This window comes from Blochmannia endosymbiont of Camponotus nipponensis (genome assembly GCF_009827135.1).
In the GTDB taxonomy this organism is placed as follows: Bacteria; Pseudomonadota; Gammaproteobacteria; order Enterobacterales; family Enterobacteriaceae; genus Blochmanniella.
Genome location: NZ_CP046534.1, coordinates 173,015 through 288,357, shown reverse-complemented (window position 1 = coordinate 288,357; position 115,343 = coordinate 173,015). Strand labels below are relative to the sequence as shown.

Genomic DNA, 115,343 nt, shown 5'->3' with positions numbered 1-115,343 from the left:
ATTTCGTGTTGCCCCAACGGAGTAAATATTAATAAAGAATGCGGTGCGACAGATATTCGGCAGTTACGTGCTCAGGTGTTAGAAAAAAAAGCAGATTTAGGTATTGCTTATGATGGAGATGGCGACAGAGTAATTATGGTGGATCATTTTGGAAATAAAGTAGATGGTGATCAAATGTTGTATATTATTGCTCGAGAAAAATTGTATTGTCGACAATTAACGGGGGGTATCGTAGGAACTCTCATGAGTAATATGGGACTGGTGTCAGCATTAAAACAGTTAAATATTCCTTTTACCCGTGCTAATATCGGTGATCGTTGTGTGCTTGCGATGTTAAAAAAAAAAGGTTGGTATATTGGTGGTGAGAATTCTGGTCATATTGTTCTTTTAGATAAAACTACTACGGGGGATGGTATTATTGTTGCCCTTCAAATATTATCAGCTATGGTAAACAATTGTGTAAGTTTGTATGAATTATGTAACGATATGTGTTTATTGCCTCAAATTTTAGTGAATGTATATTGTTCCGGTGTTCATAATCCTTTAGTATCTGATTTGGTGATAAAAGAAATTAAAGCAGTGGAACAAGAGTTATCTGAACAAGGACGTGTGTTGTTACGTCGGTCTGGTACTGAGCCATATATTCGTATTATGGTAGAAGGCAAATGTTATAATAAAATATTATATTTAGCGAATAGGATTGCTTCTGTGATAAGGGCGGAAATCAAATCGGTACAATAGTAATTGAGTGTGAATATTTAGTATGTATTATTCAATTATGATACCAGTTAGTTATATAATTAATATTATATGAAAAGAATTTCAGTTCAATTTTAGTGAATGTAGATATTTTTAACGGTAATAGTATATATTTATATAAGGAAGATATAATGCAATGTATCAATTTTTTTTGGTTATATTTTTAATTATAGCAGTAGCGTTAATTACGTTGATTATGTTACAGCAAAATAAGGACAATGATTCAGGAGGAATGTTTAGCAGTTATTCTTTAGGAGATATGTTAAATTCAAGAGGTTTGAATGATGGTGTAACATGTTTAATAGTAATTTTAGCCATATTATTTTTTTTATTTAGTTTGTTATTAGGAAATATTAATAGTAAACAAAATCAAAAACACATGCAAACCAGTATGCAAAATAATCAATTTAAAAATAAATAAGATTATGTTCTGATACATATCATTCATTGGTGATCATCAATGACCGAGGTGGTGGAACGGGTAGACACGCTACTTTGAGGGGGTAGTTCTCTTATTTGAGATTACGGGTTCAAGTCCCGTCCTCGGTATTGTTTTATTACATAAATAGTTTGCTTTTTTAGAGTTAAATAGTGTACAATCATTTTTTATTTCAATACAACCGCGGGGTGGAGCAGTATGGTAGCTCGTCGGGCTCATAACCCGAAGGTCGTTGGTTCAAATCCGACCCCCGCAACCGTGTTAAATAATTAGGTTTTTGTTTATGCCCTGAAGCGACAATAGTAGACGTTTTGTATTTATTGAGTCCTATATTGTTGTAATATGTGAATAAAAGAAAGTATGTTGATGTTATACAGTAAGTGGTATAATTTATGAACATTAGTTATGGTAAATGTTGGTATTTGGCAATATTGATAGATTAGTTTTAATATTGATAGTGTATCTAAAAAAAAATAGATAATTTAGATAATTATCGTGTATAACAATTGCTTAAGATTTTTTAATTTTGGTAATATTAAGAGGAATTTTTTTGTGTTTCAATATTATTTGATGTAAAAGGGATAATAAACTTGGGGGTATATCGGTGCTTTATTATAGTTTTTTATAATTGCATTGTTGGGTGTTGTAATATTGTAATTCAGATGTGAATAAATGAGGAAGTGTCATTTTTTAAAAATTTAATGGAATATTAATAGTTGTTTATGTAGCTGTTAAGAAGAAATATCTTATTTTGAGACAACTGGGATGAACAAAGAGATTCTGGCTGTTATAGAGGCGGTTTCTAACGAGAAAGCTGTACCTCAAGAAAAGGTTTTTGATGCATTAGAAACTGCATTGTCTGCTGCTACGAAAAAGAAATATGAACAAGATATTGAAGTACGTGTTGTAATTGATCGTAAATCAGGTCAAATTAAAACCTTTCGAAGGTGGGTTGTAGTGGAGCAAGTGACTCAACCTACTAAAGAGATTACATTGGATGCTGCTCGGTTTGAAAATCCAGAAGTTAAAATTTGTGATTATGTTGAAGATGTTATCGAATCTGTTAGTTTTGATCGTATTACGACTCAAACTGCAAAACAAGTTATTGTTCAAAAGATACGTGAAGCTGAACGTGCGATTATTATAGAACAGTTTTTAGGGCGTCAAGGTGAAATTGTTACAGGTATAGTAAAGAAAATTAATAGAGATAGTATTAACATAGACTTAGGAAACAATGCCGAAGGAATTATTAATAGGGACGAAATGTTGCCGCGTGAAAATTTTAGATTGGGAGATAGAGTACGTGGTATACTGTGCACGGTGCGCCCAGATTTTAAAGGTCCTCAATTACTGATCAGTCGTGCTAGGATTGAAATGTTAATTGAATTGTTTCGTATCGAAGTACCTGAAATTGGGGAAGAATTAATCACTATTAAAGCTGCCGCTCGAGATCCCGGTTCACGAGCAAAAATTGCTGTTAAAACAAATGATAAACGTATTGATCCAGTAGGAGCGTGTGTGGGAATGCGAGGGGCGCGTGTTCAGGCTGTTTCTAGTGAATTGGGAGGGGAACGTGTGGATGTTGTGTTATGGGATGATAATCCTGTACAATTTGTTATTAATGCTATGTCTCCCGCTGATGTTGCATCCATTGTGATAGATGAAGATAAGCATACTATGGATATTTCAGTAGAGGAATCTAATTTAGCTCAGGCTATTGGACGAAATGGTCAAAATATTCGTTTAGTCTCGCAATTAAGTGGTTGGGAATTGAATATTATGACTGTAGATGAGTTAGAAAAGAAACGTCAAGTTGAAATATGTACTGTGACCAATGTTTTTGTTCATACTTTAAATATTAGTGAGCAATTTGCTAAGATATTGATTGATTCAGGATTTTCCTCGCTTGAAGAATTGGCTTATGTACCTATAACAGAACTGTTGTCGATAAAAGAATTAGATAAAAAAACAGTGGAAATTATTAGGGCTCGCGCGAAAGGTGCTTTAAGAAATTTTTCTGTGACTCATAATAAAGAAGATATTGAGTATAATCATACTGCTGCCGTTATTAATCCTGTAACAGGATTATTGAGATTATCTAATATGGAATATGAATTAGCATTAAAGTTAGTTGCACGTGGTATTTCTACTTTGGAAGATTTAGCGGAACAAGATATTTCAGGTCTTTCTGACATCGAAGGATTAACTAAAGAAAAAACTGGAGAATTAATTATGGAAGCTCGTAATATTTGTTGGTTTAATAATGATAACAAACGTTGATATTATTGTAATAATAATTAAGGAAAGCCATGACAGATATAACCATGCAATTATTTGCTGTAAAAACGAAGATGTCAGTGGATCAATTAATACAGTGGTTTTCATATCTTGGTATTGTTAAAAAAGAAACGGGTATTGTAACTAAAATAGAAAAAGAAATTTTTTTTAAGTATATGAATTATAATAAAAGTGGTATATCTAATAAATTAACACTACGACGAAAAACGCGTAGTGTTTTGAGTGTATCTAGTATCGGTGGTAAAAATAAACAAGTACAAATAGAGATACGAAAGAAACTTACATATATACAATCTACTTTACAAGAGACAGATTTAAATGATGTGAAAAATAAAATGGTGTCTAATGTTAATCGAGCAGTGTCTGATGTAACTGTAAAGAGTAAATTAGTGAATAAAAAAATAGATGATACTGCAAGTTCATTATTATTAACGCAAATTTCTAAAAAAAATAATCGTTGTTCTGAGTCAGCGGGATTCAAAGAAAAAGTAACAAACAAAGTATCTCGTAAAAGTGAAGAAAAATATTCAAAAGCATCGGATGAAATGAAGTTATTTAAAAATAGATCTGAGAATCATTGGCGTGTTGATTTGAACACAAATATAATTTCTTCTAGTTTGGAAGGCCGTCATAACGATAAATTACATCGTGGGACCGTTGCGATAGAAAAGAACCATAATCAAAAATTAGAAAACGAAAGAAGGCATCGCTCTCGTGTACATACACGATATCGAAGTGGTGGGAAATTAGCTAAACAGCATAAAAGGAGTAATAACCATCGTTTCTATGAGATTATACCAGATGATTTTAGTAAAGAAGAGTTGTGTATTCCAAATCGTACAAGTAAAAACAAACGTAAACAAAGTGCATTATTGCAAGTTTTTAATAAACCTATTCAAACAGTTACTCGGAATATTGTTATTGGAAAAACTATAAGTGTGGTTGAATTAGCCAATAAGATGTCAATAAAAAGTACGCATGTTATTAAAGTGATGATGCAATTAGGTATAATAGTAACTGTTAATCAAATTATCGATCAAGAAACTGCTCAGTTGGTAGTAGAAGAAATGGGGCATAATGCTATTTTACGTAATGAGAACAAACTAGAAGAACTGATTATGCATGATCGAGATATTGATGCAACGAGTTGCGGGGCTATGGTTGAAAGCAGAGCACCAATAGTTACTATTATGGGTCATGTAGATCATGGAAAAACTTCTCTTCTTGATCGTATTCGTTCTACTAAAATAGCGTCTTCTGAGATAGGAGGTATTACTCAAAGTATAGGTGCATACCATGTAAACACTAATAATGGCATGATTACTTTTCTTGATACTCCAGGACATGCGGCATTTACTGCGATGCGTGCACGTGGAGTACAGTTGACGGATATTGTAGTGTTAGTAGTAGCTGCTGATGATGGGGTAATGCCTCAAACTATTGAAGCAATACAGCATGTTAAGTCTGCTAATGTTCCTGTAGTGGTGGCAGTAAATAAAATTGATAAATCAGAAGCTAATCCTGAACGAATAAAAAATGATCTTAATAATCATGGTATTGTTCCAGAAGAATGGGGTGGTGATGTACAATTCGTAAATGTTTCTGCTACTTCAGGTGAAGGAATAGATAATTTATTAGATTCTATTTTATTACAGTCAGAAATATTGGAACTGAAAGTCATACGAAATGGTATGGCAAGTGCTGTAGTTATTGAGTCTTTTTTAGATAAAGGACGTGGCCCTGTAGTTTCAGTATTGGTTCGTGAAGGTACGCTCAAATGTGGTGATATAATTTTATGTGGTACAGAATATGGGCGTGTACGTGCTATGCGTGATGAATTTGGTCATGAGATTAATTCAGCTGGTCCATCCATTCCGGTAGAGTTATTCGGTTTATCAGGAACTCCGGCTTCTGGAGAAATGGTGATTGTAGTGCGCAATGAAAAAAAAGCTCGAGAGGTAGCTATGTATCGTCAAGGAAAATTTCGTGAGGTAAAGTTAGCGCGTTACAAAGAGCCTAATGTAGAAAGTATTTTTGCTAATATTAAGAGCACTGGTGGCAGCGTGGTTCCTGAATTAAATATAATTGTGAAATCTGATACACAAGGTTCCTCTGAAGCTATTCGTCAATCTTTAGAAAATTTATCAACTGATGGTGTAACAATAAAAATTTTGTCTTCGTCTATTGGTGGTATTACTGAAACTGATGTTGCATTAGCAGCAGCTTCTAATGCGGTGATTTTAGGATTTAATGTTAGAGCAGATCTTTCTGCGCGGCGTACAATTGAGTTGGATAGATTAGATGTGCGTTATTATTCAGTGATTTATGACTTAATAAATGAAGTAAAACAAGCGATGCATGGTATGTTAGCGCCACAATATAAACATGAAATTATTGGTTTAGCAGAAGTACGAAATGTATTTTGTTTGCCAAAATATGGAAATATTGCTGGTTGTATAGTTGTTGAGGGAATGATCAGGCGTGATAGAAAAATTAGGGTTATCCGAGATAATGTAGTCGTGTATGAAGGGGAATTAGAATCGTTGCGTCGTTTCAAAGATGATGTTAATGAAGTACGCAGGGGAATAGAATGTGGTATTAGCATAAAAAATTATAACGATATTCATTCTGGAGATATGATTGAAGTATTTGATGTTATAGGAATTTCTTATGTATAATTTTTTAATTTAGGTATCTAGCATTATTATATTATTTGATTAGGGTATTTATTATTTATATGTGTCATATATATTTTTCATAAAGGTAAAAGAAATGTATTTTCAACATAGTTATCGTACTCAGCGTGTTTCTCAGGAAATACATAAAAAAATTTCTCTTATCTTACAGCATAAGATCGATGATCTTCGTGTAGGCATGCCCACTATTTCGGGTGTTCAGGTATCTAAAGATTTAAAAAATGCTAATGTTTTCGTGACTTTTATTAATAAAGATAGTCCGGAGGAAATAAATTCTGCCATTGCAGTATTACAGCGTGCCTCACGGTTTATTCGTTTTTTATTAGCTAATGCTACGTGTTTACGTATAGTGCCTATATTGTTGTTTAAGCATGATTCTTCATTAATAAAAGGCACAAAGATATGTAGTTTAATCACCGCTACATCAACCGTTGATATAGAAAAAATAAATTAAGGCGTTGGGATCCTTAGTGCAACGATATAAGAATAAAGAAAGTAGAGATATTAGCGGTATTTTGTTGTTAGATAAGCCTAAAGGAATATCTTCTAGTTTTGTATTAAACAAAATTAAACAGTTATTTAGCGCTAATAAAATAGGACATGCTGGTACTTTAGATCCGTTAGCAACGGGAATGCTTCTTGTTTGTTTTGGGGAGGCGACTAAATTTGCAAAGTATTTCTTACATTCCGATAAACGATATCAAGTAGTTGCTCAATTAGGAATAAGCACTGATACTTTTGATGCAGATGGGGCGATTGTTCGTGTATCATCCGCAACTAAGTTAAATGATAAAAAATTAGCACAATGTTTAGAACATTTTAAGGGGGTAATGAATCAGATTCCTCCTATGTTTTCATCATTAAAATATCGTGGATTGCCTTTATACAAATACGCTAGGAAGGGAATAAATGTTCCTAGAAAACCTAGGTCAGTGCGTATATATGATCTGAGTATTCTTAAGAAAACAGAAAATGCTATTGAATTAAATGTTCATTGTTCTAAAGGAACTTATATTCGTAGTATGGTAAATGATATTGGGGAATATTTGGGTTGTGGAGCGCATGTTGTAGCGTTGCGTCGTTTATCAATAGGAAAGTATATTTCTTCTTCTATGATAAATATGACAACATTGGAATCTATTTTTTATAATGATTTTTTTGATGATTCAGAGGTATTTTGTCAGTTAGATGCATTATTGATATCAATGAGTACAATTAAAAGTAATTGTATTAATATAGCTAATAAGCAATGTTAAAAATTATTATATATACGTTATTCATTAAATTAAATTATTAAAAATATATTTTAATAAATGCATTTATGAATACATTTATGTATATAAATGTATTATATGTGGTGTTATTTGTATGTGTATCAGATTAGAAAGGAGATGTTTTTTAGAAATATATTTTTGTTATTACTTAATTTATTCTTAAATTAGATGGGAGATAAAATAAATAGTGGAATATTAATTTCGGTATGTTATTTAGCTTAAGTGTTTAATATAATTAATTTTTTTAAATTTAATATAGGTTTTTATAAATAAAAAGGTGTTTTGCATGTCTTGGAGTGCTGGAAAAACAACAGAAATAGTTTCTATATTTGGTCGTAACATTAAAGATACTGGTTCTACTGAGGTACAGGTTGCGCTACTAACTGGACGCATTGATTATTTGAAACATCATTTTTTAAAACATAAAAAAGATTATCACAGTCGTCGTGGACTACTTATAATGGTCGCTCGTAGACGAAGGTTGTTGAAATATTTAAGAAAAAATAATGTGCTGCGTTATACTAATTTGATACGAAATTTAGGATTACGTCATTAATTGGAATGTGTGATTTGGTTAAAATGTTATGGCAGTGCTTTGTGTATCGAGAGATCGCTAAACATAATGTTAAAATAAGACTTTTTAATTTTATGTCTAATAAACACGATGTTTTTGTAATTATAATTGTAAAATAAAAATGTAATAAAAATGTTTATAAACTAATTATATATGTTTGTTTCAATATTTTGAAGATTATATTTTAAATATAAAAAAAGGATGTTATTTTGTTAAATCCGATTATTCATAAGTTTAAATATGGAGAATATACTGTAGTTTTAGATGTTGGAACTATAGCTCGTCAAGCAAATGCTGCAGTTATGGTGAGTATGGGTGATACTACAGTATTGGTGACAGTAGTTAGTTCTAATCAAGTGAGATTAGAACAAGATTTTTTCCCTCTTGTTGTAAATTATCAGGAACGTACTTATGCTGCTGGGAAGTTTCCGGGAGGTTTTTTTCGTAGAGAAGGGCGTCCCAGTGAAAATGAAATATTAACGTCTCGTTTAATCGATCGTCCTATTAGGCCGTTGTTTCCTAAAGGATTTGTTAATGATGTACAAGTAGTTGCTACAGTAATTTCAGTAAATCCTCAAGTTCATCCAGATATTGTAGCGATAATAGGAGTATCTGCTGCGTTAAGTTTATCTGATATTCCATTTTTTGGTCCAATTGGAGCAGCTAGAGTGGGTTATATTAAAAACAAATACGTATTAAACCCAACAACGACAGAGTTGTCTAATAGCAAGTTAGATCTGATTATTTCAGGTACTGAATCTAATGTTTTGATGGTGGAATCGGAATCATGTGTGTTGAGTGAGAAAGAACTATTGGATGCTATTGTGTTTGGACATGAACAACAACAAACGGTGATTCATAATATTAATAAATTAGTTAAAGAGGTTGGAAAACCTAAGTCTTTTTGGAAAGAAACAGAAGTTAATGTGTCTTTAAAGGCATATTTATCTGAATTATATGACTCTCGTTTACAAGATATATACTGTTTTTTTGATAAGAAGGAACGTTATGCTCAAGTCGATAGCATTAAACAAGATATAGTAAAAACGGCTCTTAATAACTATAATAATGCTATTGTAGATGAAAAAGAAATAATATATATTCTGAATTGTTTAGAATCTCAATCGATTCGTTATCGTATTTTAAATGATAAATTACGTGTTGACGGACGTTCAAAAGACGCAATACGGAGTATAGATATAAGAACAGGTATATTACCTCGTACTCATGGGTCTGCGTTATTTACTAGAGGCGATACCCAGGCGTTAGTTACTGTTACACTTGGCACGGAACGTGACGCACAGAATGTTGATGGATTAACTGGGACACGTGTTGATAGATTTTTGTTGCATTATAATTTTCCATCGTATTGTGTAGGAGAAATAGGTATTATAGGAGCGCCAAAAAGAAGAGAGATAGGACATGGACGTTTAGCAAAACGTGGTATGTTAGCGGTTATGCCTAATGCTAATGAGTTTCCTTATACAATACGTGTAGTATCAGAAATTACTGAATCCAATGGATCATCTTCCATGGCATCTATTTGTGGCACATCTTTAGCATTAATGGATGCTGGAGTTCCGATTAAAGAAGCGGTTGCTGGTGTTGCTATGGGATTAATCAAGGAAGGAAGTGATTTTGTTGTTCTATCTGATATTGTTAGCGACGAGGATCGTATTGGAGATATGGATTTTAAAGTATCCGGTAGTCGCCAGGGTATTACGGCTTTGCAAATGGATATTAAAACAGACGGCATCACTTATGATATCATAGATATTGCTTTAAAAAAAGCAAAGCATGCTCGATTTCAAATATTGGATATTATGGAACGGATTATTGAGTTTCCCAGGAATGAAATTTCTAAATTTGCTCCAAGGATATATAGTATTAAAGTTAATCCAAATAAAATTAAAGATGTGATAGGAAAAGGAGGGTCGGTTATTCGTTCGTTGACTGAAGAAACTAATACTATTATTGATATTGAAGATGATGGTACCATAAAAATAGTTGCTTTAGATTATGATAAAGCAAAGCATGCTATGCGTAGAATTAATGATATTACCGCAAATGTTGAAATCGGAGCTATTTATACTGGAAAAGTTACTCATATCGTTGAATTTGGAGCATTTGTTACTATTCTTTCTGGAAAAGAAGGTTTAGTACATATTTCTCAGATTTCTGATAGAAGAGTAAATAAAGTGACTGACTACTTGCAATTAGGACAAGAAGTATTAGTAAAAGTATTAGAAATAGATCGTCAGGGGCGCATTCGTTTAAGTATGAAGGGAATAAAACCATCATAATATTATTTATTTATGTAATGGTATTTATTTAGTATATTTGGTTGGTATAAATGGGATGGTATATATGTAATTTATAGTGTTTATGTAGGTTGATAACGATTTATATATTCAGTTTTTGTTTTAAAACTTATAATAATTTAATTTATATTTCGATAATGTATGGTATCGGATAAGGCAAAATTCAGTTTAATATGATTACACGTAATGTATTCAAAAATAGCGTGTAATAGATAATTTTATACATAAAAATTACAATGTATTATAAGAGTAATATAGATACTGAAGAAACAAGTAATACTTAGTTAATGATACATAATTATACGAATCATTATGTATACTTTTTTTATATATAATGGATATTTAATAACACTTCAAAATTGATATTTTCTCCTTTATAACAGTGGTATTTACGCTCGTATTAATGTAATTATAACAAACAACAGCAAATTTTAACTTGGTCATAGTTATCATATAGCACATAGTGCGTATGATGATGGTGTTTGCATTGAACAATATATGTATGTTTGCATGAAAACATTATTTTTTGAAGAGTTTTGATATCAAGTGTGTGGAGTAAATTATTTATTAAAAATGAGGTAACTATAGATGTTGAAACCCGTAGACTCTTTTGTGGATTTAGGATTAAATCGTCATATAGTCCATGTTTTACATGATATTGGATATAAAAAACCTTTACCTATTCAGGTTCAATGTATTCCGTATTTATTAGCTGGATATGACGTATTGGGGATGGCACATACAGGCAGTGGAAAAACTGCGGCATTTATTTTACCGTTACTGCATCATATTGATTGTAATAATTCTTTCTCTCAAGGTTTGATTATCACGCCTACTCGAGAGTTAGCAATTCAAATTGGGAAAGTATGTTCTAATTTTTCAAGATATATGAAAAAAATCAATGTTGTCACGGTATATGGTGGACAAAGTTATAGTATACAATTGAGTGCTTTAAATAAAGGGCCTCATATCATCGTAAGTACTCCGGGTAGATTAATAGATCATTTAAATCGTGGTACTGTTGATTTATCTAAATTAAAAACCTTAGTAATAGATGAAGCGGATGAGATGTTGCGTATGGGCTTTATTGATGATATAGAGCGTATTATTAAACATGTTCCAATTAAACGTCAAACAGCATTATTTTCTGCTACTTTGCCTATGGATATTCGTCATATAAGTTATCGATTTATGCATAATCCAAAGGAGGTATATATTCGCTCTAATACTAATATATGTGCTGATATTAGACAAAATTATTGGTTAGTGCATGGAATAGATAAACGTGAAGCGTTAATGCGTTTTTTAGAAACAGAAGATTTTGACGCAGCTATTGTTTTTGTTCGTACTAAATATGCAACATTAGAAATTTCTGAAATGTTAGAGAAATTTGGTCATAATAGTGCAGCTTTAAATGGAGATATGGATCAAACAGTACGATACCAGACGTTAGATCGATTAAGGCATGGGCGATTAGATATTCTTATAGCTACTGATGTTGCTGCACGTGGATTAGATGTGCATCGTATTAGTTTAGTGATAAATTATGATATACCAATAAATTCTGATGCTTATATACATCGGATAGGTAGAACTGGTAGAGCAGGTCGTATTGGAAAATCTTTGTTGTTTGTAGAGCGTAGAGAACATCGTTTTTTACGAAATATTGAACGTAAAATAAATTTAAATATCCCAGAGGTTCGATATCCTACTGTAAAAACGTTACTTGCTTGTCGTTTAATTAAATTTACCAATAAAGTAGAACAACAATTAAATATTGATAATAATTTGGATGCATATCGATCCTTATTACTTCAAATAAAACCTAAAAAAGACTTAACAATAGAAAATTTAGCGGCCGTTTTGTTGAAAATAGCACAAGGTAAGCGTCCATTGGTGTTACCTCCGGATCCAATTACTAAAAATAAATTGGTTTGTAAGATGCGTATAAATAATAATAATCATCAAAATTATTATCGTGTTTCTAATAATAGAGGCATTAAAAATAGAACATTATCTAGAATGTCTGATGATAATATGAATGTTTATCATATATCAGTAGGACATAATGATGGCATTAAAATACGTCATATTATCAGAGTTCTTTTGAATAAAATTGATAATATTTGTTATGATAAAATAGGTGATATTCGATTATTTTCTTCTCACGCTACTATTGAGTTAGCTAAAGGGTTATATAGTAGCAAAATACTTGATCGGCTATCTCGTGCGTGTATTTTAAATAAACCAATAAATATAAAATTGTTAGGTAACGTGTCTTCACGCAATGATATGCGTTATCATGGAATGTTTTCCAAAAATACACATGTATCTGATGAAATAACTTCATGTTAGATTAGTAATTTTTCAATGTATATAATTTGAATATGTAAATGTAATTTTTTATGAAGTTATTTATATTGTTTATACCAACAACTATACATTAAATGTGAATGAAAATATGTATTAATAATAGAAGCAAACAATATAATTTGGTTTTACAGGAATTAGGTATTACATATTGGAAGTTACGATACCCTATAGTTTTAGATAATGAAAATTCAATTAAATTGTGGTGGCATCTACGTTTGTTACTGATATCTTCGGATTGTTCGATATCGTTAGATGATCTTTTTGTTAAGGATGTTATACGTGCTATGCGAATTAATATTAAATCAGTATATGTATTGACTATTAATCAAATTAAAACCCTAATTATTCCAGAAGAATATTTTTTTTATTGTTGGTGGATTGGTATGGAAAAGTTAAGTAATTTTAATGGTATATGTTTAAGTACTCCATCATTATCAATATTAAAATGTGATGTTAAAGCTAAGTGTGATTTGTGGCGACAAATTAGCTGCATTTTGTTGGATAATTAAATAATTCATTAAATAAAGTTTTATTGGCTAGTAAGGGAAAGATAAATATTTTTGTAGATCACTATTGTTAATATTTTATATATTTTCAGTTTTAAAGTTACGTTTATATTGATATGTATTTATATGAATTATAGATTCAGAGATCAATTTATAATGTATTTGAGGGTTTGATTGTACGTAAATATTTTTAATATTATAATAATTATTACTAAATAGTAATAATTTTGGATTTATTTTAACAGAATTAAAATCATGTCAAATATTAGTAATAAAAATATAATTTATTTGTATTTATTATTAATTCGCTAATTTTATTTCATCTATATAAAATTATTATATCAAAAACGTAAAAGTATCTTTTATGCTGAAAAGATATTGTATTAAATATTGTTAATATTATTTTTATTATTGATTTTATTGGAATATATTGTTGTATTTTATGTGTAATGTAAGCAATATTCGTGCGTATATATATAAATAAGTACTGATATTGTGTTTCATATATAATTTTATATAAATAAAAGTGTGTTTTGTAATGATGCGTCTATATATAAATTGCATGTATTATAAGTTTTTATAAGACAAATATTTTTATATTAGTAATATTTTAAATATATCTAAATAATCATTGATTATCTTTTAAAATTTTTTATTATAGATAGTATAATATTAATTGATATAATGATATAATTGGTTATAATGTGTGTTTGTTCTATTTTTTAACTATTTATTGTAATGATTATCCATAAAAATACGATAATAATATGGATGAATATTACGTGATCCTTGCGTGTCGTATTGTTATTAATAAGGTGCAGGATAGTAGTGGTCATATTTGGGAGATAAAACATGCGAGTATTAAAATTTGGGGGGACTTCGTTGTCGGATGCAAATCAATTTATTCATGTGGCCAATATTCTTGAAGAAAACGCTCAAGAAGAACAAATAGCAGCAGTATTATCAGCACCTGCTATGATTACTAATAGTCTAATATCAGTTATTGATCGTGCATTAAATGGTAATACTGTATTAGAATATATTCATAATATAGAAACTATTTTTAATACTTTGTTGGAAGATATAACTCATATGCAGTCAGGATTTAATTGTGTAACTGTACGTGTTATACTGGAAAAAGAATTTATTCATTTAAAAAATTTACTATATGGAATTTCATTATTAAAATTTTGCCCAGACAATATAAATGCTAATATTATTTGTTTGGGAGAGAGATTATCTATTATTTTAATGGAAGGTTTATTAAACGCAAGAAATCTTCAAATAACTGTTATTAATCCGGTAGATAATCTTATAGCACAAGGAGGAGAGTATCTTGATTCTATGGTAAATATTGAAGAATCTGCTCGACGTATTAAAAATATATCTATTTCTCATTCGGATATTATGTTAATGGCTGGATTTATTGCAGGTAATGAGCAAGGTGAGTTAGTGGTTTTAGGACGGAATGGTTCCGATTATTCGGCTGCAATTTTAGCAGCTTGTTTAGGTGCTAGTCGTTGTGAAATTTGGACAGATGTAGATGGTATTTATACATGTGATCCACATCAAGTAACTCATGCAAAATTATTACATTCATTATCATATCAAGAGGCTATGGAACTTTCTTATTTTGGAGCTGAAATTTTACATCCACGCACTATTGTACCGATTGCTCAATTTCATATACCTTGTTTAATAAAAAATGTTTTTAAACCTAATGCTTCTGGCACATTAATTGGTCCAATTAATAATGATTCAACTAATATAGTTAAGGGAATTACATGTTTAAATGATATGGTGATGTTAAACATTTCTGGTCCAGGAATGAAAGGTATGATTGGTATGGCCGCACGCGTATTTTCTGCAATGTCTAAAGCCTCATGTTCAGTAGTATTAATTACTCAATCATCTTCTGAGTATAGTATAAGTTTTTGTGTGCCTTGTCAAGAATTGTCAAAATCTTGTGTTTCATTACATGAAGAGTTTAATTTAGAGTTAAAAAATGGGCTTTTAGAACCAATAGATGCGATACGAGATCTTGCAATTATTTCAGTTGTGGGCGATGGAATGCGTACGAAACTGGGTTTATCTAGTAAATTATTTGAGGCGTTAGCTCGAGCTAGTATTAATATTATTGCAATTGCTCAGGGATCTTCAGAGCGTTCTATTTCGGTAGTGGTAAAAAATAATGTTACTACTATTGGAATTAGGGTAGCTCATCAAATGTTGTTTAGCACTGATCAATTAATGGAAGTATTTATTATTGGGTCTGGAGGTGTTGGTTCGGCTTTAATAGAACAAATTAGACGTCAGCTTCATTGGTTACAAAATAAACATATTGACTTACGAATATGTGGTATTACTAATTCACGAGTGATGTGTGTAAATATAAACGGGATTGATTTAGAGCATTGGAGATCGTCTTTGAATAACACGCATGAATCTTGCGATTTAAAAAAATTAATAAAGACTATAAAAGAAAATCATTTATTAAATCCAGTTATTGTAGATTGTACTAGTAGTATTGATGTAGCTAATTATTATGTAGATTTCTTGTTACATGGTTGTCATGTGATTACACCAAATAAAAAAGCTAATACTGGATCTATGAAACAGTATAGAATGCTGAGAGACGCTGTAGCAAAATCACGAAGGAAATTTTTGTATGATACTAATGTTGGAGCTGGATTACCAGTTATAGAAAATCTTCAAAATTTATTAAATGCTGGGGATGAATTGATAAGTTTTTCCGGTATTTTATCTGGATCTTTATCATTTATCTTTGGAAAAATAGATGAAGGTTTATCTCTATCTGCTGCAACTTTGTTAGCGCAGAAGAAGGGTTATACTGAACCAGATCCTAGGGATGATCTTTCTGGTATAGATGTAGCTCGGAAGTTATTAATTTTAGCACGAGAAGTTGGGTATGAATTAGAACTCGATGATATTCAAATTGATCCGGTAATACCACATAATTTTATGAATAAGAGTGATACGGGTAGTTTTTTTAAAAAATTATCTTTATTAGATGATATTATTGTTAATAAGGCTCAGAAAGCATGTGAATTAGGACATGTATTACGTTATGTCGGTAACATACAGCAAGGACGATGTCGCGTACAAATTGAATCTGTAGATAATAACCATCCGTTATTTAAAGTAAAAGATGGAGAGAATGCGCTTGCATTTTTTACACGATATTATAAACCGTTACCGTTAGTATTACGTGGTTACGGTGCAGGAAATGATGTTACAGCAGCAGGAATATTTGCAGATTTGTTACGTACTGTATCATAAGAATAAGTAAGGATGTGTAGATATGGTTAGAGTGTATGCTCCAGCATCTATCGGTAATATTGGAGTAGGGTTTGATACGTTAGGTATGGCAATTACCCCAATAAATGGTAGTTTATTTGGAGATTGTGTAAGCATTGAAAATGCTAATATTTTCAGTTTGAGCAATACAGGACATTTTTATAATCAATTACCGAAACGTTTGGAAGAAAACATTGTCTTTCAATGTTGGAAGAAATTTTGTGAAATTTTAGGTCAAACATATTCTCTGAGTATTAATTTAGAAAAAAATATTCCTGTTTCTTCTGGTCTAGGTTCTAGTGCTTGTTCTATAGTAGCTGTATTGGTAGCAATGAATTATCATTGTGGATTTCCACTTGATAATAATCAATTGCTTACACTAATGGGAGAAATGGAAGGTAAAATTGCTGGTTCTGTTCATTTTGATAATGTGTCCCCTTGTTTTTTAGGGGGTATGCGTTTGATTTTGCAGAATTGTGATACTGTCAACCAGATTATTCCTAGTTTTAATAATTGGTTGTGGATTGTAGCGTACCCAGGTGTTAAAATGTCTACTGAAGTGTCTCGATCAGTATTACCAAATAAATATAGTAGTGAGGATTGTATTAATCATAGTCAATACTTGTCTGGTTTCATACATGCTTGTCATACTAAACAAGAAAATTTAGCAATTAAGTGTATGAAAGATATTATAGCGGAACCTTATAGGTCTCGATTATTTCCTGTTGAATTATCCTATATACGTCATAATATTATAAAAAAAGGTGCTATGTCTTGTGGTATTTCTGGATCTGGTCCAACGATTTTTGTATTATGTAATACTCATGACGTAGTGGAAGATATTTCTGATTGGCTATCGCATTTTTATTTGCAAAATGATTCAGGTTTTGTTCGAATTTGTTCCTTGGATCAATGTGGAGTACGTATTATGGTGGAATAATGAATGAAATTATATAATATTAAAGAACATAGTGAGCAAGTTACATTTTCTAAAGCTCTTTTGCAAGGGTTAGGAAAGGATCAGGGATTATTTTTTCCAGTAGATTTGCCAAAATTCTCTACATTTGAAATAAATTCTTTGTTAGAAATGAATTTTATAGAACGTAGTGCATATATTTTATCTACCTACATTGGTTCTGAATTATCAAAAAATAGTATATTAAGTTGTGTTAAAAATGCTTTTAATTTTTCAGTACCATTAGTATTTATAAATGATAAAATTGCAATTTTAGAATTGTTCCATGGACCAACTTTATCTTTTAAAGATTTTGGAAGCCAACTGATGGCTCAAATGTTAAAAAAAGTTGACTATCAACTTAAAAAGCCTATGGTTATTCTTACTGCTACTTCTGGAGATACAGGTGCTGCTGTGGCTCATGCTTTTTTTGAGATTAGCAATTTACATGTCATAATCCTTTATCCTAGAGGTAAAATTAGTGTATTACAAGAGAAATTGTTTTGCACTTTAGGAAGTAATGTTTCTACGATATCAGTAGATGGTGATTTTGATGCATGTCAATGTTTAGTTAAGCAAGCTTTTTTAGATAGCACATTACGACAGACATTATATTTAAATTCTGCTAATTCTATTAATATTGGTCGATTGTTAGCTCAAATTTGTTATTATTTTGAAGGAATGTCACAGTTACCGTATCAAATGCGTAATAAGTTAGTTATTGCAGTTCCCAGTGGGAACTTTGGGAATTTAACTGCTGGATTGTTAGCTCAGTCTTGTGGACTACCAGTAAAAAGGTTTATTGCCGCTACTAATATTAATGATACTGTTCCTAGATTTTTACAATCTGGTTATTGGGAACCTCATCCTACTGTTGCAACGTTTTCTAATGCAATGGACGTAAGTGTTCCAAATAACTGGCCTAGAATAGAAGAATTATTTCTTCGAGAAAAAAGATCTATTAAAGAATTAGGATATGGTTCTGTTAATGATACACTTACAGAAAAAACAATACAAGATATTGCAGATTTAGGATATCTTTCTGAGCCTCATACCGCTGTAGCATATAGATTATTGTATGATCAATTAGATTCTGATGAATTGGGTGTATGTCTTGGTACTGCTCATCCTGTGAAATTTAAAGAATTAGTAGAGCGTTGTTTAGGGAAACAAATACAAATAGTATTACCAGATTTATTAACAGAACGTATGAAATTACCTATTTTATCATATGAAATATCTAGATGTTTTTCTTCGTTACGCAATTTAATTTTAAGAATAACCTCTTAAAATATCACGTATGAATGTATATGTGTGTATTAATTATATTTTAGCGTATTTGTATTTTGTGTATTCAATAAATGTATTTTATGGTAAATGAATAATTGATGATGTTAAGTTATGTAAATATATTTAAAATATATTATTAATAACGAACGGATTATATAATACGGGATGTTTTGTGAAATTTAATGATGCAAAATTAAATATTATACGAATAATAGATTATGTCATATTATCTCTATGGTTTGTTTTTTTATTTTATTTATGATGTATTAGAAGATGTTAGTTATATTAAATTTATACAATGTTTTTGAAAAGTTTTGAAAACAAACCTGTTTTAAGGTTGAAAAGTACAGTTTTGACCGCATATCAGGAGCATGGTGTGGTTAAATCGATTTTTTAGTGGAGATGTGTAGATGGGAAAAATTATTGGCATAGACTTGGGTACGACCAATTCTTGTGTTGCAATTATTGAAGGGAATAAACCTCGTGTATTAGAAAATAGTGAAGGCGATCGTACAACTCCTTCTATTATTGCTTATACCCAAGATGGTGAGATTTTGGTTGGTCAACCAGCCAAACGTCAGTCTGTTACTAATCCTAAAAATACTTTGTTCGCTATTAAGAGGTTGATTGGTCGTAGATTCCAAGATAGAGAAGTGCAGCGTGATGTTAATATCATGCCGTATAAAATAATTTCTGCTAATAACGGGGATGCTTGGTTAGATGTTAAAGGTCAAAAAATGGCACCTCCTCAAGTTTCCGCTGAGATTTTGAAAAAGATGAAGAAAACTGCAGAAGATTATCTTGGAGAACAAATTTCTGAAGCAGTTATTACAGTTCCAGCATATTTTAATGATGCTCAACGTCAAGCCACTAAAGATGCTGGACGTATTGCGGGTTTAGAAGTTAAACGTATTATAAATGAGCCAACTGCTGCAGCATTAGCTTATGGTTTAGATAAAGACACCAGGGGTAATCGTGTTATTGCGGTATATGATTTAGGCGGAGGCACTTTTGATATTTCTATTATAGAAATTGATGATGTTGACGGAGAAAAGACTTTCGAAGTATTGTCTACTAATGGAGATACGCATTTAGGAGGAGAAGATTTCGATAGTATTTTAATAAATTATTTAGCAGATGAATTTAAACAAGATCAGCGTATTAATTTATACAATGATCCTTTAGCGATGCAACGATTGAAAGAAGCAGCAGAAAAAGCGAAAATAGAATTATCTACTTCCCATCAAACTGATGTAAATTTACCGTATATTACAGCAGATAATACTGGGCCAAAACATATGAATATTAGAGTAACGCGCGCTAAATTAGAATCCTTGGTAGAAGATTTGGTGAATCGTACTATGGATCCTCTTAAGGTAGCATTAAAGGATGCTAATTTATCTATCTCTAATATAAATGATGTTATTTTAGTAGGCGGTCAGACTCGTATGCCTCTTGTTCAAAAAAAGGTATCTGAATTCTTCCAAAAGGAACCGCGTAGGGATGTTAATCCTGATGAGGCAGTTGCTATTGGAGCGGCAGTACAAGGAGGCGTATTATCTGGAGATGTAAAAGATGTATTACTGTTGGATGTCACACCATTATCTTTAGGTATTGAGACTATGGGGGGGGTTATGACATCATTAATTGCTAAAAATACTACTATCCCGACTAAGCACAGTCAAATTTTTTCTACAGCTGAAGATAATCAATCTGCTGTTACTATTCATGTTTTGCAAGGTGAAAGAAAGAGAGCAAGTGATAATAAATCATTAGGACAATTTAATTTAGATGGAATAGCGGCAGCAATGCGTGGTATACCTCAGATTGAAGTGACTTTTGATATTGATGCTGATGGTATTTTGCATGTATCTGCTAAAGATAAAAATAGCGGACGTGAACAAAAAATTACTATTAAAGCTTCTTCTGGTTTAAATGAAGAAGAAATTAAAAAAATGGTTCAAGAGGCAGAGGTTAATGCTGAATCAGATCGTAAATTTGAAGAGTTAGTGCAAATTCGTAATCAAGCTGATCATTTGTTGCATAGCACCAAAAAACAATTAAAAGAAGTAGGTGATGGTATATCGTTGGATGATAAAGTTTCTATAGAAGATGCGTTGAAAGAATTAGAATCGGTAATAAAAAATGAAGATAAAAATGAAATTGAATCTAAAATTCAATCTTTAATTAAAGTGTCTGGAAAATTGTTGGAAGCAACTCAAAAGCATCAAGAACAATCTAAGCCTCACAATTCTAATAGTACTGTTGATGCGAATGGAGAAGTAGTGGACGCGGAATTTGAAGAAATAAAGAATAAAAAATAGTTTTTTAAAGAATTAAATTTATGTCAGGAGATATACGATATTAAAATTATAATCAAAGAAGATTGTGTCAACAAATGTGTACATACCTAGTCTAATGTAGGTATTTAGAGGGACGTAAATAAAATCATGGCTAAATCAGACTATTATAAGATTTTGGGCGTTTCCAGAAATGCGGATGAGCGTGAAATCAAAAAGTCCTATAAACGTCTGGCGATGAAATTTCATCCAGATCGCAATCCAGGCAATACTACGGCTGAAACAAAATTTAAAGAAATTAAGGAAGCATATGAAGTATTAAGTAATTCGGAGAAGCGCGCAGCCTATGATCAGTATGGTCATGCGGCATTTGAACAAGGCAACATGGGATCAGCGTCAAATTCAAGAGGATCTGCAGCGGATTTTAGTGATATTTTTGGTGATGTATTTGGGGATATATTTGGAGGTAATAGACGGAATCGTGCAGGAAGAGGTGCAGACCTAAGTTACAATATAGAGTTAAGTTTAGAAGATGCGGTGCGTGGGATTACTAAAGAAATCTGTATACCCACTTTGTTAGTGTGTGAGGAATGCCGTGGAAGTGGTGCGAGATCAAATACGGCAATAGTTACTTGTATGACATGTCATGGGCAAGGACAAGTACAAATACGCCAAGGGTTTTTTTCTGTGCAGCAGTCTTGTCCTGTATGCCATGGATATGGGAAAATTATTAAAGAGATTTGTAATAGTTGCCGTGGAAATGGACGGGTAGAACGACCTAAAACTCTTTCTGTTAAAATTCCGGCAGGTGTAAATACAGGAGATCGTATACGTTTATCAGGTGAAGGTGAAAGTGGGAAAAATGGGGCACCTGCGGGAGATTTGTATGTTCAAGTACAAGTTAGAAAACATCCAATTTTTGATAGAGAAGAAAAAAATCTTTATTGTGAAGTACCAATTAATTTTTCTATGGCAGCTTTAGGGGGAGAAATTGAGGTACCTACTTTAGATGGCAGAGTGAAATTAAAAATTCCTCCTGAAACGCAAACTGGAAAATTGTTTCGAATGAGAGGAAAAGGGGTAAGATCAGTGCGAAGTGGTGGTAGTGGTGATTTGTTATGTAAAGTGGTAGTAGAAACTCCGGTTAAATTAAATGACAAACAAAAACAATTACTTCAAGATTTGTCAGATAGTTTTGGAGGACCTCATGGAAATAAAAATAGTCCTAGGTCCAAGAGTTTCTTCGATGGTGTAAAAAGGTTTTTTGACGATCTAACTCGTTAGATCGTCAACGGTAATATTATAATTATTTTATAATAGTAAATTATTGTTGTTTTGTTTGTGTGTGTTCTTCCGGGAAAGAAGTCATAGATTTAATGCGTGCATATACTCTGGATTTACATCTAGCAGCTTTGTTTTTGTGGATTAAACCCTTACCGGCTTGTTGGTCTATTATTTTTTGCATAGAAATAAATGCAGTTGTTGCGGTTGTTTTGTTTTTAGTTGCAATTGCTGCATATACTTTTTTTATAAAAGTACGTAACATGGATCGACGACTTATATTATATTTGCGTTGATGTTTTGATTGTACAAGAGATTTTTTAGCTGATTTAGTATTAGCCAATATACACACCATTCTTAAGTATTAAATTTTAACTATCTCATACGTTCATATTATATTATTATATTGTATACTGCAAATGATTATTTATGTATTAAATAATTGGTTATTATTGTCGTTTTATAGCATATTTTGTTTTATAAATTTATTTTAAACTATATTATTTGTATTATTTTCAGAATATTAAATTAATACAATAAGTCAGCGATGTTAAAAATACATATATAGCTCATATGAATATTTTTTTAATAATCTATTTAAATGTGACATGGAATTTGTTAGAGGTGTGCATAATATAAAATCTCGTCATAAAGGATGTATACTTGCTATTGGTAATTTTGATGGATTTCATCTTGGGCATCAAGCATTAATTTCAAAATTACAGAAAGAAAGGAGTAATTTGAAATTACCTGTTGTGGTTATGATTTTTGAACCACAACCTAAAGAATATTTGTTTAATATAATAGCAATGAGGTTAATTAGTTTAAGAGATAAAGTTAATTATTTATATACAGCAGGCGTAGATGTTGTTTTGTGTATTACTTTTAACCAGAAATTTGCTTCTATTGAAGCAGATAATTTTATTAAAAAAATATTAGTATGTAAACTAGGAGTACGGTTTGTTTGTGTTGGAGATGATTTTAGATTTGGTGCATGTAGAAAAGGAGATTTTTTTTTATTGAAAAAAATAGGTAAAAATGAAGGTTTTAAGGTAATACGTACTGCTACTTGTCTTGACGTAAACAATCAAAGAATAAGTAGTACTGCAATACGCATAGCTTTAATAGAAAATAGACTTTTGGATGCTGAATTATTGCTCGGACATTCTTATTGTATTTCCGGTCGAGTAGTACATGGAGATAAATTAGGTCGTACACTTGGATTTCCTACAGCTAATATATCATTACAAGGTAAAAGATTACCTATACATGGTGTATATGCAGTGGAGGTATATGGTGTTTCTAATTTTCCATTGCCAGGTATAGCTAATGTGGGAACATGTCCGACAACTACTGGAAAAAATCAACAAAAATTAGAAGTATATTTATTTAATATATCTAAAAATCTATATACCTATCATATTAAGGTAGTTTTTTTGGCTAAAATACGTGATGAACAATATTTCACGTCTATAAAAAAATTACAGTCTCAAATTAAGAACGATATAGTAAAGGTACATGGTTATTTTAATGATAATAATAATTTTAACAGAATTCATAAAAATGGAATAATTTGTAAATGATTGACTATAAAAACACTTTGAATTTACCACATACATCGTTTTCAATGCGTGCTGATTTATCTGTATGTGAGCCTGTTACGTTAGAATGTTGGTATAAAGATAATTTATATGAAGCAATTCGTCGAAAAAAAAGTAGAAAAAAGTTATTTTTATTGCATGATGGTCCTCCTTATGTAAATGGTAATATTCATTTAGGTCATGCAGTAAATAAAGTACTAAAGGATATTATTCTTAAATATAAAGGTTTGATGGGTTATAATGCTCCTTATACTCCGGGATGGGATTGTCATGGATTGCCTATTGAGCTACAGGTAGAACGATTAGTAGGACAACCAGGGATTAATATTAATTGGAATGAATTTCGTATTGCCTGTCGTAGTTATGTTTTGGAACAAATAGAAATACAAAAGAAAGATTTTATGAGGTTAGGTGTTTTAGGAGATTGGAAGAAACCTTATTTGACGATGGATTTTAAGACTGAAGCAAATATTATTCGAACTTTAAGTAAAGTTATATCTAAGGGTTATTTTTATAAAGGTATTAAACCTGTGCATTGGTGTTTCAAATGTTGTTCTGTATTAGCTGAATCAGAAGTAGAATATAATGATCATCTTTCTCCTGCTATTGATGTCGTTTTTGATGCGGTAGATAACATTCGAATTTCTAAAATATTTAATGTTGATATATGCAAAGATACAATTGGAATAGTAATTTGGACGACTACTCCCTGGACATTACCTGCCAATCAAGCGATTGCTGTGCATCCAGATTACAGTTATCAATTGATTGTAATGAATAATGATAAATATATAATTGTTGCGGCTAATTTGGTGGATGTTTTGATGCGACGCGTACAATGTTTTTCTTGGAAGGTTATAGGAGAAACTTCAGGTAATTTTTTAGAATCGTTAAGATTTCATCATCCTTTTATGTTTTTTGATATTCCTGTTGTATTGAGTTGTCATGTATCACTAGATTCTGGAACAGGAGTGGTGCATATTGCTCCAAATCATGGTGTAGATGATTATATTGTGGGTAGAAAATATAATTTTAAAATTATTAATATAATAGATGATACAGGTCATTACGTATCTGATCTGCATCCTATGTTAAATGGTATGCAAGTCTTTCAGTCCAATAATATAATAATAAATTTATTGAGTCAGTCAGGGGCTTTATTGCATGTTAACTACAACTACAAACATAGTTATCCGTACTGTTGGCGTCATTTAACTCCTGTTATTTTTAAAGTTACTTCACAGTGGTTTTTAAGTATGGATAAACATAATTTAAGAGAAAAATTATTAAAAACTATACATAAAGTATGTTGGATGCCAGAGAAAGGTAGAGCTTGTATTGAAACAATGATTGTTAACAGACCTGATTGGTGTCTTTCAAGACAACGTGTTTGGGGCACACCAATACCTATTTTTATTCATAAGAAAACTAAAATTTTACATCCGCGTACATTTGAGTTGATGGAAATAGTTGCACAACGAGTAGAACAATTCGGAATACAAGCGTGGTGGGATATGAAAGTTGAAGATATTATAGAAATCGAAGTAGATCAATATGAAAAAGTATTAGATACACTTGATGTATGGTTTGATTCCGGTTCTACTTATGATTCAGTGATACCAGAAAGATTAGAATATCATGAAAAGTTGCCAGATTTATATTTGGAGGGTTCAGATCAATATCGGGGTTGGTTTATGTCTTCTTTAATTATATCTACCGCAATTACGGGTAAAGCGCCTTATAGAGAGGTGTTGACTCATGGATTTACTGTAGATGTTCAGGGACGTAAGATGTCTAAATCTCTTGGTAATATCATTAGCCCTCAAGAAATAATAAAAGATTTTGGAGCAGATATTTTACGATTATGGATAGCTTCTTCTGACTATTCTAAAGATATGACCATTTCCGATGCTGTTTTAAAGCATACGACTGATGTGTATCGGCGTATTCGTAATACCGCTCGATTTTGTTTAGCTAACATTAGTGATTTTAATCCAGAAAAAGACTGTGTGCATCCAGAAAATATGATTGAATTAGATTGTTGGGCGGTAGATCGCGCTTTGTCTGTGCAAATGGAAGTAATATCAGATTATAATAAGTATAATTTTCATAATGTAATACAGCGAATTATGCAGTTTTGTTCAGTAGACATGGGTTCATTTTATTTGGATGTTATTAAAGATCGACAGTATACTACAAAGAAAAATAGTAAAGAACGTCGCAGTTGTCAGACTGCATTGTATCATATTATAGAATCATTGGTACGTTGGATCGCTCCAGTTTTATCTTTTACTGCTGATGAAATTTGGAAGTATATTCCAGGAAATAGATCAAAATATGTGTTTACTGAAGAATGGTATGATGAGTTGTTCAGTATAAGTTCAAAAAAAATTATGAACAATAATTGTTGGAATATTTTTTTAAATGTTAGAAGTGAAGTAAATAAGATAATTGAACAAGCGCGTCTTAGCGGAATCATTGGTGGATCTTTGGATGCTAGTATAATATTATATGCTACTTCGGAGTTGGCAAATAAATTACGTATCTTAGAGAAGGAGCTTTCTTTTGGATTAATAACGTCGTCAGTAATAGTTTTAGATTATCATGAACTTAGTGTTACTCAACACAAGACAGAAGGGATACCGGGATTACAAATTTTTTTAGAAAAAGCTAAAGGAAAGAAGTGTTTACGTTGTTGGCATTATCGCTTAGATACGGATCGATATGAAAAGTATTTAAACATTTGCGCGCGTTGTGTTAGTAATATGGTTGGTTCAGGAGAAAATCGTAGGTTTTTTTAATGAACAGACAACACAATTATAGAAATTTAAAATGGCTATGGTTATCTATATTGTTAATGTTGTTAGATATAGGCAGCAAATACTGGGTAAAAACTCATTTTTTGTTTGGTGAGGTATTAGCATTGTTACCTGGTATTAATTGTTATTATATTAATAATTCAGGATTATCTTTTGGGTTATTTGGTAACGTTAATTTACATTATCGTTGGATATTTATATGGATAATAATATTAATTATTATAACATTGATTATAATGTTATGTAGATTAATTGAGTACTCTAACTATTATAGAGTATCTTACTCTATGATTATTGGAGGAGCTTTAGGTAATTTATTTGATCGAATATTACATGGAACAGTAGTGGATTTTATTGATATATACATTAAAAGTTGGCATTGGCCAACTTTTAATGTTGCAGATATAGAAATTTGTATAGGGATTACTCTTTTAATAATGAAAAATTATTATGATTTTTTGAAATCAATTTAAATTAGTATCCTGATATACAAGTGTGTAATAGTATAATGAAATATTTTTTTGATGTTTATTCAGTGGTCTTACATAAATTTTATAAATTAATTATTGTGTTTTATGTAAGTATTAAATATGAGTTGATTTGATTATGTTGTTATAGTGAGAGGTATAGGTATTAGAGTTATATTGGCTAATCCGCGTGGATTTTGCGCAGGAGTAAATCGAGCGATTAAAATTGTGGAGAGAGCTATACTGAAATATGGTGCTCCTATTTATGTACGACATGAGTTAGTACATAATGATTATGTAGTCACTCAGTTATCTGAAAAGGGTGTTATCTTTATTGAAAGACTAGATGAAGTACCGAATGGTTCGGTTATAATTTTTTCTGCTCATGGAGTTTCAAAAAAGGTTCGAGAACAAGCACAAGTTAAAAAATTAATTATATTTGATGCTACTTGTCCACTGGTCACTAAAGTGCACATGGAGGTTTCTCGGGCTGATCGTAATGATATGGAAGTCATTTTAATAGGTCATTCTGGGCATCCAGAGGTGGAAGGAACTATGGGTCAATATATTTCTAAAAATTCTGGAGGAAAAATATATTTAGTGGAATCTCAATCAGATGCTTGGTTACTTCAGGTGAACAATCCAAATCATTTATTTTTTGTGACACAAACAACTTTATCAGTAGACGACGCTGCAAATATTATAGCAATTTTACGTAAAAGATTTCCTAATATTATGAGTTCTAGAAAAACTGATATTTGTTATGCAACATTTAATAGGCAAAATGCTCTTAAAGATTTAGCTTTAATGGTAGACATGATATTTGTTGTGGGATCAAAAAAATCATCTAATTCTGTAAGATTAATAGAGTTAGCGCATCGTATAGGAAAAATTGCATATTTAATTGGTCACGCTAATGAAATTCAAGGAGATTGGTTACGTGGGATAAACAATATTGGTATTACTGCTGGGGCGTCAGCTCCAGATATTTTAGTAGATCAAGTTGTTGAAAAACTACGTATACTAAGCAAAGATTTTCTTGTTGTGGAAGAAATAATGGGACAGGAGGAACATGTGTTTTTTGATATACCTAAAATCTGATATATATATATATATATTTCAGATTGATAATGTGTTTATTAATTATATTAATAAATGATTAAACTTTAAATTTAAATAATATAAGATAGTATATAAAATTTATAAAATCATGTTTTTATTGTTTATTTAATTTTATTAAATGGAAAATTAATTAGTTGATGAATTTGTAAAAATAATAAAAGATAAATACACAAAAAATAAAAAATATAATATTCGTTATCTTATAGACTGTATCTGAGAAATCATTGGGATTATAAATTTTTTATATTTAATAAATATTATATAAGGTGCATAAAATCATGAATAGTGCATGTCTGCGTGTTGCTGTTAGTGGAGTGACTGGGCGAATGGGTGAAAAGGTATTAACATGTATTGTGCAAGGAGAAAAGCAGTTTAGTAAAAAAATTGTTTTGGGAGCTGCTATAGCACGTTCAAATTCTAATATTTGTGGGATGGATGTTGGGACATTAATTAAAACTAATGCTTTAGGTGTAAAAATCACTGACAATATTGAATCAATTAAAGATGATTTTGATATTTTAATTGATTTTACTGCGCCTGATATATCTATGGAATATTTAAAATTTTGTACTAATAATAAAAAAAACATAATTATTGGTACTACTGGGTTTAACCTGACACATAAGAGTTTTATTAAAAATGCATCCCAAAAAATAGGAATTGTCTTTTCTTCCAATTTTAGTGTAAGTATAGCATTAATATTGAAAATATTATGTAATATTACACAAAGTATAGGTAGTTCTTCAGATATCAATATTGTTGAAGCTCATCATAACAAGAAGCATGATATACCATCTGGTACTTCTTTAATGATGAAAGATGTTATATGCAATGCATTGCGACTTATCCAATCTGATAAAATTGTGGATTGTAACGTTGATTGTACAGAGAATGAATCAGTATATCTTGACAAGAAAATAATGATTCATTCGCTGCGGGCTGGAGATATTGTTGGGGAACATACTGTTTTATTTACAGGGTTAGGAGAGTGTTTAGAAATAACACATAAAGTATCGGATCGTTTAATTTTTGCTCATGGAGCATTACGTGCAGCTGTTTGGTTAGGATGTGATAAAATAGGTTTGTTTAGTGTAAGTGATATTTTGGAGTGAATACTTTACTATGATGCTCTGCCAGAAGAATAATTATATTATGTATCATAATATAATATATTGTTAGTTGATATGTTTGAATATTTCAGAGATTAATAATAAATAAAACATGTGTAAATTTTATTTACACATGTTTTATTTTAAACTAAAATAATAGAATTAAATATTTAATATTTAACTAATCATTTTTAATAAATTAAATATAAACTATGTATTTAATGTTTACTTATGTGATAAGTACAGAGGTACTTTGATGAAACCGGCATTATTAGTGTTAGAAGATGGTAATCGATTTTATGGTTATGCCATAGGTGCAGCAGGAGAAACAGTAGGAGAGGTAGTTTTTAACACATCAATGACTGGGTATCAAGAAATAATCACTGATCCTTCTTATGCATATCAGATAGTTGTGTTGACTTGTCCTCATATTGGAAATGTTGGTACTAATGAATTTGATAATGAATCTTCTTGTATTCAGGTAAGAGGGCTTATTATTCGTAATTTATCAATTCTTGTTAGCAATTTTCGTCATACTTTGACTCTTTCAGCTTATTTAGTACAACAAAATGTTGTTGGAATTGCTGGGGTAGATACTCGTAAGTTAACACGGCTAATACGGGAAAAAGGAATACAACATGGCTGTATTATTGCTCGTGACGTGCCTGATGCCACATTAGCCCTACGTAAAGCTCGTGCATTTCCTGGACTGCATGGGCTTAATCTTGCTCACGAAGTAAGTACTGCTAGGCAGTATATTTGGAAGCAAGGTACTTGGAATATTAAATCTGGAATATTTGTTACTCCATTGAGTTTACCTTATCGCGTTGTAGTATATGATTTTGGTGTCAAACGGAATATTATGCGTATATTAGTAGACTATGGTTGTTTATTAACAGTAGTTCCAGCGCATACTGCAGCACAAGAAATAATTGATATGAAACCAGATGGTATCTTTTTAGCTAATGGCCCCGGGGATCCAAATGCATATGGATATGCAATTCATTCTATCCAAACTTTTTTAAATACGACTAAAATCCCATTGTTTGGTATTTGTTTGGGTCATCAATTATTGGCGCTAGCCAATGGCGCCAAAACTGTAAAAATGAAATTTGGTCACCATGGATCTAATCATCCGGTTAAAGATATAGAACAAAACAAGGTTATAATTACCACTCAGAATCATAACTTTGTAGTCGATAAAAACACTTTACCTGATACGTTAAAAATAACACATATTTCATTGTTTGATGGTACGCTTCAAGGCATTCATCATATTAAAAAACCTGCTTTTAGTTTTCAAGGGCATCCGGAGGCTAGTCCTGGACCTCATGATGCTACTTCATCTTTGTTTAGTCATTTTATTAAATTGATTAAAGACTATCGTAATTAATGTAATAAGTTGTAGGGAGTGCAATATGCCAAAAAGAACCGATATACGTAGTATTTTGCTTTTGGGAGCTGGTCCAATTGTTATCGGCCAAGCTTGTGAATTTGATTACTCTGGCGCACAAGCTTGCAAGGCATTACGTGAAGAAGGATACCGTCTTATTTTGGTAAATTCTAATCCTGCTACAATTATGACGGATCCTGATATGGCTGATGCTACTTATATTGAATCGATTCGTTGGGAAATGATATGTAAGATTATTGAAAAAGAACATCCAGACGCACTGTTATCAACTATGGGTGGGCAAACTGCTTTAAATTGCGCTTTAGATTTAGAACGTCACGGAATTTTAAGAAAATTTAATATAATAACGATTGGAGCTACGATAGATTCTATTTATAAAGCAGAAGATCGTCAAAAGTTTAGAGAATCTATGAAAAAAATCAACTTAGAAACAGCACGATCTGGAGTTGCACATGATGTAAATGAGGCTATGATGGTTTTAAAAAAAATTGGATTACCTTGTATTATTCGTCCTTCTTTTACTTTAGGAGGGAGTGGAGGTGGTGTTGCTTATACTAAAGAAGAATTTATAAAACTTTGTAAACACGGATTAGATTGTTCTCCTTATAATGAACTGTTAATTGATGAATCTTTAATGGGTTGGAAAGAATATGAAATGGAAGTAGTACGTGATATTAAAGATAATTGTATAATAGTATGTTCTATAGAAAACGTTGATCCTATGGGTATTCATACTGGCGATTCTATCACTGTGGCACCAGCTCAAACTTTGACTGATAAAGAATATCAAATTATGAGAAATGCTGCAATAATGGTACTACGTGAAATTGGAGTAGATACCGGTGGGGCTAATGTGCAATTTGCAGTGAATCCAAACAATGGAAGACTTGTTGTGGTAGAAATGAATCCTAGGGTATCTCGGTCATCAGCGTTAGCTTCAAAAGCCACTGGATTTCCTATAGCAAAAATAGCCGCTAAGTTAGCAGTAGGATATACTTTAGACGAATTGTCAAATGATATTACGAGTGGTTGTATTCCAGCATCTTTTGAACCATCAATTGATTATATAGTAACTAAAATTCCACGTTTTAATTTTGAAAAATTTCCAGAACGAAACAATAGACTGACAACTCAAATGAAATCAGTAGGTGAAGTAATGGCAATCGGCCGTAGTCAACAAGAATCTTTACAAAAAGCAATACGTGGATTAGAAATGGGAGTAACGGGGTTAGATCCTAAAGTTAATTTGGATCATCCTACAGCATTTAATGTGATTGTATATGAATTAAAAAATGCTAGTAATAATCGAATATGGTATATTGCAGACGCTTTTCGTTACGGTATGTCTTTAGAACAAATTTTTTATTTAACTAATATTGATCGCTGGTTTTTAGCTCAAATTGAAGAATTAGTGCGATTAGAGAATGATGTGATGTTTAAAGGTATATCATGTCTTAATAAGCATTGGTTACATTTTCTTAAAAAGAAAGGTTTTTCTGATGCAAGGTTGGGACAATTAACAGGTGTATCAGAAAGCAAGATTCGTTCATTAAGATGTTTGTATGATGTACATCCTGTATATAAACATGTAGATGCATGTGCAGCAGAATTTTCTACTAATACTTCCTATATGTATTCTACTTACGATGGCGAATGTGAATTTCAATGTAATAAAGAAAATAAAACTATTATGATATTAGGAGGAGGACCTAATCGTATTGGGCAGGGGATTGAGTTTGATTATTGTTGTGTGCATGCAGCATTAACATTGCGTGAAATCGGATATAACGTAATTATGGTAAATTGTAATCCTGAAACTGTTTCTACTGATTATGACATATCAGATGTTCTTTATTTTGAACCAATTACATTGGAAGATATTTTAGAGATCGTACGTATTAATAAACCAACAGGAGTAATTGTTCAATATGGAGGCCAAACTCCATTAAAATTAGCTAAAGAAATGGAAGAGGCTGGGGTATCTATTATAGGTACTACTCCAGATGCAATTGATCAAACAGAAAATAGAGAACGATTTCAACGTGCAATAAAGTGTTTGGGGTTACAGCAACCTGATAATGTTACTGTTACCTCCATAACTTCGGCTTTAAAAGAAGCTAAGGATATAGGATATCCTATAGTAGTTAGGCCTTCTTATGTTTTAGGAGGTAGAGCTATGGAAATAGTATATAATGAAAAAGAATTATTATTCTATTTTAAAAACGCTATAAAAGTATCTAATAATGCACCAGTTTTATTAGATCGGTTTTTAGAAAATGCGATTGAAGTAGATGTAGATGCTATTTGTGACGGGAAACAGGTGTTTATTGGGGGAATTATGGAGCATATTGAGTACGCGGGAGTACATTCTGGAGATTCAGCGTGTTCCTTGCCGGTTTATACGTTGAGTAAAAATATTCAAGATAGAATACGTTATCAAGTAAAAAAATTAGCATTTAAATTTAATATAAAAGGTTTGGTCAATATACAATTTGCAATACAGAAAGATATGATTTATGTAATTGAGATTAATCCGAGAGCATCACGTACTGTTCCTTTTGTATCTAAAGCTATTGGTGTGGCATTAGCAAAAATTGGGACTCGGGTGATAATTGGACAGTCTTTATTGGATCAAGGTATTTTAAAAGAAGTAATTCCTCCTTATTTTTCAGTGAAGGAGGTAGTATTACCGTTTAATAAATTTATTGATGTTAATCCAAAATTAGGTCCAGAAATGAGATCCACAGGGGAAGTGATGGGTATTGGGCGTACTTTTGAAGAAGCGTTTGCTAAAGCAACATTAAGTAGTCAGTTTGATACGAAAAAACATGGTGATGTATTATTATCATTATCTAGAAAAGATATAGATAAGGCAGTAAATTTAGTGACCAAGTTTATTCAAAGTGGTTTTATGTTGGATGTTACACATGAAACAGCAAGAATGTTAAAGAGCGTTGGTATGGTTTCTAAAATGATTAGACCCGTACATATTGCTCATGCATGTGTTTACAAAAAAATTAAGAATGGTGAATATAGTTATATTGTTGACACTACTTTAACAGATAAATTTGATGATAAAAAAGACAATGCAACATTATTATGTTGCATTGCATTACAACATAATGTTCATTATGGTACTACAATCAATGGAAGTGTCGCCGCAGCTATGTCATTGACTGTTGATACTACGGAGTATGTAGTGTCAATTCAAGATATGCATTCTAGGATAGTACACTAAGTTATAATTGATAATCTATTGATATAATTATAATAATTTTAATTTTTTAGTTTGGTTGGTATCAGTATATATATTATTCCGATGTTATTAAAGTATATTTTGTTGAATTTAATACGTGTTTAAGTAGTTATATATATGATTATTAGCTTGATTGCTGCATTGACTATCAACAGAGTAATTGGTAAAAAAAATGCTATTCCTTGGCATTTACCTGTAGATATTAAGTGGTTTAAATATCATACTATATGTAAACCAATTATTATGGGGCGTAAAACATTTGAGTCTATTGGTAGGAAACCATTATTGAATAGATTTAATGTTGTTTTAAGTCGTAATTTGATAAATAATTATAATGGTGTTTTTGTGGTGGAGAATATAGATGATGCTTTACTTTTGGTACAAGATGCATATGAAGTTATGGTAATTGGGGGGAGTGCAGTGTATAATGCTTTTTTGCCTTGTGCGCAGCGCTTATATTTAACATATATTAATAATATTATTGATATTGATGGTGATGTTTGGTTTCCTGGTTATAATATGAGAGAATGGAGATCTATTTTTGATAGTTTTTATGAAGTTAACGAAGATTTTTGTCATTATATAAATTTTAAAATTTTAGAACGTTGCTAATGAATATATTATAGTGAGTTATGAAAAGTGTTTATGTCAGTGGATACTAATATTTTGATGTTAATAGTTGATATGAATTGTCTAAAAAGGACGATGGATTAAAATGTAATTTTTAATAATTCTAATTTATTTTTAGTCTGTGTAGAGTATGTATAAATAATTATTTGTGATTTTATATGTATTTATTTTTTTAATAATTAAGCAGGTGGTGTACACGGTACACGTATAATTTTTTTGTCTTCCCATCTCAATAAGGTAAGAGATCCTCCCCAACAGCAACCAGAATCTAATCCATAAATACCAGATGGAATTTGTATATCTGTCAATGATGCCCAATGACCAAAGATTATATCATATGTTGGATTAACTAATTTAGTTAAATAAAACCATGGATATATATTTTTTGGAGCGTTTTTGGGAGTGCCTTTATATGTTAAATTTAATTGACCATTGATATAAACATAACGCATTCGCGTAAATACATTGATGTTTTCTTGTATTTGTTTTAATTTTTCAGTGTTTATCTGATGTAAATGAGATAAATTTACATCATTATTATGTATATCTTTTTTAAAAAGTAGATAAGAATAATTGCTGGCTAAAATTTCTTCTATTTCTTTAGCATATTTTTTAGCATTGTTAATATTCCAGTTAGGACTAATACCTGCATGAACCATTAAAATTTTTTTATCCTCATCTATATATAGCATAGGTTGATGACGTAACCAATGAATTAATTCTTCTAGATCTGGAGCATTTAATATAGCATCAAAGTAATCTTTATGTGTTTTGTGATTTGTTCCAAAATATATTTTTAATAAATGTAATTCATGGTTACCTAATACCAGGTGGGCACTTTTTTTAAAGGCATGAATGAGACGTAAGGTTTCTAATGAGTTCGGACCCCTAGCAATTAAGTCTCCAGTTAAATGTAGAGTATCAATATTGGGGTTAAAACACACAAGTTCTAGTATAGTGCTTAAGTTTTTATAACATCCGTGGATGTCTCCAATAAAATAAGTAGACATATGCGATTATAGGTGTTTTTTAAAATAAAAATTAGTCCAATATATATGATTATTATTTTTTATATTTCTTATTTAAATGAAGATCTTTCTCTTAAAAGAAGAGATCTTTTATAAAGTTAATTTGTTTATAAAACATAAACAAAAGTTTTTTAACAAAGAGCAGTGAATTAAAATGACGGCTACTTCATTTTTAAAAAATTTTACACTATTGTGTATTTAATTATTAAAATATTCAAGTTATTAATATATTTATAAATGTAATATATATAAAAAAACATTTTTTTTAAATACAATTATAAATAATTATGAATGTTGATGACAATATCATATAGATGGTAAGTTTAATTTATTTTTTAGCATAGCTGTTAATATACAATATTGGGAAATAGTTATATTTTCTGCTCTTAATGTTGGATTGATTCCTTCTTGTTTTATTTCTGATTCATCAAAGAGTATGGATAGGCTATTGCGAAGAGTTTTTCGTCTTTGGCTGAATGCTAATTTTGTAAGCAAAGAGAGCTGTTTGATATTAATTATTGGATAAGGAGTGTTTGTGTGAGGGAGTAAATGTACTATTATAGATTCTACTTTTGGTATAGGAACAAAAGAAGTTGCTGGTATTTTTAACAATGGAATAATTTTACAATGATATTGTGCTATTACACTTAATCTTCCGTATTCTTTGTTATTGGGGCTTGCGTAAAGTCGTCTAGCTACTTCTTTCTGAAACATAAAATGCATATCGTAAATTACATTAATATATTTGAACAAATATATGATTAATTTTGTGGCTATATTATAGGGTAAATTTCCTATTAATCGTAATTTTTGTCCAACTTGGTGTGATAAATCAAAAAAATTTATTCTCATTATATCTTGATATACAACGTTAATTTTTTTATTAAACATTTGAGTTAGTCTTTTGACTAAATTGAAATCACGTTCTATTAATATTAAAGAATTGGGATCAACAATATTTAAAATTTCTTTGGTTAATGCGCCTAATCCAGGTCCAATTTCTATTATTTTTTGATGGTTTTTGGGGTTGAAAGTTTTAATGATAGTGTCAATAGTATTTTGGTCTTTAAGGAATACTTGGCTCCATTTTTTTTGTATGAAATGATTGTTATAGTATTTTTTTTTCATTGATATTATTTATCATGTTAATTGCGATTGTAATCGCCATAATCATGCTATTAGGTAGAGCCGTTCCTGTTCCGGATAGGTCAAGGGCGGTACCATGATCTACAGAAGTTCTAATAAAAGGTAATCCAAAAGTAATATTTACTGATTTACCAAACCCAGCATATTTTAGAACAGGTAATCCTTGATCGTGATACATTGCTAGTATTACGTCTGCATGTTGGATGTATTTTGGTTGGAATATTGTATCAGCTGGTAAAGGTCCTATTATTTTGTAATTAATGTTTTTTTTTAAAATATTTAAAGCGGGTATAATAATTTTGATTTCTTCTTTTCCTATATAACCAGATTCTCCAGAATGTGGATTTAAACCACATACATAAATTATAGGGCATGGAATATTAAAGTATTTTTTAAGTCCTTTAGCAAGGATGGAAATAGTATTACAGAGAGATTGTTGAGTAATCATTGTTGGAACAGATAATATAGGTACATGAGTAGTGGCTAAAGCAACACGTAGTATATTGTTACTTAACATCATTACAGTTTTTTTGCATTTGCTGATTTGAGATAAAAATTCAGTGTGTCCATAGAATTCTATGTTTCCTTTATTAAGAATAGCTTTATGTATAGGTCCAGTGACTAATGCTGCAAATTCTCCGTTTAAACATCCTTGTGATGCTCGAGTTAAAGCATTGATAACGTAGTTATTGTTATCAATGCTTAATTGACCGGGTATGGATTTTTTTGGAAGTAATATTTTTAATATGGATAGTTCTCCAGGTAGGCAAGGAGTGGTTATTTTTTTAGAGTGATAAGAGCGTAATTTTAGAGGTAAATTGATTTGATTTGCTCTATCTAATAATAAATTGGGATCTGCGCATACAACTAATTCTACGGGCCATTTTTTCTGCGCGCTCATGATGACTATATCAGGGCCAATTCCAGCAGGTTCGCCTGTAGTGATAACAATTCGTTGGAATTGTTTATTTTTTTTAATCATTTTTATTTAATAATCTTAATATATGATGCAGATCGTAATTCTTGAATCCAGTTTTTCATAATTTCATCAAATTTTTTGTTTAATAAATATAAGTAAGTACGTTCATACATTATTTCATTATAATCTAAAATAGATATATCTATTAATTGAATTAAACGCCACCCATTAGAAGTATATACTGGTATACTAATTTCATTTCTTTTTAAAGAAGCTAAAACTCTGCGAATTGATGGGTCAAAATCGTCTAAATCCTGATATATTATGTTTTCTTCATACTGATTAATATGTATATCTTGTGATTTTTTAGTAATCATATCATCTGTAGTATTACTTTTTTCGATGTGTTCTTTAGTTTGTAGAAGCTGTTCTATTATGTTTGCATTTTTATGTGAATTTTTTATAGTAAATATTTTTGCTTTGATTTTGGTTATAGGAAATATAGTTTGTTTGTAGCGCATATCTTGTACTTCTATAATATGTATCCCATCATAAGATACAACTGGGCCGATAATATCATTTTTTTTTGCTTTTTGTAAATGTTTATCTAAAATCATAGGTATATCTTTCCATGATATCCATTCTGTTTCTTGTACTTTGATTATTTGAATGATCTCTTTATTAAAGTATGTATTCATTAATTCTTTAATATTGTTATTAGATGCTTTTTTTTTAATTAATAACCTTGCAAAATCTTTTGTTCTATCTATTTGACTTTGAGCGGGTTGTATTGGCAATGAAAATGTAATATGTCGTAATTTAAATTGTTTATTCACGTTAACAGTATTTGATTCTTTGGAAGTTTTTTTTATTTCATGCATTAATATATTAGAACGATAATAAAGAACACTATCGCATATACTTTTTTTAAGGAGTTCTCGATATTGTTGTGAATAATATTTTTCGTAATTTAAACCAATATTATGTAAATGTAGACGAAATTGATCTAGTGTCATACCATATAGATGTGCAATACAATTAATCATCTGATCAAGTTTATTGTACTCAATATTGATATTCTGTTGAGTAGCGACTTGAAGAATGAGGTGATCCGTGATTAATTGATTTAAGATTTGTTGGTAATAGATAATATTTTGTGAGATATCGTTATTAACGTTATATATGTTATTATGAAACATATAGATATTATTTCTTATGTCGCTATCTAATATAATATGATGATTTACTAATGCTACCATTCTATCTAGTGTTTTTAACGTTCCAAAAACAGCATTTGTTTGTAATATAGATATTAGAGTTAATATTTTCCAAAATTTCATATAATTAATGATGTTTTGTTGTAAGGACGTATTTTAATTTAATGTGGGATATCAACTCAAAATGTATGTTGATATGGTAGGGTACCTATATTCAACATTTTATATGAGTTCGACTTAAAATCTGTTGTAGAACTATATATTTTAATATCTAATCGTATCTTATTATCATATGTATTATGATTTAATTGATTATTCCAATTAATAATTTTCCGTTCGCAAGCTATATTTATATCCCAACACGGAGTATAATACTGTATCCCTATTGTTTGATCAATGGTTTGATTAGTTTTGAGATTATGGTAATAAGAACAATTTATTTTCCAATGATCGATTAAGGGATATCCAGCAAGAATACCGAGTTGCGCAATTGTGTTCTGGTAAATTGGTTCGTTGATATTTGATAGTATTTTTACGAGATATTGTTTACTAGTATATCGATAATTTGTTTGTAATATTTGATTATTTTTTCCTTTATATTCTAATATTAGAGTTCCAAAAGATAATGCGTGATGTTGCATATCATATTTCATTTCAGTGTTTATTTTCCAATGGTCATTAATAGTCCAATGTCCAAGTCCTGAAAACAATAGGATATTATCGGAAATTTTATGCATTGTGCGTTGGGTTGTTGTGCAATATTTAGAATTGCATTGTTTTAAGTTAAAAATGTGACCTATAGATGCGTAAAAAATTTCTTTTTTTTTCTTAAAACATCGCATTGTGATATCTCCCGTAATTTGATTAACAGGAAAAATACGGTCCAATCCACTATATGTATTCTCATGGAATAATTTTTTATGATCTATGTGCATGATGTCAGTATCATACATACCGATGTTGTCTTGAAAACGATACGGTATATATAAATATTGTAATTTTGGTTCTAAAAAATGTTTATATTTTTTTGGAATATGTGTTGATTTTTTGAAAATCATTTTCCCGTTTATTTTAAATTGCGGAATAATACGATTGACTATATTTTGTAAATGATAGTTTGAGCATTGTGTTGTATTGTAGTGATTTATATTTTTTTGTTGATAATGTGTTATTATTAGTTTTGCTTCAGTATTAAAATTACCCCAGTAATCATTTATTGAGAAATTTACAGTTGGTTCCGTGTGTATTCTGATTGTTTTTGGGAAATAATAATTTGTAGGTGTAAATTGTGTTAGTTGATGAAATAATTTTAAATTAAATGGTCTGTGTTTAATGTTTGTGTAATAATATGAATTTAATTCTAGTTGCGGTGTTGCATTGTAATTACAGTTATTTTGAACCGCTTTGGTTGGAATATTTGTAATACCAAAATAAGCTAAGCTAGCGTTCCAATTTTTATTACTATAATTACATAGAATTTTTTGATTTATATGATCATTGTGAGGGTATGTGTGTACTGCTGGTATGTTGAAATGTTCAATATAGTTATCAGATCCTGTGGATGAAATGTAATTAGAACAAAAATGCCATTTTTTATTCATGATACCATTGTGTTTCCAATATAATTGCCAATGTTTGTTGTAGTAATTTTTGGAAAAATTTTTATTATATAGTTTGTCATTGTTTATGATATCTAAAATTAATAATCCAGTTCCTGGTTTCAATGAATAGTGGATTTCTGTTTCTAATTGTATTCCTAGGTTAGATGTGTAAAATGGGGAAATACTTCCTGAGTAATGTTTTGAGAAATTAATAGGACACGGTATTTTAAAGATTAATCCATATTTACTACTGTATTTAATACTAGGTATATAGCGTCTTAAAACATTATTTTTATGTAAGGATAATGATAGGTAGGGGCTATAGAATATTGGTATTGTTTTTATTTTGAGACAAGCATTCCAAATATCTATATTATGTTTATGATTATCATAAATCATTTCTGATCCTGTTATATTCCAGTAATTATCATCTGCCATACAGGAAGTACATTTTCCTTCTTTAATGATAGTGTAACGATTGTTTTTTCGTTGCATTATAGAATTTGCTGTACCATAAATATGTGGTGTTAATAAATAATATGTACCGTGATGAATATCAACGTTTTTATTATATAAATCAATCCAAGCATGGGATCCTGTTAATACAATATGTTTGTTGTGATAATTAATATGACCACAGGCATACAGTGTATTATATAATAACTCATTTTTTTTGTTACATGATATTATTAGTTTATCGGACGTTAAAATATTATTATTTTGTTTCATAGTGACATGTCCAGAAAACTGTATTTTTTTAGGATAAAACACTTCTAATTCATCAGATTGTATATACATGGGCTGGTCAACAACAAAAAGATTGTTAATTGTAGGAATGTGTAAATAATTAGACGCATAAGCTAAAAAATAGAATTGAGTATGAAGTATTAATAAGATAGAATTAATGATGAAATTTTTTAGAAAAAACTTAATATTATTGATATAACTATTTTGATACATATTTTTTCAAAATGAAGCAATCTTTGTGATTGTGTTAATAAACGTATTTTTTATATATAGTGTAGTTATGCCTGAACATTGTTTGATATTGATCAAATAACATGATGTAAATATTGTATTATAAATAAGTAACATATGTTTTAATTGATTTTTCTATATTTTTTATATTACAAAGACATTTTTATTGATATATAAGAGAGGATACTAACATGCATCTGCTATAATAATACTAGATTTAAGATTATTTTTCAAATTTTTGTTTATTTATATAAATAATATTTTGGATGATTTATTTTGATTTATTGATGACAGGTATTATTTATTTGGATTTTATATAGATTAATTTTTAATTAATCTATATAAAGAAGAAAAGTGATAAAAATAGTATTAATGATCCGGTATTAGTTTGTTTTTGTTGTTTTATTCAAATTGACATATACTATATGTAAATATTTTTAGTGTTTGATTAGTGGTATGTATTAAGGATTTTTGTAATTATATTGTATATTTCAATAATTTTTATTTTTTGTGTTTATTTTAATTTTTTATAAATGTATATATTATAATGGTATTTATATTGTTTATGTTTTTATGCTTATTTTAAGTATGGTGGTTGATTATATTCATATTTTTTAATAGCAGCATCATATTGTAAAGTTAAGTTGATATTGTCTATATCGTTCATTATACAACGTTTATAAAAATCACTTATTTCAAAAAAATATTTTTTTTTATTGTGTGTGTAGATGGTTTGTTCATATAAATCTACCGTAAAGGATACACTTTCTTTTTGTATTGAAACTTCTTTCATTAAATTGTTTATTTTTAGATCTGATAAACTAATAAGTAACAAGCGGTTATTAAAGCTATTTTTATGAAAAATATCTGCAAAACTTGGAGCTATAATAACTTTGAATCCATAATCCATAAGCGCCCATACTGCATGTTCACGAGATGATCCACATCCAAAATTTCTTTGAGTTAATAAAATACTAGCGTTTTTATAATGAGGTTCGTTTAATACAAAATTAGGATTTGAAATGGTAGGGCTATTTTTAAGAAATCGCCAATTAAAAAATAAGTATAGTCCGAAGTTAGACCGAGTAGTGGCTTTTAAAAATTGTTTTGGGATTATGCTGTCAGTATCTATGTCAGCAATATTAAGTGGTAGAACTACACCAGTGTGTTGAATAAATTGAGTCATATATATATGTGTCCTTTTATATTTATTTTAATTTACGGATATCTACAAAGCGCCCGGCAATGGCAGCAGCTGCTGCCATTGCCGGGCTGACCAAATGAGTGCGACTTCCAGGGCCTTGACGTCCTTCAAAATTACGATTGCTAGTAGAAGCGCAACGTTCACCTGCATTAAGCTTATCATTGTTCATAGCCAAACACATAGAACAACCAGGTAATCGCCATTCAAATCCTGCTTGTATAAATATTTTGTCTAATCCTTCTTTTTCTGCTTGATTTTTTACTAATTTAGATCCAGGTACTACTATTGCTTGCGTAGTATTAGGTACATGTTGTCCTTTAATCATTTTTGCCGCTATGCGTAAATCTTCAATGCGTGAATTAGTACATGATCCTATAAATACTTTATCAATAGAAATATCTGTTAAATAAGTGTTGGATTGGAGTTGCATATAAATTAAAGCACGTTCAGCAGAATTGCGTTCTATAGGGTCTGTAAAAGATTCTGGAGATGGAATTGGTTGGTCAATAGAGATCACTTGGCTAGGATTAGTACCCCAAGTTACCTGAGGATTAACGTTAGATACATCAAAATCAAATTTTTTATCAAAATGAGCATTTTGATCGGAATATAAAGTTTTCCAATACAACAATGCCTGCTCCCAATTTATTCCATTTGGGGAAAATTTACGATTTTTTAAATAGTTATAAGTAATCTGGTCTGGTGCTATTAAAGCAGAAGTTGCTCCCATTTCGATAGCCATATTGCAAAGGGTCATACGTTCTTCCATACTTAAATAGGTGATAATGGGTCCGCAAAATTCTACTACATAACCGGATGCTCCTCCATGCCCCACTTTTCCAATAATTGCTAAAATTATATCTTTGGCGGTAATATGAGGAGCGATAGTGCCTGATAGGATCATTTGCATTGACTTATATCTAATTTGTTTTAAAGTTTGTGTTGCTAGCACATGTTCAATTTCTGATGTTCCTATTCCAAAAGCTAAAGCACCAAAAGCTCCATGAGTAGCGGTATGAGAATCTCCACATACAATAGTCATACCAGGTAATGTGAGGCCTTGTTCTGGAGCTAAAACATGAACTATTCCTTGATAAGGATGGTTTAAATCAAATAATGTGATTTCAAAATCTTTGCAGTTTTTCGTTAATGTGTCTAATTGTATTTTAGATATACTTCCAGAGTCATTAATGTCTTTTGTTGTGGTGGAAACATTATGATCCATAGTGGCAAATGTTTTTTTCGGTTGTCTAACTGCACGTTGTTTTAAACGTAGCGCTTCAAAAGCTTGTGGAGACGTAACTTCATGCAACAAATGCCGATCAATATATAATATTGGAACATCATCTATATTTTCGTAGATTATATGTGCATCGTATAATTTCTGATATAGGGATTTTCCCATGTCATTTGTCTCTTTTATTGTGAATTAATGAAGCTATAATATCACCCATTTTTTTAGTGTTTATACTATTTTCATTTTTTTTTGCTATATCAATTGTTCGATATCCTAACTCTAATGTTTTAGCAACTGCTTTTTCAATTGCAATTGCAATATGATTTAATTTTAAACTATATCTAAATAATAATGCAGCAGAGAGAATATGCGCGATAGGATTAGCAATATTTTTATCTGCAATATCTGGAGCAGATCCTCCAGCAGGTTCATATAGACCAAAATTATGTTCATTGATACTAGCAGAAGGTAATGTACCAATTGATCCGCTTATCATAGCACATTCATCAGATAAAATATCTCCAAATAAATTTGAACATAGAATAACATCAAATTTAGATGGATTTTTAATTAATTGCATACTAGCATTATCAACATATAAGTGTTCTAATTCGACATCTGGATAATTTTTTGCAACCTGGGATACCACTTCTCTCCATAACATAGAAGTATTTAGTACATTGGCCTTATCTACAGAAGACACGTGCTTACGTCTACTTTGAGCTACTTTAAAAGCAAAATCAGCAATACGTTCTATTTCAAAGCGATGATAAATTGCAGTATCAAAAGCATATTCATTTGCATCTGTACCCGAACGTCCTTGTGGCTTTCCAAAATAAATTCCTCCGGTTAATTCACGTACAAACATAATGTCGATTCCTTTTGGGATAATGTTTACATTTAAAGGAGATAATTCTTTTAATGTATCAGAAAGATATATAGGTCTTAAATTAGCAAATAAATCAAAGTGTTTTCGTAAAGTTAATAAAGCGCCTTGCTCTGGTCTTTCTAATCCTTTTAAATGTGCCCATTGTGGCCCTCCTACCGCTCCAAGCAGTATAGCGTCTGATTGTTCACAACATTTTAAGGTACTGTCAGGTAAAGGAGTGCCTTCATTATTGATTGCATCTCCTCCTATCTTGTGTTCTGTAGTGATAATATTGATCTGAAATTGTTTTTTTATCACATTTAAAATTTTATAAACTTGCCTGGTGGTTTCCTGCCCAATTCCATCTCCTGGTAAAATTGCAATACGATAATTATTATGCATAAATATTTAAGTTATCCGAATTATTGGCTATTGTCTTTTTTTATATATTTTCGTTGGATTATTACTTGTTTTGCGCGCCAAATATTATTTAAAACGTGAATCATGGCTTTTACTGAAGATTCTATTATATCTGTAGCTAATCCAACTCCATGAAAATTGCGTCCTTCATATGATACAACAATATCTACTTGACCTAATGCATTACGACCATGGCCTTTTGCATTGAGTTGATATTTTTCTAAATTTATAGTTAACTTGGTAATATGAGTTAATGCTGTGTAAATTGCATCTATTGGTCCATTACCTGTTGCTAAATAAGAACACGTTTTTGTTCCGCAATATAATTTGATTGAAGCCTCAGTAATTCCAGAAGAATTGGAGTGTACGTTAAAACATTTTAATTTGAAGAATTCTGATTGTTGTTCTTGTTGATTATTAATGAACGCTAATGCTTCTAGATCATAATCAAATACTTGCCCTTTTTTATCTGCTAATTCTAAAAAAACATCATATAATTTGTCCATGTCATAATCGTTTTCTTGATAACCCATTTTTTTCATATGATGTTTTACTGCTGCTCTTCCAGATCGTGATGTAAGATTTAATTTAACATCTTTTAAGCCGATACTTTCTGGTTTTATAATTTCGTAATTTCTTCTATTTTTTAATACACCATCTTGATGAATACCTGAGGAATGAGAGAAGGCATTTGCTCCAACTATTGCTTTGTTGGCTGGTATAGGCATGTTACATAATTGACTTACTATTTGACTAGTTCTATAAATTTCTTGCAAATGAATGTTAGTGTATACGTTCAGTAGATTCTTTCGTACTTTAATAGCCATAATGATTTCTTCTAATGCGGTATTTCCTGCTCGTTCACCAATACCATTTATAGTGCCTTCTATTTGACGAGCTCCTGCTTGTATACCTGCAATAGAATTACCTACTGCCATACCTAAATCATCATGACAGTGCACAGAAATGACAGCTTTATCAATGATAGGAACACGATTATATAAGGAAGTGATAATGCGTCCAAATTGACATGGGGTAGTATAACCTACTGTATCAGGGATATTAATTGTGTTTGCTCCAGATTGAATGGCAATTTCAACAATACGACATAAATTATCTATATTAGTACGTCCAGCATCTTCGCAAGAGAACTCTACATCATCAGTGTATTTTCTCGCATAACGTATTGCATGAATGGTCATTTCTATGATTTGATTAAAGTTTTTTTTCAATTTAGATTGCATGTGTATAGTTGAAGTAGGTAAGAAAATATGAATACGAAAATTTTTTGCTATTTTTAATGCTTCTGCTGCGATATCAATATCTTTTTCAATGCATCTGGCTAGGGCGCATACTAAACTGTTTTTTATTTTTTGAGCTACCGTATGCACTGATTCAAAATCTCCTGGAGAAGATACTGGAAATCCAACTTCCATAACATCTACTCCTAATCGTTCTAAAGCAAAGGCAATTTGTAATTTTTCTTTTACGTTTAAACTCGCGTGCAGAGCTTGTTCACCGTCTCTTAAAGTTGTATCAAAAATAATGACTCGTTGATTCATAGATTATTCATGTCTCATGAAGTGTTAGAAACAGTCAATGTATATGATGTTCTGTTAATGGTACGTTAGTAGACCATCAATAACATCAGATTTAAATGATAAGTTATTACATTAAATTTATTTTAAGCCTATTAAATATCGTTTGTCAACTATTAATATTATCAGAATCAGGATGTTATAATAAGAATATTATTATAGTTTTTTAAAATTGATTTTTTTATTTTATCATTGCTAATAATAATGATTATATTGTAATATAAAATTATAATCATGATAAATTTAAATTTAAGTGTTTTAAGTGTAATTTTAAAAATATATTTCAAATTTTGAATATTTCTACAGTCGCTGAATATAATAAAAGATGGAAATATTATATGTTTAATAGTTTTTTTATTATTAACTGTTGCGATTTTCTTCAATGCACGTATGTGGCTGCTCTATGTTTTGGTTGTTATATATATATGTTTTATACTAATTGTAATCATATTAGCGTATTGCTAGACGAAGCAATACAAGCATTAAACATTAATTCAACGGGTGTATATATTGATGGAACGTTTGGTGTGGGGGGTCATTCTAAGTTAATTTTATCTAGATTAGCTAAACAAGGTCGTTTATTGGCGATTGATAGAGATTGGATATCTGTAAAAATTGGAGAATTTATTGCTAAACAAGATAGTAGATTTACTATGATACATAATGTATTTTCTAAAATGAATAAGTATGTTGAAAATATGGGGTTGATTGGAGCAGTAGATGGTATTTTATTAGATTTAGGTATGAGTACATTGCAGCTAAATGATTATAGCAGAGGGTTTTCATTTATGCGAGATGGGCTATTGGATATGCGTATGGATGTTAGTAGTGGACAATCTGCTTCCGAATGGTTATCAAAGGCATCTCTGGAAAATATTGCTTGGGTTTTAAAAACTTTTGGGGAAGAACGATTTTCTAAAAATATTGCTAAGGCTATAGTAGCTGAAAGACGATACAAACCTTTTACTAGTGCGATTGCTTTATCCAAATTAATTTGTGATACTATTCCATATCGCAATATGCACAAGCATCCTGCAACTAAGAGTTTTTTAGCAATTAGAATGTATATTAATGACGAATTAAAAGAAATAATACGAGTATTAAACGATGCATTAGTCATGTTGTCTCCAAAAGGGAGACTAGTGGTAATTAGTTTTAATTCTTTAGAAGATAGATTGGTAAAATATTTCATTCGTGAACACAGTTGTGTTGTGTCTGTGCCATCTAAGCTGCCTTTAACAAACTATCAAATATTTAGTAAGTATAAAAATGAGTGTCAATTAAAAAATATGGGGAAGTTGACACCTTCAAAGCAAGAAATTAAAAGAAATGTGCGTGCTCGTAGTGCGATATTGCGTTACGCTGAAAAATTAATTCTTTGAGTATGATGGCGAATAAACAGTATAATCTTATTAGTATTATTTACGATGATTTACGTATTTACGGTAAGTGGCAATTGCTTTTATTTTTGTTAGTATTAACTTCAGCAATGTTGGTTATTTTAGTTACTTATCAAACCAGATCTATGATTATGGTTCGTGAAAAGCTTTTATTGGAAAAAAATGTTTTGGATGCTGAATGGAGTAGTTTAATACTTTCAGAAAAAATGTTATCTCATTATAGTCGAATTGAACGTGTCGCTATAGATAAGTTACAAATGCGTTATGTGGATTTGATGCAAGATAATAAGCTCCATGAATGATAAATACATATGATAGATAAAAAATATTATTCAATGTTGTATATCATTGTGTAATGATATAACCTGTGCTATATGAAGTTTAAATTTTATAATTGTAAAATAAATTTACATAAAGGACGTTTCGATTTATTGTATAGCTGTGTTTTTTTTATATTGATTATTTTGCTGCTAAGATTAGCTTATTTACAAATTGTTTGTTCTGATCAGTTGATCAGTGCAGGCGATATGCGTTCACTGCGTGTACAGAGCACTCCGCCTATTCGTGGTGTTATTACTGATAGAATGGGTCAGATATTGGCAATTAGTATACCATCCGATTCTGTTTGGATTGATCCTGAGGAAATTAACAAGTGTGGTGGGATCGTTACTGATATATGTCGTTGGATGAAATTAACTGAATTATTATCTATATCATCAGCTAAATTATCTTATTTCATGAGTCCTAAGACCATAGGACATTTTTTTTATTTAGCAAGGAAAGTTGATCCTTCTGTTTCTAAATATATTAGTCAACTTAAGTTACCGGGAGTATATTTGCGAAAAGAATCAAAAAGATATTATCCTTCTGGATACTCCACTGCTCATTTGGTAGGAATAACAAATATAGATAACCAAGGTATCGAAGGGATAGAAAAAAGTTTTGATGCTCGGTTAACTGGTCAACCTGAAAAAAGAGCAGTACGAAAAGATAGATTTGGTCGAGTAGTTGAAGAGATGACTTTGAAACACGGTCAATCTTCTCAAAATATTATTTTAAGTATTGACGAGCGTCTACAACATGTAGCATATCGGGAATTAAATCATGCTATACATGTAAATAAAGCAGAATCTGGTAGTATAGTGTTAATAGATATTAACACTGGTGAAATTTTGGCTATGGCAAATAGTCCATCATATGATCCAAATAATTTTTTATCTATTGTTGATAAATCTACTATGCGTAATCGTGCTATCACTGATGCATTTGAACCTGGTTCTACAGTGAAACCTATTGTAATTATGGCTGCGTTAAAATGTAATATAATAAAAACAGATAGTGTTATTGATACATCGACTTATATGATTAATGGTCACCAAATTAAGGATGTATTACATCGTAGTAAATTGACTATTAAAGAGATATTACAAAAATCCAGTAATGTTGGTGTTTCTAAATTAGCATTGTCCATGCCTGCAGCGGTTTTAGTTAATGCGTATTCGAATTTTGGAATGGGTCAAGCAACAAATATAGGTTTAGTGGGAGAAAGTAGTGGTATATATCCTTATAATAGATGTTGGTCAGACATAGAACGTGCTACGTTTTCTTATGGATATGGTTTGATGATTACTCCATTACAATTAGCTAAAGTTTATGCTACTATCGGCGGCATGGGAATATCTAGACCACTTTCTATCATACGGGTTGATCCTGATTCGGTATTAGGAAAACAAATTTTTCCAAGATCGTTAGTGCGTGCTGTTTTGGATATGATGGAAAATGTATCATTATCAAGTGGTAGATGTCAATCGGCGCTTAAAGGATATCGGGTTGCAGTAAAAACTGGTACTGTGAAAAAAGTTGGTTTACATGGAAAATATATTAATAAATATATTGCGTGTACTGCTGGAGTAGCTCCAGCGAGCAATCCTCGGTTTGCTTTGGCAGTAGTAATAAATGATCCTAAAAATGGTCATTATTACGGAAGTATGGTATCCACTCCAGTGTTTAGTGCAGTTATGGGGAATACATTAAAGATAATGAATGTGGCACCGGATTTTTTAAAGTAATTTAAGAAACAAAATTTTTTTATAATATATTATATGTGTTATTTATATAATTTATATGAATTAATTGCATCGCGTGTTTCTAGTGATCCTGCAGGCCTTGCATTAACGGGGGTACAATTAGATAGTCGCAATGTTGCATTTGGAAATTTATTTATAGCAGTCAAAGGTTATCAAACCGATGGGAGATTGTATATTGATCATGCGATTAAAAAGGGAGCTGTAGCGATTTTATCGGAACCTTGGAATAATATAAAAGTATCTGAAAAATATGGTTATCATTCACATACAATACCTGTAATTTACATTAATCATTTATCGCGATATATATCTGGTATAGCAGGTAGTTTTTATAATCATCCATCACGTTTTTTGAATTTAATAGGTGTTACTGGTACTAACGGAAAAACTACTATAACATATTTATTAGCTCATTGGATGCAATTATTGGGAGAAAAAAGTGCCGTCATGGGTACTTTAGGCAATGGAATGTTGGGTAATATATGTTTATCTCATAATACAACATGTTCTGCTGTTGATATTCAAAAAACATTAGCTCAATTTGTTCGAAATAAAATTATGTTTGTTGCTATAGAGGTGTCATCGCATGGATTAGAGCAATATCGTGTAGATGCTTTGTATTTTAAAGTTGCTATATTTACTAATTTAAGTCATGATCATTTAGATTATCACGGAAATATTACGCAATATTCAATGTCTAAATGGCGATTATTTGATGAATTACATGTAGAAAAATATGTAATTAATGCTGATGACCGTATCGGTTGTCAATGGTTATATTATTTGCCCCAAGCGGTAGCAGTGACGATAACGGAAAATTTACCGTGTTTTTGGAAAGGTAAATGGATATGTGCAGTTAAGATTAATTATCACGTGTATGGTATGGATATCATTTTTAATTCAACCTGGGGAGGTGGAGTAATTCATAGTCAATTGTTGGGATCATTTAATGTAAGTAATTTATTATTAGCTTTGGGTGCGTTGTTAGTATTAGGATATCCTTTGTCATTATTAGTGCATACATCACCTCAATTACAACCGGTAGTTGGTAGAATGGAGGTGTTCCGCTCTTATGGATATCCTATGGTTGTAGTAGATTATGCACATACTCCTGATGCGTTAGAGAAAGTACTGATTTCAATCCGACGATATTGTTGCGGGCAATTGTGGTGTGTTTTTGGTTGTGGAGGTGATAGAGATTCAAGTAAACGGCCTTTAATGGGTTATATAGCACAGCGATATGCTGATTATGTAATTATTACTAATGATAATCCGCGCACTGAAGAACCACAATTGATCATAAATGACATTATGTATGGTATCACATATTCAAAAAATATTATTAGAATTATTAAGAATCGTTATTTTGCAATACAGACTGCTATTCTCAAGGCATGTTCAAAGGATGTGATTTTAGTTGCCGGAAAAGGTCACGAAAGATATCAAATTGTCGGAAATAATTGTGTGTATCATTCTGATCAAGATATAGTAAAAAAGTTATTAAAGAATAATATATCATGATTCCATTTAGTCTTCATGAAATAGCGCCAATTTTAAATGCTAAACATATTGGGGTGGATGTGGTTATTCATGCAATTAGTATTAATTCAAATATTATTTATACTCAATGTATGTTTATAGCATTAGTAGGCAAACGTTTTGATGGTCATAATTTTATAATTCAAGCGGTTGCTTCTGGTGTTCAAGCGTTATTAGTAAGTCGTCATGTGTTATTAGATATTCCTCAACTAATAGTTCCTGATACTCATTGTGCTTTAATAACTTTAGCGTGTTGGGTGCGTAGACAAATATCAGCCAAGGTTATTGCTATAACTGGATCGAGTGGTAAAACATCGGTAAAAGAAATGACCGCATCTATATTAATGGGCTGTGGACATGTAATGGCGACGCAAGGTAACTTTAATAATACAATAGGAGTACCAATTACTTTATTGCGTTTAACGAAACAAAACAATTTTGCGATTGTTGAACTAGGATCGAGTCGTCCTGGAGAAATTGCTCAATTGAGTAGGATAGTTGCTGCTGACGTAGCTTTAGTAAATAATATTTTTCCATCACATTTATCGGGTTTTGGATCATTAGCTAACATAGGAATAGAGAAAGGAAAAGTTTTTTCTGGATTAGATGTAAACGGAAAAGGTATTATAAATGCTGATAGTCATGCTTTATCTTTATGGCGTAAAACATTGCACGGGAAATCGACATGGTTTTTTTCTTTATGTACTTGTGTAGGTGTAGATTTCTTTGCAAGCAATATTGTTGTGAAAAAGCATGGAACACAGTTTATTTTGCACAGTCCATATGGGACTGCTTCGGTGTTTTTATCAATGTTAGGAAGACATAATATAGCTAATGCTTTAGCTGCTAGCGCTCTTGCTCTATCTGTAGGAGCGGATTTGTCAGCAGTGGTTTTTGGATTAGAAAGTATAAAAATGTTACCTGGCAGATTGTTTCCAATTATTTTAGGAAAAGGCAAGTTATTATTAGATGATACTTATAATTCAAATGTTGGATCTATGATATCTGCTATCCAGGTATTAACTACAATGCCTGGTTATCGTTTGTTGGTAGTTAGTGACATGCTAGAATTAGGGAGACATAAAACGATAAAATATCATTGTTATATTGGTAAATTCATTGCAACTACAAATATTAATAAAATTATTACTGTAGGTAGTGTTAGTTATTTTATTTCTAAAATGTGTGGGAGGGGAGAACATTTTAGCAGTAAAAATGATTTAATTATTTATATCAAACAGATATTGTTTCTTCATGAATCAATTAGTATATTGGTAAAAGGATCACGTGGTTGTAAAATGGAGCAAATAATAAATGCTATTCAGGATGGGTAAAAATGTTACTGTGGTTCACAGAGCATGTATTAGTATTGTGTTCATCTAGATTTAACATTGTATATTATTTAACTTTTAGGTTTATTGTTAGTTTGTTATCGGCATTGTTGATTTCTTTGACGCTAGGATACCATATAATTAAATGGTTTCGTAATTTTTGTTTTTTTCAAATAGTGCGTTGTGATGGACCAAAAACGCATACTCAAAAGCGAGGTACGCCTACTATGGGTGGGATTGCGATACTTCTATCTATCATTATATCGATAATGATGTGGGCTGACTTATCTAATTCATACGTATGGTATGTATCATTTATTTTAATAACATATGGAATATTAGGTTTAATCGATGATTTTTTAAAAATAAAAAGGCAAAATTCTACAGGTTTGAGTGCATTACATAAATATTTTTGGCAATCATTAATTGCTTTAACATTGATCATCATTATTTTTGTTTCAGATAGTAGCGTTGCGTCTACACAATTAGTATTACCATTCTTTAAAAATTTTATGCCACAATTAGGTATTTGGTATATTGTGCTGGCATATTTTGTAGTTGTTGGTACAAGTAATTCAGTGAATTTATCTGATGGACTGGATGGATTAGCCATTGTGCCTGTAATATTCATTACAGCCGGATTAGCTATAGTTTCATGGATAGCTAATGATATCCACTTTTCTGATTATTTGCATATTCCTTATTTGTATCTTTCAGGAGAATTAACAATTGTATGTGCTGCTATCATTGGAGCTAGTCTTGGTTTTTTATGGTTTAACGCTTATCCAGCTCAAATATTTATGGGTGATGTTGGTTCTTTATCACTTGGAGGTGCACTTGGGGTGATTGCGGTGTTATTGCATCAAGAATGTTTATTGTTGATTATGGGGGCTATTTTTGTTATAGAAACTTTATCTGTAGTCTTACAAATAAGTTATTTTAAGTTATTTGGAGAACGTGTATTGAAAATGGCACCTATTCATCATCATTTCGAATTAAAAGGTTGTCCAGAGCCTAAAATTGTAGTGCGATTTTGGATCGTATCATTGATATTAGTGTTTTTTGGATTAATTACTTTAAAAATGCGGTAATGAAAATATGAGTAATTACCAAGGATCACAAGTTGTAATTATAGGTTTGGGGATTACAGGTTTATCTTGTGTTAATTTTTTTTTAGCGCGTGGTGTAATACCAAAAGTGATAGATGTTCGTCTGTGTCCTCCAGAAATAAACAAGTTACCAAATTTCGTCCAGTGTTATTTAGGTGCATTCAATGATACATGGTTGTTGCATGCTACGTTGATTGTAGTTAGTCCTGGCGTACGGTTAGATCATCCAATTTTAGTTGAAGCTTTAAAATTAGGAGTAGAGATTATTGGTGATATTGAATTATTTGTTCGCGAGGTAACTGCACCGATAATAGCTATTACTGGATCGAATGGGAAAAGTACAGTAACTCAATTAGTTTCTAGTATGGCTAAGAATGTTGGTTGGCGTGTCGGTGTTGCAGGTAATATAGGAATACCTGCTCTTTCCTTATTAAATCAATCATATCAATTATATGTGTTGGAAATATCAAGTTTTCAATTAGATACAACTTATAGTTTACGTGCATTAGCAGCTGTAATTTTAAATATTAGCGAAGATCATATGGATCGTTATCCTGGTGGATTAAAACAATATTGTCTTTCTAAGCAAAGGATTTATAAAAATGCTAAAATTTGTGTGATGAATGTTTTAGATCCTTTAACAGTACCTATTTTTAAGAATTATGATTATTGTGTGAGTTTCGGTGCGACTGACAGTTCTGCAGATTATCATCTGAAATATTATAAAGGACATTGCTGGATAGTTGCATACAACGAGTATGTGCTTAATTGTTCTACGATGAAAACTAATAGTCGTGTTAACTATATAAATGCATTATCTGCTTTAGCATTATCGGATATTATCAATATTCCTCGTTCTGTTGCTGTAAAAGTATTGTGTCAATTTTCTGGATTAATGCATCGTTGTCAATTAATTTATGAAAATCGTGGAGTGAGTTGGATTAATGATTCTAAAGCTACTAATGTTGGTGCTACTAAGGAAGCTATTAATAATTTAATGTTATCTGGTACATTGCATTTAATGTTAGGAGGTGATGGGAAATTAGCTGATTTTTCTTCGTTAAAACATTTGATTAAACAACATGAAATACATCTTTATTGTTTTGGAAAAGATGGATTGTTATTGACAGAATTAGGGTATAGTAATGTTATTTTTACAAATACAATGACGCAAGCAATGCGTATTGTCAGTCGTCGTATAAAAAAAAGGGATATAGTGTTGTTATCTCCTGCTTGTTCTAGTTTGGATCAATTTAAATCTTTTGAAATGCGTGGATTTACATTTGCTTATTTTTCGCGAGAGCTTGGATAATGAGGTGCTTAAAAATAAAAATTATTAATCAATTATTAAAATTATATAAAGAAAGGTCGTTAAATGTCAATGTTTTATATGATCGTATATTTTTTTGGTTGTTGTTGGGATTAATTGGTATTGGTTTTATTATTATTAGTTCGGGATCTATTCCTGTTGGAATACGATTAGCACACGATCCATTTTATTTTATAAAACGTGTAATTATTTATTATAGCATAACATTTATATTATCTATAATGATTTTGAGAATACCTATAATAGTTTGGAAGAATTGTGCCGTTATTATGTTGTTGTGTAGTTGTGTAATGTTAATGTTTGCATTAATTTTTAATACTTCTACTAATGGAGCATCACGTTGGATAACGTGGGGTTCATTATGTATTCAGCCTGCAGAATTATCAAAGTTATCTTTTATTTGTTATCTTTCTAATTATTTGGTGCGTAAATCGAAAGAAGTACGTACTAATTTTTGGGGTATATGTAAACCTATAATAATAATGATGTTGTTAGCTGTGTTATTATTGGCACAACCTGATTTTGGTAGTATTATTATTCTTTTTATTACTACTTTATCTATATTATTTCTGTTTGGTGCTAAATTATGGCAATTGATATTAATTTTTATGTTTAATATGTTGTTGATTGCTCTGTCAATAATAACTCGACCTTATCGTATACAACGTATACTTACTTTTTTAGATCCATGGAAAGATCCATTTGGTAACGGCTATCAATTAACTCAATCATTAATGGCTTTTGGTCGCGGGAAATGTTTTGGAGAAGGATTGGGAAATTCTGTGCTAAAATTAGAATATTTACCTGAAGCTCATACTGATTTTATTTTTTCTATTATTGCGGAAGAGTTGGGATATTTTGGATCAATTTTAGTATTATTGATGTTGTTTTTAATTGTATTTCGTGCCATAACTATTGGTTATCGTGCTTTGAATTCTAATCATAGATTTTCTGGTATTTTAGCTTGTGCTATTAGTATTTGGTTTGGATCGCAAATATTCATTAATGTAGGAACTGTCAGCGGAATATTACCCACAAAAGGGTTGACGTTACCATTTATTAGTTACGGAGGGTCTAGTTTTTTAATTACAATTATAGCAAGTGTATTGTTGTTGAGAATAGATTTTGAAACACGTTTATCTCAAAATCAAGCTTTTTTAAAGCGTACTTAAAAATGAATAAAAAAAAAAGAATTATGATCGTGGCAGGTGGTAGTGGGGGGCATGTATTTCCAGGATTATCGGTAGCCCATTATTTAATTAGTAATGGATATCAAGTTATTTGGTTAGGTACTTCAGATCGTATTGAAGCCAAGTTAGTTCCTAAATATGGTATTGATATTGATTTTATCCGTGTTAAAAGATGGTATGGTGAAAAATTATATATTAAGTGTATTATGCCATTATTTACTTTTTTGGCAGTATGTCAGGCACGAAAAATTATAAAATATTGGAAACCTGATATAGTATTAGGTATGGGTGGGTATGTTTCTGGGCCTAGTGGTTTAGCAGCGTGGACATGTGGTATTCCATTAATAATACATGAACAAAATAGAATTATTGGTTTAACTAATCGGTATTTATCAATTTTTGCTGTAAAAGTATTGCAAGGATTTCCCAGCACATTTCCTAATGCTAAAATGGTAGGTAATCCAATACGACGAACAATATTAGCTGTTCCAAGTCCATTCAAAAGATGGCAGGGTCGTGTTGGCCCTATTAGAGTTTTGGTGATTGGGGGTAGTCAAGGGGCGCATATATTAAATAAAATCATCCCAAATATGGCTGAAAAATTGTCTAATAGATTGATTATATGGCATCAAGTTGGAGAACAGGATTTTAAAAAAGTAATATGGGCTTATCAAAAAATAAAGCAAAATGATCATAGGATTGTAAAATTTATTGATGATATAGCCCAGGCATATGCTTGGGCAGATGTATTGATATCTCGCGCTGGAGCATTAACAGTAAGCGAAGTGTCTATTGTAGGTTTGCCAGCAATATTTGTACCGTTTATACATCATAGAGATCGTCAACAATATTGGAATGCAGTACCATTGGTGCAAGTAGGAGCGGCAAAAATTATTGAGCAACAAAACTTTACAAGTGATTCTGTTAGTACAGTCTTAGAATCTTGGGATAGAAAAACATTGTGTAATATGGCTCAACGTGCTAGAAGCATAGCTATACCTAATGCAACTCAACAAGTTTCTCAAACAATAATTGAATATTTAAACAAATAAATATATGTAATAATATAGTTTTTAGTGTATATATAAGAATATTGAAAGTATTTTGAATAAATATATCAAATGTTCTGTTTGTCTAAAACGAAAGATAATGCGTTAATGATGAGTAATATCAGCCAAATACATTTTGTTGGTATAGGTGGCGCTGGTATGTGCGGTATTGCAGAGATATTATTATATGAAGGTTATTGTATTACTGGTTCTGACATTGTAGATAATAATATGACACGCCACTTACTTGCTTTGGGAGTGAAAATTTATTTTGGTCATAAATCTAGCAACATAGATAAATCCAACGTTGTTGTCGTATCTAGCGCTATTACTGCAAGTAATCCTGAAATATTAGCTGCTAAACAAGCTCGGGTCCCTGTGGTTAAACGTGCAGAAATGTTATTTGAATTAATGAGATTTAGATATGGAATAGCTATTTCTGGAACTCATGGGAAAACTACTACTACAACAATGATAGCTAATATTTATATTGAGGCAGGGCTAGATCCAACGTTTATAAACGGAGGTATGTTAAAATCAGAAGGTGTGCACGCTCGTCTTGGACATAGTAGTTATTTAATTGCAGAAGTAGATGAAAGTGATGGTTCATTTTTGCATTTGCATCCTATAGTAGAAGTAATTACCAATATTGATACTGATCATATAAATGCGTATCAAGGAGGTTTTAAGGGCCTTAAAAAAGCGTTTATTAGTTTTTTACATAATATACCCTTTTATGGTTATGCTGTGGTGTGTATTGACGATCCAATAATTTGTGAGATTCTACCTAAAATTAACAGAAAAATCATCACTTATGGTTTTAATAAAAGTGCTGATCTACATATTGTTAATTACCATCAATATATAGAAAAAAGTAGTTTTACTGTGTTACGATCAAATAAAAAAAAACTACAAGTAAATTTAAATGCTCCTGGTTATCACAATGCACTCAATGCTGCAGCTGCTATTGCTGTTGCGACTGAGGAAGGAATTAGTGATAAAAGCATTCTTAAAGCTATGTTAGATTTTCAGGGAACACATCGCCGTTTTGAAAATTTAGGTCATTATTCTTTAAGTAAAATAAATGGTCAATTAGGAAAAATTATGTTAATAGATGATTACGGGCATCATCCTGCTGAGTTAGATGTTACTATTGAAACAATCCGCACCGGATGGCCTGATAGACGGTTAATAATGGTATTTCAACCTCATCGGTATACACGTATAAAAGAGTTGTATCATGGTTTTGTTAATGTACTGTCTAATGTTGATATTCTTTTAATATTAGATGTTTATTCCGCTGGTGAAACATTTATTTTAGGTGCAGATAGTCAATCTTTATGTTGTGCGATTCGTGAATATGGTAAGATTAACCCAATATTTATATCGGATATGCAAATACTATCAGGAACTTTAACACGATTCTTAAGAAATAACGATTTGCTGTTAATTCAAGGCGCTGGTACAATAGGAGAGGTGGTGCGTAAATTGATCATTAGAAATAATGACTATATATAAATAATAATAATTTTTAGTTATACAAAGTAATAAAAATATAAATATGGTAGTATAATAATGAGTTTTTGTGAAAATAAAAATATGCAACAAGGAGTGGGTTACTAATATATTTCGATTAGAGTCGAATACGCGGTCGTAATCACGTGATTGTTAGACATATGTTAAAATCAGGATATACATTCTATCATCAAATATTAGATTGGATGTTAATATTAGTTGTTGTAATTGGTGTTGTTTGGAGTGTTCTTACAATAAGAGACTGGGTTTGTAAATTTTGTTGTTTTCCTATGTCTTATATGATACTCACTGGAGAGCGTCATTACACTACTAAAGCTGATATTAATAAGCTGATAGTAGAATTAGGTGTATTAGGAACATTTATAACACAGGACGTTAATGTTATTCAAAAAAAAATTGAATGTTTACCATGGATTCAGCAAGTTAGTGTTAGAAAACAATGGCCGGATACGTTAAAAATTAATATAGTAGAGTATATACCTTTAGCGTATTGGAATGATTTACAAACGATGAGTACTACTGGAATTATATTTAGCATACCTAAAGAATACCAAGATAATAACACAAAATTAATGCCATCTTTATATGGGCCAGAAGGCAGTGAACATATTGTATTAGCGAATTATTATGTATTTAATGAGATATTAAAATCTATTAACTTTCCAATAAAATCGGTAAAAATGGATAGGCGTTATTCATGGCAACTGGTTTTTCAAAATAATGTTCATCTAAAATTAGGTAGAAATAATATAATCGAACGATTATATTATTTTATTAAAATTTATCCTATTCTTCTTCATACAATTAATGATAATAATAAATGTATTGAGTATATAGATTTACGTTATCGTTCAGGGTTTGCTGTAAGATGGATCTCTAACTCAATCGTTGCTGTGCTTTGTAATAAATAAAAAATTAATAAAGGCCATCATAAGCATGATTAAAGGTTCAGATAAAAAATTACTAGTGGGATTAGAAATTGGAACATCCAAAGTTGCTACGATGGTAGGTGAAGTTTTGCCTGATGGAATAGTAAATATCATTGGATTAGGACATTGTTCGTCACGGGGTATGGATAAAGGTGGAGTAAATAATTTGGAGTCAGTAATAAAATGCGTACAATATTCCGTTAATCAAGCAGAATTAATGGCAGGCTGTCAAATCGCTTCCGTTTACCTTTCTCTGTCTGGAAAACATATTAGTTGTAAAAATGAAATAGGTATGGTACCTATTTCAGAAGAAGAGGTGACGCAATCAGATGTAGATAATGTAGTACATATAGCTAAATCAGTTAGAGTGCGTGATGAACATCGCATATTGCATGTTATTCCACAAGATTATGCTATTGATTATCAAGAAGGTATAAAAAATCCAGTGGGGTTATCTGGGGTTAGAATGCAAGCTAAAGTGCATTTAATTACTTGTCATAATGATATGGCTAAGAATATTGTTAAAGCGGTAGAACGATGTGGATTGCAGGTAGATCAATTAATATTTTCTGGATTAGCTTCAAGTTACGCTGTTTTAACAGAAGATGAACGTGATTTGGGTGTCTGTGTTGTAGATCTTGGTGGTGGTACGATGGATATAGCAATATATACTGCTGGGGCTTTACGTTACACCAAGGTTATTCCGTATGCTGGAAATGTAGTCACTAGTGATATTGCTTATGCCTTTGGAACGCCATTATCAGATGCAGAAATAATTAAGGTACGTTATGGTTGTGCTTTAGCATCCCTAATTAGTACAGGAGAAAATATAGAAGTTCCAAGCGTCGGAGGGAGACCCCCTCGTATTTTACAACGTCATATGTTGGCAGAAATTATCGAACCTCGATACATTGAGTTAATGATGTTGGTCAATGAAGAAATATTACAACTACAGTCGCGACTTCATCAATTGAATATCAAGCATCATCTTGCAGCAGGTATTGTGTTGACCGGGGGAGCCTCTCTTATAGATGGATTATCGACTTGTGCACAAAAAGTATTTCATACACAAGTGCGTATTGCGTCTTCTATAAATACAAACGGGATAATGGCTGATATAAAAAAGCCACAATATTCTACTGTTATTGGATTATTACATTATGGGAAAGAATCTCATTTGAACAATGACATAGATATAGAAAAAGGGATAACAATCAAAGGTTGGATAAAAAAAGTGAACAATTGGTTAAAAAAAGAATTTTAAAATATTTCATAGGTATAAAAATATGTTTAATCCGTTTAAAAAATAATTTTTTAAACAATTAAGGAACATGGAGAAAATAATGTTTGAACCAATGGAGTTAACTAGTGATGCAGTAATCAAAGTGGTTGGTATTGGTGGGGGTGGCAGTAATGCGGTTGAGCATATGTTGCGTGAACATATTGAAGGTGTAGATTTTTTTGCTGTTAATACTGACGCTCAAGCTTTAAGAAAAATGACGGTAGGTCAAACTATTCAAATTGGTAGTGCTGTTACTAAAGGGCTGGGAGCGGGTGCGAATCCGGAAATTGGTCGTAACGCCGCAGAAGAAGATCGTGACGTATTAAAAGCTACTATAGAAGGTGCAGATATGGTATTTATTGCCGTAGGAATGGGTGGAGGCACTGGAACCGGTGCTGCTCCGATAATAGCGGAAGTGGCCAAAGATTTAGGAATTTTGACTGTAGCTGTAGTCACTAAGCCTTTTAATTTTGAAGGAAAAAAACGCATGACTTTTGCTGAACAAGGAATTTCTGAATTGTCTAAATATGTAGATTCATTAATAACAATTCCAAACGATAAATTATTAAAAGTTTTAGGACGTGGTGTATCATTATTAGATGCTTTCAGTGCTGCTAATGATGTGTTAAAAGGTGCAGTACAAGGTATTGCTGAATTAATTACTCGACCGGGCTTAATGAATGTAGATTTTGCAGATGTACGTACAGTGATGTCGGAAATGGGATATGCTATGATGGGATCTGGAATAGGATGTGGTGACGATAGAGCAGAAGAAGCATCGGAATTAGCGATTGCTAGTCCTTTATTAGAAGATATTGATTTATCCGGTGCTCGTGGTGTTTTAGTGAATATTACTTCTGGTTTAGATTTACGATTGGATGAATTTGAAACTGTAGGAAATACTATACGTTCTTTTGCTTCTGATAATGCAACAGTAGTTATTGGAACCGCTTTAGATCCAGATATAAATAATGAGTTACGTGTTACTGTAGTAGCAACAGGAATAGGTATTGATAAACGTTCGGATGTTGTTGTATCTAATACTAAAGAAGAAAAAAAGATAATGAGAGATAATCATTATCATCATTCTCCCCAAAGAGTATCTACTTTTTTTAAGGAATCAAGACATACACCACCCACCAAGGTAGATCATCAAAATACAACTCTTGATAAAGATATAGATTATTTAGATATTCCTGCTTTTTTGAGGAAGCAATCAGATTAAATTGAAAATAATTTAAGTGGGTAATTTATTGCAGAATGTAATATATGTAATTTACCAATAAAATGAATAACACGAATGGTTTTGTATGAGATGATATAATGATAAAGCAACGAACATTAAAGCGCGTTGTACAAACTACTGGTGTAGGTTTACATACTGGTAAAAAAGTTACGTTAACTTTGCGTCCTACTTCTGCAAATACTGGGATCGTTTATCGTCGTACTGATTTACATCCCCCTGTAGATTTTCAGGTTAACGTTAAATCAGTAGGAAGTACTGTGTTATGCACATGTTTGATTAATAATGAATACGGTGGTGCTCAGATTTTTACTGTTGAACATTTAAGTGCCGCTCAGGCAGGATTGGGTATTGATAATATTATTATAGAACTTAATGCTCCTGAAGTGCCTATAATGGATGGTAGCGCTAGTCCATTTGTATATTTATTATTAGATGCTGGTATAGAAGAACTTAATAGTGCAAAAAAATTTCTTCGATTGAAACAAACTGTACGCGTTGAAGATGGAGAAAAATGGGCTGAGTTGAGACCATTTGATGGGTTTACAGTTGATTTTACTATTGATTTTAATCATCCAGCTATTAATGTTAATACACAACATTATTTTTTTAATTTTTCTTCAGCATCTTTTGTGCATAATATTAGTCGTGCACGTACTTTTGGTTTTATGCGTGATGTAAAAGATTTACAATCTCGTGGGTTTGCGTTAGGAGGAAGTTTTAATTCCGCGATCATCATTGATGATTATCGCGTACTTAATGAGGATGGTTTGCGTTTTGATGATGAATTTGTCCGTCATAAAATGCTTGATGCTATTGGTGATTTATTTATGTGTGGGCATAACCTTATTGGTTCTTTTATTGCTTTTAAATCTGGACATACTTTAAATAATAAATTATTAAAAACTGTTTTATCCTGTCAGGAAGCATGGGAAATCGCTACTTTTTCTAATGCATCTGATTTACCTGTAGTATTTTAAAATATTATCGTTTATTTGAGTATGTAACATAGTATATCATATAGATTTTAGTATCTAATTTTATACATTTACTAATGCAATATTATTATTATTGATGTAAAAAGTTTATATATATATATATATATATATAAATGATATTGTAGTTTATATATCTTTCTTATAATTTTTAATTGAAAGGAATGATACATATTTAGATATGTTGGTGATAAATAAGTATCGCATCTTATTTTATAGGTATTAGTAAGACACATATAACATTCAAGCGTATCATTTTTGTATATTATTTGAATTGTTTGATGATTGAGTAAATCTATATTATTGTGGTTATGGAAATTTTGTATATATGTAATACTTATTATGTGATTAGTTGAATTAAGGTTGTAGATGTGTTGTTCTTTTATTTATATTTAAAAAAATACTTTTGATATCATTAAATGAATATATATTCTTCGTGTGTGTATGCGCTGCGCGTCATTTTGAAAGTAGTAACTGGTTACTACTTTCAAAATTTTTAAATTTTTTTAAAGGTATTGTAACTTGATAATATTAACGATTGTTTAATAAATATTTCATTATATATCGAAGTATAAATATATATAATGAGTGTTATTTAACTTGTTAGTATTTATTTTATTAAATTGTGAAACGATATTAATTTTTAATTATTATTATTAACGTTATCTTAGTACATATATGATTGCATGTATTATATGTAGGGATATATACGATGATCGCATTTTTTAAATAATATATTATTATTATAATGAGATATGAATTGTTATGATAACACCATTTAAATTGTTTACTAAAATTTTTAGAAATAGAAACGAGCGTGTGTTGCATCGTATGAAAAAAGTGGTGGATATTATAAATCATATGGAAAAAGATATAGAGCAGCTGAATAATAGTCAGCTTTCTTCTAAAACTAATGAGTTTCGTATATCTATTCAATCAGGAGCCAATCTTGAAGAGCTATTACCACAAGCATTTGCTGTGGTGCGTGAAGCTATTAAGAGGATATTTAATATACGTCTTTTTGATGTCCAATTATTGGGAGGAATAGTTCTTAACAATCGTTGTATTGCAGAAATGAAAACTGGAGAAGGAAAAACGTTAACTGCTACTTTACCTGCTTATCTGAATGCATTAAATGGTCAGGGAGTACATATTGTTACAGTTAATAATTATTTAGCACATAGAGACGCGATAAATAATAGACCTTTATTTGAATTTTTAGGGTTAACTGTTGGCATTAATTTACCGGGACTGTCAGCGGCTATGAAACGTGCTGCATACGCAGCGGATATTACCTATGGAACAAACAATGAATATGGTTTTGATTATTTACGCGATAATATGGTTTTTGTTCCAGAAGAGCGAGTACAACGAGGATTGTATTATGCATTAGTGGATGAGGTAGATTCAATTTTAATCGATGAAGCTCGTACTCCATTGGTTATTTCTGGGCTATCAGATGATACTTCTTTGTTATATTTAAAAATTAATGAATTAGTAGCTAGTATAATTCAACAAAATATCAACAGTATGAATAATTTGAAACGAGAAGAATATTTTACAGTTGATGAAAAATCTAGACAAGTGGTACTAACTGAAAATGGGTTAGTGTTAATAGAACAACTATTAATTAAATCTGGAATTATGAGTCAAGGTGAATCCTTATATTCATCAGACAATATTATATTAATGCATCATGTTAATGCAGCACTTCGTGCGCATATTTTATTTGCATGTGAAGTGGACTATCTTGTTAAAAATGGGGAAATACTTATTATTGATGAGCATACAGGACGTGTTATGCCTGGTCGTCGATGGTCAGATGGGTTGCATCAAGCAATAGAAGCTAAAGAACATGTAACAATTCACAATGAAAATCAAACATTAGCTTCAATTACATTTCAAAATTATTTCCGTTTATATAAAAAATTGTCTGGTATGACGGGTACAGCTAATACTGAGGCGTTTGAATTTCAATCTATCTATAAATTAAATACTATCGTTATACCGACTAATTGTCCCATGATTCGTAATGATTTTCCGGATGTGATTTACATGACGGAACAGGAAAAAATTGGTGCTATTATTAGTGACATTAAAGATTGCGTGAAACGTGGTCAGCCAGTTCTGGTAGGAACAATATCAATTGATAAATCTGAGATTATTTCTCGTGCTTTAAGTCAGATTGGAATTATTCATAAAGTTTTAAATGCTAAATTTCATGCAGTAGAAGCAGATATTATAGCACAAGCAGGATATCCTGGTGCGGTAACTATTGCTACAAATATGGCTGGTCGTGGCACTGATATTATGTTAGGAGGAAATTGGCGTGCAGATATTGCTGCTTTGAGTAAAACAACAAGTGCATGTAAAATTTTAAAAATTAAATCTGATTGGAAAAAGCGTCATGATACAGTGTTAAAATCTGGAGGGTTACATGTTATTGGTACTGAGCGGCATGAATCTCGTCGTATTGACAATCAATTGCGTGGTCGATCTGGCCGACAAGGAGATGTAGGTTCATCTAGATTTTATTTATCAATGGAAGATTCATTAATACGTATTTTTGCTTCTAATAGATTAGTAAACATGATGAAAAAATTAGGCATGAAATCAGGAGAATCAATTGAACATCCATGGATTACTAAAGCTATTGCTCATGCTCAAAAAAAAGTGGAAAACCGTAATTTTGATATTAGAAAGCAGTTATTAGAATATGATGATGTAGCTAATGATCAGCGTTGTGTTATTTATGCGCAACGCGATAAGTTGTTAAATATGTCAGATATTAGTGATGTTATAGGCAATATTCGTTGCGACGTGGTTGATAAGTTGTTTGATATTTATATACCTCTGCAGATTATAGAAGATAAAAGAGATCTTTTAAAGTTAGAAAAATGTTTGAAAAATGATTTTTGTTTGGAATTATCTCTTGTAAAGTGGATAAAATCAGATCCTAAGTTATATGAAGAAAAAGAAATATTACGTCAGCGTGTATTAGATAATATGGTGCAACAGTATGAATATACAAAAAAAATAATCGGAGTGAATATTATGTGTTCTTTTGAAAAAGGAATTATGTTAAAGACGTTCGATGTATTATGGAAAGAGCACTTAGCATCAATGGATTATTTGCGTCAAGGAATTCATTTAAGAGGGTATGCACAAAAAGATCCTAAGCAGGAATATAAAAGAGAATCATTTGCTATGTTTACTAAAATGTTAGACCATTTAAAATATGAAGTAATAAGTGAAATTAGTAAATTAGCAGTAGAATTATTGCGTAAAAAAGAATCTTTTTTAGATAAAAATAATGAGTGTAATGATATCCAATCTATAGATGCACGAGCAATTGATAAAAAGTTATTATCAATAGATTATTTTTTACATAAATATACATTAACTGAGAATAAAATAGTAGGTCGTAATGATTCCTGTCCTTGTGGATCTAATAAAAAATTTAAAGAATGTCATGGTAAAATTGCATATTAATGCCCTTAATGCATATTAAATATATGATACCAATTTTAATTGGTGATATATAAGTGATACGGTTTATAATTTTTGTTTAAAATATCATGTTTGATTGTTAGTCCGTGAATAATGAGTATTGTCAAATGTAAGTTTTAATAAAAATTTGTTTTATATTGAATATGTTGTGATTGTATTAGATTACATGATATCATTTAATGATAGTGGTTTTCGTTGTCTTTTTTGATGAAAGAATAATTCTGTTGGGTTTGGTATTAGTTTTAATTTTTAATAAAAATAAAAATTTTTATTATAATGTGATCAGAATGTTGATAAAACTAAAGATGGGATAAAATAATTTATATAAATTACTGTGTTGTTATAGTAGTAACTAAATTTAGAATCATATAATGCACAGGTATATTGTTATCAGTTTTATTTATTTTATGAGAATAGTATGTTTAGCTATTATTAGTTTTTATCTTAAGGTAATATTGATGTAATGCAGAAATATATTGCGTAATTTCATCGAGATTTTTGTTATTTTCAATAACGTCATCAGCAAAGTCAAATCTATTTTGACGGGATACTTGTGATAACAAAATTTTTTTAGCATACTGTTTACTGATTTTGTCTCTATTGATAATTCGAGTTAATTGGATATCAATGTGTGCATCTATCACTAATATATGGTTTGCATGTTTTTGTAAGTTATTTTCTATTAATAAAGGAGTAACCCATAAAATATATGATGACTGATTAGATAGTGTGTTTATTGTTTTTTGTGTTTCTATTCTGATAATTGGATGTAATAATTTTTCAAGCCATTCTTTATCTTTAGGATTGGAAAAAATTATCTTTCTTAGCATGGATCGATTTAATGATCCATTAGGGAATAGTATGCAGGATCCAAAGTATTTAACTATTGTATGTAAAGCAATAGTTCCGGGTTGTGTCACTTTTCTAGAAATTATATCTGCGTCTACTACAGATATTTTTTTTGATAAATTAGCGAATTTTTTGGCAATAACACTTTTTCCAGAACAAATGCCGCCGGTGAGCGCAATAATATAAGACATAGTTTATTTTATTATTAAATAAAAATTTTAATATTTTAAAAGTATATTTTTCTGAAAATTATAAAATTAACATCAAAAGTTTTTAGCACAAAGTGTACGTAAAAAATATAGGATATTAATGCCTATTTTATAGGGAAGGTATAGTATATTTATAAATATTTGAATAATATTATTTATATAATTTTAATATTTTTAAAAAATCAAAAAATAATGATGTTATTGTGTATAGTTAAATGTTTTATAATTGATTATAATTATTTATCAAAATAATCTATATTTAATAGAACAAAAGAACTATTGTGAGTTTTTCATTATAAATAAAGGTAACAATTACATTTACTTATATGTGTATTGTATAACTTATGCCGTGATTTTATGCTCATTTATGTTGATAGATTAGGTACTAATTGGTAACAATGAATATTTATGCTTATCTGTGTAATATTATATTTGTTGAAATAGGATAAATATTTCAAAAATTAGAATTATGTTCATTATATATTTATAATGTTAATGATTCTGTATAATTAAATGTTATAAACTATTGATATAAGTTGATGTTAACATCACAACAGGAGCAAACATATGTCAAAAAATGCACCGAGTCGTCGTAAACGTTCTTCTTTGAATGTATTAACAATTGCTGGAGTAACGCCATATCAAAGAAAATCTAATGAGGAATATATGAGTGTTGATCAACTTTTACATTTTAAATGTATTCTTGAAACATGGAAAAATCAACTTAAAAAAGATGTAGAATATTCTATATTATGCACACAAGATCAAGCATCTATTAATTTTCCAGATCCAGTGGATAGGGCGGTGCAAGAGGAAGAATTTAATATTAAATTACGTAATCGTGATAGAGAACATAAACTTATTGAAAAAATAGAAAAAACCTTAAAAAAAATAGATATGAATGAATTTGGATTTTGTACTTCATGTGGTGTAGAAATTGGTATTCGAAGGTTAGAAGCTCGTCCGACAGCTAATTTATGTATCGATTGCAAAACTTTAGAAGAAATTAAAGAAAAACAAACAACCGGATAGATTTTCATAGTGAAAATTAATTTTTAGATATGCTTATTTACATAATATATAAATAAATATTAAATAAATCAGGTTTTAATGTTGTATATATATATTTTAGTTGTGAAAGTTATTGCAATGTTGATTATTGTGCATTCTGCTATATGCAGGAAAGTTTTATTTATAAAAAATATTTATGTAATTTTTAACTCGATGATTCTTTAAAGGTGTCATGAAAATGCAAAGATTGATGATTTTATGATTAATTAATTGGGATATATAGCAGAATGGAACGGGTGTGGATAGGCATTGGTAGCAATATGTTAGATCCAAAAAAACAAGTAGATCAATCTATATGGTGTCTTTCTGCACTTCCGATGACTAAGTTGATAGCTTTTTCTTCTTATTATCGTAGTCGACCGTTAGGAAAAAAAAATCAACCTGATTTTTTGAATGCAATAGTAATACTGGATACGGATCTATCTCCCCAAGTATTGTTAAATTATCTTCAGTATATTGAAAAAAAACAAGGACGTATACGTTTACGTGATGATTGTGTATGGCAGTCTCGTACATTAGACTTAGATATTTTATTATTTGGAAAACATATTATATGTATTCCCGAATTAATAATTCCACATCATGGTATTTTTAATCGAGAATTTGTAATTTATCCTTTAATTGAATTAAATGATCGTTTAGTTTTTCCCAACGGTAAAATTATAACAGATATCGTTAGAACTGTACCGAGGAATGGTTTAGATCTTTGGAAGTCATAATAAGTATTATTTAGAATATAGTGTTTTGTGTATAGAGTTGTATGTATTTTATTTAAAAAAATAATCGGGTATAATATATATATTGAATTAAATTAAATGAGTTTTAGGAAAGTGACATTGACATACGTATTTTGTTGATATAATTACTTGATATTTGATGAATAATAAATTTTTATTGTTGATGGTTTTATCATTATATATTTTAAATTATATTAAAAAATATGTTGTGATTATTGACAAATCTATAGGAATTTTCGTAGTTTTTAGAAATTTCAGTAGTTTTAGAAAATTTGGTATTCTTTTTTATGAAATAGCGAGTAAAAATTTATAATTAATCATAAATAATCTATTGTGTATAGATGAGAGAAAGTAGTTATTATAAATAAAGATATTTAATCTTTTGCATATAAATATAGTGTATATATATAATTATATTACAATTTTTATTCTTTTTAGGATGTTTATTTGTTATTTAATAATATGTATTTGTTATACTTTATAAGTTAATTAGGTTTTTTTATTTAAAAAAAACACTTTATAATTATAAAAGTGTATAATGTTTAGGTATATGCATTATATTTATAATATAAGTCAATACTATTGTTAGATAAATGTATTGAATAATAAAAATATATATTTTTATTATTAAGGTTATTTGATATATATAATTTTATGTTTTGTGTTGAAATCAATTAATATGTATTGTATTCAACATATGCGGTGTTTAAGTTTTGATAATAAATATTAAGTAAATAATTTATTATACTTATTATATAGTTGTATTCTGATATGTTGGTTGTATTTTTAAGTAGAAAAATTTATTATGACAAACTTCATATTATTAATTCCAATTTAACAATTGTTAGATGGTATTTATTAAATAATACTATTATTGAAATTTATAAATTATTGTAATATGTTATTGATAATGTAAAGACTTGTTTTATCATTGAATTTAATAATTTTATATTTTTGATCTCCCGTGAAAACCTTTAAATTTTAGATATTTATAAAGAATTATTATTATTATTTAAAATTTTTATATGGCAATAAAATGGTTTAAATATTGAAACGGTAAATAATTTTTATTGTTTGTTTTATGTGATTTATTAGTAGGGCAGTGTCTTTTGTATGAATTTTTATTATTAATATAGATTATGATCAGCATAAGAATGCAGACTAGAATAGTCATATAAATATCAAGAGTTACAAGTATTTACGGAAACTATAGAGGAATTGTTTATTTAGAGCCTAAAATAAGTGATATTAAACATTCAAGTGCAGTGATGTATTTTTTATATTTAATAGATTTTATAAGCATAGTTAATGTTTATTTTTTGATGCACAATATAAGTTTATTCGGCATGGTTTATATAATAATTATTTCGATTGATTTTAGTATTACTATAATAAATCTTTATTTTTATACATTTCATAAATTATCAAAATAATAAAAATTTTTAAATTTTTTCTAATATATTAGGATGATATGAAATTAATTATTTTTAAATAATACTCCTTAAGAGTGTAGACCAAATATATTCTAATTGTAGTGACTTATATTATTATAAATAGTTCATAGTATTACTAATGATAACGTGTTTTATTACTGTTAATAACAGGATAATTTATTGTTAAATTATTCAATTATGTTATTATAATTAGTATTTTATTAGGTTACAAAGATATAATTTCAAGAATATTATCAATATATTGATAATATTCTTGAAATTATGATTTTTATCGTGACTGATTATATTATTAATTAATAACGCAGATTCATTTATATAATGTGTACATAGTAATTTACTAGGTTTGGACGGTATAAACACATAAAATATGATTGTATATTTATTTTAAAAATAAAAATTAATCTAAAACGGCACATATTCTGTATGAATTATGATGGATAGTAACGATTACATAATAATGTATACAAAAATATCATTTTTGATATATCGATGTATTGTAAATTTTAAAAAATTATATGAAATTTATTATGTTTATTTTTTCGTATTAGGTAAATCAGTAATCGATCCGTCATAAATAGATGCTGCTAATGCTATTGATTCGTATAAAGTTGGATGAGCATGAATAGTTAAGGTAATATCTTCTACATCACACCCCATTTCAATGGCTAATGCAACTTCTCCTAATATTTCACTAGCATGTGTACCTAAAATTGTTCCTCCAATAATTTTGTTTGTTTTTTTATTAAAAATTAATTTAGTTATACCTTCTTTACAATCTTCAGTAATTGCTCTACCTGAAGCTGTCCAAGGAAAAATTATAGCCTCATAATCTATATTTTTTTCTTGAGCATCTTTTTCAGTATATCCAACCCATGCTATTTCTGGGTCAGAATATATAATAGATGGGATTATTATTGGATCAAAGTAGCGTTTTTTACCAGAAATAACTTCTGCTGCTACATGTCCTTCATGAATGCTTTTATGAGCTAACATTGGATGTCCAACGATATCTCCTATTGCGAACATGTGGTGTATGTTAGTACGCATTTGTTGATCTACAGGAATAAAACCATATTTATCTACATTTACTCCTGTATGTTCAATATTCAATGCATTACCGTTTGGAGCGCGTCCAATTGCTACTAATAATGCATCATAACGTTGAGTGTTTTTTAGTAAAGTTTGTTTATTTTCCATAGTTACATAAATACCATCTTTCTTAGAATCTACTACATTAATTTTAGTATTCAAAATTAAATTAATATTTTTACTAATTATTTTAGTAAAAATATTAATAATATCTTTATCTAAAATTGGCACAATTTGATTACACATTTCGATTATATCGATGTTTGAACCAAAAGCATGATATATTGTTGCCATTTCTAACCCTATAGCTCCAGAACCTACAATCAATAAACGCTTAGGTATTGATTGTAAAGACAGCGCATCGGTTGAATTCCAAATACGTTGATCGTCATTGGGAATAGATGATAGAGATACGGAATGTGATCCTGCAGCTATAATGGCATAATCAAATGCTATTTCCCAGATCATTTGGTGATTTGTCACTTGAATAGTATGACTATCAATAAATTTTCCAATTCCATTAATTACTTGAACATTTCGTGTTTTTGCCATTGTCTTTAAATTATTTGATAGTTGAGCTATAATGTTATCTTTCCAGGATCGTGTTTTATTAATATCAATATGTGTTTCTCCTGATAAAATACCGTATTTATTTAATTTTTTTTTTGTTTCAATTAATTTAGCGACATATAATAGTGTTTTAGAGGGAATACAACCAACATTAAGACATACTCCACCTAAATTAGGATAACGTTCTATTATTGTAGTATTCATTCTTAAATCGGCGCATCGAAAAGCTGCGGAATATCCTCCTGGTCCTGCTCCTAAAACAAGAACATGAGTTTTTATTTGCATATGCATAATATATGATGCCTCTCATATTTTGATTGAAATCATTCATTATTATATACAAACTTGATAGGATATGTATTGTTTTATTATATATAATTTGCTCTAAAAAGCATATACCTGTATGGTTCGGGCTATATTGCCTGTTTAGTTTATAGTATGAGGAGAAATAATTGATTAATCTACATAAATAATAGTCGCGTGTCGGAAATTATTTTATTAATGAGAGTCATAAATCGAGCGCCATCAGCTCCATCGATAACACGATGGTCGTATGATAATGATAAAGGTAACATTAAGCGTGGAATAAATTTTTTTCCGGTCCAGATTGGCTTTATGAAGGATTTAGATATACCTAAAATAGCTACTTCTGGAACATTAATAATAGGAGTGAAAGCTGTACCTCCTATGCCTCCTAAATTAGATATAGTAAAACTGCCTCCTTGCATATTATAAGGAGTCAATTGATTCCCAGAACGAGCTTTTTTCGAAAGTTCTGCTAGTTCTTGTGATAACAAAATAACACCTTTTGTATTTACATTGCGTAACACGGGTACTAATAAACCTTTAGGGGTATCTATTGCTATTCCGATGTTAATATATTTTTTTAAAATCAATGTTTGACCGTCTTGAGATAAAGAACTATTGAATCGTGGTAATTCTTCTAATGCTTTTGCAACGGCTTTCATGACAAAAACTAGAATTGTAATTCTACAATTTATTTTTTTCTCTTCAATATAAATATTTTGTTGTTTTCTAAAATTCTCTAGATCGGTAATATCAGCTTCGTCAAATTGTGTGACATGGGGTAGCATTATCCAATTTCTTTGTAAATTTGTACCAGAAATTTTTTGTATTTTGCTGAGCATCATAGTTTCAGTATCACCAAATTTACTGAAATCTATGTTAGGCCAAGATAGAATAGGAATCAGTTGATTAGGTTGAATGGATGACATATTATTTGTGTGATCTATGGAAATATCGTTTATATAATTTTGAATATCTTCTTTTAAAATACGTCCTTTACGGCCACTACCTTTTATCTTTGACAAATCTATTCCAGATGTGCGAGCCATATGACGCACTAATGGTGTAGCATGTGCGATTTCAAGTGTGGAACGTGTACTATGATTGATATTGTTATGTGTCATTCCTTCTTGTGTATCATTTTTTATTACAACATGAGAAGAAGGAGTAATATATTTTTGATCGTTAAGAGGAGGAATTTTGGTATAATTTTGTGTATCCAGCAATAAAATTAGAGATCCTGTGTGTACTTTATCTCCAATATGGATATTCATTTGAGTAACAATGCCAGAACAGGGAGCTGGTATTTCCATGGATGATTTATCCCCTTCAATGATAATAAGTGATTGATTGATATTAATGTTGTCTCCAATTTTTACCATTATTTCTGTAACTTCTAGTTCATCCTCACCAATATTTGGAACATTAATTTCGATTGTCATGATGTTATCTCTTAGATTAGGCGTGGATTAATTTTGTTAGGATCGATATCAAATGTTTTGATGGCATTTATAACAACATCTGCATGGATATGGCCTTTTTTTAGTAATTGAGCTAATGCTGCAGTGACTACATAACCTGTATCTATTTCAAAATGATGTCTCAAATTTTCTCGGCTGTCAGAACGACCAAATCCATCTGTACCTAAAACAAAAAAATGATTACTTGGTACAAAACACCGAATTTGTTCTGCAAATAATTTCATGTAATCAGTAGCAGCTATAGTGGGAAAATCATTTAATACAGTAGTAATATATGGTATTTTAGGTATATCCATAGGATGTAACATATTCCAACGTTCGCAGTCTTGTCCATTGCGTGCTAATTCAGTAAAAGAAGTAACACTGTATACATCAGAGCTGACATTATATTCTTGAGATAATATTTGAGCTGCTTCACGAACAAGGCGCAAAATAGCACCAGATCCCATTAATTGAATTTTTCCATTTTTTCCAGATAAAGATTCTAACTTATAAATTCCTTTTCGGATGCCTTCTTCAACTCCTATTGGCATGGCTGGCATGTGATATTTTTCATTTAATGTAGTGATATAATAATATATATTTTCTGGATTGTTTCCATACATACGCATTAGACCATCTTGTATGATAACAGCGATTTCATATGCATATGCTGGATCATAAGAAATACAATTAGGAATTGTTAGTGATTGGATGTGACTATGGCCATCAGCATGTTGCAATCCTTCACCGTTTAAAGTAGTGCGACCAGATGTTCCTCCAATTAAAAATCCTCGGGCTTGTTGATCAGCGGCAGCCCAAAAAAAATCTCCGATTCTTTGAAATCCAAACATTGAGTAATATACGTAAAACGGTATCATAATGAAGTTATTAGTGCTATATGAAGTGGCAGCCGCTAACCATGATGCGGCCGCACCTAATTCGTTAATACCTTCTTGTAAAATTTGTCCTTGTTTATTTTCACGATAGTATGCAAGTAAATCATGATCTTGAGGAGTGTATTGTTGTCCCATGGAGCTATAAATACCGATTTGACGGAACATTCCTTCCATCCCAAAGGTTCTGGCTTCATCAGCAATTATGGGTACTAATCTGTTTTTAATTGGTGTACATTTCAATAGTATATTCAATACTCGTATAAATGCAAGAGTAGTAGAGATATCTTTATTTTGTTGTATTAGTAAGGGATGGAAATGTTCTAATGTTGGTAGTTCTAGTGAATCGGTGGAATGTTGTAATCTGCTTGGGATATATCCAAATAATGTTTTGCGTCGTTCATGTAGATATGTATATTCTTTAGAATCTTCTGCAAATGTCAAATAAGGTAAAGATTCAATTTGATCGTCTTTAACGAGATTTAGGTTAAATCTATCCCTAAAATAACGTATACCTTGTATATTAATTTTTTTTATCTGGTGTGCAATATTCATTCCTTCTGCACTAGAGCCCATTCCATAACCTTTAACAGTATGTGCTAATATTACAACAGGTTTCTCGGAATTGTTTTTAGCTTTTTTTAAAGCAGCAAATATTTTTTTTGGATCATGTCCCCCGCGATCTAACGCCCAAATTTCGGAATCGCTCATATCATCTACTAGTGTGCTAGTTTCTGGATATTTGTTAAAAAAGTGTTTACGTATATAAGCTCCATCTTTAGATTTAAATGTTTGATAGTCTCCATCAACAGTTTCGTTCATAAGTTGAATTAATTTTCCGCTAGTATCTTTATGTAGCAAGGAATCCCATTTACTACCCCAAATAACTTTAATCACTTCCCATCCTGATCCTTTAAATATATTTTCTAAGTCATTAATAATTTTGCCATTTCCTACTACTGGTCCATCTAATCGTTGTAAATTGCAATTAATAATAAAAATTAAATTATTTAATTTTTCTCTGGAAGCAATATTAAGTGCTCCTTTAGATTCGGGCTCATCCATTTCACCATCTCCCAAAAAAGCATATACTGTTTGTAAAGTAGTATCTTTTAAATTTCTGTTGTTTAGGTATTTTAGAAATTTTGCTTGATAAATTGCGCTGATTGAAGCAAGGCCCATAGAAACTGTAGGAAATTGCCAAAATTCTGGCATTAATTTTGGATGAGGATATGAAGATAGTCCTAGATTTTTTACTTCTTGACGAAAATTATTTATTTGTTTTTCATTTAATCGTCCTTCTAGAAAAGCGCGAGAATATATGCCAGGTGCAATATGACCCTGAAAATATACTAAATCACCTCCATCATGTTGATTGCGGCCGCGAAAGAAATGATTAAAACACACTTCATATAATGTAGCTGAAGATTGGAAGGAAGCGATATGCCCCCCTAGGTCTAAGTTTTTCTTTGATGCATGCAATACCATCATAATGGCATTCCAACGTACAACAGAGCATATGCGTTGTTCTATTTCTAAATCTCCGGGATATTCTGGTTCGTCTTTCACTGGAATTGTGTTGATATAATCATGTATTGTTTCGTCGTTAACAATCCTAACACCATTATTGCGAGCTTCATGTATGATTTGATTGATTAAAAATTGAGCGCGTGCGATACCTTCTCTTTGAATAACTGAAGAAATAGACTGTATCCAATCTTGTGTTTCTATTGGATCTACATCATTAGATGTACGTTCTAACATTGTAGTGTTTCCTTAATTTATTTGAGTATGTACTGATGTATGTTAATTTTTGTAAGTGTTTATTCTTCTTTATCGTATAAAATGTTTATGTGAGTTTGTATTTGTAAGGAATAAAATGTTTGTATAAATATATTGGTTTTACTGTTTTAGAAATTAAACAAAATTTTGCTACAAAGAAATGCAATAATTTAATAAATATATAACGTTGTTATGATGATCCTGTGATCTTCTCTTTAAGAGAGATTAATAACGAAAGTGAATATGTAAAATACAATGTTTAAAAATATTATTTATTAATTTTTTGTGTATTCTTTTCATAAGATATCATGTATTTAAATAGTTATAGTCAAACATGCAAAAGATTAATGGTCTATATTTAATACTTTATTTTTGATGTGTACTTACATACAACATTAATAATTCTGTTTTTATCAGACAGTCTTATAACATAATATCATTATAAAATTTTAATTATATTTTATATTTTTTAATCATGATATATAAAAGTATATGTTAGTTTTTATCTTATTAATTTTTTAATAGTAATATTATTGATATATGGAATTGATTTTTTATTATATATATAAAGATGACAAATAAAACTGATGTAATATTTAAAGCTTCAATAACCGATAATATTAAGTGATGCTGTAGATTTATTATATGCATTTTATTGTACAAAATGTTCGTAGTATCTCGGTAGCAACAATAAAGATACTATGATAATATAATGTTATTTATCTTATATTTATGAATGTGTGATAAATCGCGATATTATACTATATAAACATTAAGTATTGTATATATATATATATAATTTTTATTTAATGTTAGATTAGTTATAATTTCAGCGTCAGTATAGACGTAAACTACATTCATGCATTCAGATATATTAAAAAATGATTATGAATGTTTTGGTCTACCTTGTAATATTGAAAATATTATATGCATATAAATTTTATAGACTAAAATCATTTTTAGTTTTTATGGAAATATGTAATTGTGGTATCACGGATTTATTATATTTATAACAAATTAATCTGATAAGATTGTTTATGTTATAGTATGAGGCAGAATGAAAAATAATATATAATATGTTTATTAAGTTATAATTATAAGAATTGATAATTTCAGATATTATAATTATTTGATTATTAATATTGATATATCATATATTCTGTGTGTGATGTAATATTTTAATTATTTTCATAAATTAATATCATTATAATACAAAAAAATTAAATTTTTTCGAAGGAGACATGTTATATATATACGCATAAATTATTACTGGCTATTAATGATGTTTTGTAGACTTTAAAAAATATTATTTAAGTAAATCAAGCATAAAAACATTATATTCTATATTTTAATAGTTCAAAGAACATATAACTATGTTCTTAACATGTATATTATAGCTATTTTGATGTGTTTGTGTATGTGTCATGCAGTTTTCTTCATAAAAACATCATAAATATTATGAAAAGATTGTATGATTTGTTAATAAAATGTTGTTAAAGATACGTAATATTCTTAGATCATATTTATGTTTAAAAAATTATAAAATTGTAATTGATAATTATATTAAAATATAGAAATAATTTGAAATTATATTTTGAATGATTGAATAAAAATAATTTATATTTTACAAGGATGTATGCTATTTATAGTAATTTAAATATAAAACATTGTTATTTCTTAGTAGATTGTAATTGTGTGTGAACAATACTTATCTTGATTAAGACATGAAATATATATATAAAAATTTTTATGTGTTTAATAATGTTATTTCACTTAATTTATTAGAGTATGAGTTATTATAAAATGTGATTTGATCTTCATGCGCAAATCAAATTTTACATACTTATTTATGTTGATTAATTAGAAAAACAAAGCATGATACTTCATGTATTTGAAATAAAAAATATAATTCCTATTATTTAATAGTAGGTGTAGATTGTTGTAAATTGATATGAGTATCACATAACATATTATTATATGTAGCGAAAAAGATCATTAAAATTGATACATAGGTGTAATAACCTATCTGAAAATAGTATTATATATATAAGCATAATTTTATGAGTCAATTACCATATAATTATCGTTCTGTTATTGTGTGGCACACTCTACATTTTTTGTGTATCGCAATATGTGTGTTTTCGTTTATTATAATTTTAATGGCAGCATATGGAGTGTTTTTAGATAAGAAGATTCAAAACCGTATTAATGGAAAAGTTTGGAAATTACCGACTATTATTTATAGTCGTATGATTGATGTAGAACCTAATATATTGTATAATAAGAACGACATGATTCATTTATTAGAAGTGCTACGGTATCGTCAAGTAGACAAAATTACTCATTCAGGAGAATTTGTTGTGCATGATAATAATATTGAGTTATTGCGTAGGGCTTTTAATTTTCCAAGCGGAGAAGAAGGAGAAATGCATGTAACCTTTTTTTTTAATCAAGAAAAATTACTCCGCATTTATAACCAAGATACAAAGAATGATTTTGGATTATTTCGTTTGGACCCCAAGATTATATCTATTCTGTGTGCTCCTAATGGACAACAAAGGTTATTTATACCAAGATCTGGTTTTCCAGATATACTGATAGATATGTTATTAGCTGTTGAAGATCGTCATTTTTATCGGCATGATGGAATTAAGATATCTTCTATCGGTCGTGCTTTTTTAGCTAATATTGTTTCTGGTCGCACTGTACAAGGTGGAAGCACTTTAACACAACAATTAGTAAAAAATTTATTTTTGAACAATAAGCAATCTTTTTGGCGTAAATTTAATGAAGCCTACATGGCTTTAATTTTTGATCATCGATGTAGTAAAGATCGTATTCTTGAGTTATATTTAAATGAGATATATTTTGGTCAAAATGGAAATGATCAGATTCGTGGATTTCCTTTAGCTAGTTTTTATTATTTTGGGCGACCAGTAAATGAATTAAGCATAGATCAACAAGCAATGTTAGTGGGGATGATAAAAGGCGCGTCTTTATATAATCCTTGGAAAAATCCACAAATAACTTTGGAGCGCCGAAATCTAATACTTAAATTATTGGAACATAGAAATATTATTAAAAAAAAAATATGTGTTATTCTTAGTGCGCGTCCTTTAGGAACTCAGTTAAAAGATAAGGTATTGATTTTACAGCCCTCTTTCATACAAATGGTCAATGAAGAAATACAAAATGTTAATCAAATTCATGATTTTTCTGGAATAAAAATATTTACTACGTTAGATCCCATTTCTCAAAAGGCAGCAGAAAAAGCAATGGTAGTAGGTATCCATAAACTAAGGCATTATTATAATTTAAAAGATTTGGAAGGAGCTATAGTTGTAGTAGATCGATTTAGCGGAAAAGTACGGGCTATGGTAGGTGGATCTGATCCTCATTTTTATGGATTTAATCGTGCCATGTATGCGCGTCGTGCTATTGGTTCATTAGCAAAACTAGCAACTTATTTAGCAGCTTTAAGTGATCCTAATAAGTATCACTTGAATACATGGATCGCTGATGAACCGATTGATTTGAGACAGCCTAATGGAGTGATTTGGTCTCCTAAAAATTATGATCGAAAGTTTAGAGGAAAAGTTACATTGGTTGATGCGTTTATTAAATCTCTCAATGTACCTACTATTCACTTGGGAATGACAATAGGGTTAGAAATTGTTTCTGATATTTTAGTAAAATTGGGTATTTCGCCTAATTGTATTTCTTTATTTCCATCGATCCTTTTAGGATCTATTAGTTTAACCCCTATAGAAGTGGCTCAAGAATTTCAAACTATTGCTAGTGGCGGCCAATATTCTGCTTTATCATCTGTTGACTATGTTATGAACGAAGAAGATGTAGTGTTATATCAACATTTTTCTAAGATAGAGCGTGTTATTGTTCCTCAAGCAGCTTATTTAATGTTATATGCGATGCAACAAGTAGTAGTACGAGGAACTTCTTATATTTTATCTGTAAAATTTCCTTATTCTCAGTTGGCCGCTAAAACTGGCACTACTAATGATCTTCGTGATAGCTGGTTTGTTGGCATTGATGGTACAGAGGTAACTGTAATTTGGTTGGGACGTGACAATAATGGAAGAACTCAATTAACAGGCACTAGTGGCGCATTAACTCTGTATAATCTTTATTTGGATCATAAAAAACCTACTCCTTTGCGCTTAACACCACCTGCTGATATTCAGTGTATTCCTTTAGATAATTATGGTAATTTTACATTATATGATAATAAAAATATTTGTTGTCAGGTATTGCCGGTATGGGTAAATGACTGGCAATTATTATTACAGTCATTTAAACAATCAAAGATAATTTCGTACAATCAGCAATTGGTCAATACTATAAAGTTACAAGATATTTATAATATAAAGGAATAAATAAATATATATTTGCAATATATAAATAATATTATTTGCAAGTATATATTTTGTTTGTGAAAATTTTAATAGTTAATCAATTTTTTAATAAATTAAACGTGTAAAATTATCAATTGATTGTTTAATTACTGGAAGATTGATTATTGGATTTTTTTGCAATGTAAAAGGTTGGTGATTATGAATAATGATGTAAAATTCCCTATCCAATTGACTGATTTTGCAGCTAGTAAAGTAAGGTTTTTCATTAAAAATAAAACAATAAAGAATTCAAATTTAAAACTGCGTATTTACATTATAGGGGGGGGTTGTGGTGGCTTTCAATACGGATTTGCCTTGGATGATAAAATTTCTGATGATGATTCTATTATAGAAAATAATGGTGCTATTTTAGTGATAGATCCTATGAGTTTACAATATTTATTTGGAGGTATTGTAGATTATTATGAAGGATTAGAAGGGTCTCGATTTATAGTCATTAATCCGAATGCTAAGAATACTTGCAGTTGCGGTTCGTCTTTTAGTATATAAAAAGTGAACATGTTATGTTTGTTTATAATTAGGGTGATTAAATATTATTTGAATGATTTTATCGGTATACATTGTGTTTTTTATAGTTATATGTTTTTCAGGATCAAAAGTTATGGGTATGATTACTGTATATAGTAATGATTCTGAGTGTTATAGATAGAACGCATTGCAATTGTATTTAATAGAAATGTTATTATTTATTTTTAAAATAACTTAACATGTAATAGCACATATATACTTTGTATTAAATTATTTGTCGTTAATTATTATGGGATGGTGAATAATGTTCCGGAGTAATTAGAAAATTTATTTTGAGCACAAAGGTAACATGTAAAAATTAATATTTAAACTAAAATCATCCGACATGGTTAATAGCGATTTTTAAGTCATGAAAATTAAATATATATATATAGTTTGGGTTGATATGTGAGAATTAATTATATTTTTGTAACTGGTGGAGTAGTATCATCTTTAGGTAAAGGTATTACTACAGCGTCTTTAGCTGCAGTTTTAGAGGCCCGCGGTCTTAGTGTAACTATAATCAAATTAGATCCTTATATTAATGTTGATCCTGGTACAATAAGCCCTGTGCAACATGGAGAGGTATTTATTACTGAAGATGGAGCAGAAACTGATTTAGACTTAGGACATTATGAGCGTTTTATTCGTACTAAAATGAGGCATTATAATAATTTTACTGCTGGTAGAATTTATGCAGATGTTTTAAGGAAAGAACGTCGTGGTGACTTTTTAGGAGCTACGATACAGATTATTCCCCATGTTACTGATACCATAAAAAAATCGCTTATAGCAGGTGCTTCTAATTATGATATTTTACTTGTGGAGGTAGGTGGAACAGTAGGTGATATTGAATCATTGCCTTTTTTAGAAGCTATTAGACAAATGGTAATAGAGATACATAGAGAACAAATTTTATATATACATCTAACATTGGTACCGTTTATTGCGGTATCTGGAGAACTAAAAACAAAACCAACACAACATTCAGTAAAAGAATTGTTGTCTATTGGTATTCAACCTGATATTTTAATTTGTAGATCTGATCGTGTAATAAGTAATAGTGAAAGAAAAAAAATTTCTTTATTTTGTAATGTACCTAAACAAGCGATAATTTCTCTTCAAGATGTGGATTCAATTTATAAAATACCTGCCTTACTTAAGTCTCAAGGATTAGATGATTATATTTGTAAGCGTTTTAATTTGAATTGTCCTGAGGCAAATTTATCAGATTGGGAGAAAGTAATTTATTATCAAGAACATCCTATAGAAGCAGTTACTGTAGGTATGGTTGGCAAATATATCGAATTGGTAGATGCTTATAAATCAGTGACAGAAGCATTGAAGCATGCCGGCATAAAAAATCGGTGTGTCGTAAATATTCGTCTTATTAATTCTCAGGATGTGGAAAAATTAGGTATAGAGAGAACATTGAAGGGTTTGGATGCTATTTTAGTGCCTGGAGGATTTGGTTATCGCGGAGTGGAAGGAAAAATTTTATCTGCTCAATATGCTAGAGAAAATAATATACCGTATTTTGGGATTTGTTTAGGCATGCAAGTAGCGTTGATCGAGTTTGCTCGTAATGTCGCTGGAATATCAGATGCCAATTCTACAGAATTTGTAACTAACTGTAAATTCCCAATCATCGCTTTAATAACTGAGTGTAGAGATGAAAATGGTGTTATGATGATGCATGGTAGTAATGTTAATTTGGGCGGTACAATGCGTTTAGGAAATCAAGTATGTTGTTTAATTAAGGGTAGTTTGACGCATAAAATATATGGTAAAAGTACTATATTAGAACGTCATCGACATCGTTATGAAGTGAACAACATGTTGTTGAAGAACATAAAATATGCTGGGTTGAGTTGTGTTGGTTTTTCCGAAAAGAATAATTTAGTGGAAGTAATTGAGTATTCGAATCATCCATGGTTTATAGGTAGTCAATTTCATCCCGAGTTCAATTCTACACCCCGAGAGGGTCATCCTTTGTTCATAGGTTTTATAAAAGCTGCAATAGAATATCAATATCGTCATAATAAATGTATTTAGCGTTTATGATTCGATTTTTATGATACTATTTTGTTTAGTTTATAATTAAAGATATAAATTAGTTAGAAAGGATATATATATGCCTAAGATTTTAAATATTATTGGACGTGAGGTGATTGATTCTCGTGGTAATCCAACAGTGGAAGCTGAAGTATATGTTAAAGGTGGTGCTAGATTAGCATCCGTACCATCTGGAGCATCTGTTGGTTCTCAAGAAGCTTTAGAGCTACGGGATGGTGATAAGAATCGTTTTTTTGGAAAAGGTGTAGAAAAAGCGGTAAATTCTGTGAATGGACCTATTCGTAACGCATTAATAGGCATAGATGTGACACAGCAACGTATCATTGATACTATAATGATAGATTTAGATGGAACCAATAATAAATCAAAATTTGGTGCTAATGCCATTTTGAGTGTTTCTTTAGCAGTTGCAAAAGTAGCTGCAGCATTTAAAAATATTCCACTATATCAGCATATTGCTGATTTATATGATACATCAATGAATAATACATTTGTTATACCACTGCCTATGATGAATATTGTTAATGGTGGTAAGCACGCTGATAATAATTTAGATATTCAAGAGTTTATGATTATACCGATTGGGGCGAAAACAATAAAGGAATCTATTCGGATGGGATCTGAAATATCATATACTTTAGGGTCAATATTAAAGAGTAAAGGAATGTCTACACAATTGGGCGATGAAGGTGGATATGCTCCTAATGTTCATTCCCATGTTACTGCGTTAGAATTAATAAAAGAGTCTATAGAACAATCTAATTATATCTTAGGGGAGAATGTTGTATTAGCAATAGATTGTGCTGCATCTGAATTATTTGATATATCTACTATTAAATATAATATTAAAAGTGAAAAAAAATTTTTTACTTCTAAAGAATTTACTCATTATTTGTCATCTTTAGCGCAAAAATATTCAATAGTTTCTATTGAAGATGGACAGAGTGAATACGATTGGGATGGTTTTGCTTATCAAACTAAAGTTCTTGGTAATAAAATTCAATTAGTAGGAGATGATTTATTTGTGACGAATTCAAGTTTGTTACAAACGGGTATTAACAGAAATATTGCAAATTCTATTTTAATTAAATGTAATCAAATAGGATCATTAACTGAAACATTAGAAACGATTAAGGTAGCTAAAAATGCAGGATATGCTACAATTATTTCACATCGTTCTGGAGAAACTGAAGATACAAGTATTGCTGATATAGCAGTGGGTACTTCTGCCGGTCAGATAAAAGCTGGACCTGTTCGTTGTTCTGAACGTGTAGCTAAATATAATCAATTGATTCGTATAGAAGAAATTTTAGGGGAGAAAGGTGTATTTCATAGATTCAAAAAATAAAATTTATGTCTACAGCTAGTATATAATGAAGTACATTTATAAATGTGTGTAAAACCATGTAAATGCATCTTTCTTTTATGAAGAAAAGAAATGACATGAACTTCTGTATTGTAATGGAATAATAATGGTGTGCTAATTCAAAACTGCTCTTGAATTCAAGTAATATTTGATTTATATAAACATATATAATTATCATTATCAGTTAGGTTTTATTATCTACAGTATTTGAAATATATACATGGTAATGTGGTTTATGTTTAATATGTACTGACTATATTATGTAATAAATTATTTCCTTCTGGTTTAAAAAGAATTCGATAATTGATTATATAAATCAATTTGTAATAGTATTATACTGCAATAGTAAGTATTACTAATATAGTATGATTGTTATATTTTATTTGGGTTTATATTATTTTAAACAGTGACAATAAATAATTCTGAAACAATATTTATCGATTAGATCTAAAAATTAATCAAAAATAAATGTATTTATATGTGTTAGTGATTTGTGTTATTTAATTTTCAAGGAAAATGAGTGATATGGATATATAAATATTTTATGCAATGTATATAATGTATGATTATGTTTTTTGCTTTATTCGATATAAGAGAATATTAAGTAGTTTAATTTAATGATGAAAAAAATTACACGTAATGAAGTCATGCCATTAACCGCAGAACAATTAGATTATATTCAATCGTTTTTTATTACTTTGTCTAGTGCTCAATTGATTTGGATATCAGGATACTTATGGGGATTAACTAATGTCGTAGTATCTGATAAAATAACTGATATTTCTAAAAATGCTAAAACTGCAGATGTTTGTTTTAATAAAAAAATTACTTTGATATCTGCTTCTCAAACTGGTAATGCACGTCAATTAGCTGAACAATTACGTGATGATATTAATTTAGTGAATTTGGATGTAGTATTATTTAATGCTGGAGATTATAAATTTAAACAAATTTATAAAGAAACATTATTAATTATCATCACTTCTACTTATGGAGAGGGAGAACCTCCAGAAGAAGCAGTTGCGTTATATAAATATTTATTTTCTAATAGAGCAGTTAGAATGGAAAATACACATTTTGCTGTATTCAGTTTTGGTGATCAGTCATATGAATATTTTGCTAAAGCTGGAAAAGATTTTGATTGTAGATTAGAAGAGCTTGGAGCTCATCGGTTATGTGATCGAGTGGACGTCGATGTTGATTTTAAAGAAGCAGCAAATATATGGAGAAAAAAAATAGTTCTTTTATTGAAAAATAAGATAATGACTGCTACTTCCATATTTAATCAAAGTAATAATATTTGTGGTATTAAACGTGTAAATCACGTTATATATAATAAAGAATGTCCTTTGGTGGCTCATGTGTTAACACGACAAAAAATTACCAGTCGTAATTCGTTAAAAGATGTGCATCATTTAGAAATCGATATTACTGATTCTAACTTACATTATCAACCAGGAGACTCGTTGGGAGTATGGTATGAAAATGATGTAGATCTTATTAATGAATTATTAGAATTGTTAAACTTGAACGGAACTGAACAGGTAAAAATTAAAGAAAAACTAATATCTCTGCGTGAAGCGTTGGTAAAATATTATGAATTAACGCACAATACCCCTGTTTTCGTAAAAAATATAGCTACTATTGCTCAAGATAAAATGTTGATTGATTTATGCAACAATCAAGAAAAATTAAATAAATTTATTTTAAATACGCCCATTATTGATATGATGCATCGTGTATCCATTACGATAACACCTCAGAATTTATTGCAAATATTATGCCCTATGAAACCTCGATTTTATTCTATTTCATCTGCTCAATCAGAAGTAGGAGAGGAAGTACATATTACTGTGAGCGTAGTACGTTATACAACAAATGAACGTTTTAGAACAGGTGGTGCTAGTGGTTATTTAGTGGATCGTATACAAGAGAATGATGAAATACGCATTTTTGTTGAAGCTAATAATAATTTTAGATTACCAAAAAGTCCTAATGTTCCAGTGATTATGATTGGAGCCGGGACAGGTATTGCTCCGTTTCGTGCATTTATGCAACAACGATCTGTAGATGCTGCATCAGGAAAAAATTGGTTGTTTTTTGGGAATTTAAGATTTACAGATGATTTTCTTTATCAGATTGAATGGCAACGTTATTTCAGAGATGGGTTGTTAACCAAAATTGATACAGCTTGGTCTAGAGATCAACATGATAAGATTTATGTACAAAACAAATTGTTAACAAATAGTGTTGCACTTTGGTCATGGATTCAAGAAGGAGCTCATATTTATGTATGTGGAGATGCTAAAAATATGGCTAGAGATGTAGACAAAGCTTTAGTCATATTAACATGTAAGCACGGAGGTATGAATGTAGATAAGGCAAATGAATTTTGGCATGAAATGAGGATGCAACATCGTTATCAGAGAGATATTTACTAATGAGTAAAGAAGAATACAACAATAATCATGATAATACCAATGCAATGTTATTGTCAGATAATGAGCGAATGAAACAAGAAAGTAATTTTTTAAGAGGTACTATTGCTCAAAATTTAGATAATAATTTAACAGGTGGTTTTAATACAAAAGATGCTCAATTAATTAGATTTCATGGCATGTATCAACAAGATGATCGAGATGTACGTGTGGAACGAGCAAATCAAAAATTAGAACCATTAATTAATATGATGTTACGTTGTCGTTTACCGGGTGGCGTAATTATGCCAGAACAATGGTTAGCTATCGATGATTTTTCAGAAAAATATACTTTATACGGAACGATACGTCTTACCACTCGACAAACTTTTCAACTACATGGTCTTTTAAAACCTAAATTAAAAATTATGCACCGTTTATTGAATAAATTAGGTTTGGATTCTATCGCGACTGCTGGAGATGTAAATCGTAATGTGATATGTACAGCTAATCCAATGGAATCAGCATTCCATCATCAGGTGTGGGAATTAGCAAAAAGTATTTCTGCTCATTTATTACCGAAGTCTCGTGCATATGCAGAAATTTGGTTGGATGCAGAAAAAACAGAATCTATAGATTTTGAGCCGATTTTAAGTGCTGCTTATTTACCTCGTAAATTTAAAATAGCAATTGCAATACCACCTGTAAATGATGTGGACATTCATGCTAATGACCTTGGTTTCATTGCTATCAAGGACGATAAAATTAATCGGATAGTTGGTTTTAATGTATTAGTTGGAGGAGGATTAGCAATGACTTACGGTGATGTTACCACATATCCTCTTAAAGCTAGTGAATTTGGATATATTGCTGCACAGGATATCTTAAAGATTACAGAAGCAGTTGTTACAACACAAAGAGATTGGGGGGATAGATCCGATCGTAGACATGCTAAAACGAAGTATACTTTGATTAGAGTTGGGGTAACTACATTTAAAGCAGAGGTTGAACGCCGTTCTGGAGTAAAATTTCATCCGATACATCCTTATATATTTACAGATAGAGGAGATCGATTTGGATGGATCCAAGGTATTGATCATTATTGGCATCTTACTTTGTTTATTGAAAACGGAAGAATATCAAACAATGATCCTCATAAGTTATTAAAACGTGGGATTGCAGAAATTGCACGAATACATTCAGGGTCTTTTAGGTTAACTACAAATCAAAATTTAATTATCTCTGAAGTATCTAAGGACAATAAACGGATGGTTGAGAGTATATTGCAAAAATATGGTATCATGAATGATGATATCACGCCGCAACGAAAAGCATCTATGGCATGTGTAGCGCTTCCTACTTGTCCATTAGCAATGGCAGAAGCAGAACGATTTTTACCGGAATTTATTACTAAGATAGAAAATATCATGTTAAAATACAAATTAGAGAAAGATGCTATTATTTTGCGGGTAACAGGGTGTCCAAATAGTTGTGCTCGTGCGATGTTATCAGAAATTGGATTAACAGGCAGATCTATTGGACGTTATAATCTTTATTTGGGAGGCAATAGTATTGGTACGCGTATTCCTCGATTATATAGAGAAAATATCACAGAAAATGACATTTTAAACATTCTTGATATGACCATTAGTAGTTGGGCACGAGAAAGAACCGATCAAGAATCTTATGGAGATTATGTAGTAAGATCAGGGATAGTTAATGCTGTTACAAATTCTGAAAAAGATTTTTATGAATAAATCATTAAATATCATTAATCATTGTTGGACTTTTGCAGAACTCAATTCGTTAGATATAAATGAACAAGCATTGGTATTAATGAAAATAAATCAATACTTGGAATCTTTAAAAACAGCAGATAGATGTAAATGGGCTGTAGAATATCTACCTAATCAGGCAATATTATCTTCAAGCTTCGGCATTCAGTCATTAGTTAGTTTGCATTTAATTACTTATTATTATCCTAATATCCCAATTATTTTAATTGATACTGGTTATTTATTTCCAGAAACATATCGATTTATTGATCGACTAACAAAAAAAATGCAATTGAATTTACATGTATTTTCTCCCAAGCAATCTGCAGCATGGCAAGAAGCACGATATGGTAAATTATGGGAACAAGGCATAAAAGGCATACAACAATACAATACTATTAATAAAATTGAACCTATGCATCGTGCATTAAAAACGCTTAAGGTGAAAACATGGTTTGCAGGATTAAGGAGAGATCAATCAGATAGTCGTAAAAAATTACCAATAATAACTATTCAGAATGGAATGTTTAAATTTTTACCCATTGTTGATTGGAATACTTCTCAAATTCATAGATATATTAACCAACATTCTTTAGAGTATCATCCATTGCAGAAACAAGGGTACTTATCAATAGGAGATGTACATACTAGCAAAAAATGGGAACCTGGTATGAAGGAAGAGGATACACGGTTTTTTGGGTTACAACGTGAATGTGGTTTACATATTATTGATTGAAATTTAGTATTTGTATATTACTATTATATAATATAATTTTTATATACATTGCTATACAATAAGTACGTTAGAAATAATATACGTTTGTTTGGTAGTAGTATCCATGTTTAAAACATAATCATGTGTATTTTAATAATTATGAAAGTATGTATGGCGAATGGGCATATTATTTGTGAATATAAGATATTAAGTTTTTAAAAATGAAATATCATAGGTATGAAAAAATATATGTATAATTTAATGTCATTGTATTTATATTTTTAGCTTTTATAAATAATATTATATATAAACAGAGTTTGTCAATATTAATTAAATCTGAATATAAACATAATTTTGTGGAATATTTACCATTATTTATTGATCTTAAAAATAGGCCAGTGTTAGTAGTTGGAGGGGGTATAGTTGCTGCACGTAAAATAAAAATATTACAAAGAGTTGGGGCTATGATCACAATAATAGCCCCAACTCTTTGTACAGAATTAAAAAAAGTTTTGTTCAAACAAAATATCAGTTGGATTGAAAAAAAATTTCAACCTATAATGCTAGACAAGGTAATATTAGTAATTGTGACAACCAATAATGCTAAATTAAACGCTTTGATATATCAGAATGCTGAAAAACGTCATATTTTAATAAATACTGTGGATGATAAGAATAAATGTTCATGTATATTTCCTGCCATTATTGATCGTGATCCTATTTTAATAGGAATTTCTTCTTGTGGAACAGCGCCTATATTAGTGCGTATTTTACGTGAAAAATTTGAATCTTTATTGCCAAAATCTCTAGGTTTTTTATCAAAATTAGCTGGAATATGGCGGTCTCGAGTACGACAGCATATCGTAGATGTGGTACTTAGACGTCGGTTTTGGGAGAAAATATTTTATAATGGTCATATTGCTACTTTAATTGAACAAGGTCGACCTGAAGAAGCAAATAAAGTTTTTAAGTACACTCTTAATAATGATGTTGGAAATAATAATAAAAAAGGTAATGTAACATTAGTGGGAGCAGGCCCTGGAGATATAGGATTATTAACTATTAGAGGGTTGCAAGTAATGCAACAAGCGGATGTAATACTATATGATTATTTGGTAAATTCAGAGATTTTAGATTTAGCTCGTAAGGATGCTAATAAAATTTGTGTTGGAAAACGTGTTGGAGATCACTCAATGTCTCAAAAAGAATTGAATCAGTTTATAGTACGATTGGCACAAAAAGGAAATAAAGTTGTCAGGCTTAAAGGAGGAGATTCATTCGTTTTTGGTAGAGGCGGAGAGGAATTAGAAATAATATCAAAGGCAGGTATTTCTTTTCAAGTAGTTCCCGGTATTACGGCAGGTATTGGTGTTACAGCTTATGCTGGTATTCCGTTAACTCACAGAAAGTATGCTCATAGTGTTGTTTTTATGACAGGTCATAATGCAAATGGTGATAATCAGGTTAACTGGGCCGCTTTGTCAGATTATCAACGAACATTGATAATTTATATGGGTAAGATTAATGCTTTAAATATTAGGAATAATTTAATTATTCATGGACGCAGTATAAATACTCCGGTAGCTGTAATCAGTCGGGGGACATATCAAAATCAAAAGATTTTAATTGGCACCTTAATTGATTTGGAAAAATTAACACGAATAGCTGATTATCCTTCCTTGTTAGTGATCGGAGATGTTGTATCATTGCATAGTCAAATGCATTGGTTTGGTCAGAAAGCACTGAATTACTGTCCAACTTATTTGATTGCTCATTCAATGTAAATTAAAAGGATAATATATGGTACAAAATAAAAAGTATATTACGTATTTGAATAAATTAGAGTCAGAAAGTATCTATATTATTCGTGAAGTGGTCGCTGAGTTTTGTAAACCAGTTATGCTGTATTCTATAGGTAAGGATTCTTCGGTTATGTTACATTTAGCACGAAAAGCGTTTTATCCTAGCACATTGCCTTTTCCTTTATTGCATATAGATACTGGTTGGAAATTTCATGAGATGTATGTATTTCGTGATAATACTGCTCAATCTCATGGGTTTGAACTTTTAGTGCATAAAAATTTAGATGGCGTATCTATGGGGATTAATCCATTTATTCATGGAAGCGCTAAACATACAGACATTATGAAAACCGAGGGGCTGAAACAAGCATTACATCAGTATGGATTTGATGCAGCTTTTGGAGGCGCCCGTCGTGATGAGGAAAAAGTTAGATCTAAGGAGAGAATTTATTCGTTTAGAGATATGTTTCATCGCTGGGATCCTAGAAAGCAACGCCCAGAGTTATGGTATAATTATAATGGGATAATTAATAAAGGAGAAAGTATTCGTGCATTTCCGTTATCTAATTGGACGGAATTAGATATTTGGCAATATATTTTCTTTGAAAAAATTGATATAGTACCTCTATATTTAGCCAAAAATAGGCCTGTGATATGTAGAGATGGTAATTTAATTATGGTAGATGATAATCGTATTGATCTTCAGCCTGGGGAAATTATAGAAAAACGTATGATACGATTTCGTACCTTGGGATGTTGGCCATTAACCGGGGCGATAGAATCTCGCGCAGAAACTTTACCTAAGATAATTGAAGAAATGTTAATTTCTAATAAAAGTGAACGTCAAGGGAGAATCATTGATTTTGATCAATCTGGATCTATGGAAATTAAGAAACGTCGAGGTTATTTTTAGGAAATAATTATGATTAGTACCGTAGAACAGGAAATTATCAGTCATGGAGGGATTGAAAATTATTTATATGTACAACAACATAAAATATTGTTACGTTTTATTACGTGTGGTAGCGTAGACGATGGGAAAAGTACTTTGATAGGACGTTTATTACATGATTCTTATCAAATTTATGATGATCAATTATCTATTCTTCATTCGGATAGCAAAAAAATTGGTACTCAAAAAGATAAGTTAGATTTAGCATTATTGATCGATGGATTACAATCAGAACGTGAGCAAGGTATTACTATAGATGTTGCATATCGTTATTTTTTTACTAAAAAACGTAAATTTATCATTGCTGATACTCCGGGGCATGTAGAATATACAAAAAATATGGTTACTGGCGCGTCTGCTAGTGAATTGGCTATCTTATTAGTTGATGCTCGTAAAGGGATACAGAGTCAAACTAGAAGACATTGGTTTATAACTATGCTTTTAGGGATTCGCTACATTATAGTAGCGATTAATAAAATGGATTTGATAAATTATAATCAAAAGATATTTCAAAAAATTAATGAAGAATATTTAGAGTTTACAAAGCAATTATCTACTAATATAAATACTAAATTTATTCCAATATCTGCTTTAGACGGAGATAATATTACAACGTTATCAACAAATATGAAGTGGTATGATGGGCCCACTTTGTTGGATATATTAGAAAATATTCACATTAATAGTTTTTCATATTTTGAAAACCAAGAATTACGTTTTCCGGTACAGTATGTGATTCGTCATAATTTAGATTTTAGAGGCTATTCTGGTACGATTGCGTCTGGTTATGTACATGTCGGACAGAGCATTAGTGTTTTTCCGTCAAATACTATTTCTACTATCAAACGTATTATTGTATTTGATAGAGATCAAATGCATGCTGTAGCTGGAGAGGCAATTACTATAACTTTAGAAGATGATCTTGATGTTAGTCGCGGGGATATGATAATTGATGCGCATGCAATTGTTGAGCCTGTTCAGTATGCCTTAGTGGATGTTGTTTGGATGAGAAAAGAAGAATTAAAAAAAAATCAATACTTTAATGTTAAAACTGCTACTAAAACTGTAAGAGCACAAGTAAAAAATATAGAATATCAAATAGATATGCATACCTTACAGCCCCAAGATACAAAGACGATACCCCTTAATGGGGTTGGAGTGATAAAGTTGTTATTTGATGAACCATTGATATTAGATCAGTACTCTCGTTATCCAGTAACTGGTAACATGATATTTATTGATTTGTTGACCAATGACACTGTAGGAGCGGGAATGGTTCGTACTCCTATTGTGCGCGATAAGTTTGAACATAATAAAAATTATAGTGACTTTGAATTAGCATTGCATAAGTTCATTCGTCTTCATTTTCCTCATTGGAAAATCCAAGATTTATCATGATGATTACTATATAATGATAAATAAAAATATTAATTGTATTTCTAACAAAAATGTTTTTTGGTATAATCATTGTATAAAACGGAAGGATCGTGAGCTTTTACATAAACATCGTGCTATATTATTATGGTTTACAGGTTTGTCAGGGTCTGGTAAGTCAATTTTAGCTAGCGTTTTAGAAAAAAAATTATATCATAGAAAAATTAGTACATATATATTGGATGGAGATAATATGCGACATGGATTATGTAGAGATTTAGGATTTAGTAGTTATGATCGGCATGAAAATATACGTCGAGTAGGAGAAATAGCACGCTTGATGGTTGATGCTGGTGTGGTGGTTCTGGCTAGCTTTATTTCTCCTTATCATTCTGAGCGTAAAATGGTACGTAGTATGTTGCCTGGTAATCATTTCATTGAAATTTTTGTTGACACACCCTTACATGTTTGCGAACGACGTGATCCAAAAGGTTTGTATAAAAAAGCTAGATCTGGAGAAATAGAAAATTTTACTGGTATAAGTGCTCCTTACGAAAGACCAAAAAAACCAGATATATATTTGGATGGTAAAAAATCAATAATAGAATTAACTAATCAAGTATTGCGATCATCTTTTCTTGCATCTTTGTTTAAAAAAAAGTTATCACGTTAAATAACATATTCTATAACTTTATGAATTAATAGTTTTACAATAATTTTTTTATTATAATAGGTATTAAAATAATTGTATTTTAAAAGGATTATTTTTTTATAATGAAAGTTATTTTATGTGTTAAATTGAAATAAATTTTTTATAAAAGGGATATTTTTGTAATAATTTATAATAATTTTTTGAATTAATTTATTTTAAAATGTATTATATGCAATGGTAATAATTACGATGATATGTTGAATGTGTGTAGATACATTTGATACTGATATATATAATATAATAAATTGGTGGAGCAAACATGAACAAATTAAGTTGTCTGTTATTAGCTTTGTTTGTTTGGTTACAGTATTCGCTTTGGTTAGGGAAAAATGGTATTTATGATTTAATACATATCCATAATACAATTAAGTTATTTAAGAGCATCAATAACATTGACCAAATGAAGATTCGTAATAATAAATTGTTATATGAAATTCATGAATTGCTTCATGGATATGAAGCAATTGAGGAACGAGCAAGATTTGATCTTGGTATGATTAAGCTCCATGAAACTTTTTATTTAACAAAATTCTGATATTAATGTTAATTAATTAAATATTAATGTTGGCTTCATGTACATTGGTATCTATGGTCGTTTATACTGAATGTGTTGAAAAAAAATTTCCAGATATCACCGCTATTCTTCCAGCAGCAGGCACTGGGAAACGAATGAATAATATATTGCCAAAACAATATTGTACAATAGGTGATAAAACTTTGATAGAGCATTCTATTAGTGTTTTGTTGTATCAGTCGTGTATCCGTCATTGTATAGTAGTAGTAAATGCAAGTGATCGTTGGTTTCGTCAATTATCTATTTCGTATGACCCTAGAGTTAGTGTAGTTATTGGAGGACAAACACGAGCGGATTCAGTGATGGCTGGGTTAGAACATGTGAAAAAATCAGTTTGGGTGATTGTGCATGATGCTGTACGTCCTTGTTTGCGTGATGAAGATTTATTAAGACTCTTCGAAATCACAAAATTTTCTCAAATAGGTGGAATTTTAGCAATACCAATTTCTAATACTATCAAACGAACGTATTATGGGACTAATGTTATAAGATATACTGTAGATCGTGAGAATTTGTGGCATGCTTTAACTCCACAGTTATTTAATTATGATCTCTTAAAATGTTGTCTTAAAAAAGCTTTAAAAAATAAAGTTGTTATTACTGATGAAGCATCGGCGGTAGAATATTGTGGTTACACATCTATTTTGATACAAGGTCGATCAGATAATATAAAAGTTACTTATCAAGATGATTTAAAATTAGCTCGTTTTTATTTATCTAAATTATACAATAAAAAAACTTAATAGGTTTGTGAAAATATGTTGCGTATTGGTTATGGTTGTGATGTGCACCAATTTGGTGGATGTCGTTCGCTTATTATTGGAGGGGTGAATGTTCCTTATGTGACAGGAATAAAAGCGCATTCTGATGGTGATGTGTTGGTGCATGCGCTAATTGATGCTTTATTAGGCGCTGCTTGTTTTGGTGATATTGGAGCAATGTTTCCAGATACTGATGCTAAATATAATAATGTAGATAGTCGAAAATTGTTACGAATTGCTTGGGAAAAAGTTAGTATGCAAGGATACTCATTAGGTAATATAGATATTACTGTAATCTTGCAAATTCCAAGAATAAATACATATATTTATCAGATGCGTCAGCATCTTTCTTCAGACTTAAATTGTTTAATAAATAATATCAACATAAAAGCTACTACTACTGATGCGTTGGGATATATTGGTCGGTCCGAAGGTATCGCATGTATAGCAATAGCGTTATTATCATGTTAATATTTTATAAAACAGTAAAAATTCAATATGTAAGTTATATACATTCAGACATATCTATATCTATAGATTAATATTCTTTATCTTACAGTGTTATTCTTATTACTGTGATTACTATAATATAGTATTTCATTCTAGTCAGCCTATAATAAAACAGATATGTATAATAGGAATGTGTATATTATGGTATTGAGTATTTTATATATATCTATATATCTATGAGGATTAAAATTAATAGTGTATAAGTACATTTAAAATTATTTAAATTATAAAAAATATTTATTTGTTATAATTATAGAAATAATAAATTTTAATGAATTCTGTATATTATAGAAAATCTATTTAAATTATGTAACTTTTGAAAAATTATAAGGATATTTAAGTAATTATTATACGATGATTCTTATTGTTTTTATTTTTGAAATAGATGCTATATATTGTGATCTACATACTACTTATGTAGATATGTAAGCCTAAATAGGCTATAGAGCTGTTTATTTGGTCTGTTTGATATATCAAAATACACATATGTTAGATAACAGTATTGAATGGGTGCTGTTGTGCGTGTGTAGTTTGTTCATCTTTTAGATGAACAAACATTGTCAATAGAGAATAAACAAGGGAGTAAAGGAGCTCAGTATATCTATTATGCTAGATAGTACATCAATAATGTATAGAATGGTGATTCTTGTGTTGCTGGCAGGATGTTCTAGCAATAGCGCCTATAGACACTATAGTGAAGTTGCGTCATGTTCCATGGATTCTGATGTTAATAGCTATATGCTTCAAAATAAAGAAAAAGACATAAATATACAATCTCAACAAAAGAAGAAGTCCATTACTGGTGTTCATGAATATAATAATACAAATTATAATTCTTATCATGAATTTATATATACAGTAAGAACTGGTGATACTTTATTTTACATTGCTTGGATTACAGGAAATGATTGCTTAAATTTGGCAAAAATAAATAATATTAAAGATATAAATGTATTAAAAGCAGGTCAAGTTTTAAAATTATATGATGATACCATCATATGGTCGTATTTAGAAAAAATATCGAGAAAATTTTTAAATTTTTTTAAAAATAGCGATAATCCTGTGAAGGTAATGTTTCTTTTTATTAAAAAACAATTATTTTTTTTTCGAACGAATAAAAATAGTTTTTCTGATATGAAAATATCTCATGATATGTTTTATGGATCAGAAGTGTCAGAATTAGAGATGACTAAATATTGGTATTGGCCAACAAATGGTACAATTATTAATGTTTTTTCTGATACTGAGAGAGGTAATAAAGGGATTGATATATCTGGAATGCTAGGTCAACCTATATTAGCTGCTGCTGATGGCAGGGTAGTATATATTGGTAGTACATTGAAAGGATATGGTAATTTGATTATTATTAAGCATGGCAGAGATTATCTTAGCGCGTATGCGCATAATGATATGATATTAGTTACTGAACAACAAAAAGTTCAAATGGGTGATAAAATTGCTACTATGGGTAATAGTGGAACTAATGAAGTAAAATTACATTTTGAAATTAGATATAAAGGAAAATCTGTAGATCCTTTATTTTACCTTCCAAATAGATAATTTAAAATTATTTATGAATTAACATTTTAAAATTTAAGTATATAAATGTGTATTTATATAAATAAATGTTGTTTTATGTTTTTGATTTTTTTTATTATATTTTAATATCTTAATTTTAGTAGTTTATAGTCTAGTATTCGATATATCTACAGATATATGTATGTTTATATTTTATTTTGTAAGCATTAATTGTATGTAATTATCTTAGAATTAACTGTGTCTTGTACGTAATATTTATGTATATAAATAGATAGTACTTTGTTGGAGTGTGATTTTGATAAGTAATTTGTGTTGAATTAAGATTGTAGTTACATTTATTTTTTTCATTATGTATAGAAAATATATTTAAAATAATAAATATTCGAGAAGATATATCATCTATGTATAGATGATAATTAATTTTACTAGCAATAAAATTATGTATGTACGCATACTATAGTTTATAGTATGCAATTAAATATATATGTATTAGCTATTAGAAATTTTTCTATTTATATTATAAATTTTTGTGGAACTAATTTTTTAATTTTATTTAAATGGTTTCATGATTATGGGTATTTATATATAAAAATATTGGTGTATATTAATAAAACTTTGTATTTTTTAACATTTATTTGTAGAATAATAAGTAATTCTATTGTTAGTAGTAATTAGCAAATTTTTATAAGTAAAATGAATTTTTCATATACATGAAATATAAATAATGTTCTTTAGTTTTGATTTTTTTATATTTTTGAAAATTATTTATAATGTGTAATTATATAATTTGTATGTGTATGAATTTTTGTTCCATGATGGAATTTATATCTGTATGTACAAAAATATTGGTGATGTTCGTCAAGAATTTCTTAATTTTTTTAAAAGAAAAGGACATGAAATTGTTTTAGGTAGTACTTTAATTCCTAATAACGATCAAACTTTGTTGTTTACTAATTCTGGTATGAATCAGTTTAAAAATGTATTTCTAGGTATTGATAAGCCATTATTTAGGCGTGTTGCTACCGCTCAACGTTGTGTGCGTGCTGGAGGTAAGCATAATGATCTGGATAATGTTGGATATACTGAACGACATTTAACATTTTTTGAGATGTTAGGTAATTTTAGTTTTGGGGATTATTTTAAAGATGAAGCTATTCAGTTTGCTTGGGAGTTATTAACTGATCCTCATTGGTTTAATTTACCTAAAAATAAACTATGGGTCACAGTGCACAGTCGTGATTGTGAATCTTATGATATTTGGGTAAAAAAAATAGATATTCCTAATGAACATGTTGTTAAAATTGGTAGCAATATTAATGATTTTTGTGATTCTGATAATTTTTGGCAGATGGGAAATGTTGGGCCGTGTGGGCCGTGTTCAGAGATATTTTATGATCATGGAGATCGATTCTATGGAGGACCTCCTGGTAGTCTGGAAGGATTCGGAGAGAGGTATGTTGAAATTTGGAATTTAGTGTTTATGGAATTTTATCGTCAAGAAAATGGTCTTCTTTTATCGCTGCCTATGTTTTCAGTAGATACTGGAATGGGTTTAGAACGCATTACTTCAATATTACAGGGAGTGCATAGTAGTTATTCTATTGATATATTCAAAAAATTAATATCTTCTATATCTGAAATTGTTCAAGTTAATGATGATATCTATATGAATAGATCTTTGTATGTAATAGCTGATCATATTCGTGCATGTTCATTTTTAATTCAAGATGGAGTGATTCCTTCTAACGAGGGGCGTGGTTATGTATTACGCCGTATTATTCGTAGAGCAATTCTTCATGGGAAAAGATTAGGTATAAATGATATTTTTTTTTATAAATTAGTAACCCCTCTGATTGAACATATGAATCATATAGCTGAGTTATTATATGCAAGCAAAAACTTTATAGAAAAAATTTTAATTACTGAAGAAAAATTATTTGAAGATACTTTAAAAAGAGGTTTAGAGTTATTAGAAAAGCAATTGGTGCAATTAACAGGAAATATTTTAAAAGGAGAAATAGCGTTTTATTTATATGATACTTATGGATTGCCGTTAGAATTAACTAAAGATATTTGTTTAAAACGTGGTATACACGTAGATCAAGTAGGATTTGATCGATCTATGATAATACAAAAAAAATGCACCAAAGCATCAAATAAATTTGATGCAACTTGCGAAAATATATCGCGTTGTGATATATCGAATATATTTATTGGATATAATGAACTTATTTGTAAATCTCGAGTAATAGCATTATTTCAAGAAAACAAATTAGTAAATAAAATTTCTTCAGAAGAAGAAGGGATAGTAATTTTAAATAGTACTCCGTTTTATGGAGAGTCTGGGGGGCAAATAGGAGATTGTGGTCAATTAAAGACTACATCTGGTGTTTTTCAAGTTACTAATACAAAAAAATATGGTCAAATAATAGGTCATTTAGGAATAGTAAAAAGTGGTGCGATTAACTTTGGAGAAGAAATAGTTGCTCAAGTAGATCAATATAAAAGGAAAAATATTTCTTTAAATCATTCTGCTACACATTTGTTACGTGCTGCATTATTTCATATTCTTGGGCCTCATGTAATACAAAAGGGATCATTGGTAAACGATCGTTACTTACGTTTTGATTTTTATCATCATGAAGCAATGCAAAATAAACAAATAAATAAAGTAGAAAATATTGTAAATGAAAAAATTTGGGAGAATTTTCCCATTGCAGTTGATGAGATGCCAATAGAAGTAGCGAGAAATAGTGGTGTTGTGATGCTGAGAAATAAACAATATGATAAAATAGTACGTGTTTTAAGCATGGGGAATTTTTCTACTGAATTATGCGGAGGAACTCATGCTACGCGTACCGGAGAAATTGGTGTGTTTGTAATTACTAAAGAGTATGGCATTGCTTCTGGTATTAGACGCATTGAGGCGGTAACTAGTGATGTAGCATTATCTATAATACATCATTATAAAATGTTGCTTCAAAATATTTTTCAATCGCTACAAAGTGATGATAAGAATGTATTAACTAAAATATCTGAATGTAAATCTCGTTGTCGAAAATTAGAAAAAGAAATAGAATATTTAAGAGATAAACAAACTATACAACACAGTTTATCTTTTATTAGAGATATTTATTATGTTAAAGATATACGAGTCTTAATAAAACAAGTTACTAATATGGCACCAAAAACCTTAATTAGTACAGCAGATTGTCTTAAATGCAAACTAAAATCAGGAGTAATTGTTCTTATTAATATTCATAAGAACAACAAAATTAACTTAGTGGTAGCTGTAACTAAAGATTTAATAGAACGTAACCGTATAAATGCGTTAGATTTAGTGCATTGTATCATAAACACTCTTGGGGGAAAAGGAGGAGGTAAACCTGATTTAGCGCAAGCCGGTATTAATAATATGGTACCTATATCTAAAGTATCTATCGAAGTAGATTCTTTATTGCACGATATACTGTAAATAATTTATGTGTTGTACTATAGAAGTTAGTTTTAAACAAAAACTATTAATATGTTTTTAAAATGGTACACTGAAAATTTATAAAAGAGTTAAAGTATTATGTGAAGATGTTTATTACGTGTTTTTAATATTGTAAAAACAATGTAATCTTAAGAAATGTCCTGGTTATTTGAATTTTTCAAGGAGTAAAGAATGCTTATTCTGACTCGAAGAGTTGCTGAAACTCTCGTCATTGGAGATGAGATTACAGTAACTGTATTAGGTATTAAAGGAAACCAAGTCCGTATTGGTGTAAATGCTCCTAAGGAGATATCTATACACCGAGAAGAAATTTATCAACGTATTAAAACTGAAAAATCACAACAAAACTTGTGTTGAATTTTTTTATTTTTTAAATAGATTTCTATTAAATGATAGTTTTATACGTAAGAATTTAGTTGTAAATTAAGTAAAAACAACGTAATGTAACAGAAAATTTTTTTGATCATGAAAAGGGAAGAAGAATAGGACAATAATTAAAAAGTGGGTTAAATATTCAGTGAGGTGGCCGAGAGGATGAAGGCACTCCCCTGCTAAGGGAGTATATGGTGTGAAGGCTGTATCGAGGGTTCGAATCCCTCCCTCACTGTCATCAGTAACAGTGCACCCGTAGCTCAATTGGATAGAGCACTCGGCTACGAACCGAGCGATCGGAGGTTCGAATCCTCTCGGGTGTATTGTATGTTATGTTGAATTATTAAAAATAAAATTTGATTTAATTTCATAAGTTTTTTATGTTATTATGATAAAAACACGAAATATTAAAGATTTTTATGTTTTTTGGTGTGCTTTTATAATAAATTTATTACAAATTTTGGCTTCAATTTTGAGTGATAAAAATGTTTAAAAACTTATCTAATAAAATATCACAATCAATACATAATATTGTAGGGTCTGGACGTTTAACAGAGAAAAGTATTAGAGAAACTTTAAATAAAGTTAAGTTGTCTTTGTTAGAAGGAGATGTAGCATTACCTGTGGTACATAGTTTTATTAATAAAGTTAAAGATGGTATCCTTGGAAAGGATATAAATCAACATTTAACTCCAGGTCAAGAATTTGTTAAAATTATGCATAGTTCTTTAGTAAAAATCATGGGAGAAGGCTCTAATAATTTGAATTTAGATGCTCAAAACCCAACGGTAATATTGGTAGTGGGTGCGCAAGGTTCTGGCAAAACTACTACTGTTGGAAAGCTTGCTAAATTTTTAAAAATTAAAAAAAACAAAAAGATATTAGTAGTATCAACAGATGTATATAGACCAGCAGGCGAGAAACAATTAAAATCATTAATAAATTCTGAAGATATCCAGTTTTTTTCAGATTACGATGTTGGAAGTACACCAATTGATATAGTGAAAGCTGCAGCTATTGCATCAAGATCATTTTTTTATGATATTCTATTAATAGATACTGCCGGTTGTTTGGATACAGATGATTTTTTGCTTTCAGAGTTATCTGAAATTCATAATGTTGTTCACCCAGTAGAAACTTTATTCGTTGTAGATGCTATGGTTGGACAGGTGGCTGTTAATAGTATAAATGCGTTTAATAAAACTTTACCACTGACGGGGATTATTCTAACTAAAGTGGATGGGGATGCACGAGGAGGCGTGGCTTTATCTATTAAATATCTTACTGGAAAACCTATAAAATTTATAGGAACGGGTGAGAAAGTTGATGAATTAGAGTCTTTTAATCCATATAGGATAGCTGGACGTATACTTGGAATGGGTGATATACTCTCGTTAATTGAGGATATTGAAGATAGAGTGGCATGGGTTAAAGAAAAACAATATATTAATAAAAGCAGTGTAGATTTTAATTTATGTGATTTTTTAGGTTATGTCAAACAAATACGAAATATGGGAGGAATTAACAAAATAATAAGTAGATTGCCTTTTAATTTGGGAATGGGTTTAGATAGCGTTAAATCGTATACTTATGACAATGAGTTTGTACACATGGAAGCTATAATTAATTCTATGACCGTGGAAGAGCGTATGAATCCAGATATCATTAAAGGATCTAGAAAGAAACGTATTGCAAATGGATCTGGAGTACATGTACAAGAAGTGACTAAGTTACTTAACACCTGTAATCATATGCGTGTTGTGATGCAAAAAATAAATAAAAATGAAATTTTTCGAATGATACGTACATTAAAAAACAAAATATCATTTAAATTTCCAGTTAGTTAGAAAATGTTTTGATATCCTAGATCAGGAATATGTTTATGTTGTTTATGGTGAGTTGGTTTGTTTTTTAGTTTTACGTGAAGGGTACATATATTTATGGTAAGAATTAGACTAGCACGGGGAGGTTGTAAAAAAGCCCCTTTTTATTATGTAGTTGTCACTGACAGTAGAAGTGCACGCGACGGTCGTTTTATTGAACGGATTGGATTTTTTCACCCAATGGTATTTGGAGAGAATAAAGTACTACATATAAACTCAGACCGTGTAAAGTATTGGTTACATAGAGGAGCGAGTCCATCTGAACGTGTTGTGAAATTAATAAAGAATTTATGAAGAAACAAGTTAATATAAAACCTGATGAAAAAGATGTTAAAGTGGTGCCGCCTCTTTATCCTGTAGTAATAGGGATAATAGCAGGTGCGTATGGTATATTAGGATGGACAAGAATCATTTCTTTTACTGAACAAGATGATGATATATTTCAATACAATCCGTATTTTGTAATGTTTCAATCTCAATGGAAATTAATGTATCTAGATAGATGGAGACTCATGGGTAAACGTTATATAGCTAAACTACAAGGAATATCAAATAGAGAATCCGCTCAATTATTAAATCGTTGTGAGATGATTGTGGATGAAACAACGTTTCCATGTATAAATGATAATGAATATTATTGGAAAGATTTAATAGGATGCACAGTAATTACTATAAGTGGAATTGTTTTTGGGAATATCGTGAATATAATAGAAACTACATCAAATGATATTTTAGTAGTAAAGATGTGTCAAGATGATTTTTATGGAATGAAAGATTGTCTTATTCCTTTTATTATGGAAAGAGTGATAAAAAATGTTAATCTTGTTACGCACACCGTTGTTGTAGATTGGGATCTTAATTTTTAATTTGTTTATAAAAATAAAGTCATATAAAAATATATGTGGTTAGGTGTAATTACCTTATTTCCGGAAATGTTTCAGGCTATTATTCGTTATGGAATAGTAGGGCGATCCATTCGACATGGTATTCTTTCTATAAAACTGTGGAATCCGCGTGTATTTACATATAATAAACACCATAGCGTGGATTCTCGTCCTTATGGGGGAGGGCCAGGTATGTTAATGATGGTTGAACCTTTGAAAAATGCAATCGATCAAGCGAAAAACGAATTAGGAGATAATATTAAAGTAATTTATCTTTCTCCCCAAGGAAAAAAGATGGATCAAGAATATGTACGTAAGTTAGCATATGATCATAAAAAGTTAATTTTAGTTTGTGGAAGATATCAAGGTATTGATGAAAGGTTAATTCAAACAGAAATTGATGAGGAGTTGTCTATAGGAGATTATATACTTAGTGGAGGAGAATTAGCCGCAATGGTTTTAATAGACACAATATCTAGAGTGATTCCCGGTGTGTTAGGAAATCCAGATTCAAAAGAATGCGATTCTTTTGCTAAAGGAATATTAGAGTGCCCACATTATACACGACCAACAGTTTTTGCAGGAATAAAAGTTCCATCAGTATTATTATCAGGAAACCATAGCAATATTAATCGTTGGAGGCAGAAACAAGCTTTAGGTCGTACTTGGATTAAAAGGCCGGATTTACTTAATGATATACAATTAACTCATGAAGAACAGGAGTTACTTGATGAGTTTAAAAATGAGTATCTATTATCATAAAAAAACATTGAGGCAATAACATATATGTATGAATCAATAAATAGCTTTGAAAAAAAACAAATAAAAAAAAGTATACCGTATTTACGTTCAGGTGATACGATAGAAGTCAGGACGTGGGTAATGGAGGGCAGTAAAAAACGTTTGCAAATTTTTGAAGGGATAGTGATTTCTATTAAAAATCGTGGATTAAATTCTGCATTTACTGTAAGGAAAATTTCTAGTGGAGAAGGCGTAGAACGTGTATTTCAGACACATTCTCCTATGATTGAAGAGGTGAAAATCAAACGATTTGGTGTTGTTCGCCGTGCAAAGTTATATTATTTACGTAGTCTTAGTGGAAAATCTGCACGCATCAAAGCACGTATTAATTCATAAAGTATTTTCTATTACAGAGCAGTGTGTTTATTTGTGCAATATGACATATCGATTATTTGTAATTTCGTAATTGTTGTCATAGTATTACTGTAATAGGTATTAAAAATTGTTATTTCCATAATATAGTTAATGGATTTATAAGGTTTTAAAAATTTTTTTAAAAAAATCTTTTGATATAATGCAATATTAAAAATTTTTAATAAGGTTAATTCCCCATTATATCGTATGAATCTTTGATAAAATAACACATACATGTGAATATAATAACTTATTATTATAAGTTCATGTAAATTAAAAATTTGATATAATAAGTTAATCAACTTACAATAATTTATTAATTATAATAATAATAATATAAAACTGTATTTACATTAGCTTTATATGTGTATAATAATATGATTATATTGTCATTTTTTAATGACTATTTTAATGCCATATTTCCATTTTATGGTACCTAATTATATTTAAGGCTAATAATATGCATAAAAATGAGCGTAATGATATTCATATTCATGACACGTATCCAATTATTACTCCTGAGCAATTAAAAACACAATTTCCTATAACACATGTAGAGCAACAAACTATTGCTGAGTCTAGAAATATAATTGCGAACATTATTCACAGACGTGATCCGCGATTATTGGTAATATGTGGACCCTGTTCTATTCATGATGTTAATGCTACTTTTGATTATGCTAATAAATTAAAAACTTTATCAATAGAATTGCAGGAGCAATTATATATTGTTATGCGTGTGTATTTAGAAAAGCCTCGTACTAGTGTAGGTTGGAAAGGTTTTATCAACGATCCACATATGAATGGCTCTAATGATATTGCATTAGGTTTAAAAAATGCTCGACATTTGTTGGTAGAATTGATAAAAATTGGACTACCGCTTGCGACTGAAGTGTTAAATCCATATGTTCCATTATATATTGGAGAGCTGTTTAGTTGGTCATCTATTGGAGCACGCACTACAGAATCTCAAGTACATAGAGAAATAGCTTCTGGATTATATACGCCCGTAGGGTTTAAAAATAGCACCAATGGTAATTTTTATAATGCAATTAATGCGATACATGCTGCAATGATGTCTCATAAGTACATTAGTATCAATCAATCAGGTCAAGTGTGTTTGCTACATACTAAAGGCAATCGTAATGCTCATATAATCTTGCGTGGAGGAGATAATCCTAATTATTACCCAGAAGATGTTGTATGTTGTGAGAAAAAAATAATAGAAGCAGGATTACCGCCAGTATTGATGGTAGATTGCAGTCATGGCAATTCTAATAAAGATTATCGTCGTCAAGTTGATGTAGCACAATCTATTTTACATCAAATTAAATATGGCAACCGTTCTATCATTGGTTTAATGATGGAAAGTTATATTTATTCTGGTAATCAATCTATTATACATTTATCATCTTCTACAGCACAGTATGGGGTATCGGTGACTGATGCGTGCATAGACTGGAATACAACTCAACACTTATTGTATGATTTACATAAAGAACTAAAACCATTTCTTATTAATCGTATATTAGGAGCCGGAATGGCATGATAGAGGAATTAAATATTTTACGCAATAAAATTGATAAAATAGATAAGGATTTGTTAAAACTTTTGTCTCAAAGAATTTCATTAGTTTCTGCAGTAGGAGAAATAAAAAGTCGTGATGGGTTGTTTATTTATGCACCAGACAGAGAAGAAATAATAATTTCTTGTTGGAGAAGAGAAGCAGTAGTATTAGGTATTTCTCCGGATTTAGCGGAAGATGTGTTACGTTGTATTATGAGTGAATCTTATCATAATGAGTATAAAAAAGGATTTAAGATGTTGCGTCCAAATTTAGGTCCAATTGTTATAATTGGAGGAACAGGACAAATGGGTCAATTTTTTTGTAAAATGTTAACTTTATCGGGATATAAAGTTAACATTTTAGATAAAAAAAACTGGATATATGCAGAGTCAATATTAATGGATGCTGGTATGGTGGTAATTAGCGTGCCAATTCATTCAGTTATTGTTGTGGCTGGGAAATTGTCATGTTTACCTAGTAACTGCATTATAGTAGATTTATCATCTATAAAAAAAATATCTTTACATGCTATATTAGCTGCGCATGAGGGGCCAGTATTAGGATTGTATCCTATGTTTAATCTAGATCATGGAAATATGGTAAAACAAGTAGTGATTTATTGCGAGGGACGTTATCCAGAAGCATATCAATGGTTGTTGGAACAAATACGATTATGGGGTGCAAGGTTACATTGCTGTAATATAAGAGAACATGATCAATATATGAGTCTCACGCAAGGGTTATGTCATTTTATTACTTTTATGACTGGATATTACTTATCAAAAGAAAAGATTAATTTAACAAAAATGTTATCTTTTGCTTCGCCAACATTTCGATTAAAATTAATAACAATAGGACGGTTATTTAATCAAGATCCGCAGTTATATGCAGATATAATCATGACTTCTAAAAATAATCTCATGTTAATTAAGCGTTATTACAGAAGATTAGGTCGAATTCTAATTCTATTAGAAAGAGATAAAAAACAAGAATTTATTAATCAATTTAAAAAAATTCAAAATTGGTTTGGTACATATACCGATCGTTTTTGCAAAGAGAGTCGTAAAATATTACGTCAAATTAATAATTATAAAAATAATATATGATATAAATAATAGTCTGAACAATATAGCACATTATTTAACTTTTTATTAGGAGTTATATTTGTTTAGATCTAAGGGTGTTTATAAAAAATTAGTTTTAAGTTAAAATAGTTGTTTTATATACCAATATATGTGCTTTCATCTTGATATTGTTGAGAATTTTATATATTAAAAATATAGTATATTTGTTATGTGTGTTATTTAACTTCATGGATGATTCGTGTATTGTCATATTACAAATATTTGATTGAATTCCACAATATAATATATATAGAGATTCATTTTTAATTACGGCTGCTGCTTATTTTAATTGGTGTAGGTTGATAACAACCTAATATTTTTAATGAGTGAGAAATTTTTTGTAGTTCCTTCAAAATCTGGTGTATATATGTATCATTTATATGCGCCATCATTTCAATAATAATTATGCCTTTTGATTTATTATCTAATGAAAGACGTGGTCTTAAATAATTTGTTTGAATATTATAAAATTGTAATATTTTTAATACTTCATATAATTTTTCTGATCGTTGATTGATAGAGATAATAAGTATAGTTTTTATAATGGGTATGGAGTTACTAAGAACTTCGATATTTTTATTTTTTAAAATAATAAATTTAGTTTCATTTTTATGTGAATTGGATAAATTATATGTCAATAATGAATGTAAACCATACAATGTACCTCCTTGTATACTTCCCAAAGCTGCTAAATTAGATTGCTTTAATGTAGCTACTATTTTCATAGCAACTGCGCTGCTTTTACAGAATATAATTTTCCATGTTGAAAAATTTTTTAAAAATTTACTACATTGTTGAGCAGGTTGAGGATGACTGTATATAATCTGAATTTGATTTATATCAGTATGATTCTTAACTAAAATACAATGTTTGATAGGTATAGTAATTTCATCTACTAAAACCAATTGAGTGTTTAGTAACAAATCGCATATTTCATCAATTAAACCAGAGTTAGAGTTTTCGATGGGAACTACACCATATTCTGCTTGATGGTATTCCACTAAAGTAAAAATATCGTTGAATTTTTGACAACTATGTTCTATTACTTGATCAAAACTACGATTAGCTGCATATTGCATAGCAGCGATATGAGAATAAGAACCTTTAGGGCCTAAAAAAGCTATGTGTACTATAGATTTAGAAATCATAATAAAACTCATTGTCGTAATATTTTAAGTTTCAGTTCAATATAATATTTATATGGTAAATGTAAGTACTATAATAGTAGTAGTATTATGAAAGTTAGCATTTATTTACGTGATGTATCATAATATTTTATTATATTATATTTTCTTTATATCAATATATCCTTGTAACATTATTTTGGGTTTGTATGATATCTATATGGAGATAAAATGTTTATAAAGTTATTGAATCAATATATTGGATTGATGGCAATAATTTTCGCTACTTTATTTGCTTGATCTGGTAAATATATATTTTTATATGCTTGTTGCATATAATGTAGTGCTTGACGGGTTGCTTGAGTATCTGGAAAACGATATAACATTTTTTCTGCGCGCGTTATTACTGATATATAAGCATTTCTTTTTGCATAAAAAGTTATAATAGATAGTTCATATTCAGCTATTCTGTTTTTTAAAAAAATTAAACGTTTCTGAGCATCTGCGGAATATCGGCTATTTGGATATTTACATATAAGTTTTTTGAAACTATGAAATGCTGTACATGCATGTATTGGGTTGCGATCAAACCAGTTTTTGTTTAGATATTTTATTAATATTTTATTGTCTTCATCTAAATGCATGTTAATTATACCGTGCATATATAATATATAATCAAAATGTTTGTGATTAGGATATAATTTAAAAAAATGTTTTATATAATTATTTGCTGATTTTAATTCGTTTGATTTGTAAGAAGCATAAATTAAATCTAAATGAATTTGTTGTGGACAAGGGTCAAACAAATTTAAATTTTTTAAATTTGTTAGATCTTGTATAGCTTCTTTATAATCGGTGTTATGTAGTTTTTTTTGAACAGATTTATAAAGATTATAGGTAGAATAATTGACAGTATGAATAGAAGCAGTGGAAGAGGAAGTCACAATGAGACTAATGATCAACATGATCATTATATGGTTTTGAGTTCGTTTCATAAAACTTTTGTTAATATTTCACGTAGTATATAAAAGGCTAATTAAATTATTATATGATACATTTATTTAAGTAAAATGTATCATATAATAATTTAATTAGCCTTTTATATTTCATCGTATATTGAAATGGTGACACCTGAATATTGTGTTATAAAGCCTATGGTTGTGCGGAAATCGCAATCTGGGAAACGTTTAGATTGTGTTCTTTCTGAATTACTAGCAAATTATTCGCGTTCTCAAATAAAACATTGGATCCTTTCTAAAAAGGTAAATGTTAATAACCAGACAGTTATTTTACCTAAAAAAAAAATGATAGGGGGTGAATTTATTCAAATAAAAAATGTTATCAATGTTAACAATAGCATAGTTCCTCAAGATATTCCTCTTAACATTGTATATGAAGACAATGATATTCTGGTGATCAACAAAGCGAGGAATATGGTAGTTCATCCCGGAGCTGGAAATTTTTCAGGTACTGTGTTAAATGCTTTGTTATATAAATATCCATCTATTAGAAAAGTTTTTCGAGCGGGTATTGTTCAACGTCTAGACAAAGATACTACCGGGTTAATGGTTATCGCTAAAAATGTTATTGCATATTATAGTTTATTGCAATTGTTTAAAAAACGAAAAATCATTAAAGAATATGAAGCGGTAGTTTTAGGAAATTTTTTGCATAAAGAAGGAACGGTAGATGAACCTATTAAAAGACATGCTATTCATCGTACTCGCATGGCAGTTAATCCTATGGGCAAATCTGCTATAACGCATTATTCTATTATAGAATCGTTTAATATGTATACTAGAATTCGTATACGCCTTGAAACTGGAAGGACTCACCAAATTCGTGTACATATGGCTTATATTAATCATCCATTACTAGGAGATCAAAAATATGGAAAACTTATGTGTTTTAATAAAGGTGCCCCTGATGAACTTAATAATTATTTACATGCTTTTAATCGCCAAGCGTTACATGCAACCACATTACAATTACATCATCCTATTACTAAAGTAAAAATGCAATGGGATATACCTTTGCCAAAGGATATAAAAAAATTAATAAATATATTGAGAAAAAATGAAGCATATTGCAAATAGTGCTATTATTCTTACCATGGAAATTTTTATTAAACTATAATTATTATGCAAAATGGTTATTTATTTATATTCCTTCAGATTAGTAGATATGATAAAGCAGTTATAATCGAGTATTGTTATATTTATAATTCATATTATATTAGTATGTGAGTGTATAAAAATGTATTTTAATATTTAGTAGTTTAAATGTTTGAATTTTGAATATTTAATTTTTTACATCAACATAGGGATGTTTCTGTGATATATGGCGATTAATATTTTATTTATTGTAAGAGGAAAATGAAATTATGCGATTAGATCATTTTACTCATGATTTTCAATTGGTCCTTTCTAATGCTCAATCTATAGCGCTTAGAAATGATAATCAATTTGTTGAATCCGTACATGTAATGCTTGCTTTTCTACAAGAAGAGAATGGATCAGTATATCAAATATTGGTGCGTGCTGGGTTTAATATATCTCAATTAACTGTATTAGTTGAGAAAGCATGCAATTGCTTACCGAAAGTAGAAGGAATTGGTGGAGATATTCAATGTTCTTACGATTTAATTAGAATGTTAAATTTGTGTGATAAATTAGCTCAAAAATACAATGATACTTTTATTGCATCAGAAATGTTCATTTTAGCAGCTATAGACTCTCATGGTGCATTAAATGATTTATTAAAGAACTCTGGAATTTCCTCAGAAAATATAAAAAAAGCAATACATTATATACGTAATAATCGTTCAATTAGTAATCAAACATCGGAATCTCAACGTCAAGCATTACAGAAATTTACTGTGGATATCACTAAGCTTGCAGAACAGGGTAAGCTTGATCCTGTTATTGGTAGAGATGAGGAAATTCGTCGAACTATTCAAGTGTTACAGAGACGTACTAAAAATAATCCTGTACTTATAGGTCAACCTGGAGTAGGAAAGACTGCGATCGTTGAAGGATTAGCGCAACGTATTATTAATAGGGAAGTTCCAGAGGGTCTGAAGAATAGTCGTATATTAGCTTTAGATATGGGGGCATTATTAGCAGGGTCAAAGTATAGGGGAGAATTTGAAGAACGTTTAAAAAGCATATTAAATGATGTATCTAAAGAAGATAGCAATATTATTTTATTCATTGATGAATTACATGTTATGATTGGGGCTGGTAAAACTGATGGGGCAATGGATGCAAGTAATATGCTGAAACCAAGATTAGCTAGAGGTGAATTGCATTGTGTCGGGGCTACTACACTTGATGAATATAGCAAATATATCGAAAAGGATGCAGCCTTAGAAAGACGTTTTCAAAAAATATTTGTTGCTGAACCTAGTATTGAAGATACTATAGCTATTCTTAGAGGATTAAAAGAACGTTATGAGTTACATCATAATGTTCATATTACTGATCCAGCAATAGTGGCTGCTGCAACTTTATCGTATCGATATATTTCTGATCGGCAATTGCCAGATAAAGCTATTGATTTAATTGATGAAGCTGCTTCTAGCATTCGTATACAAATAGATTCTAAGCCAGAAGAACTGGATAGATTGGAGCGACGTATTATACAGTTGAAATTAGAACAGCAAGCATTACAAAAAGAATCAGATGATGCTAGTATAAAACGATTGGAGATTTTGACTGCTGAATTGATACAAAAAGAACAAGATTATGCTAATCTTGAAAAAGAATGGAAAAAAGAAAAAATCTCTCTGTCTAATATCCAAAATATTAAATCTGATTTAGAACAAGCAAAAATTTCTATTGATCAGGCGCGTCGCGTTGGGGATTTAGCTCGTATGTCTGAATTACAATATGGTAAAATTCCAGAATTAGAAAAAAAACTGTCCTTAATGTTACAATCTAATAATAAAACAATACGTTTTTTACAAAATTGTGTTACTGATATAGAAATTGCTGCGGTTTTATCTCGATGGACTGGTATTCCTGTGTCTCGAATGCTAGCTAGTGAAAAAGATAAGTTATTGCATATGGAACATTATTTACATCAATTAGTTGTTGGACAAGATGAAGCAGTACAAGCAATATCTAATGCTATTCGTAGGAGTCGCTCTGGATTATCTGATCTTAAACGCCCCATTGGTTCATTTATGTTTTTAGGGCCCACTGGAGTAGGTAAAACTGAATTGTGTAAGGCTTTATCTGTATTTCTTTTTGA

General features: G+C 30.1%; 81 protein-coding genes, 4 tRNA genes and 1 pseudogene (2 of these 86 running past the window's edge). 70 read left to right on the top strand and 16 right to left on the bottom strand.

The features are described from left to right. The 17 genes from glmM to dnaJ all read left to right on the top strand — a co-directional run. Positions 1-741, top strand: partial view of a phosphoglucosamine mutase gene (glmM, locus tag GN161_RS01225; RefSeq protein WP_159714831.1) — the 3' portion only. Its footprint begins 618 nt before the window's first position; the window shows 741 of its 1,359 coding nt (coding positions 619-1,359); the start codon falls outside the window, past its left edge; it ends in the stop codon at positions 739-741. A 154-nt stretch (positions 742-895) separates the two neighbouring features. After that, positions 896-1,180: a preprotein translocase subunit SecG gene (secG, locus tag GN161_RS01220; protein WP_159714829.1), complete on the top strand. Its 285-nt coding sequence runs from the start codon at positions 896-898 to the stop codon at positions 1,178-1,180. A 42-nt stretch (positions 1,181-1,222) separates the two neighbouring features. Further along, a tRNA-Leu gene (locus GN161_RS01215) sits at positions 1,223-1,308 on the top strand. 72 nt (positions 1,309-1,380) lie between these two features. Then, positions 1,381-1,454: transfer RNA gene (locus tag GN161_RS01210), tRNA-Met, on the top strand. A 509-nt stretch (positions 1,455-1,963) separates the two neighbouring features. Next, on the top strand, positions 1,964-3,478 hold the full coding sequence (gene nusA / locus GN161_RS01205) for a transcription termination factor NusA (RefSeq protein ID WP_159714827.1): 1,515 nt from the start codon (positions 1,964-1,966) through the stop codon (positions 3,476-3,478). Between the two features lie 29 nt (positions 3,479-3,507). Beyond that, entirely contained in the window at positions 3,508-6,174 is a 2,667-nt protein-coding gene (gene infB, locus GN161_RS01200; protein WP_159714825.1) for a translation initiation factor IF-2, read from the top strand. A gap of 94 nt (positions 6,175-6,268) precedes the next feature. Further along, the gene (gene rbfA, locus GN161_RS01195) at positions 6,269-6,646 is read left to right on the top strand and encodes a 30S ribosome-binding factor RbfA (protein ID WP_159714823.1); all 378 of its coding nucleotides are present in this window, start codon (positions 6,269-6,271) and stop codon (positions 6,644-6,646) included. 16 nt (positions 6,647-6,662) lie between these two features. Continuing rightward, positions 6,663-7,448, top strand: coding sequence for a tRNA pseudouridine(55) synthase TruB (gene truB / locus GN161_RS01190; protein ID WP_159714821.1), 786 nt, complete (start codon positions 6,663-6,665; stop codon positions 7,446-7,448). Between the two features lie 304 nt (positions 7,449-7,752). Beyond that, a complete protein-coding gene (gene rpsO, locus GN161_RS01185) occupies positions 7,753-8,022 on the top strand; it encodes a 30S ribosomal protein S15 (protein ID WP_159714819.1) in 270 nt (89 codons plus the stop codon). A 227-nt stretch (positions 8,023-8,249) separates the two neighbouring features. Then, complete coding sequence (gene pnp / locus GN161_RS01180) at positions 8,250-10,343, top strand: polyribonucleotide nucleotidyltransferase (protein WP_159714817.1); 2,094 nt, start codon at positions 8,250-8,252, stop codon at positions 10,341-10,343. A gap of 606 nt (positions 10,344-10,949) precedes the next feature. Continuing rightward, positions 10,950-12,716: a DEAD/DEAH box helicase gene (locus tag GN161_RS01175; RefSeq protein WP_159714815.1), complete on the top strand. Its 1,767-nt coding sequence runs from the start codon at positions 10,950-10,952 to the stop codon at positions 12,714-12,716. Between the two features lie 137 nt (positions 12,717-12,853). Continuing rightward, positions 12,854-13,243: a DNA polymerase III subunit psi gene (locus tag GN161_RS01170; RefSeq protein WP_236840112.1), complete on the top strand. Its 390-nt coding sequence runs from the start codon at positions 12,854-12,856 to the stop codon at positions 13,241-13,243. A gap of 849 nt (positions 13,244-14,092) precedes the next feature. Next, positions 14,093-16,540 (top strand): bifunctional aspartate kinase/homoserine dehydrogenase I, encoded by a 2,448-nt coding sequence (thrA, locus tag GN161_RS01165; protein WP_159714813.1) that lies wholly within the window; start codon positions 14,093-14,095, stop codon positions 16,538-16,540. 22 nt (positions 16,541-16,562) lie between these two features. After that, on the top strand, positions 16,563-17,498 hold the full coding sequence (gene thrB / locus GN161_RS01160; protein ID WP_159714811.1) for a homoserine kinase: 936 nt from the start codon (positions 16,563-16,565) through the stop codon (positions 17,496-17,498). A 3-nt stretch (positions 17,499-17,501) separates the two neighbouring features. Then, positions 17,502-18,803: a threonine synthase gene (gene thrC / locus GN161_RS01155; protein WP_159714809.1), complete on the top strand. Its 1,302-nt coding sequence runs from the start codon at positions 17,502-17,504 to the stop codon at positions 18,801-18,803. 410 nt (positions 18,804-19,213) lie between these two features. After that, a complete protein-coding gene (gene dnaK, locus GN161_RS01150) occupies positions 19,214-21,127 on the top strand; it encodes a molecular chaperone DnaK (RefSeq protein WP_159714807.1) in 1,914 nt (637 codons plus the stop codon). Between the two features lie 126 nt (positions 21,128-21,253). Then, entirely contained in the window at positions 21,254-22,387 is a 1,134-nt protein-coding gene (gene dnaJ, locus GN161_RS01145; RefSeq protein ID WP_159714805.1) for a molecular chaperone DnaJ, read from the top strand. A gap of 40 nt (positions 22,388-22,427) precedes the next feature. On the opposite strand, the gene rpsT is transcribed toward dnaJ, so the two are convergent. Further along, a complete protein-coding gene (gene rpsT / locus GN161_RS01140; RefSeq protein WP_159714803.1) occupies positions 22,428-22,727 on the bottom strand; it encodes a 30S ribosomal protein S20 in 300 nt (99 codons plus the stop codon). Positions 22,728-22,992: 265 nt separating this feature from the next. On the opposite strand from rpsT, the gene ribF reads away from it, so the two are divergent. From ribF to folA, 8 genes are all read left to right on the top strand, one after another. Then, positions 22,993-23,967, top strand: a complete 975-nt coding sequence (ribF, locus tag GN161_RS01135; protein WP_159714801.1) for a bifunctional riboflavin kinase/FAD synthetase — start codon at positions 22,993-22,995, stop codon at positions 23,965-23,967. After that, positions 23,964-26,786, top strand: coding sequence for an isoleucine--tRNA ligase (ileS, locus tag GN161_RS01130; protein WP_159714799.1), 2,823 nt, complete (start codon positions 23,964-23,966; stop codon positions 26,784-26,786). Before ribF ends, ileS begins: the two co-directional genes overlap by 4 nt. Then, positions 26,786-27,277 carry a signal peptidase II gene (lspA, locus tag GN161_RS01125; RefSeq protein ID WP_159714797.1) on the top strand — a complete coding sequence of 164 codons (492 nt, stop codon included), beginning with the start codon at positions 26,786-26,788 and terminating at the stop codon, positions 27,275-27,277. The genes ileS and lspA overlap by 1 nt, the downstream gene beginning before the upstream one ends. Positions 27,278-27,436: 159 nt before the next feature. Further along, on the top strand, positions 27,437-28,372 hold the full coding sequence (gene ispH / locus GN161_RS01120) for a 4-hydroxy-3-methylbut-2-enyl diphosphate reductase (protein WP_159715522.1): 936 nt from the start codon (positions 27,437-27,439) through the stop codon (positions 28,370-28,372). A 299-nt stretch (positions 28,373-28,671) separates the two neighbouring features. Further along, positions 28,672-29,505 (top strand): 4-hydroxy-tetrahydrodipicolinate reductase, encoded by an 834-nt coding sequence (gene dapB / locus GN161_RS01115; protein ID WP_159714795.1) that lies wholly within the window; start codon positions 28,672-28,674, stop codon positions 29,503-29,505. 250 nt (positions 29,506-29,755) lie between these two features. Then, positions 29,756-30,895, top strand: coding sequence for a glutamine-hydrolyzing carbamoyl-phosphate synthase small subunit (carA, locus tag GN161_RS01110; protein WP_236840111.1), 1,140 nt, complete (start codon positions 29,756-29,758; stop codon positions 30,893-30,895). 25 nt (positions 30,896-30,920) lie between these two features. Continuing rightward, positions 30,921-34,154, top strand: a complete 3,234-nt coding sequence (gene carB / locus GN161_RS01105; protein WP_159714784.1) for a carbamoyl-phosphate synthase large subunit — start codon at positions 30,921-30,923, stop codon at positions 34,152-34,154. Positions 34,155-34,289: 135 nt separating this feature from the next. Continuing rightward, positions 34,290-34,784 carry a type 3 dihydrofolate reductase gene (folA, locus tag GN161_RS01100; RefSeq protein ID WP_159714774.1) on the top strand — a complete coding sequence of 165 codons (495 nt, stop codon included), beginning with the start codon at positions 34,290-34,292 and terminating at the stop codon, positions 34,782-34,784. A 197-nt stretch (positions 34,785-34,981) separates the two neighbouring features. On the opposite strand, the gene GN161_RS01095 is transcribed toward folA, so the two are convergent. The 9 genes from GN161_RS01095 to leuA all read right to left on the bottom strand — a co-directional run bounded on the left by GN161_RS01095 (position 34,982) and on the right by leuA (position 46,982). Then, a complete protein-coding gene (locus tag GN161_RS01095) occupies positions 34,982-35,812 on the bottom strand; it encodes a symmetrical bis(5'-nucleosyl)-tetraphosphatase (protein ID WP_159714772.1) in 831 nt (276 codons plus the stop codon). Between the two features lie 324 nt (positions 35,813-36,136). Continuing rightward, positions 36,137-36,958, bottom strand: coding sequence for a 16S rRNA (adenine(1518)-N(6)/adenine(1519)-N(6))-dimethyltransferase RsmA (gene rsmA, locus GN161_RS01090; RefSeq protein ID WP_159714770.1), 822 nt, complete (start codon positions 36,956-36,958; stop codon positions 36,137-36,139). Then, positions 36,939-37,958: a 4-hydroxythreonine-4-phosphate dehydrogenase PdxA gene (gene pdxA, locus GN161_RS01085; RefSeq protein ID WP_159714768.1), complete on the bottom strand. Its 1,020-nt coding sequence runs from the start codon at positions 37,956-37,958 to the stop codon at positions 36,939-36,941. Before pdxA ends, rsmA begins: the two co-directional genes overlap by 20 nt. A 2-nt stretch (positions 37,959-37,960) precedes the next feature. After that, positions 37,961-39,235, bottom strand: a complete 1,275-nt coding sequence (locus GN161_RS01080) for a peptidylprolyl isomerase (protein WP_159714766.1) — start codon at positions 39,233-39,235, stop codon at positions 37,961-37,963. Positions 39,236-39,291: 56 nt separating this feature from the next. Next, on the bottom strand, positions 39,292-41,511 hold the full coding sequence (gene lptD, locus GN161_RS01075; protein ID WP_236840110.1) for an LPS assembly protein LptD: 2,220 nt from the start codon (positions 41,509-41,511) through the stop codon (positions 39,292-39,294). Positions 41,512-42,268: 757 nt separating this feature from the next. Continuing rightward, on the bottom strand, positions 42,269-42,877 hold the full coding sequence (gene leuD / locus GN161_RS01070) for a 3-isopropylmalate dehydratase small subunit (protein WP_159714754.1): 609 nt from the start codon (positions 42,875-42,877) through the stop codon (positions 42,269-42,271). Between the two features lie 22 nt (positions 42,878-42,899). Then, a complete protein-coding gene (gene leuC / locus GN161_RS01065; protein WP_159714752.1) occupies positions 42,900-44,300 on the bottom strand; it encodes a 3-isopropylmalate dehydratase large subunit in 1,401 nt (466 codons plus the stop codon). A 1-nt stretch (position 44,301) separates the two neighbouring features. Then, positions 44,302-45,402, bottom strand: coding sequence for a 3-isopropylmalate dehydrogenase (leuB, locus tag GN161_RS01060; protein WP_159714750.1), 1,101 nt, complete (start codon positions 45,400-45,402; stop codon positions 44,302-44,304). 20 nt (positions 45,403-45,422) lie between these two features. After that, complete coding sequence (leuA, locus tag GN161_RS01055) at positions 45,423-46,982, bottom strand: 2-isopropylmalate synthase (protein ID WP_159714748.1); 1,560 nt, start codon at positions 46,980-46,982, stop codon at positions 45,423-45,425. 461 nt (positions 46,983-47,443) lie between these two features. On the opposite strand from leuA, the gene rsmH reads away from it, so the two are divergent. From rsmH to secA, 15 genes are all read left to right on the top strand, one after another. Then, positions 47,444-48,400: a 16S rRNA (cytosine(1402)-N(4))-methyltransferase RsmH gene (rsmH, locus tag GN161_RS01050; RefSeq protein ID WP_159714746.1), complete on the top strand. Its 957-nt coding sequence runs from the start codon at positions 47,444-47,446 to the stop codon at positions 48,398-48,400. Positions 48,401-48,402: 2 nt separating this feature from the next. After that, positions 48,403-48,720, top strand: coding sequence for a cell division protein FtsL (ftsL, locus tag GN161_RS01045; RefSeq protein ID WP_159714744.1), 318 nt, complete (start codon positions 48,403-48,405; stop codon positions 48,718-48,720). Positions 48,721-48,792: 72 nt separating this feature from the next. Then, positions 48,793-50,487: a peptidoglycan glycosyltransferase FtsI gene (gene ftsI, locus GN161_RS01040; protein WP_159714742.1), complete on the top strand. Its 1,695-nt coding sequence runs from the start codon at positions 48,793-48,795 to the stop codon at positions 50,485-50,487. Positions 50,488-50,520: 33 nt separating this feature from the next. Next, positions 50,521-52,026, top strand: a complete 1,506-nt coding sequence (gene murE, locus GN161_RS01035; protein ID WP_159714740.1) for a UDP-N-acetylmuramoyl-L-alanyl-D-glutamate--2,6-diaminopimelate ligase — start codon at positions 50,521-50,523, stop codon at positions 52,024-52,026. Next, a complete protein-coding gene (gene murF / locus GN161_RS01030; protein ID WP_159714738.1) occupies positions 52,023-53,378 on the top strand; it encodes a UDP-N-acetylmuramoyl-tripeptide--D-alanyl-D-alanine ligase in 1,356 nt (451 codons plus the stop codon). The genes murE and murF overlap by 4 nt, the downstream gene beginning before the upstream one ends. Positions 53,379-53,380: 2 nt before the next feature. Next, on the top strand, positions 53,381-54,466 hold the full coding sequence (mraY, locus tag GN161_RS01025) for a phospho-N-acetylmuramoyl-pentapeptide-transferase (protein WP_159714736.1): 1,086 nt from the start codon (positions 53,381-53,383) through the stop codon (positions 54,464-54,466). Positions 54,467-54,473: 7 nt separating this feature from the next. After that, positions 54,474-55,796, top strand: coding sequence for a UDP-N-acetylmuramoyl-L-alanine--D-glutamate ligase (gene murD, locus GN161_RS01020; RefSeq protein ID WP_159714734.1), 1,323 nt, complete (start codon positions 54,474-54,476; stop codon positions 55,794-55,796). Further along, on the top strand, positions 55,796-56,986 hold the full coding sequence (gene ftsW / locus GN161_RS01015; RefSeq protein ID WP_159714732.1) for a cell division protein FtsW: 1,191 nt from the start codon (positions 55,796-55,798) through the stop codon (positions 56,984-56,986). Before murD ends, ftsW begins: the two co-directional genes overlap by 1 nt. A 2-nt stretch (positions 56,987-56,988) precedes the next feature. Beyond that, on the top strand, positions 56,989-58,056 hold the full coding sequence (gene murG, locus GN161_RS01010; protein ID WP_159714730.1) for an undecaprenyldiphospho-muramoylpentapeptide beta-N-acetylglucosaminyltransferase: 1,068 nt from the start codon (positions 56,989-56,991) through the stop codon (positions 58,054-58,056). Between the two features lie 105 nt (positions 58,057-58,161). After that, positions 58,162-59,571 (top strand): UDP-N-acetylmuramate--L-alanine ligase, encoded by a 1,410-nt coding sequence (gene murC / locus GN161_RS01005; protein ID WP_236840109.1) that lies wholly within the window; start codon positions 58,162-58,164, stop codon positions 59,569-59,571. A gap of 158 nt (positions 59,572-59,729) precedes the next feature. After that, the gene (locus GN161_RS01000; protein ID WP_159714726.1) at positions 59,730-60,500 is read left to right on the top strand and encodes a cell division protein FtsQ/DivIB; all 771 of its coding nucleotides are present in this window, start codon (positions 59,730-59,732) and stop codon (positions 60,498-60,500) included. 25 nt (positions 60,501-60,525) lie between these two features. Next, positions 60,526-61,782, top strand: a complete 1,257-nt coding sequence (gene ftsA / locus GN161_RS00995; protein WP_159714724.1) for a cell division protein FtsA — start codon at positions 60,526-60,528, stop codon at positions 61,780-61,782. Positions 61,783-61,861: 79 nt separating this feature from the next. Further along, positions 61,862-63,025 (top strand): cell division protein FtsZ, encoded by a 1,164-nt coding sequence (gene ftsZ / locus GN161_RS00990; protein ID WP_159714722.1) that lies wholly within the window; start codon positions 61,862-61,864, stop codon positions 63,023-63,025. A 98-nt stretch (positions 63,026-63,123) separates the two neighbouring features. After that, positions 63,124-64,023: a UDP-3-O-acyl-N-acetylglucosamine deacetylase gene (gene lpxC / locus GN161_RS00985; protein WP_159714720.1), complete on the top strand. Its 900-nt coding sequence runs from the start codon at positions 63,124-63,126 to the stop codon at positions 64,021-64,023. Between the two features lie 780 nt (positions 64,024-64,803). Further along, complete coding sequence (gene secA / locus GN161_RS00980) at positions 64,804-67,530, top strand: preprotein translocase subunit SecA (protein WP_159714718.1); 2,727 nt, start codon at positions 64,804-64,806, stop codon at positions 67,528-67,530. A 440-nt stretch (positions 67,531-67,970) separates the two neighbouring features. Here secA and coaE read toward each other — a convergent pair whose 3' ends face one another. Continuing rightward, positions 67,971-68,588, bottom strand: coding sequence for a dephospho-CoA kinase (coaE, locus tag GN161_RS00975; protein WP_159714716.1), 618 nt, complete (start codon positions 68,586-68,588; stop codon positions 67,971-67,973). Between the two features lie 585 nt (positions 68,589-69,173). Between coaE and dksA the strand changes: the two genes are divergently transcribed. Both dksA and folK read left to right on the top strand, forming a co-directional pair. Next, the gene (gene dksA, locus GN161_RS00970) at positions 69,174-69,638 is read left to right on the top strand and encodes an RNA polymerase-binding protein DksA (RefSeq protein WP_159714713.1); all 465 of its coding nucleotides are present in this window, start codon (positions 69,174-69,176) and stop codon (positions 69,636-69,638) included. A 266-nt stretch (positions 69,639-69,904) separates the two neighbouring features. Continuing rightward, positions 69,905-70,396: a 2-amino-4-hydroxy-6-hydroxymethyldihydropteridine diphosphokinase gene (gene folK / locus GN161_RS00965; protein WP_159714710.1), complete on the top strand. Its 492-nt coding sequence runs from the start codon at positions 69,905-69,907 to the stop codon at positions 70,394-70,396. A 2,003-nt stretch (positions 70,397-72,399) separates the two neighbouring features. Here the strand turns inward: folK and lpdA are convergent. From lpdA to aceE, 3 genes are all read right to left on the bottom strand, one after another. Continuing rightward, positions 72,400-73,821 (bottom strand): dihydrolipoyl dehydrogenase, encoded by a 1,422-nt coding sequence (gene lpdA, locus GN161_RS00960; RefSeq protein WP_236840126.1) that lies wholly within the window; start codon positions 73,819-73,821, stop codon positions 72,400-72,402. 167 nt (positions 73,822-73,988) lie between these two features. Beyond that, positions 73,989-75,275: a dihydrolipoyllysine-residue acetyltransferase gene (gene aceF / locus GN161_RS00955; protein WP_159714704.1), complete on the bottom strand. Its 1,287-nt coding sequence runs from the start codon at positions 75,273-75,275 to the stop codon at positions 73,989-73,991. 11 nt (positions 75,276-75,286) lie between these two features. Continuing rightward, positions 75,287-77,953, bottom strand: coding sequence for a pyruvate dehydrogenase (acetyl-transferring), homodimeric type (gene aceE / locus GN161_RS00950; protein WP_159714701.1), 2,667 nt, complete (start codon positions 77,951-77,953; stop codon positions 75,287-75,289). A 2,078-nt stretch (positions 77,954-80,031) separates the two neighbouring features. Here aceE and mrcB point away from each other — a divergent pair. The 26 genes and pseudogenes from mrcB (at position 80,032) to tyrA (ending at position 109,947) form a co-directional block, all read left to right on the top strand. Next, complete coding sequence (mrcB, locus tag GN161_RS00945) at positions 80,032-82,365, top strand: bifunctional glycosyl transferase/transpeptidase (RefSeq protein ID WP_159714698.1); 2,334 nt, start codon at positions 80,032-80,034, stop codon at positions 82,363-82,365. 177 nt (positions 82,366-82,542) lie between these two features. Then, positions 82,543-82,893: an iron-sulfur cluster insertion protein ErpA gene (gene erpA / locus GN161_RS00940; RefSeq protein WP_159714696.1), complete on the top strand. Its 351-nt coding sequence runs from the start codon at positions 82,543-82,545 to the stop codon at positions 82,891-82,893. Positions 82,894-83,319: 426 nt separating this feature from the next. Continuing rightward, positions 83,320-84,966 (top strand): CTP synthase, encoded by a 1,647-nt coding sequence (locus tag GN161_RS00935; protein ID WP_159714694.1) that lies wholly within the window; start codon positions 83,320-83,322, stop codon positions 84,964-84,966. A gap of 79 nt (positions 84,967-85,045) precedes the next feature. Beyond that, complete coding sequence (gene eno / locus GN161_RS00930) at positions 85,046-86,335, top strand: phosphopyruvate hydratase (protein ID WP_159714692.1); 1,290 nt, start codon at positions 85,046-85,048, stop codon at positions 86,333-86,335. Positions 86,336-86,970: 635 nt separating this feature from the next. After that, a complete protein-coding gene (gene cysJ / locus GN161_RS00925) occupies positions 86,971-88,794 on the top strand; it encodes an NADPH-dependent assimilatory sulfite reductase flavoprotein subunit (RefSeq protein ID WP_159714690.1) in 1,824 nt (607 codons plus the stop codon). After that, positions 88,794-90,527 (top strand): assimilatory sulfite reductase (NADPH) hemoprotein subunit, encoded by a 1,734-nt coding sequence (gene cysI / locus GN161_RS00920; RefSeq protein WP_159714688.1) that lies wholly within the window; start codon positions 88,794-88,796, stop codon positions 90,525-90,527. Before cysJ ends, cysI begins: the two co-directional genes overlap by 1 nt. Then, complete coding sequence (locus tag GN161_RS00915; RefSeq protein ID WP_159714668.1) at positions 90,520-91,281, top strand: phosphoadenylyl-sulfate reductase; 762 nt, start codon at positions 90,520-90,522, stop codon at positions 91,279-91,281. The genes cysI and GN161_RS00915 overlap by 8 nt, the downstream gene beginning before the upstream one ends. Positions 91,282-91,616: 335 nt before the next feature. Next, positions 91,617-93,044, top strand: a complete 1,428-nt coding sequence (cysG, locus tag GN161_RS00910; RefSeq protein WP_159714665.1) for a siroheme synthase CysG — start codon at positions 91,617-91,619, stop codon at positions 93,042-93,044. Between the two features lie 16 nt (positions 93,045-93,060). Further along, the gene (gene cysD, locus GN161_RS00905; RefSeq protein ID WP_159714662.1) at positions 93,061-93,975 is read left to right on the top strand and encodes a sulfate adenylyltransferase subunit CysD; all 915 of its coding nucleotides are present in this window, start codon (positions 93,061-93,063) and stop codon (positions 93,973-93,975) included. 9 nt (positions 93,976-93,984) lie between these two features. After that, positions 93,985-95,412, top strand: a complete 1,428-nt coding sequence (cysN, locus tag GN161_RS00900; protein ID WP_159714659.1) for a sulfate adenylyltransferase subunit CysN — start codon at positions 93,985-93,987, stop codon at positions 95,410-95,412. Positions 95,413-95,425: 13 nt separating this feature from the next. Continuing rightward, the gene (gene cysC, locus GN161_RS00895; protein ID WP_159714656.1) at positions 95,426-96,061 is read left to right on the top strand and encodes an adenylyl-sulfate kinase; all 636 of its coding nucleotides are present in this window, start codon (positions 95,426-95,428) and stop codon (positions 96,059-96,061) included. A 298-nt stretch (positions 96,062-96,359) separates the two neighbouring features. After that, positions 96,360-96,635: a septum formation initiator family protein gene (locus GN161_RS00890; protein WP_159714653.1), complete on the top strand. Its 276-nt coding sequence runs from the start codon at positions 96,360-96,362 to the stop codon at positions 96,633-96,635. A 53-nt stretch (positions 96,636-96,688) separates the two neighbouring features. Then, positions 96,689-97,417, top strand: coding sequence for a 2-C-methyl-D-erythritol 4-phosphate cytidylyltransferase (gene ispD / locus GN161_RS00885; RefSeq protein ID WP_159715520.1), 729 nt, complete (start codon positions 96,689-96,691; stop codon positions 97,415-97,417). Positions 97,418-97,432: 15 nt separating this feature from the next. Further along, positions 97,433-97,906: a 2-C-methyl-D-erythritol 2,4-cyclodiphosphate synthase gene (gene ispF / locus GN161_RS00880; protein ID WP_159714650.1), complete on the top strand. Its 474-nt coding sequence runs from the start codon at positions 97,433-97,435 to the stop codon at positions 97,904-97,906. Positions 97,907-98,788: 882 nt separating this feature from the next. Beyond that, positions 98,789-99,505 (top strand): annotated as a pseudogene (locus GN161_RS00875) (peptidoglycan DD-metalloendopeptidase family protein); the annotation flags it as partial. Positions 99,506-100,316: 811 nt separating this feature from the next. Next, positions 100,317-102,959, top strand: a complete 2,643-nt coding sequence (alaS, locus tag GN161_RS00870) for an alanine--tRNA ligase (protein ID WP_159714648.1) — start codon at positions 100,317-100,319, stop codon at positions 102,957-102,959. A gap of 192 nt (positions 102,960-103,151) precedes the next feature. Beyond that, entirely contained in the window at positions 103,152-103,337 is a 186-nt protein-coding gene (gene csrA, locus GN161_RS00865; RefSeq protein ID WP_159714645.1) for a carbon storage regulator CsrA, read from the top strand. Positions 103,338-103,496: 159 nt separating this feature from the next. Further along, a tRNA-Ser gene (locus GN161_RS00860) sits at positions 103,497-103,587 on the top strand. Between the two features lie 14 nt (positions 103,588-103,601). Continuing rightward, positions 103,602-103,675, top strand: a tRNA-Arg gene (locus GN161_RS00855). A gap of 162 nt (positions 103,676-103,837) precedes the next feature. Continuing rightward, complete coding sequence (ffh, locus tag GN161_RS00850; protein ID WP_159714642.1) at positions 103,838-105,199, top strand: signal recognition particle protein; 1,362 nt, start codon at positions 103,838-103,840, stop codon at positions 105,197-105,199. Positions 105,200-105,292: 93 nt separating this feature from the next. Next, positions 105,293-105,529, top strand: a complete 237-nt coding sequence (gene rpsP / locus GN161_RS00845) for a 30S ribosomal protein S16 (protein ID WP_159714639.1) — start codon at positions 105,293-105,295, stop codon at positions 105,527-105,529. Beyond that, entirely contained in the window at positions 105,526-106,101 is a 576-nt protein-coding gene (gene rimM / locus GN161_RS00840; RefSeq protein WP_159714636.1) for a ribosome maturation factor RimM, read from the top strand. Before rpsP ends, rimM begins: the two co-directional genes overlap by 4 nt. A gap of 33 nt (positions 106,102-106,134) precedes the next feature. Next, positions 106,135-106,881 (top strand): tRNA (guanosine(37)-N1)-methyltransferase TrmD, encoded by a 747-nt coding sequence (trmD, locus tag GN161_RS00835; protein WP_159714633.1) that lies wholly within the window; start codon positions 106,135-106,137, stop codon positions 106,879-106,881. A 24-nt stretch (positions 106,882-106,905) separates the two neighbouring features. Continuing rightward, entirely contained in the window at positions 106,906-107,256 is a 351-nt protein-coding gene (gene rplS / locus GN161_RS00830) for a 50S ribosomal protein L19 (protein WP_159714630.1), read from the top strand. 478 nt (positions 107,257-107,734) lie between these two features. Next, a complete protein-coding gene (locus GN161_RS00825; protein WP_159714627.1) occupies positions 107,735-108,823 on the top strand; it encodes a 3-deoxy-7-phosphoheptulonate synthase in 1,089 nt (362 codons plus the stop codon). Beyond that, positions 108,820-109,947 (top strand): bifunctional chorismate mutase/prephenate dehydrogenase, encoded by a 1,128-nt coding sequence (gene tyrA, locus GN161_RS00820; RefSeq protein WP_159714624.1) that lies wholly within the window; start codon positions 108,820-108,822, stop codon positions 109,945-109,947. The genes GN161_RS00825 and tyrA overlap by 4 nt, the downstream gene beginning before the upstream one ends. A gap of 281 nt (positions 109,948-110,228) precedes the next feature. Here the strand turns inward: tyrA and GN161_RS00815 are convergent, their stop codons facing one another. Together GN161_RS00815 and bamD are read right to left on the bottom strand one after the other, a co-directional pair. Continuing rightward, positions 110,229-111,113, bottom strand: coding sequence for a prephenate dehydratase domain-containing protein (locus GN161_RS00815; RefSeq protein WP_236840108.1), 885 nt, complete (start codon positions 111,111-111,113; stop codon positions 110,229-110,231). A 227-nt stretch (positions 111,114-111,340) separates the two neighbouring features. Further along, positions 111,341-112,054: an outer membrane protein assembly factor BamD gene (gene bamD / locus GN161_RS00810; protein ID WP_236840107.1), complete on the bottom strand. Its 714-nt coding sequence runs from the start codon at positions 112,052-112,054 to the stop codon at positions 111,341-111,343. 156 nt (positions 112,055-112,210) lie between these two features. On the opposite strand from bamD, the gene rluD reads away from it, so the two are divergent. Both rluD and clpB read left to right on the top strand, forming a co-directional pair. Further along, positions 112,211-113,185, top strand: a complete 975-nt coding sequence (rluD, locus tag GN161_RS00805; protein WP_159714615.1) for a 23S rRNA pseudouridine(1911/1915/1917) synthase RluD — start codon at positions 112,211-112,213, stop codon at positions 113,183-113,185. Between the two features lie 287 nt (positions 113,186-113,472). After that, positions 113,473-115,343, top strand: partial view of an ATP-dependent chaperone ClpB gene (gene clpB, locus GN161_RS00800; protein WP_159714612.1) — the 5' portion only. It continues 706 nt past the right edge of the window; the window shows 1,871 of its 2,577 coding nt (coding positions 1-1,871); its start codon is at positions 113,473-113,475; the stop codon falls past the right edge of the window.

Bases quoted from the DNA above. Each gene is read 5' to 3' on its own strand.
- ftsA (WP_159714724.1), top strand. From the start codon at position 60,526: ATGATTAAAGGTTCAGATAAAAAATTACTAGTGGGATTAGAAATTGGA.
- GN161_RS01080 (WP_159714766.1), bottom strand. From the start codon at position 39,235: ATGAAATTTTGGAAAATATTAACTCTAATATCTATATTACAAACAAAT.
- murG (WP_159714730.1), top strand. From the start codon at position 56,989: ATGAATAAAAAAAAAAGAATTATGATCGTGGCAGGTGGTAGTGGGGGG.
- ribF (WP_159714801.1), top strand. From the start codon at position 22,993: ATGGAATTTGTTAGAGGTGTGCATAATATAAAATCTCGTCATAAAGGA.
- trmD (WP_159714633.1), top strand. From the start codon at position 106,135: ATGTGGTTAGGTGTAATTACCTTATTTCCGGAAATGTTTCAGGCTATT.
- dapB (WP_159714795.1), top strand. From the start codon at position 28,672: ATGAATAGTGCATGTCTGCGTGTTGCTGTTAGTGGAGTGACTGGGCGA.
- dksA (WP_159714713.1), top strand. From the start codon at position 69,174: ATGTCAAAAAATGCACCGAGTCGTCGTAAACGTTCTTCTTTGAATGTA.
- cysD (WP_159714662.1), top strand. From the start codon at position 93,061: ATGGTACAAAATAAAAAGTATATTACGTATTTGAATAAATTAGAGTCA.
- rbfA (WP_159714823.1), top strand. From the start codon at position 6,269: ATGTATTTTCAACATAGTTATCGTACTCAGCGTGTTTCTCAGGAAATA.
- secA (WP_159714718.1), top strand. From the start codon at position 64,804: ATGATAACACCATTTAAATTGTTTACTAAAATTTTTAGAAATAGAAAC.
- infB (WP_159714825.1), top strand. From the start codon at position 3,508: ATGACAGATATAACCATGCAATTATTTGCTGTAAAAACGAAGATGTCA.
- ileS (WP_159714799.1), top strand. From the start codon at position 23,964: ATGATTGACTATAAAAACACTTTGAATTTACCACATACATCGTTTTCA.
- erpA (WP_159714696.1), top strand. From the start codon at position 82,543: ATGAATAATGATGTAAAATTCCCTATCCAATTGACTGATTTTGCAGCT.
- aceF (WP_159714704.1), bottom strand. From the start codon at position 75,275: ATGACAATCGAAATTAATGTTCCAAATATTGGTGAGGATGAACTAGAA.
- rsmH (WP_159714746.1), top strand. From the start codon at position 47,444: ATGTTTTATACTAATTGTAATCATATTAGCGTATTGCTAGACGAAGCA.
- thrB (WP_159714811.1), top strand. From the start codon at position 16,563: ATGGTTAGAGTGTATGCTCCAGCATCTATCGGTAATATTGGAGTAGGG.
- eno (WP_159714692.1), top strand. From the start codon at position 85,046: ATGCCTAAGATTTTAAATATTATTGGACGTGAGGTGATTGATTCTCGT.
- cysI (WP_159714688.1), top strand. From the start codon at position 88,794: ATGAGTAAAGAAGAATACAACAATAATCATGATAATACCAATGCAATG.
- leuC (WP_159714752.1), bottom strand. From the start codon at position 44,300: ATGGGAAAATCCCTATATCAGAAATTATACGATGCACATATAATCTAC.
- mrcB (WP_159714698.1), top strand. From the start codon at position 80,032: ATGAGTCAATTACCATATAATTATCGTTCTGTTATTGTGTGGCACACT.
- ffh (WP_159714642.1), top strand. From the start codon at position 103,838: ATGTTTAAAAACTTATCTAATAAAATATCACAATCAATACATAATATT.
- carB (WP_159714784.1), top strand. From the start codon at position 30,921: ATGCCAAAAAGAACCGATATACGTAGTATTTTGCTTTTGGGAGCTGGT.
- secG (WP_159714829.1), top strand. From the start codon at position 896: ATGTATCAATTTTTTTTGGTTATATTTTTAATTATAGCAGTAGCGTTA.
- ftsZ (WP_159714722.1), top strand. From the start codon at position 61,862: ATGTTTGAACCAATGGAGTTAACTAGTGATGCAGTAATCAAAGTGGTT.
- murD (WP_159714734.1), top strand. From the start codon at position 54,474: ATGAGTAATTACCAAGGATCACAAGTTGTAATTATAGGTTTGGGGATT.
- cysJ (WP_159714690.1), top strand. From the start codon at position 86,971: ATGATGAAAAAAATTACACGTAATGAAGTCATGCCATTAACCGCAGAA.
- rpsP (WP_159714639.1), top strand. From the start codon at position 105,293: ATGGTAAGAATTAGACTAGCACGGGGAGGTTGTAAAAAAGCCCCTTTT.
- GN161_RS01175 (WP_159714815.1), top strand. From the start codon at position 10,950: ATGTTGAAACCCGTAGACTCTTTTGTGGATTTAGGATTAAATCGTCAT.
- pdxA (WP_159714768.1), bottom strand. From the start codon at position 37,958: ATGATTAAAAAAAATAAACAATTCCAACGAATTGTTATCACTACAGGC.
- cysN (WP_159714659.1), top strand. From the start codon at position 93,985: ATGATTAGTACCGTAGAACAGGAAATTATCAGTCATGGAGGGATTGAA.
- murC (WP_236840109.1), top strand. From the start codon at position 58,162: ATGATGAGTAATATCAGCCAAATACATTTTGTTGGTATAGGTGGCGCT.
- ftsI (WP_159714742.1), top strand. From the start codon at position 48,793: ATGAAGTTTAAATTTTATAATTGTAAAATAAATTTACATAAAGGACGT.
- dnaK (WP_159714807.1), top strand. From the start codon at position 19,214: ATGGGAAAAATTATTGGCATAGACTTGGGTACGACCAATTCTTGTGTT.
- leuD (WP_159714754.1), bottom strand. From the start codon at position 42,877: ATGACTCAATTTATTCAACACACTGGTGTAGTTCTACCACTTAATATT.
- csrA (WP_159714645.1), top strand. From the start codon at position 103,152: ATGCTTATTCTGACTCGAAGAGTTGCTGAAACTCTCGTCATTGGAGAT.
- aceE (WP_159714701.1), bottom strand. From the start codon at position 77,953: ATGTTAGAACGTACATCTAATGATGTAGATCCAATAGAAACACAAGAT.
- leuA (WP_159714748.1), bottom strand. From the start codon at position 46,982: ATGAATCAACGAGTCATTATTTTTGATACAACTTTAAGAGACGGTGAA.
- GN161_RS01000 (WP_159714726.1), top strand. From the start codon at position 59,730: ATGTTAAAATCAGGATATACATTCTATCATCAAATATTAGATTGGATG.
- murF (WP_159714738.1), top strand. From the start codon at position 52,023: ATGATTCCATTTAGTCTTCATGAAATAGCGCCAATTTTAAATGCTAAA.
- rpsO (WP_159714819.1), top strand. From the start codon at position 7,753: ATGTCTTGGAGTGCTGGAAAAACAACAGAAATAGTTTCTATATTTGGT.
- dnaJ (WP_159714805.1), top strand. From the start codon at position 21,254: ATGGCTAAATCAGACTATTATAAGATTTTGGGCGTTTCCAGAAATGCG.
- GN161_RS01095 (WP_159714772.1), bottom strand. From the start codon at position 35,812: ATGTCTACTTATTTTATTGGAGACATCCACGGATGTTATAAAAACTTA.
- rplS (WP_159714630.1), top strand. From the start codon at position 106,906: ATGTATGAATCAATAAATAGCTTTGAAAAAAAACAAATAAAAAAAAGT.
- ftsL (WP_159714744.1), top strand. From the start codon at position 48,403: ATGATGGCGAATAAACAGTATAATCTTATTAGTATTATTTACGATGAT.
- leuB (WP_159714750.1), bottom strand. From the start codon at position 45,402: ATGCATAATAATTATCGTATTGCAATTTTACCAGGAGATGGAATTGGG.
- thrA (WP_159714813.1), top strand. From the start codon at position 14,093: ATGCGAGTATTAAAATTTGGGGGGACTTCGTTGTCGGATGCAAATCAA.
- folK (WP_159714710.1), top strand. From the start codon at position 69,905: ATGGAACGGGTGTGGATAGGCATTGGTAGCAATATGTTAGATCCAAAA.
- rluD (WP_159714615.1), top strand. From the start codon at position 112,211: ATGGTGACACCTGAATATTGTGTTATAAAGCCTATGGTTGTGCGGAAA.
- rimM (WP_159714636.1), top strand. From the start codon at position 105,526: ATGAAGAAACAAGTTAATATAAAACCTGATGAAAAAGATGTTAAAGTG.
- bamD (WP_236840107.1), bottom strand. From the start codon at position 112,054: ATGTTGATCATTAGTCTCATTGTGACTTCCTCTTCCACTGCTTCTATT.
- lspA (WP_159714797.1), top strand. From the start codon at position 26,786: ATGAACAGACAACACAATTATAGAAATTTAAAATGGCTATGGTTATCT.
- GN161_RS00890 (WP_159714653.1), top strand. From the start codon at position 96,360: ATGAACAAATTAAGTTGTCTGTTATTAGCTTTGTTTGTTTGGTTACAG.
- coaE (WP_159714716.1), bottom strand. From the start codon at position 68,588: ATGTCTTATATTATTGCGCTCACCGGCGGCATTTGTTCTGGAAAAAGT.
- GN161_RS00815 (WP_236840108.1), bottom strand. From the start codon at position 111,113: ATGATTTCTAAATCTATAGTACACATAGCTTTTTTAGGCCCTAAAGGT.
- ftsW (WP_159714732.1), top strand. From the start codon at position 55,796: ATGAGGTGCTTAAAAATAAAAATTATTAATCAATTATTAAAATTATAT.
- ispD (WP_159715520.1), top strand. From the start codon at position 96,689: ATGGTCGTTTATACTGAATGTGTTGAAAAAAAATTTCCAGATATCACC.
- nusA (WP_159714827.1), top strand. From the start codon at position 1,964: ATGAACAAAGAGATTCTGGCTGTTATAGAGGCGGTTTCTAACGAGAAA.
- alaS (WP_159714648.1), top strand. From the start codon at position 100,317: ATGTACAAAAATATTGGTGATGTTCGTCAAGAATTTCTTAATTTTTTT.
- rsmA (WP_159714770.1), bottom strand. From the start codon at position 36,958: ATGAAAAAAAAATACTATAACAATCATTTCATACAAAAAAAATGGAGC.
- thrC (WP_159714809.1), top strand. From the start codon at position 17,502: ATGAAATTATATAATATTAAAGAACATAGTGAGCAAGTTACATTTTCT.
- murE (WP_159714740.1), top strand. From the start codon at position 50,521: ATGTGTTATTTATATAATTTATATGAATTAATTGCATCGCGTGTTTCT.
- folA (WP_159714774.1), top strand. From the start codon at position 34,290: ATGATTATTAGCTTGATTGCTGCATTGACTATCAACAGAGTAATTGGT.
- cysC (WP_159714656.1), top strand. From the start codon at position 95,426: ATGATAAATAAAAATATTAATTGTATTTCTAACAAAAATGTTTTTTGG.
- GN161_RS00915 (WP_159714668.1), top strand. From the start codon at position 90,520: ATGAATAAATCATTAAATATCATTAATCATTGTTGGACTTTTGCAGAA.
- lpxC (WP_159714720.1), top strand. From the start codon at position 63,124: ATGATAAAGCAACGAACATTAAAGCGCGTTGTACAAACTACTGGTGTA.
- GN161_RS00825 (WP_159714627.1), top strand. From the start codon at position 107,735: ATGCATAAAAATGAGCGTAATGATATTCATATTCATGACACGTATCCA.
- mraY (WP_159714736.1), top strand. From the start codon at position 53,381: ATGTTACTGTGGTTCACAGAGCATGTATTAGTATTGTGTTCATCTAGA.
- lptD (WP_236840110.1), bottom strand. From the start codon at position 41,511: ATGTATATACAATCTGATGAATTAGAAGTGTTTTATCCTAAAAAAATA.
- tyrA (WP_159714624.1), top strand. From the start codon at position 108,820: ATGATAGAGGAATTAAATATTTTACGCAATAAAATTGATAAAATAGAT.
- ispF (WP_159714650.1), top strand. From the start codon at position 97,433: ATGTTGCGTATTGGTTATGGTTGTGATGTGCACCAATTTGGTGGATGT.